The organism is Alteromonas antoniana (assembly GCF_019249295.1).
Classification (GTDB): Bacteria; Pseudomonadota; Gammaproteobacteria; order Enterobacterales; family Alteromonadaceae; genus Alteromonas; species Alteromonas antoniana.
This window is the reverse complement of sequence record NZ_JAESDH010000019.1, coordinates 1-104,343: the sequence shown is the minus strand read 5'-3', so window position 1 is coordinate 104,343 and position 104,343 is coordinate 1. Positions and strand designations below refer to the sequence as shown.

The window sequence follows — 104,343 nt, the reverse complement described above, 5'->3', positions numbered from 1 at the left end:
CTGTTACCGTTCGACTTGCATGTGTTAGGCCTGCCGCCAGCGTTCAATCTGAGCCATGATCAAACTCTTCAATTAAAATCGAAATGTTAGTTTTAAAAAAACCAACAAAATATGAATCGTCGTTGCTGACACTCTTAACGAGTGCCCACACAGATTGTCTTGTTATAAATTGTTAAAGAACGTTTGACCAAAAAACATTTTGCTCGCAAAATTTCTTTTGGTCTTGCTGAGCCACCTTAGTGAATCAGCCTTTGCTTCAGTGGTTTCCCCTGAAGCGGGACGCGCATTCTACGCGTTTCGTTTTCAGTGTCAACATCTTTTTGAAAGTTATTTTCTAAAGCGTCTTGCTGAAAACCCTTCAAGTTGTTGCTTATGCATCTCCTTGAAGCGAGGCGCGCATTCTACGCAACCTGAATTCTAAGTCAACCACTTTCTCAATTTTATTTTTGAAAGCATTTTCTTGGAACTCTCGCCACTATTGACTTAATAAGTTAGTAGTGACTAGCTTTTCTGGTCAGTTGTTTAACTTTCCCGTCGAAGCGGAGGCGCATTTTAGAGATTTTAGTTTCAGCGTCAACACTTATTTTAAAAAAAGTGTCATATTGCGTTTGATTGATTAGTTGCTGTTCATATTGAGGGCTTTTTCATCGATATTGTGGGACGATTTACCGTAGCCAACATGTAATAACCCATACATGGTGAGTGATGCTATCCCTATGCCGATGCAATCAGACACGTCGAATACCCCCTTTATATAGCGCTGACTCCATTCATAAGTAACCGCCCCAGCAATGAAGGTTGTCAGTGCTTTACAGGTAAGTCGGTCGCGAAGGCGCTTAATGATGACCGCGCCTCCCAGTACGAAGATACAGCTGGGATAACTGCCAAGGACGGTTTCAATCCAAGAATGGGAATTGGCTCCGGTACTTCTTAATAACTTGACCAACAGGCCTGACGGTATTCCCAAGAAGTAGACTAGTTTATCAAAGCACTCAATATGTTGATTATTCATCCCTACTGGTCACCCCTCTTCTATCCATGGCTTTTATTGATGATTTATAGCTAACCGGCAAAGCAATCTTCAACGCTGTTGCGGGGAGCAAGTTCGCACAAGCAGCACCCGCCCTTTTCTATGAGCCTTCCCCTTATCGAGTTCAGGACCAAATCGCTGATAACACTTCGACATTGGGGTTGATTTCCATGTTCTGTTATCTGAATTTATCACTGCACATTTCAACGAGTCTCAATGTAACTGACTCTGATTTTCGCGTAACCTGTACTCACAGTCAGAATCCAGAAAGGAGCAGTTATGCCTATTCGTAGCTATAAAGGATTTACTCCTCAAACAGGTGAGCGGTGTTATATAGATGCGTCAGCAGTCATTGCCGGTGATGTCACCATTAACGATGATTCAAGTATATGGCCTCTGGTGGCCGCGAGAGGTGACGTAAATACTATTACTATTGGTAAAAGAACCAACGTACAGGACGGCACGGTGTTGCACGTTACCCGAAAAACACCGGGGCTACCTGACGGCTACCCGCTGATTATCGGTGACGATGTCACGATAGGGCATCAGTGTATGCTGCACGGCTGCAAGCTCGGCAACCGCATTCTGGTCGGAATGGGTGCTGTGATAATGGATAACGTGACTGTAGAGGATGATGTTTTCATTGGTGCAGGCACACTGGTACCTCCCAATAAGACATTAGAAAGTGGCTTTTTATATGTTGGAAATCCAATGACAAAGAGACGTCGGCTCAATGATAAGGAAATGGCCTTTCTTGCCCAGTCAGCGGTGAATTATGTTGAGTTAAAGAACGACTACTTAGCAGAAGAGGAAAAGTAAGTAACAAAGATCGCGCTGGAGAAGATGGCAAACACGTACCAGGTCAGTAAGAACAGCGGTATACGTCAAACAAAGGCCGTTTTCCTCTGTTTATCTTGTAACAGGCTCTCTGGCTTCGCTTTCACTTGACCTTCTTTTCATTTTAGGGGAATCAGTAAAGAGTGTTAGTAACGCCAGACCGTGCTGTTGTATCAGACATTGTCCCGTAAGAATTGTATAACTGGGGCCGTGTCAGGAGATTTGTCTGTCCAGATAGTGAACGCCGCGGCGGCCTGCTCCACCAGCATACCCAGTCCATCCAGTTGCTTTCTGGCACCATGTTGCTGCGCGTATCCCATGAATACGGTCCGGCTCTTCCCGTACGCCATATCGTAGGCAAGTTCGCAATGCGTGAATAATTGCGGGCTAACGCCATCGGGTAATGTATTACTCAGGCTGGCAGACGTTGAATTAATGACAATATCTGCAGCGAAGTCGTTCAGGTTGTGTTTGTCTATCACCGCAAGACGATCATGAGACAGCGTGTCCACCATCTCCTGTGCTTTGGAGCGTGTGCGGTTAAACACTGCGATAGAAGCCGGACTTTCATCAATCAGAGGCATAATCGCGCCGCGTGCAGCCCCACCAGCACCGATAAGCAATATACGCTTATCTTTTAGCTCGGTACCATGAGCGATAAGATCGCGAACCAATCCCATGCCATCGGTATTGTAACCGTGAATATCGCCACTACCGTCTTTGAAAAGCGTATTAACCGCTTGCGCAGCTCTTGCTGCCGACGAATTATCGGAGGCCAGCTCAAACGCCTGTTGCTTGAACGGTACCGTTACATTGCAACCCATTGCCATAGGATCAGAAAAGAAGCTCGATAATGCCTGCTCAAAGTCATCCAGCGGCACCAAAACCTTTTCATAGCTAATAGTTTCCCCGCAGTTTTTGGCAAACATTTGGTGAATAGTCGGTGATACACTATGAGCTATTGGATTACCAAAAACAGCGAATTTCTTCATGGGCCTCTTAAACTTCTTTAAACGAGAATCGAACTCGGCAGCGCGTTTGAAAAAGCCGGCCACCCCCTTCGACGCCATCGGTGGAGAACCAGCAGTTCGCCAACTGGCAAACAGATTCTACGATATCATGAGTTCAGATCCCATGGTAGCAGACCTGTACGCAATTCATCCGCTACCTCTGGAACGCATCCGGCATGTGTTCTATCTGTATTTGATGATGTGGCTGGGCGGCCCGAATCATTATGAAAAAGAGCGTGGACACCCAAGACTTCGGGCCCGACACTTGCCATTTACGGTCACCCCAACGCTTAAAGCACAATGGATGTACTGCATGAGAAAAGCAATGTATGAGACGGTTACGGATGTGCAACTTGCGGAGAAGCTATTGAACGCATTGGATGCGCTGGCAGACCATATGGTTAACGCGGCAGATAAAAATGGCCCTCAGTCATGAGGGCCAAAAAGCAGTAGTGCAAACTGCAAGACAGGCAATCAGGCCATTAAAATGTGTAACCTACCGACACGGTGTAAACCCAGGGATCGATTTCGATATCGCCAACGCTTCCCTCTGTTCCTGACAGATTGAAAGAGGCTTCTGTATCAATATCAATCCAGCGAACTGATGCATTGATATGCCAGTTTTTGTCAAGCATGTAATCCATCCCCACCTGCGCTGACAAACCAAATGAATTATCCAGCGACAAATCCGCAAGCCCTGCTTCTTCATTCGCGCCGGTGAACTCTTCGTCAAAAATAAACGTGTAGTTTACGCCAGCACCGACGTATGGCTGGAACGCCGAGGACGCGTCGTTAAAGTAATAGTTAACAGTGACTGTAGGAGGCAGATGAGTAACCTCGCCCAGTTGGTTGCCGGTACCCAGCGGATCCACAACACCAAAGTCAACATCATGTTTGAATGGGGTTGCCGCCAGTAACTCAATGTTGATCTGGTCGGTTATGAAGTAAGCCAGATTCAGACCCAGTTGCGTATTGTTATCGATAGCAAGATCGACACCCAGGTCGCCTCCGCCTACGACGATGTTAGACGTAGACTCGTCTGGTGCAACGGTAGTCAGTCCACCCCGAACGATAATATCGCCTGCCTGATGAGCAAATGCGGTTGTGCTGAGAAGGGCTGCAGCTACGCAGCTGGTGATAATAGATTTTTTCATGGTGTGTTTCCCGGTTTTCGTTGATGAGGCAACTCTAATCCCGGAGCGGCGTGAAAACATTGATCTAAAACAAGGTTAAAAACACGTGGTAGCGCAGCACCTTAACCGTTTGATCCAGGTCAATTCTGCTGCCTTGGAGACAGTGCTTTTCGTAACCAGACACTGAAGCTAACGGTACACTGTGACGGGTTTCAAAGCAGACGAGAAGTAATATTACGGAAGAAAGGAGAAAACAAGATGTAACGTCGCCCGGATAAGCCGGGGCAGTCTACTCTCCCCCGGGGAGCGGGTACCTGAACGACAGTGCCAGTGAATATGGCTCGAAGCCTGGTGCCGCCAGCCTACAGCGCTGACGATGTCAGCGCTGTAGTTGTATGCTTACCAGTCAGCAGGCTGAAGCCATCCAGCCAGCTTTTCTTCTGCGCTTCCCGGCGTAGGCGTATAGTTGTATTCCCATCGTGCCAATGGCGGCATCGACATCAGTATAGACTCTGTCCGGCCACCGGTCTGCAAGCCAAATAATGTGCCCCGATCATATACCAGATTAAACTCGACGTAGCGTCCGCGACGATAAAGCTGAAAATCCCGCTCACGCTGCGTAAAATCCGTATTTTTCCTGCGTTCCACTATGGGAACGTACGCATCGAGGAAGCCATTACCGACAGCCTGCATAAACGCAAAACTTTGCTCGAAACCCCATTCGTTCAGATCATCGAAAAACAAGCCACCGACACCACGGGTTTCATTTCGGTGTTTGAGGAAAAAGTAGTCATCGCACCACTTTTTATAAGTTGGATAAACGCTGTCGCCATATGGTGCGCAGATTTTTTTAGCAACTTCATGCCAGTGCACAACGTCGTCTTTGAACGGATAGAACGGGGTCAGGTCGAAACCACCTCCGAACCACCAGATGGGTTTTTCACCCGGTTTCTCTGCGATAAAGAAGCGAACATTAGCGTGTGAAGTTGGCACATAGGGATTGTGCGGATGAATAACCAGCGATACGCCCATGGCCTGAAAGCTTCTTCCTGCTAACTCGGGGCGAGAAGCCGTTGCTGACGCCGGCATAGCGTCTCCATGCACATGGGAAAAGTTCACTCCCCCCTGCTCTATTACTGCGCCATTTTTTAACACCCGCGAGCGGCCACCACCGCCGGCTTCCCTTTCCCAGGCGTCTTCAACAAAGTGACCTTTGCCGTCAACCAGTTCCAGTGTCTGGCAAATACTATCCTGCAACGCCAACAGGTACATTTTTACCTGTTCAATGGCCACGGTGGTGTCAAGCTCAGTGAGGTCTGTGGTTGGTGAGGTCATGGGTTATCCCCTGATAATTTGTCCGGTAGCGCCATCTTTAATAACACTGGGTTTATCGCGTCCGCCTAACGGTCCCTCTACGTAATACACGCTGTCGCCAAATACTGCCTTTGCGTCATCTACTGACATGGCAGGCGGCTGGCCGCTAAGGTTCGCGCTGGTAGAAACTAACGGTTTACCCAGTTTATGGCAAAGCTCGCATACTACCGGGTGTGATGTCACTCTGACCGCAATACTGTCGTGTTCGCCGCTAAGCCAGGTCGGCGTTGCTTTTGCCTTTGGCAGCACCCAGGTGATATGCCCGGGCCAGCTTGAAAAAATCTCTGTGCGTCTGTCAAGACCAATAGCATCGTCATTCACATAGGGCAGCAACTGTGAATAGGTAGCCGCGATAAGAATGACGCCTTTTTCGACAGGGCGCTGCTTCAGTGCGAGCAATTGGTTTACCGCGTCCTCGTTATCGGGATCACAGCCTATTCCCATTACCGCTTCGGTAGGGTAAACAATCAGTGAGCCCGCATTAAAAGCGTCTACAACCGGATCATTGGTATTGTCAGAATGTGTAGATTGTTCTTGCATGAGAATGGGAACTCTAAGTTACTTCTTTATAACCACAAGTGGGTTGCGGACACTGCTTCTGACCTTTTTTGTCAATCAGCACCCCCCAGCCACATTCAGGACATTGTGCCTGTACTGGCGGGAAATTTAGCACATATCGACATTTAGGATAATCATTACAGGAAAAAAACCGTTTGCCGTATTTATTTGTACGCTCAATCAAATGTCCCTTGCGACATTTCGGACAGGTCACTTTGGTATCTTCCTGCTGTTTAATCGGCTCGATGTGATGACAATCAGGAAAACGTGTGCAACCTATAAACATTCCGTAGCGGCCTTTTTTCAGCGCCATCGGTGAATCACACTGGGGACAATGGCTGCCGTCCATGACTTTTAATACGGTTGTCTGGGTATCGTGAAGTGGTTTACTAAAGTGACAGTCAGGATAACCGGTACACCCAACGAAGGGGCCGGCTTTGCTATTACGGATCTGGAGCGGCTTGCCACATTCCGGGCATTCGCCTAACGCGTGCTCTAACGCATGCTCATGCGCGCTGAACAGGGAATGATCTATTTTTGACATAGTCAGCGCCAGCTAAGCTGGCGCAGCGTGAACTTAGTGTAATACGCCATCTGACTCTTCAAATAACAAATCTTCCATTTGCGCATACGCATTTTCTTTTCCCGGCACGTTGAACAGCACCATCAGCACCACCCACTTGAGATCCTCCAGACAGAATTCTTTGGAATCAATTTCCATGACTCTGTCGATGACCATCTCACGGGTCGACGCATCGAGCACACCAACCTGTTCCAGAAACAGCAGAAAACCCCGACATTCGACGTCAAGGCGCATCTCTTCTTCATGCGTGTAAATCCGGCTTAAGCTGGAGCTAAAGCCCTTGCAAAAGTAAGGTTTGATATCTGTTTCCTGCAAAGCCGCCAGCTTTTCCAGCCACGCCAGCGCTTTGTAGATTTCATCATGGTGAAAACCGGCGCGCACCAGTTCATCAGTCAGCTCGTCCTGATCAACCCGGATTTCAGTTTCACTATGAATGAAGTTCTCAAACAGATACATGAGGATGTCGAACATGTTATTTCCCCCTCAATTTAACGTAACCCCCTGGGACGGCGGCTACCAAACCACGCAACTCGTATTCTAGTAATGCTGCCATTACTGCTGATACTGGCAAGGTGCTGCGTTCGGCTATAACGTCTACAGGTGTGACGTCGAAGTCCACACTATCTAATAATTTATCGGTTGCCAAGCGATTCGCTTCACTTTTTTGACTGCGGTTTTGTTCGCTCAATACCGGGGCGGGCTCCAGTGCAGGAAATTCGTCAAGAATGTCTTTTACACAAGTTACCAGCTTCGCACCTTGCTGAATCAGCCAGTGGCAACCTTCAGACATGGGGTTAGTAATGTTACCCGGTACAGCAAAAACGTCTGTGCCCATATCTGCGGCCAAATTTGCAGTTATCAAGGTGCCGCTCTTAATTTTTGCCTCTACGACTAATACCCCCATTGCCATGGCAGCAATCAACCGGTTTCTACGGGGAAAGTGATAACGACGCGGTGGCGTACCGGGAGGATACTCACTTATCACGCAACCATTATTAGCAATAATATCGTTATGCAGTGCACGGTTCTGGGCCGGGTAAATACTATCGGGACCCGTGCCAACAAAGGCGATCGTGTTTCCTTCCCCACACAGCGCGCCCCTGTGTGCAGCACTGTCGATGCCCTGTGCCAAACCACTGACCACACTTATCCCGCTTTCGCTTAATGCCCGTGCCAAATTATATGCAGTCTCTTTTCCCGTATGCGTGGCCCGCCGACTGCCAACGATGGCCAGGTGCGGCTTGAGGAGTTGCTGTGGATTGCCATTCACAAACAGTGCTAGCGGTTGATGGGTCAGCGTGCTGAATAATGCCGGATAGTCGCTGTCACCCGGCGTGACGATATGATGCATTTCTGACTGGCGAAGCCATGCGTCAGTGCGTTTGATTAAGGTATCGTTACATTGCTGCAACGCCTCAGTCAGCACAGGTTCCAACTGATTCCGTACGTCAGGCGCACCGGCCAGAGCAGCTAGTTGTTCGGCAGTTACGCCGTAATGGGATAGCGCTGTCGTCCACTGTGCGGGCTGTACTTTAGAATTTGAAGATAAAAAAAGCCAGGCGGACTGCGCTGGCGATAATGTATGACTTGTCATCATGCCGTACCCTGATTGAGTACGGCACTCCGATTACGGTTTTGCGACAATAAAACCGTCTTTCACTACCCCATTGGTACGGGTAATGATGCCGTAACTCGCTTTATCAAATGTTTTAAATATTATGACTTCGCCCACTTTGAGCGCCGGCTGCTGAACAGTGCTGCCATCGTTAAACACGCTTCTTACAACATTACTTTCATTGGCGTAACGCGGCTTCTCACCATCGATAATGTCAGGCCCCTGAGCGTATAACCCCATCACCGTTCCAGGAGCAATGTCACTACTGCCTAAATCTACGATGACCACATCATGCTTACCCAACAAGTTGTGCTGATGAAGATTGCCTATTACATGGCCGCGCTGGTCGGTTGCAGCCTGTAAAACCATATCCTGCGCATCGGTGAACTCGCCTGAGAATAGCCGGTCGCCACGCCGGGCTTCGAAGTTTGAGTCGTCAACTTTGACTAACCACTGTGCTCCCGCCGACTCTTCCAGCATGGTGGCATCGGCCACATGGTGAATTTGAATGCCCAGCACCTCGCCTTCTGTGTCACGAATAGTAGACTGCTTGCGAACGACGCGATACTGATCGTCGGGACGGCCGTAGCGTCGGCTCAATACCACATCATCTGTGACAAAGTTGAGAGATGCAGACTGATTACCCAGCAGATATGGCAACATGTCGTAATCGTCTTCGCTGATAATTTCGTTCTGATTCACATAAATCGCAATGGCAGACCAGGGCAGCATGCCAATGGGGGAAGGTTTGTTCTCTTTGACCATTTCAGGCGACAGCGTCATACGCTTTTTGTCTCTGACAACTTCCATCACCGGTTTGCCGTCAACCATACGAATGCGCAGCACATCCCCCGGATAAATAAGATGCGGATTTACGATTTGGGTATTGTTACGCCATAACTCCGGCCATAGCCAGGGCTTATCCAGATACAAACTGGCGATATCCCAAAGCGTATCGTTCTTTTTGACGGTATAAGTTTCGGGCGCATCATTTTTCAGCGTTACCGCAAGCGATACCATCGCCGGCAGCGCCAGCAATACTGCCAGCAGGGTTTTTAAAGTGAATTTTCTCAACGTTTCTCACCTTCTGTTTCGAATGGCGCTAATTCAGACTACTGTTGAATTTTCGTTCAGCTGATACTATATCGGCAAACAGGCGATCTTATTCAGTGTAACGGAAAAAACTGCGCGTAAAGGGTCTATTTACGTTAGAATAGTAGCTCAAAACGCACAGTAAATAGTGCTGACAGTTAGATCGTATATTTATTTATACAAGTGAAAGGTATAGCAAACGACAGATGGCAATATTAGAAGTATTAAGTTTTCCCGACGAGCGACTTCGCACCGTAGCGAAGCCGGTTGAGTCTGTAGATGATGAAATCAAGCAACTGGTTGCCGATATGTTCGAAACCATGAAGGAAGAGAACGGCATTGGTCTGGCAGCTACGCAGGTTAACCGACACCTCCAGGTTGTGGTAATGGATGTGTCTGAAGATCAGGACACGCCCCGCGTTTTCATTAATCCGGAAATCACCTCAAAGGAAGGCAGTACGATAAGCGAAGAAGGCTGCCTGTCGGTGCCCGGAAATTATGCAAAAGTCGAGCGTGCAGAATCTATTACGGTGAAGGCGCTGGACGCTGAAGGTCAGCCTTTTGAGCTGGAAGCCGATGGCTTGCTGGCGATTTGTATCCAGCACGAATTAGATCACCTGAAAGGTAAGTTGTTCGTCGATTACCTGTCGCCGCTTAAGCGACAGCGTATCCGCAAAAAACTGGAAAAAGAAGCGCGCCTGGCGGCACGAGCATAAGGCCTGAGAGTGACTGAAAAATTGCGAATTGTTTTTGCCGGCACGCCGGACTTTGCGGCGAAACATCTTGATGCCCTGATCGCTTCCGGGCATGACATTGTGGCTGTATATACACAGCCTGACCGCCCCGCCGGTCGCGGCAAAAAGCTAACGCCAAGTGCGGTGAAAGTGCTGGCTGAAGAACACAATCTTCCTGTAATGCAGCCGCCTTCGCTGAAAGAGGAAACTGCGCAGGCTGAGCTTGCCGGTTTTAATGCTGATTTGATGGTTGTCGTTGCTTACGGACTGCTTTTGCCCAAAGCCGTATTAGCGACTCCCCGACTGGGCTGCATCAATGTGCATGGTTCTATTCTGCCTAAATGGCGTGGTGCAGCACCGATTCAACGTGCTGTCTGGGCGGGTGATAGTGAAACCGGCGTGACAATCATGCAAATGGACGAAGGGCTGGATACCGGCGACATGCTGGATATTGCCAGGCTACCCATTACCCGTGACGATACCAGCGCGTCGCTGTACGACAAGCTCGCGGAGCTTGGCCCTGTTGCGTTAACCAATGTGGTAAACAATCTTTCCTCTTTCACGCCTGAAAAACAGGATGATTCCCAGGCAAGCTATGCCAGGAAGCTGTCTAAAGACGAAGCGCGTATGGACTGGCAACTCCCCGCCACTCAGCTTGAGCGAAATGTTCGCGCTTTTAACCCGTGGCCGGTGGCCTGGACCGTTGCAGAAGGCAATAACCTCAAAATCTGGCAAGCCACCGTACTTGCTGAAGATTCAAAAGAAGCGCCAGGCACCGTTATTCGTGCTGATAAAAAGGGCATTGTCATTGCTACCGGAGACGGCGCATTGTCTATCGACAAACTACAAATTCCCGGTAAAAAAGCGATGTCTGCTGCCGACGTGATGAACGCAAGAGGCGCATGGTTCTCTCCCGGTAAGCTGCTTGATCCCGATTATCCACGATGAAGTCCATTCCCTTACCGAAACAAAAAAACCTGCGCGCAGATTGTGCGTGGGTGATTTATCAAATCCTTGAGCAAGGCCGTTCATCCAGAGACGTTCTGGCAAGAGTTCAGCGACGGCACAACGCCAAAGACAATGCCTGGATCCAGGAGATGTCGCTTGGGGTATTACGACAGGTTCCACTGTTGCAATCGTGGCTGCGAACACTGCTTGACCGTCCGCTGAAAGGCGACAAAAAAGCCATCGAGCATTTGATTATGCTGGGTCTGTATCAGCTTACATTTACCCGGGTATCAGAACATGCTGCGGTAGGCGAAACGGTTAATGCGGCCTCGTATCTCGGTGGGATAAAACTTAAGGGCCTGGTGAACGCGATTTTACGCAACTTCACCCGCCAGGAACTGGCATCCAAACCCATTGAGGATCCGGTTATTCAAAGCGGCATGCCAAAATGGCTGTTCAAACTTATTCATCAGCACTACCCGGATCATGCAGCCGATATTCTGCATAACAGCAATCAGCCTGCTCCTTTATGGCTTCGTGTTAACCGACACAAAACCACACTGGCTGCATTTTGCGAGTCTCTGGATGCACTGAATGTCAGCTACACCTGCCCGGACACTCACCCTGATGCGGTTATTCTCACTAAACGGCATGAGGTTACCGCGCTACCTGGTTTTAGTCAGGGCTGGTTTGCCGTGCAGGATGGCGCGGCCCAACTGGCAGCACCGTTTCTTTCAGCACAGCCAGGTGAGCGTATTCTGGACTGCTGCGCCGCGCCGGGCGGAAAAACCGGACACATTATTGAGCAATGCAGCGATCTTGCGCAGTGCGTAGCGCTGGATGCGGATGACAGTCGGTTAGCCCGCGTAAAGGAAAACATGGCGCGACTGGATCATAACCCTACAGTGCTTTGCGCGGACGCTTCCGAGCCCGACACGTGGTGGGATGGTTCCTACTTTGACCGTATATTGCTGGATGCCCCCTGCTCTGCCACCGGCGTAATACGTCGCCACCCGGACATTCGTTGGTTGCGTAAACCAGCGGATATCGAGGCGCTAACGCAGCTGCAGGCAAAAATATTTGATGCGATGTGGACAGTACTCAAACCTGGCGGCACGCTGGTATACGCAACCTGCTCAATACTACCTGCGGAAAACAGTGAGCAGGTCGCACAATTTCTGTCACGTCACCCGGACGCGGTGTGGCAACCTCTGAAGGAAGGTGAGACTGAAGACGCGCCAGGCTGGCAAATCCTGCCAGGCGAGCAACAAATGGATGGTTTCTATTATGCGAGGCTGGTAAAGTCTACCGGATAGGAATAACAAGAACAGGCGCGAACGGCATCAATGAAAATCATCATTCTCGGCGCAGGACAAGTTGGCGGCACTTTAGCTGAAAACCTGGTAGGTGAGAAAAATGAAATCACCGTCATTGATTCAGATCCCAACACGCTGCGCGCCCTGCAGGACAGACTCGATCTTCAGGTAGTCAGTGGAGTTGGCTCTCACCCGGATGTACTTCGAAAAGCCGGTGCTGAAGATGCTGACATGCTAATCGCTGTAACTAACAGTGATGAAAGTAATATGCTGGCCTGTCAGGTTGCCTACAGCCTGTTTAAAACCCCCACTAAAATCGCCCGCGTCCGCTCTGAACAATACATCATTTATCAGGAACAACTCTACAAACAGCAGGATATCCCTGTTGATCATATTATTGCGCCTGAACAACTGGTTACCAAGGCGATAAAACGCTTAATTGATTACCCTGGCGCATTACAGGTTGTAGAATTCGCTGATGGCAAAGCCAGCCTGGTAGCGGTAAAAGCCTATTACGGCGGGTTGCTGGTAGGCCATGCGCTTTCCGCGTTAAAAGAACACATGCCTAACGTTGAAACCCGGGTAGCCGCGATTTACCGTCGTGGACGCCCTATCCGGCCACTTGGTACTACCGTCATCGAAGCCGACGACGAAGTGTTCTTTATCGCGGCTACCAAACATATCCGCGCGGTTATGAGTGAACTGCAGAAGCTTGAATCCAGCTATAAACGCATCATGATCGCAGGTGGCGGACTGATAGGCGCCGGGCTGGCCAAGCGATTAGAACACAAGCATAACGTGAAACTGATTGAGTTCAGTCAGGAACGTGCTCAATACCTGTCTGCGCATTTGGATAAGACCATCGTGTTCTGTGGTGATGCGTCGGATTCTGAGTTACTTAGCGAGGAAGGGGTTGAACAGGTTGACGCCTTTATCGCGGTTACCAATGACGATGAGGCCAACATCATGTCTGCCATGCTTGCGAAACGCATGGGAGCGCAAAAAGCGATGGTACTTATCCAGCGAAGTGCCTATGTCGATCTGGTTCAGGGTGGTGAAATTGATATCGCCTTTTCCCCTCAGCAAGCGACTATCTCGGCACTGCTTACACATATCCGCCGTGGTGATATAGTTAATGTGTACTCACTTCGCCGCGGGGCCGCGGAAGCAATAGAAGCGATTGCACACGGTGACAAAAATACATCGAAGGTGGTTGGCCGTGAAATTGGCAGTATTAAACTTCCGCCAGGCACCACCATTGGCGCCATCGTCCGTGATGATCAGGTTCTTATTGCCCACAGCGATACCGTGATTGAAGCCAACGACCATGTCATCCTGTTTTTGGTAAATAAAAAATACATTGGCGACGTCGAAAAACTGTTCCAGCCAAGTGCGTTTTTCTTTGGCTAACGCTACTACTGCTCCACTCGACGCTGGCCCAATGAACACCACATTCAGTGCCAACTTCTATAGCAAACACATTGGGATGTCGCAGGCTTAATCCCGACTTTCGGCTGACGATGTCGCCAAACCGTTAGTGCTATCCGCTGTCAGCATGGCGTTAAGAAGCGCCGTTGTCGTCGACATGGCTAACTGCCAGTACCCACTCTTATTCGTCGAGCTCATGCCATTAACTGTACTTTTTTAGCATTTCAGGCTGTTGGCTTTCGTCGATCTGGTACTTTTTTACTAGCAACTATCGACCGACGCCATCAGATATCAAGACGCCAAACAGGCGCATTACTGCGTTAGCAGGACGCTTTCGTCACACCAGTTCTCAGGCAGTAAATTCATACTTTTTTATGATTAATTTTTGAACAATCAAAGCTAGAGTAATGGCTTCACGTTAACTTTTAAGGAGGAAGGTAATGGTGAAGTCCACTCCCGCAATCAGCTTGCATAAAAAACTCACCTGCAGCCTCTGCTGTCTGTTTATTTTTCTTAGTGCCCCGTCACAGTCGCAATCCTCCGACGACGATGAGATGGCCCGTATGCAGGCACAACTCAACGCAGAAGTCATGAATAAGCCTTTCCTGGCGGAAAGGCCTGAGGAAGTTGATGCCTACATAAAGGGCATGCTTGAGAAAGGGGAAAAGCCTGCCGAATATCAGGGCACAAACTGGCGACCCGGCTACACTTGCCGCGATCTTCTCAGATACAACTGGAGAGAATACAGAAATTGTCGGTACTACTATCGTTACTACGGGCGGTATTACTGATCTTAACGCGGAAGCCCGCACCCACAACCCATTGATAAGGTAACTATCATGACAACACGGACTTTAAGCATAAGGATAGCTGTTCTTTCCGTTGTAATGCTCTTCTTCTCTGGCTGCGCAGCCGTTCATACATCCATTGCCAAAAAGGATCTGGACGTACAGACCAAACTTTCCACATCGGTATTTGTCGATCCGGTTCCTCCGGAGAAGCGCAAAATTTACCTTGAGGTACGTTCTGCGGTTATGGAGTTCGACCGCAATGCCTTTCGCAACGAACTTAACGCCCAAATCTCAAGCAGCGGCAACGGCTATACGTTTGTAGACAGTCCCGATGATGCTCAGTACACCATGAGTGTATTTGTTAGAAACCTGGAGAAAGCATCGCCGTCAGCCGCAGAGAACTACCTGGCTACGGGCTTTCAGGGCGTAGCTGCGGGTTCCGCACTGGCCTATGCCTCAGGGGGTGGATACCGACAAGCGGCAGCGGGCGGGTTAATTGGCGGCCTGGTATCAACGGCAGCGAATGCCATGGTGAAAGACGTTACCTATTTGCTGGTGGCAGATATTCAGATTGAAGAGAAAGCCAGAAAGGGTGTGATGGTGCGCACGGATACCAAAGTAAACATGAAAGTATCGGATGACGGGGGTTCGACACAAACCTATTCGGAAGTCTCTAACCGCAAAGAGTACCGCACGAGAGTGGTTACGACGGCCAATAAAGCGAATCTGGAGCTTGACGAGGCGCAGCCCCTGATGTTTGAAAAAACGGCCTACGCCATGGCATCGTTCTTCTGATGCCAGCCTTTAACGTGCAGCACAGTGCGCTTTTTCAGGCCACTGTGTTGCAACGTTAACCGCGCCAGAAGGTTGGCGAAAACAGCACCAGAAGAGAAAATACCTCGAGCCGGCCAAACAACATCGCCGTTACCAGTAACCACTTACCGCCATCAGTGACTTCCGCGTAGGTCGTTGCCACACTGCCCAGTCCGGGGCCGAGGTTGTTCAACGTAGCGGCGGTCGCGGTAAATGCTGTCAGGTTATCCAGCCCGGTGGCGATCAGGCCTATCATAATAACCACAAACACGATGGCATACGCAGAGAAGAACCCCCATACCGCTTCAACAACCCTGTCAGGCATCGCGCGCTCACCCAGTTTTACTGCATACACTGCTTTGGGATGAATAAGCCGGTCGATCTCGCGCTTGCCCTGTAAGAACAGTAAAAACACCCTGATGACTTTCAGGCCACCACCGGTCGAGCCAGCGCAGCCGCCAATAAAGCTGGCGAAGATTAGCATAATAGGCAAAAACGATGGCCAGGACGCGAAATCCGTAGTCGCAAATCCCGCTGTCGTGCTGATAGACACCGCCTGAATCATGGCCTGATCCAGCGCCTCTTCGGCGTCTGTGTAATAGCCGGACAGCGTTAAGACTAAAAAACAAATAATAATAAGTGAGGCCTGTATAACGAAAAAGGCTTTCATTTCAGGATCCTGCCAATAGCCTTTCAATGATCGCGAAGAAGCTGCGGTGTAATGCAGAGAAAAGTTAAGCGCAGCGATTAACAGAAAAACCGAGCAAACCACGTTCACAGCCGCACTGTCGAAATAGCCCAGGCTGGCATCGTGATTCGAAAACCCACCAATGGCGACGGTTGAGAACGAGTGACAGATCGCATCGAACCAATTCATGCCGGCAAGCCAGTAAGAGACTGTGCAGGCAGTCGTCAGTGAAAGATAGATGTACCAGAGATGCTTTGCGGTATCCGCAATACGGGGCGTCATCTTTGAGTCTTTTACGGGTCCGGGTGTCTCTGCACGATATAACTGCATTCCCCCTACCCCGAGGATTGGCAAAATGGCAACGGCCAACACAATGATCCCCATGCCACCAAGCCATTGCAGCTGCTGGCGATAAAACTGTACGGAATGAGGCAGAAACTCTATCCCTTCGATTACCGTAGCACCGGTGGTCGTTAAACCGGAAAATGCCTCAAAAAACGAATCGGTAACCGTCATGCTGGGTTGCTCCAGCAAGATAAACGGAATTGCACCAAAGCTGGCCAGTACTGTCCAGAACAACACGACGATAAGAAAACCTTCTTTTGCACGCAGATCGCGACGATGATCACGGTTTGGATACCATAAGGCGGTGCCGGTGATAACACACAATATGAATGCAAGAATAAACGGCAAACCGCTTCCGTCTTCGTAAATCAGAGAGACCAGCGCGGGCGGGATCATGGTGACACTGAAAAGTGCAACCAACAGACCTAGTATTCGTACAATTGCACGATAGTGCATGTTCCAGTTTGCCTTATTCTTATTTATCTTCCATCCGCGCGCCGGGCGCAGACAGGCAACGCATTACCTGACGCTATTATGCGGGGAGCAGGCGCAAAGAGAAACCCTATTCTCATCCATTTTACGCTTTCCTTTGGCAATTGTTTCAGCCGAAAGCAAATCAGCGCTCACGCGCGCAAAAACTCATTGGAAGACCTTCACAACACGAAGCGGCGCAGCATGCAGGCCGTCAGGTACAGTTATTCACAGCGCCAAAGCGGGCACGTACCCGCTTTGCCGGATGCTTCAGTCAGCAACCTGACGACAATGACGTACTATTTCATCGCTAATACGCTTTTTACCATTTTTTCCAGGCCAGCCTGCGCTTCGAGGATATCCCCGGCCAGCATGTAGGCCGGTGTGGTTACCAACTTTCTGTCGGTGTCGATGACCACATCATCGACATCGCAATTAATGTGGGTAGCGCCCAGCGCATTGATCCCTCCAGCTGTAGGTTCATCTGTGCCGATGGTTAACTTCACGCCATCCTGGTAAACACTTGCTGCAAGAGCAGGTGCAATACAGGCATAACCAGCAGGCTTACGTGCATCAGCAAAGGCTTTACATACCGCAAGCACATCTGCATCTGGTTTTGACTCGGCGCCGTCCACTGCAAAGGTACACAAATTTTTGGCGGCACCAAAACCACCTGGCAATATCAGCGCGTCGAAGTCTTCGACTTTACATTCGGTCACCGGTTTGATTTCGCCACGACACACCCGCGCAGCCTCGGTGAGCACATTTCTGGACTCGCCTTCAGCGACCTCGCCGGTTCGATGATTGACAACGTGTAACTGTTCTTTGTCGGGTGCAAAACATTGGTAACTGGCGCCCTGTTGGCGAATCGCCAGCAGTGTAAGTACAGCTTCATAAATTTCAGCGCCATCAAACACGCCACATCCACTTAAAATGACTGCAACTTTTTTCATATGTCCTCCCAGACCTTATTGATGCTCTCTTATGCAAATTCTGGCTACAAAATAGCCTGAAGCTCAAAAAAAATTCTTAACAAATCGTGTTGTTTCGAAGATTTGTTATGCTACATTACTTGGCCAACTTGGTTAACATAAAAACAACGCTCACCAAGTTATCCACAAAACAACGGAATGTTTACCTGCTTTCAGAATATCCCTGTTTTGTACATTTAAGCCTTAATATATCTTTCTCTCAGCGTGATCAGAAGCCTGTTTTTGATCGCGGCGATCTGCATTGGTTTTCATTTAGATCACAAAGTTATCCACAGATCGCAACGTAATATTCTGTGTTACTGGTAGCGATCCCCCCCACCCTATGGCATCCTTTCGCTTAATTTCTTCAAGACAGAACTCATCACTATTATGTCTACAAATAAAAAGCCGCCGTTCGTCCTGGTTGACGGCTCTTCTTATCTGTTCCGTGCTTTCCACGGACTGCCACCGCTGACAAACTCTAAAGGACAGGATACGGGCGCGATCTACGGAGTGATCAACATGCTTAAGAGTCTGATTAAGCAATATCACCCCACCCACATGGCCGTTGTCTTTGATGCAAAAGGCAAAACGTTCAGAGATGACATCTATAAAGAATACAAAGCAAACCGCCCGCCAATGCCGGAAGAGCTTGCCAGCCAGATCGCCCCACTGCACGAAATCATCAAAGCTATGGGGCTGCCGATTATTGTGGAGTCAGGCGTAGAAGCCGATGATGTTATTGGTACGCTGGCACATATCGCAACGCAAAAGGGTATTGATACCCTGATCAGTACCGGCGATAAAGACATGGCGCAACTGGTGAATCAACATGTCACACTCATTAACACCATGACCAATCAGCTCATGGATGTTGAGGGCGTAAAGGACAAATTTGGTATCCCTCCTGAATTGGTTATCGACTTTTTGGCATTGAAAGGTGACAAGGTGGATAACATACCCGGCGTTCCGGGGGTTGGTGATAAGAGTGCACAAGCTCTGCTAAATGGTATTGGCGGCATCGACGCTATCTACAAGAACCTGGATAAAATCGCAGACCTGTCTTTTCGCGGGGCAAAGACCATGGCGAAAAAGATGGAAGAGTATGAAGAACAGGCAAGACTGTCTTATACGCTGGCCACTATCAGTATCGACCTTGATCTTGAGTATTCTCCGGAAACCCTCACGCCGACCGAAGCCGATAACCAAGCACTGGCGACACTGTTTGCCGAATATGAATTCAAGCGCTGGCATGCTGAAGTCAGCTCGGAGAACGCTGCAGATTCAGTGTCTGAGGCACAGGGTGATGACGTTGAAGAAGAGGCGAAAACCGCAATCGATACGTCAAACTACGAAACCCTTTATACACAAGCTGCGTTTGAAAGCTGGGTAGATAAGTTAAAAGCCGCTCCCCTCTTTGCCTTTGATACCGAAACCACCAGTCTTAATTATATGGACGCCGAGATTGTAGGTGTCTCTTTTTGTGCAGCTCCCGGCGAAGCAGCGTACGTGCCGGTAGCACACGATTATCCGGATGCACCTGAACAACTCGACAGAGACTATGTGCTGGCAGCGCTAAAGCCATTACTGGAAGACCCGGAGGTTAAGAAAGTCGGACAGCATCTTAAGTACGATAAAAATGTGCTGGCTAACTACGACATCACACTTAACGGGATCGCCTTTGATACCATGCTGGAATCGTATGTGCTGAATAGCACAGCGCAGCGACACGACATGGACTCTCTGGCGCTGGCTTATTTAGGCCATAAGACCATTCACTTTGAAGAAATTGCCGGTAAAGGCGCCAAACAACTTACCTTTAATCAGATCCCACTTGAGCAGGCCGCGCCCTACGCAGCGGAAGATGCGGATATCACGCTTCGGCTTCACCTCGTATTATGGGAAAAACTGCAGGACACTCCCGAGCTGAAATCACTGCTTACCGATGTGGAAGTACCGCTGGCCAGTATCCTTTCCCGCATGGAGCAGCTCGGTGTACTAATTGATAGTCAGCAGTTGGCGCAGCAAAGTCAAAATCTGGCAACACGCATTGCTGAGCTGGAGAAAGAAGTCCATGAAGAAGCCGGCGAGGCGTTTAATCTGGGTTCAACCAAGCAGCTTCAGCATATTCTGTTTGAAAAGATGGAGTTGCCGGTAATTAAGAAAACGCCCAAAGGCGCACCATCAACCTCAGAAGACGTATTGCAGGAACTTGCGCTTGAGTATCCGCTTCCCCATAAAATTATGGAGTATCGCGGACTGACAAAACTGAAAAATACCTACACCGACAAACTACCGAAGATGATTAATCACCGTACGGGGCGGGTACACACGTCGTATCATCAGGCAGTGACCGCTACCGGGCGTCTTTCGTCTACCGATCCGAATTTGCAGAATATTCCGATCCGTAACGAAGAGGGCCGCCGGGTCAGGCAGGCTTTTGTACCCCGCAAGGGCTACAAAATTGTGGCAGCCGATTATTCTCAGATAGAACTTCGCATTATGGCGCATTTGTCAAAAGACAAAGGCCTTCTTGAAGCATTTTCTGAAGGCAAAGATATTCACAAAGCAACCGCTTCGGAAGTCTTTGATGTCCCACTGGAAGATGTCACAGCTGAGCAGCGCCGCAGTGCGAAGGCGATTAACTTCGGCCTGATTTACGGCATGTCGGCATTTGGGCTGTCGAAGCAGCTAAATATCCCCCGTCATGAAGCACAAAAATACATGGATCTGTATTTTGAACGCTATCCCGGCGTTCTGGAATATATGGATACCACCAGAGCCTCTGCCAAAGAAAAAGGCTATGTGGAAACCGTGTTTGGTCGCCGGCTTTATCTCCCGGACATCAAAGCCAGTAACGGCGCTCGCCGTAAAGGTGCGGAACGTGCCGCGATCAATGCGCCTATGCAGGGCACTGCCGCTGATGTGATTAAGCTGGCAATGATAAAAGTGGACGACTGGATCCAGAAAGAAGCCGCAGATGATGTCTCAATGATGATGCAGGTACACGATGAACTGGTTTTCGAGATAAAAGAAGCCTCATTGGAAGCGCACTGCAAGCAGATAGTTGCGCTGATGGAACAGGCAGCAACGCTTTCTGTCCCTTTGTTGGTTGAGGCCGGCATTGGTGAAAACTGGGACGAAGCACACTAAAAGGTAATTTCATTACAAGATACCGCAATAAAATCGTCTGATTTTCAGTCTTTTGGTAATTTAATTACATTTTTTTCTTGCCTTTTTTGTCCTCTGCGTTACTCTTATAAGCGTAGGGTACAGAGGTGAGAAAGCTGTTTTCAAACCTTTGCTTTAACCCCGACACATTGTCGGGGTTTTTTTATGCCTGCAGATTAATACCAACCCACAAAACGGGTACACAGTCAGCGCAAGTTGGTAAATTACCCCTGCAATCAGAATTCTCTATCACAATGATTATTAAAGACTTTTCAAAAAGTTTTACTTTTTTCTGAAAAAAATAGGAGAAGGAAGGAACTTATTACGCTTGAAGAGGCTCTTATCTACGGTTTTTATGTGTTTTCTCTCAGTCCTTTTATGCCCCATCCATTGATGGGGCATTTTTTATTCAGGCATCTGAATCTTGTTCTGGCGTCTCTTCCAATCCCAGCCACGCCGTCAGCACCTGTTCCAACTCAGGTAATCCTTGTTTGTTCAAAGAGGAGAATGTGTGCACTGTCACATCGCCGCAGAATGCCATAGCCGCTTCACGCGCCATGAGTAACTGCGCTTTTCGTTTTCCCGACTTGAGTTTGTCTGACTTTGTCAACAGCGCAAGAACCGGTAATTCGGCGCTGACTGCCCAGTGAATAAGTTCCTGATCAAGATCTTTAAACGGATGACGAATGTCCATCAACACGACCAGTCCGCGTAATTGTTCGCGTTTCTGTAGATATTCACCCAACGACTTCTGCCATTTTTTCTTCATTGCCAGCGGCACCTGGGCGAAACCATAGCCGGGTAAATCCACTAATCGCCGGTGTTCATCGAGCTCGAAAATATTGATCATTTGCGTGCGCCCAGGCGTTTTACTGGTTCTGGCCAGGCTTTTTTGGCGCGTCAGCGAGTTCAGGGCACTCGATTTTCCGGCATTTGATCGGCCAGCAAAGGCCACTTCAATGCCACCGTCCTGTTTTAAATGACCGATGTCCGGCGCACTCATAAGAAATTTAGCTTTGGTAAAATACGTCATGGCCTTGTTGTGCCTACCTTTTGTTTAGATCTTTTGACAGCCGCTGCATGATAAAAAAGCGTAAAACCATAGTTTTATCATGGAATAGGTTTTTCTGGCGCGGTAAATGTGTAAAATACGCATGATATCACGTATGTCACGCGAGCCGTTGGATCCTTTTAAGAGATTGATTATGAAAAAACTGTGTTTGTTGGTATGTATGTCGTTGGGGTTGTCTGCCACAGCCGTCGCAGAAGGTGATGCTGAAGCAGGAAAGGCAAAGTCTGCAGTTTGTGCTGCATGCCACGGTCCTGATGGAAACAGCATGATCGAAATGAATCCTAAAATTGCAGGACAGCATGAAAACTATCTGGTTAAGCAGTTGCAGGAATTCAAACTTGCCTCTAAGACAGGTGGTGAAGAAGGCCGTAATAACGCAGTGATGAACGGTATGGCTGCGCCTCTCTCTGAACAGGACATGCAGGACCTGGCCGCCTACTTCTCGAGTCAGGAAATGAAACCAGGCGAAACGCCGGAAGAATATGTAGAACCGGGTCAGGCATTATATCAGGGCGGTGACGAGGAACGTGGCATCACAGCATGTATCGCATGTCATGGTCCAAAAGGAAACGGCATGGCACTGGCAGGATTTCCTGATATCAGTGGTCAGCATGCTACGTATACAGAAGCACAGCTTAAAGCATTTCGCTCAGGCCAGCGTCATAATGATATGAACGGCATGATGCGCGATATTGCCTCTAAACTGACAGATGAAGACATCACAATTTTGTCGAATTACATCTCAGGATTACACTAATTTTCCGTTATAAAACAGTGTTGTTAAATTTTTGTTAGCAAAAAAGTTGTAATTCAGAATTATTCCTGTATTCTACTGCACTAGTTTTGGTAACTAATACCGAAACAGTCCAAGCTTAATAACAACAATAAAAAGCGAACATGGACGACTCAATAAAGCGTCAGGAAGACCCAAAACAACAAAGAAAGCTCTGCGAAGAAAAAGAATAAGGGGAGCCCGAAGGGAAGCCAGCCGCACAATGAAGTGCAATAACGGGAGAGGTGTCATCTGACACTCAACAATGTAGGGTGATGGTTTAGGCCATCACCTTTTTTCTTTTTTGCGCGTTAAAAAATCACCTTGTTCTCATGAAAGTACACTCCCCCTCCTGCCCACTGTGTCAGCACACTGACGTACGTCTGTATCACCAGGATAGAAAGCGGAACTATTATCAGTGTGGACAGTGTGAACTAGTGTTTGTACCTCCTGAAAGTTTTCTTTCAGCCGATCAGGAACATGCTGAATATTTACTCCATGAGAATGCTTTCGACGATCAGGGATACCGGCAATTCCTCTTCCGCCTGGCATCACCCTTGACAGCCTCGTTGCCTCCCGGCCTTAGTGGTCTTGATTTTGGCTGTGGCCCGGCGCCAGTTCTGGCCGACATACTCGCGTCAGAAGGAATGAATATGGCAATTTATGACCCACTGTTCTTCCCTGATAGCGCTGTGCTAACCAAAAAGTATGATTTCATCACCTGTACCGAAGCCATTGAGCATTTTCACAAGCCAGACGAAGAGCTCAGACTGCTGGTAAGCCTTTTAAAACCTGAGGGTGTGCTTGCCGTAATGACAAAGCGGGTGATTAGCCAGCAACGATTTACATCGTGGCATTACAAAAATGACCCTACTCACGTCTGTTTCTTCAGTGAGGCGACATTTCACTATATCGCCAGAACTTTTGGTTTTACGGTAAGTTTTCCGGCTGCAGATGTTGTATTCATGCAGAAGGAAGCGTAGATCCACGTTATACTAGTCACAGACATTCATTTACCCAATTCCAAACCGAAGGAACTATGGCCAGAAGTAAGAAAACCCGAAAAGTCGGCCTCATTGGTGTTCGTAAAGATCCTGATTTCAAACCGAGTCAGAACAAAGACGCCAAGAAACAAAGGCCGAAAAAGCATAAAGGTAAACCTGCGGGTAACCGTCACAATGTTGAACAGAAATCGACAGCCTCGTCGGCTCCCAGAAAAAATCAGGATCCGCGAGTTGGCAGCAAAAAGCCAATAGACCTGACTCCACCGTCGTCATCGCCCGTGGCCAAGACCCAGGCACGAAAATACGCTAATCCTGCCGAAGAACTTGCGGCGCTGGAAGCTGATACACGCCTTGCTACATTGCTGGATAAACTCGACGAGGGCGAAAAGATTACCCGGGCCGAGCAAGCTTACGTCGACGAAAAGATGGCACGTCACCGCATCGTATGTGATTTGCTCGGTATTGCCGACATGGATGACGAGGACGAACAGGAAGATGATGATCCGTTCGATAATTTAGACGCTATTGATATAGACGACTATAAGCGTTAACGGAGCCAGAAATGTGGTGGACCCTTATCATGATTGCGGGTGTAGCAATCATACTGGGACTTGGCTTTTACGCCGGTCGCCTGTTGTTTCTTTTAAAACAACAAAATAAACGTCAGCAAGCGGCTCGTGATAAGCGTGTAGAAACCATTTCAGAGAGCGTGCTTACGATTTCAATGGCGATGGAGCAACAGCAGTGCGAGCTCTCAGAAGGCGCAATTCGTATTGTTAACCTGCTACACGCCCTGCCTGTCGATCCGCAGCCCGACTACCGCAACAAGTTTCCGCATATCCATGCCTTGTTCGTTGCGGTGAGTGGCTTTGCTATTCTGGAGGCCAGGCAACAACTGTCAAAAGCGGAACGCAGAAAACAGGATGTTGCCCGCGAGCAAATTGAGTCAGAACATGAAAGTAAGGTGTTAAGCGAGCTACCCGAGATTAAAGCCTACTGTGAAGCGCTGTAACAGCGCTTCACACATCACAGCTGGTTCAACTGATTATCTCACTGCCTGTTAGCGCACCGCCTCGTCGCAGCACGCCTGATAACAGTGGCAGTTAACTTCATGATCGTTCACCATCCCCACTGCCTGCATAAATGCATAGCAAATCGTTTCCCCGACAAAATTGAAACCTGCTTTTTTCAGGGCTTTTGACATCGCTATCGATTCAGCCGTTTTTGTTGGCGCATCACGAAAACTGTCCCAGCGATTGATGAGGGTTTTACCGCCGGTAAATTGCCAGAGAAAGTCACTGAAGCTTTCTTTCTCTTCAATCTTTAAAAACCCGTTGGCATTTCTGATTATCGACTGAATCTTCAATCGATTGCGTATGATCCCCGGGTTTTGCATCAGCGTTTCCACATCATCGTCAGTCATAGTGACAATTTTCGTCGGATCGAACTGATAAAACGCCTGTTCAAAATTCTGCTGCTTTTTCAGAATGGTTATCCAGGACAGTCCTGCCTGTTGACCGTCAAGACACAGCTTGGCAAACAGCTGTTGTGAGTTTGTGACCGGCCTTCCCCACTCTTCATCGTGATAACGCTGATACTCAGGATCCGATGACACCCAGCCACAGCGATGGACATTTTGCTTAACCATATCCAGTTAACCCTTAATTGATTCCTGATTTTATGCGGTTTTCAGGGGTGAAAGCCTACATTCGTTGCCTGACAAATTGTATACTATGCCACCTTTGAATAGTCAGTTAGAAATATAAGCAGCGAATGTATGCAGAAATACGATATTAAAACCTTTCAGGGGTTGATCCTCGCGCTTCAGGATTACTGGGCACGCCAGGGCTGCGTTATCATCCAGCCACTGGACATGGAAGTAGGAGCAGGTACGTTTCATCCTATGACCTTTCTTCGCTCGTTAGGCCCTGAGCCAATCAGCAGCGCCTACGTCCAGCCCTGTCGCCGTCCAACCGATGGCCGCTATGGTGAAAACCCTAACCGCCTGCAACATTACTACCAGTTTCAGGTAATGTTAAAGCCCTCTCCTGACAATATTCAGGAGCTGTATCTGGGCTCGCTGAAAGAGTTAGGCTTTGATCCGCTGGTGCATGACATTCGCTTTGTAGAAGATAACTGGGAATCACCAACGCTGGGGGCCTGGGGCCTTGGCTGGGAAGTCTGGCTCAATGGCATGGAAGTTACGCAGTTTACCTATTTCCAACAGGTCGGTGGCCTGGAGTGTAAGCCGGTGACCGGAGAGATCACCTATGGCCTCGAACGTCTGGCCATGTATGTTCAGGGCGTTGACTCTATTTATGACCTGGTATGGACAGACGGACCGATGGGGAAAGTGACCTACGGTGATGTCTTCCACCAGAACGAAGTGGAACAATCCACATATAATTTCGAACATGCCAATGTAGATTTCCTGTTCCGCACCTTCGATGAGTGCGAGGCAGCCAGTAAACAGCTTATTGAAAACAACCTTCCCTTGCCTGCCTATGAACAGGTAATGAAGGCATCTCATGCGTTTAATCTTCTGGACGCGCGTCACGCAATTTCAGTTACTGAGCGTCAGCGCTATATTTTACGAGTAAGAACGCTGGCAAAAGCGTGCGCAGAAAGCTACTACGCCGCCCGCGAAACCCTGGGATTCCCCCTGTGCAACAAGGAGCCGTCAGCGTGAGAACAGAGAACCTGCTTATTGAATTAGGCACAGAAGAATTACCCCCGAAAGCCCTTAAAAACCTGGGAGAAAGCTTTGCTTCCCAGTTTCAGGCTGCCCTTGAGCAAGCCGAGTTACCGTTCTCTTCTGTCAGCTGGTTTGCAGCACCACGTCGCTTGGCCGTTTATGTCACAGAGCTGGCAGAAGGCCAGCAAGACAAAGTGGTAGAGAAGCGCGGTCCCGCAGTTTCAGCTGCCTTTGATGCAGAAGGTAATCCAACCAAAGCGGCACTTGGCTGGGCGCGCGGCAACGGCATTGATGTTGCGGATGCAGAGCGCCTTGTTACCGATAAAGGCGAATGGCTGCTGCACAAAGCCAACGTACCCGGCCAGCCTGTATCGGCGTTACTTGAGTCTTTACTCAACCAGGCCATCGGCAAATTGCCTATCCCTAAACCTATGCGTTGGGGTAACTATAACACCCAGTTTATTCGTCCGGTTCATACACTTGCTGTGCTTTACGGTAGTGAGGTCGTCAACCTGACAGCGCTTGGTTTAGCCAGCGGTCGTGTCATTCAGGGGCATCGTTTCCACGGCGAGCCCACTTTTGAGTTAGACCACGCAGATAATTACGCAACGAAACTGGAAGCGCATTATGTAATTGCTGATTTTCAGGCACGCTCGGACAAGGTCCGTGAGTCGCTTGAAGCGAATGCGAAATCACTCGGACTCAATGCAGATTTCAATGATGAACTGTTAGAGGAAATTGCGTCGCTGGTAGAATGGCCGGTAGTGCTGACTGCCAGTTTCGATAAGGCATTCCTCGACGTTCCGAAAGAAGCGCTGATCTATACCATGAAAGACGATCAGAAGTACGTGCCACTGTTAGATGATAACGGTGAATTATCGAACACATTCCTGTTTGTCAGTAACATTGAAAGCGAAGATCCCTCTCAGGTCATATCGGGTAATGAGAAGGTTATCCGCCCTCGCCTGGCCGACGCCGAGTTCTTTTTTAACAGTGATAAGAAGTCCAGTCTGGAAAGCCGCCTGGAATCGCTTAGCAGCGTCCTTTTCCAGAAGCAACTGGGCACGCTGAAAGATAAATCCGATCGCATCGCTACGCTGGCAGGATTCATAGCCGGTAAGATTGGAGCTAATGACGCGCTGGCTCATCGTGCAGGGTTACTCTCAAAGACAGACCTCATGACCAATATGGTGATGGAGTTTCCGGATGTTCAGGGCGTTATGGGTATGTATTATGCCGAGCACGACGGTGAAGAACCGCAGGTTGCCCGCGCGCTGTATGAGCAATACATGCCTCGCTTTGCCGGTGATGACCTTCCTACCAGTGACATCGCTGCGTCAGTATCGCTGGCGGACAAGCTGGATACACTGGTAGGCATTTTTGGTATTGGGCAATTGCCTAAAGGCGATAAAGATCCGTTTGCGTTGCGCCGCGCTGCTATTGGTGTCCTTCGTATCATCGTAGAAAAGAACCTCAAGCTTGACCTTGAAGATCTGGTCGCAAAAGCTGCCGAAGTGTATGGTGACAAGCTGACGAACGACGCGTGTCAGTCACAGGTCGTGGATTTTGTGCTTGGCCGTTTCGTAGCGTTACTACAGGACCAAGGGATCAGCATGGATGTTATTCTGTCTGTCTCTGCTCGCCGCCCCACCAAGCCTTCCGATTATGCTGCGCGCATTGCTGCGGTTTCCGCTTTCAGGGACCTCGAACAAGCTGAAGCGCTGGCAGCAGCAAATAAGCGGGTAGCAAATATTCTAGCGAAGCAGGACTCACCGGTGTCTACCGATATTTCACCGTCCTTGCTTCAGGAAGCACCGGAAAAAGCCCTCTACGATGCCCTAAAGGCAGTTGAAGGTGATATTGCGCAGTCTGCCAGCCAAGGTAATTATCAAGCCGTGCTGACGGCTCTGGCGACCCTTAGGGAAGAAATCGATGCCTTCTTTGATAATGTCATGGTAATGGCGGATGACATCGAAATTCGTCAGAACCGCCTTGCGTTACTTGCGCTATTGAGGCAACTTTTCCTCACTACCGCAGACATTTCGCAACTAGCGAAAGCATAGTAAGTTCAACCAGTAACCATGCCCGGCCGGTATTTACTTTACTCAGCCGGGCTCTTTTGAGGACATCGTGTTAAAGAAAGCATTATTCCTATTTTCTCTGCTCACCCTGTCAGCTTGCTCAAGCACGGGGTCTATCAACGTGCCAGGCATATCCTCTGCACCGGAAGTTGAATTTTCCAATCTTTACTTACGTGGTGTTTTCAACTGGTGGGAAGCAAACGCACCCTATAAATTTACCAAGGGTAATGGCGGCTGGCAGGTTGATGTTGAGCTTATAGCCGATGGACAGCCTTATGATTTTAAGGTGTCAGATGCTAACTGGACTCCGTCACAGAGCTGTGGCGGGAAATACAAGGGTCAGCCCGTTACTGTGAATACCACAAGTTATCTGATTTGTGCCGGCGATTCTGAAACACTGCAATTCACCCCGTCTGATACCGGCACTTATCGTTTTACTATAATGTCTGCCAGTGGAAATGAAATCAGGTTGCTGATTACACGGGCTGGCTAGTTTGTGCTTCTTACTTTACTAATATAATGAATAGCTGCGTAATGCAGCTATTTTTTTATCCGGTGCTAGCGTTCAGAAATCCGAGTGGCTGGCGTAAGTTAGGCTCTGAGACCGCTTCATTGCTTTATCCTACCAGCGTATGACTGGCACAAGCATCTTAGGTACTGAGTGATGCTGCGAGACTAGCCAAGTAAGAAAGCCCTGGCACAAACCTATAATCTCATGAAAACTGGCCTGATAAAGCACGCTTGAAATCGGTGTAATAGCGCTCTTAGACTTTTTTGAAAACTTACTGTGTTATCAGCTCAGAGCTGTGCTTGTAGAATGGGGCTTCACTGAGACAGCTGCGCTCAAATTAAGTGTGAGAAATGACTGCATTATCGCAGTAGAGTCAGAAGTAAATTGCTCAGTTTTGTCGCCATACGGCCCACCAATCCCGAACAAAAGAGTGCGATAAGAAATGCTGCAGGCCAGGCTAGAATAAAGGCTTTGCCCCAGCTTTGGAAAAAGGTGTCTGTGATCCCTAAGTTGAGGTAGGTCACCCAACCAGTCATCAGCAATGACAATACCAGAGACATGCAAAAAGAAAAGCTGACACGCCGAACCCAGTTTTCAAGCACACTTTCACTCCAAATAAAAAAGCGGCAACGATAACGCTGCCGCAGAACACAACAAAGGAAGGAAGAGATTCATCAGTTGATGCACGTATAGTAACCTTTTAAATTATACATACACTGTTGATCGTCTACATTTACCATGACTCCGTCGCATGTTCATATGTTCTGTTACGAAATAGATATCTGACCTGCCAGTGACCCATGTGGCCGCCTTATTTTCTGTGTGTCGTAACTATTCTGTTTGCATGAGCACATCTCAGGAAGCGATGGCAACGCTCAGCCAGCCTGGGTTTTTCTTGCATTCTGCCATTGAATTAAACAGCATCTGTGATGATACAGCAATGATAGGGATAGCCCAGATACCATCGTCAACCCGTTTCCCAACAACTCGTGCCATGTTGTAGCAGCGACACATTCCTATCTGTACAGATAGTGTTGATGTTCTTCTACCGGCTTTTCTACTGTCATCGGCTTTTGCATGCAAAACGAAGGGAAATGTAAGGCTGCACAACAAAGCGCGAATAGCGTGTACCAGATAATAAAAAAGCCCGGCATATTTCAGGCCGGGCTTTCCGATAGTCAGCTAGGAACGGTTTTTGTGAACAACTACACTACAGTTAGTTTGTGAACCCCGCCCTGCAATTGCATATTTCTCTGGGCTCACAACTTAATAAGCGCTTTGTTCGCACCTTCCCTTTCAACTACAACTACACGTCGAGGTTTTCTACTTTTAGCGCATTTGCTTCGATAAACTCTCTGCGTGGTTCAACCTGATCACCCATCAATGTGGTGAACAACTGGTCACATTTAATCGCATCTTCAATGGTAACCTGCAGCATTCTGCGATTTTCCGGATCCATCGTTGTTTCCCAAAGCTGACTCGGGTTCATTTCACCCAGCCCTTTATAGCGCTGAATGTATTGACCTCGTTTCGCTTCATTCATCAGCCACTCAAGCGCTTCCTTAAATGAGCTGACAGGCATTTTTCTTTCACCGCGCTGAATGAACGCATCGTTATCCATCATATTATTGATAGCGTGATTCAGTTCCTTCAGACGAACATACTCACTGGATTCGATAAACTCACGATTCAATGAGTACTCATAATCGATGCCGTGCATGCGCATGATAATGGTAATGTAAAATTCACTACGCTCTTCGTCCCTGCGAATTTCATAACGATAGGTTGCCGCATCGTTTTCTTTTTCAGTTAATTGCTGAATGAAACGATCTGCAATGCCGTCCAGTGTTGACTCTTCTTTGAGATTCTCAAGGTCAATGGTCGGCGTGTAAATCATTCGATAAAGAATGGTTTCAGGCATAACCCTGCGCATACGCCCTATCATTTTTTCAACGCTTTGATACTGCTTTATCAGGTTCTCTAATGCGATGCCGCTGATACCAGGATCGTCATCAGACGTATGCAGAGACGAACCGTCTAATGCAATTGAGGTAAGATAATTAGTTAACGAGTCATCATCTTTAAGATACTGTTCTTGTTTGCCTTTTTTCACTTTATAAAGCGGTGGCTGGGCAATGTATACATAGCCTCGCTCGATAATTTCCGGCATTTGACGATAGAAAAAGGTCAACAGTAGCGTTCGAATGTGAGAGCCATCCACATCCGCATCCGTCATGATAATGATGCTGTGGTAACGCAACTTATCAGGATTATACTCATCACGACCAATACCACAGCCCAGTGCGGTAATTAGTGTCGCTACTTCCTGAGAGGATAACATCTTGTCAAAACGCGCTTTTTCTACGTTAAGAATTTTTCCTTTCAATGGAAGGATTGCCTGATTTTTACGGTTACGACCCTGCTTAGCTGAACCGCCAGCAGAGTCACCCTCCACAATATACAGTTCGCTTAGTGCAGGATCTTTTTCCTGACAGTCAGCGAGTTTGCCAGGAAGGCCCGCAAGGTCCAATGCGCCTTTGCGGCGTGTCATTTCACGCGCTTTTCTGGCTGCTTCGCGAGCACGTGCAGCATCAATGATTTTTGATGCAATCACTTTACTCTCTGCAGGGTTTTCTAACAGGAATTCTGCTAACTTTTCATTCATCGCCGACTCTACAGCCGGCCGCACTTCAGATGAAACTAACTTGTCTTTGGTTTGAGATGAAAACTTAGGGTCTGGCACTTTTACTGAAACAACCGCAGTCAGACCTTCACGCGCATCATCACCACTGGCGTTCGTTTTGGCTTTTTTGTTAAGCCCTTCCGTTTCCATGAAGTTATTCAGGGTACGTGTTAACGCACCACGGAAGCCCGCTAAATGGGTACCACCATCGCGCTGAGGGATGTTGTTAGTAAAACAGAAAATGCTTTCCTGGAAGCTATCATTCCATTGCATAGCGACTTCGACAGAAATGCCATCCTCGCGCTCTGAACTAAAATGGAATACAGATTGGTGTACTGGGGTCTTCTTCTGATTCAGATATTCAACGAATGCGCGTATTCCGCCTTCGTACTTGAAGTGATCTTCCTTTCCATCGCGCTCATCTTTCAGGCGGATTGCTACGCCTGAGTTGAGAAAAGACAGCTCACGCAAACGCTTTGCGAGAATGTCATAATGAAATTCAGTATTGGTAAATGTGTCGTGGCTTGGCCAGAAACGTAGTGCCGTACCGGTTTTGTCTGTTTCGCCAATAGCCGCTAATGGGGCTTGTGGCACACCGTGGCTGTATTCCTGTTCATATGCTTTTCCACCACGACGAATACGCAGTTTTAATTTACTGGATAAGGCGTTTACCACTGAAACACCCACACCGTGCAAGCCACCAGAGACCTTGTAAGAGTTGTCATCGAACTTACCGCCTGCGTGCAAGACGGTCATAATTACCTCTGCTGCTGATACCCCTTCTTCCTCATGAAGTTCGGTCGGTATCCCGCGGCCATCATCAGATACTGACACTGAGCCATCTGTATGAATCTGCACTAAAATCTCTGAACAGTGACCCGCTAGCGCTTCATCAATGGAGTTATCGACTACCTCGAAAACCATGTGGTGCAAGCCGGTTCCATCATCGGTATCACCAATGTACATGCCCGGACGCTTACGTACGGCATCTAGCCCTTTCAGCACCTTGATACTGGACGAGTCGTAGTTGTTCTGCTCTGACATACTAGATTTCACTCCTCTGTCACGTGTCCATGTTCCACGTGAAACATTCTTTTTTCGTTGTATTTATTAATAAAACTTAGTTGTTCACGTTCAATCGCAGTCACGAAAACCTGCGTGTCCATGTCTAACAACCCATCGATAAAGCGTTCGCGCTTATCGATATCTAATTCGGCACCAACATCATCTAGCAGGAAAATACTTTTCCTCGATGTGAGTCGATTAAATAGTGCAGTCTGCGCCAATTGTAGCGCCGCTACGGCCATTCTCAGCTGTCCCCGAGAAAGTATCTCCTGGGCGTTTACCCCGTTCAACTTAAACCGGATATCGGCTTTATGAGGCCCAGATGAGGTATGCCCCATTTTAGCATCATACTCAGTCTTTTTAACCAAGCTTTCTGCTAAAGTGGCATCTTTTTCCCATCCCTTGTAGTAACTCACAGATACCTCAAACTCTGGTAGGAAGCTCAGCAAAAAATCTTCGAATATCGGGGTAAGATTTGATACATACTGTTGTCGCAAATCGTGCACGGCATTCCCTACAACCTCAAACTGACTCTCCCAATACTGATATTGCGGGTTAGACAAAACAGCTTGTTGTTTCAGTAGCGCATTACGATGCCGCAGCAACTTACTGTACTGTTGAGAAAGTCCATTAAAGCTATGTTCCACGTGAAACAATCCCCAGTCGCAGAACCGGCGACGCTCTGAAGGAGAGCCTAATATTAGATCGGTGCTTTGCGGTGTAAACAACTGTACAGGTATCCGGCTCACTAAGTCAGCCAGTCGGGATGAGTGCTTCCCATTTACGGAACACGTAAACTGATCCCCTCGCGTGCGTTCGATACCAACCTTAAAATTATCCCCTGCATCATCCACGCATTTCGCGAAAATACTAAAAGCGTTGTTGTCCTGATGAATAACAGATTGGTGTTTGGCAGTGCGAAAAGAACGACCAAACCCTAGGTAATAAATTGCTTCAAGCAGAGAAGACTTACCGCTTCCATTGACACCCGTTATCACGGTGAGCTGTCTGGAAGGATGAAGCTTTACATCGGTGATGTTCCGAAAATGAGTAAGCTGGACTTCGTCCAGTTTCATGATGATAAACCCGGGAGAAAGCAGATCAAGCTGGAGAAGGCATTAACGAAAATCAAGCAATCTCCAGCCTGATATGAGAAGTGGTAATTACAGACGCATCGGCATAATGACGTATAATGCCGCGTCATCTTCAGCATCCTGAATCAGTGCACTGGCGTTAGAATCTGAAAGACTAATTTGTACCTTCTCTGAAACCAGCGCATTGAGCACATCAATAAGATAGGCCACGTTGAAACCTATCTCGAGATCATCACCCTGATAGTCTACATCAACAATTTCTTCTGCTTCTTCCTGCTCAGGGTTGTTAGCTGTGATCTTTAACTCACCTGATGACAAGTTTAAACGCACGCCTCTGAACTTCTCATTGGAGAGAATCGCAGCCCTGGAAAACGCTTCTTTTAACACGGCTTTACTGGCCAGTACGGTCTTATCACCATCTTTTGGCAACACACGACGGTAGTCGGGGAAACGGCCGTCAACCAGCTTACTGGTAAAGATAAAATCGCTGGAAAAGAGTCGCAGATGGTTCGCGCCAATCTGTATCTTAAGAAGCTTGTCGTCTTCACCGATAAGGCGGGAGATTTCAAGCACACCTTTACGCGGAATAATGACCTGCCGTGCTGGCAGTGTATTGTTATATTCTAAGCGACAAAGTGCGAGTCGGTGCCCGTCTGTTGCCACTGTTCGAATGATATTATCTTCGGTTTCCAGTGACATCCCGTTAAGGTAATAACGAACATCCTGCTGCGCCATGGAAAAGTGGGTACTATCAATGAGACGCTTCAAATCACTGCAAGAAATCTCAAACTCTACTTCGCCTTCCCAGTCTTCCAGATTCGGATAATCATTGGCAGAAAGCGTAGACAATGTGTATCGACCACGACCCGCACGGATCAGCGCCTTATTACCATCAAGAGAGAAAGAGATGTCTGTGCCGTCTGAAATACCACGAATAATATCAAACAGCTTTTTTGCTGGTACGGTAATTTCACCTTCCGAAAACTCACCTTCCAGTTTGATGCTGGAAATAAGCTCTACCTCAAGATCTGTACCTGTCAACCAGAGTGCGTCTTCACTAACTTTGATTAACACGTTTGATAGTATTGGCAACGTATGACGGCGCTCTACGGCCCCGGAAACCAGTTGCAGTGGCTGTAAAAACTTTTCGCGGCTAATAGTAAATTTCATTGATTTTTAGTCTCGCCTCGGTCGTTAAGAAGACAATGTCCGTATGAGGTTCTTATAGTCTTCTTTTATATCATGACTTTCTTCTCTAAGCTGCTCTATTTTTCTGCACGCATGCAGCACCGTCGTATGGTCGCGGCCACCGAACGCGTTGCCTAACTCAGGTAAACTATGGTTAGTTAACTCTTTGGCTAACGCCATCGCTACCTGACGTGGTCTGGCAACACTTCTGCTTCGACGCTTAGACAGTATGTCAGAGACCTTAATTTTATAATAGTCAGCCACGGTTTTCTGAATGTTATCCACCGTTACGAGCTTTTCCTGCAGGGCCAGCAGATCGCGTAGCGCTTCACGAACAAAATCAATGGTTATTGGGCGTCCTGTAAAATTAGCGTTGGCTATCACGCGGTTAAGCGCCCCTTCCAGCTCTCGCACATTAGAACGCAGACGCTTCGCAACGAAAAATGCCACTTCGTTAGGTAAGTGAATGCGGTTCTCTGCGGCTTTTCGCATTAAAATCGCAACGCGAGTCTCAAGCTCAGGTGGCTCGATTGCAATCGTTAAGCCCCAGCCAAAACGTGACTTCAGTCGGTCCTCTACCCCGTCAATCTCTTTTGGATAACGATCGGACGTCAGAATGATTTGCTGATTACCTTCAAGCAGTGCATTGAAAGTGTGGAAGAACTCTTCCTGAGAACGCTCTTTATTGGCAAAGAACTGAATGTCATCAATGAGCAATGCATCGACGGAACGATAAAAACGCTTAAAGTCTTCAATGGCATTATTCTGCAGCGCTTTTACCATGTCCTGCACAAAACGCTCAGAGTGCATATAAACAATTTTGGCATCGGGTCGATTGGCAATAATGCCATTACCTACTGCGTGCAATAAGTGCGTCTTACCCAGGCCGGTGCCCCCATAGATAAAGAGCGGGTTGTAAGAACCACCCGGATTATTAGCTACCTGCGTTGCCGCTGCTCTGGCTAACTGATTTGATTTACCCTCAACAAAATTCTCAAACTGATACGTGGGATTGATATTGCTTTTATGCTTCATCCCTTCAGGAATAGGAACAACCTTCGGAGAAGAATGACCAGATAATGTACCTGACACCTTTTCATTAAACCGAGACGACCCGCTGTTGCGACTATTATCACTGGCAACAGAATTAGCGTCTGATTTTGCCGCACCGGGTGGTGCCTGAAAAGCAGTAACCGGTGGCGTTTCGCTACGAGTCTGTGTTACCGGAGGCGACGCACTGCGATTCGGCGTGGAGGCCTGAGGTTGTCTGCTCATAACTTCCAGACGTAACTCGGGTGCATCTGCGCCGGCGAACTCGGTGAACAATTGCGTAATCTTGTCGCGGTATTTATCGCGTACCCAATCCAGAATGAAACGGTTTGGCGCATACAAGGTGATCACGCTGTCTTCTTCCTGAGACGTCAGTGGTCTTATCCACATGCTGAATTGTTGTGTCGGCAATTCCTGACGCAATCGCTCCAGACTTAAATTCCAAAGTGACATGGTGTAACTTCGCTCCGAATGACGCTGGAAGGGCCAAAATTGCGGGATTCAGAGACAGAAAAACGCGCCACCTGATGCGTAATCAGGTACGTATGCAATATTGGGTAACAGCGAGAATTTTGTTTTCGTTATTTGTCGCTGTGGATTATCGTATGTTATCAACAGAATGTAAATCTTGATCTTTCGCGATCTTTCGGATCTGATTGCTAATTTATTGTTTTATATGGAATATACATTTCAATTCTACGGATCGCGATCACCATAACCAAGACTACTGTATTGATGATCAGCAGCCGAGATCGAGCAAATTTTATGCCCAACCATGCGCATACCCTTGCCTTTTTGTGGATAACATAAAACAGAAATCATAGTTATTCACAGATATCAAGCCAGGATTGACGCTTTTTCGCCATAGACGTTGAAAAAATGCCGGCCAATGTCCAAAAAATCTGCAAAATACTGGCCTGAAACTGTGAATAGTCATTGACAGCAGCCCTTGGGATCTCTAGAATTCAGCGTCCTTTTTGGATGGCAGGTACTCCGCCGGTTTTTTCAAGCATGTAAGTGTGCGATTAAACTACTTAATGTTTACCGCCTACGTTTAACTCAATAAGTGAGACTTTGGTCATGAAAAGAACATTTCAACCGAGCAACTTAAAGCGCAAGCGTTCTCACGGTTTCCGTGCTCGTATGGCGACTAAAAATGGTCGTAAAGTACTGGCAGCTCGCCGTGCAAAAGGTCGCGCTCGCCTTTCAGCTTAATTGTACGATCCCAAAGTGGGCGAAAATCAGTTTTCCAGGGAGTTACGTCTGTTAACTCCCTCCCACTTTACTTACGTCTTTGATGACGCAATTCCTGCAGTATCACCTTCTTTTACTATTCTGGCACGACACAATAGTCTCGATAATCCCAGATTAGGCATAACACTTTCCAAAAAACGTATTCGAAAAGCTCACGATAGAAATCGCATAAAGCGCTTAATACGTGAAAGTTTCCGCCACAGAAGACAGGCCCTGCCCTGCGTTGATATCATCGTCGTCGGTAAATCCGGTGCAGATCGCATGAGCAATGGGGAAATTTACGCACAACTGGAAAAGTTATGGCGAAAATTAAGCAAGCGTTGCAACGCCTCCTCATAGTCCTGCCATTACTGCTGATAAAATGCTATCAGTGGTTTATCTCTCCCATGCTTGGACAGCGGTGTCGATTCCATCCGTCGTGCTCTTTTTATGCAATAGATGCATTAAAAACGCACGGATTACTATTTGGCGGTTGGTTATCCATTAAGCGCATATTAAAATGCCACCCTTTGCATGCCGGAGGATACGATCCGGTACCGGAAAAACAACAAGATAAACACTCAAAATAAAGAGACCTCTATGGAATCGCAACGTAGTTTTCTGATAATTGGCCTTGCCCTGGTGAGCTTTTTGCTCTGGCAACAGTGGCAAAAGGATTATGGCCCGCAACCTGTGCAACAGGCTCAGACCGAACAGGCATCGCAATCGCAAGGTGTACCGTCGTTTGAAGATGGTCAGAGTCAGTCTGAAACAGGCGAAATTCCGCAAAGCAGCGCGGATGTTCCGGTATCTGATACACCACAACAACCTGTCGCACAGACAAACACCAATGCCAGCCGCATTATCGAAGTGAAAACTGACACGCTGGATTTGCGCATTGATCTGCTGGGCGGTGACGTTGTAACTGCCGACCTGTTGCAATACCCAGTGACGCAAAACTCTGAAGAGCCTTACAGTTTACTGCGAGCAGGTACCAACCTTTATGTTGCGCAAAGCGGCCTGATTGGCGCTAACGGTCCGGATGCCAATCGTTCCGGTCGTCCTGTTTATAAAGCAGAAAAAGCTTATTACGAAATGACTGGTGACACCTTGTCTGTGCCTATCACATGGCGTAATGATAAGGGACTGACGGTGACAAAAACCTTTACGTTCGCCAGAGATAAGCATGATGTAAACGTTTCTTATACCGTCAATAACGGCACTTCAGAGTCAGCAACGGTGCAGCAGTACGCGCAACTCAAACAAACGTTAGCGTATGAAGATGACGGCAATATGTTCATGCCTACCTACCGTGGTGCGGCATACTCAAACGTTGATGATCCGTATGAAAAGTACACCTTCGACGATATTGAAGACGATAACCTGCGTGAAACTACCCAGGGGGGCTGGGTAGGTATGCTGGAGCACTACTTTGTTTCGGCATGGGTACCACCGCAGGATCAGACCAATTCTCTGTATAGCCGCACCTTACAAAACCAGTATGCGGTTATCGGTTATATGGGCGAACCAGTACAGGTTAATGCAGGTGAGACGGCTACTGTTTCCAGCATCTTGTATTTAGGTCCGAAAAATCAGGAAGAGTTGGCTAAGCTCGCGCGTGGCCTTGATCTCACAGTCGATTACGGCATTTTGTGGTGGATCTCACAGCCCCTGTTTAAGCTGCTTAAATTCCTGCACAGCCTGGTAGGCAACTGGGGTGTAGCCATTATCCTTATCACTATTATCGTGAAAGGTGCGATGTACTGGCTAACCAAAAAGCAGTATGAATCCATGGCCCGCCTGCGTAACCTGGCGCCGAAAATGCAACAGCTGAAAGACCGTTATGGTGATGACAGACAGAAAATGTCTCAGGCCATGATGGAAATGTACCGCAAAGAGAAAGTTAACCCGATGGGTGGCTGTCTGCCTCTGCTGCTACAAATGCCGATATTCCTGGCGCTGTACTGGGTATTAATGGAAAGTGTGGAATTGCGCCATGCCGACTTTGCACTGTGGATCACTGACCTGTCAGTAAAAGACCCCTACTTCGTGCTGCCAATTCTGACCGGTGCCAGTATGTACCTGCTGCAAAAACTGCAGCCCACGACCATCACTGACCCTATGCAGCAGAAAATTATGCAGTTTATGCCGGTAATGATGAGTATCTTCTTCCTGTGGTTCCCTGCAGGTCTGGTACTATACTGGTTAGTCAGTAATATAATTACCCTGATCCAGGCGAAGATGATTTACGCTTCCATGGAGAAACGGGGCATAAAGACCAGCTAAATTGAAACAAACAACAGCCCGCCCACGCGGGCTGTTTAGTCTTAAGAGGATAACGACGTGCCATCATTTGATATTGTGTCTGAAATCAATATGGAAGAAGTCCGTAACGCTACGGAAAACGCCAGTCGCGAACTAACTACGCGCTTTGACTTCCGTAACGTTGAAGCCAGCTTTGAATTTAAAGAAAAAACCGTGCTGATGACCGCAGAAGCTGAGTTTCAGCTCCAGCAGATGGATTCTATGTTCCGGGGAGCCTGCGCAAAACGTGGCGTAGATACCTCCTCTCTGGATGTAAAACCGATGGATCAGCATGGCAAAATCTGCCGTCAGACCATTGCGTTTAAAGAAGGCATTGAGCAGCCGGTTGCTAAGAAAATAGTAAAACTCATTAAAGACGCGAAAATGAAAGTGCAAACCTCAATACAGGGCGAAGAGCTGCGTGTGACAGGTAAAAAGCGTGACGACTTGCAAAGCGTTATGCAGCTGGTAAAAGAGGCCAACCTTGGCCAGCCTTTCCAGTTTAAGAACTTCCGCGACTAACCGGGCCAGCCAAGCACCATGTCCGAATTACTTAGCGCCAGCGAAACTATCACGGCTCAGGCTACTGCACCCGGCCGTGGTGGTGTCGGCATAGTCAGGGTCTCCGGCCCTGCGGCAACCGATATTGCGTCTGCACTGGTTCGTAAGACACTGCCTCCCCGACAGGCGGTTTACACGCCTTTTTATGATGCCGACGGCAATGTCATCGACCAGGGCATAGCACTTTATTTTGCCGGTCCGAACTCCTTTACCGGCGAAAATGTGCTGGAACTGCAAGGTCATGGCGGACAAATCGTCATGGACATGATGCTGGATGCCGTGCTTGCGACCGGCAAAGCCCGACTTGCCCGCCCCGGCGAGTTCAGCGAACAGGCATTTTTAAATGACAAGCTGGACTTAGCGCAGGCAGAAGCTATCGCCGATTTAATTGATGCCAGTTCTAAACAAGCAGCGCGCAGTGCACTTCGCTCGTTGCAAGGCGCGTTTTCTGATCAAATCCATGGTCTTTCTGACCAAATCATTCATTTGCGCATGTACGTCGAGGCGGCAATTGATTTTCCGGATGAAGAAATTGATTTTCTTTCAGACGGCAAGGTAGCAGGCGATCTCCAGAGCATCGTCGACTCACTGGCGGATATTGCCAATCAGGCAAAACAGGGAACATTGCTGCGCGAAGGTATGCAGGTGGTGATTGCCGGGCGACCCAATGCAGGCAAATCGTCGCTGCTAAATGCACTGGCAGGTCGTGACAGCGCTATTGTTACCGAGATTGCCGGTACCACGCGCGATGTTCTCAAAGAGCATATCCATATCAATGGTATGCCAGTACATATTATCGATACCGCAGGATTACGGGAAAGCCCTGACAAAGTTGAACAAATCGGTATTGAGCGCGCGTGGAAAGCCATAGAAGAAGCTGACCGGGTACTGTTCGTAGTAGACAGCACGCAGACAGAGGTTATCGATCCTTACGATATCTGGCCGGAGTTTATGCAACGGCTTCCTGAAGGAATACCAACAACAGTTGTGCGTAACAAAGCCGACTTGTCACAAAATCACATTGCAGAACAAAAAATTAATACCGCGCATGGCGAAGTCACGGTGATCAGTTTATCGGCCCGTTCAGGCGAGGGTGTCAACTTGTTGCGCGATCATTTAGCTGCCACCATGGGTCTGGATACAACAACTGAAGGACAGTTCATCGCCCGCAGACGGCATCTGGATGCCCTTCACACGGCCACCCAACACGTACACACGGGTCAACAGCAGCTGCACGACAGTATGGCAGGTGAACTGCTTGCTGAAGAGTTACGACTCGCCCATCAGGCCTTGAGCGAAATTACCGGAGAATTTACCTCCGATGATCTTCTTGGCAAAATTTTCTCTTCTTTTTGTATTGGTAAGTAAGTCATGTCAAAGCATTTCACTATCTTAGTGGGCTCAGTATTAGGCGCGTCGGAATATGTTGCTGATGCACTGTCAGACACATTAAAAGAAAAAGGCTTTCAGGCCGACATCCAGCTGGAGCCGGATTTTGATTCCATCGACACGGACAGCACCTGGATAGTCTGCACATCTACGCACGGCGCCGGCGACTTACCAGACAATATTCAGCCTTTTGCCGAACAGCTTAAAGATAAAGATTTATCAGCAGTAAACGCCTACGTTATCGGTTTGGGCGACAGTAGCTACGACACCTTCTGTTTTGGCGCTATGACCATGGAAACCCTGCTGAAAGACGGCAATGCCACGTTACTGGCCGCGCCTTTCCATATCGATGTACTAAACCATCCTATTCCGGAAGATGAAGCCGTTGCCTGGCTGGAAAAAACGGTAAGCTAACAGCGATGCTATTTACTGAAGCAGAACATCAGGCACTGAATCAGGCATTATCTAATGATGCCAGAGTTCTGTATTGCCTGGGACTGCGGCCAACCGCAAATATCAGCACAGCGACCAGCGCACCACTGCAATATAAAAGCCTGTTGGCGTTACTCAATGGCGACCAGCCAGACGGTCAGTATACGCGTGGTCGCCAGGTCAACAGTGTACTTCGCCAGTTAGAACAGCACGGGCTGATAGCACTTCCTGAAGCGTATACGCTGGAACAGTCGCTAAATGGCGTGGCGCTTATCCTGCCGTTGATTGCGGCAAAACAGGACGCCTACCTGCATTTACATCACCAACACCAGCCGATGCAGGTTAGCTGGCGACCGGATGAAACGCTGTTTAAAGACATGGCTAACCTGCTTGGGCTGATAGACCAGGACTACTCAGAAGAGGATATCGGTGAATTCGTTGCTTACTGGCTCGGCCGCCCAGCAACAGTATTCAGCCATTTTCAGTGGACCCAGAAATTTGCTTATGGCATGAAACGTAAACGTCTGGCCAGCGGACAAACACAAGTTCGCAAAGTCGGTTCACAAAACGTGAAGGTTGCGCCGGGCATTGAAGCAGATGATAATGCCCGCAAACTGGTAGAAAAATACGCTGCTAAGAAGAAGTCGTAACCCTGTATGGATTCCATAAAAGATAAAATTGCTAATCTCGCCCGCTCAATGGGTAGAAATGTCGATACTGACAATCAGTATGTCGACTACAACGTATTGCGTAAGCATTACGAAGAGCAGGCAAATCAGGAGATCCAACAGTTACAACAACGAGCGAAGAAAGAACGCGTACAAGCCATTCACGGTCGTTCTGATCTTAATCCCAAGTGGACCTTCGCCAATCTGATTGAAGACAGCGACGATGTCATAGAGGCTGTCTCAATCGCGCAATCCTTTATAGCGGCTCACGACGATCCGTCCTGGCGGGAAAGCGGCTCTCACATGATGTTGTTTTACGGTGATTATGGACGCGGAAAATCCCATATTGCCGGCGCTATCGCACACCAGTTGATTGATCAGTATGAAATTTCTGTGCTGTACCGCCAGTTGTCTACACTGCAGGAAATGCGCTATTTTTCTTTCGACTTCAATGCACAGGACAACATTGGCCAGAAGTTTCGCGAAGCCAATCAGGAATTGCTCGATGTCGATCTGCTGATCCTTGATGAAGTGTGTGTTAACGAATCTGTGTTAAAGAAGAACACCCAGAGCTGGTTAGGTAACCTGCTTCGTCAGCGACTCGTAAACAAGAAAAACTGCATCATCATTACCAACCATAATCTGAACGAGCTGGAGCACGCTCTGGGCCGTTACTGTTTCGAATCTATCAAAGAGTACGATACCTATAAAGTACGCTTCTCAGGCCCCAGTCGTCGTCAGGAATTAGGTCAGGATGAACCTGAAACAACGGCATCGTCCAGTCGCTATCAACCTAATCAGGTTCGCTAAGAAAAACTTTTTCTTACACATTTAAACTTTCCCAATTCGCATTGCGACATATCCTCAGTAACAGATGCCACAACTGATTTGACTAAGGATATGCACATGCTTAACCCAACTTTATTCTCGCGCATTGCCATCGCTACCCTGTTTACCGCTCTTACAACGGCCTCACTGGCGAACGCAAAGGAAATAGAACGCAGCTTTACAGTAACGGAAGGTGAAAGCCTGACAGTAAAAACTGACGCCGGCAGTATCGAAATTAAGACCCACAATAACGACAGCATAGAGGTATTTGCCGAAGTCGAGGGCAGCCAGGAAGACAATTTTGACATCAGCTTTGATGTGAATGATGACGGCCTGGAAATTGTTGGAAGGAATGACAATAGCCACGGCTGGAACTGGAATTCACTGAAGGTGAAATACCAAATTACTGTACCCAAACGCTTTAACCTGGATCTGGATACATCAGGTGGCAGTATTGAAATAGACGATATCACAGGGGAAATTAAAGTCAGGACCTCAGGAGGCTCAATCAGTGTGGGTGATGTGAACGGCGATATCAGCCTGCATACCTCAGGCGGATCTATCCGTACAGAGGATGTAATGGGCGAAATCGATGCGCATACCTCCGGAGGCAGTATCAACGTGACGTTCGCAAAACAACCGTTAAAAGATGCCAGTTTAACGACTTCAGGAGGCTCCATTACCGCGCGTCTGCCTGCAAATGTGGCCATTGATATCGACGCATCAACCAGCGGCGGTCGTGTAAAAACAGAATTTGACGTTTCAGGTAAGGTAAAAAAGCAGCGGATCCGGGGAAAAATAAATGGCGGTGGCCCTGAAATTGAATTGCATACCTCAGGTGGCAGTGTTCGTGTGGAAAAGATCTAATCCACAGTAAGATCGCGATCAAGCCCATGCTAAGTGGGCTTTTTTTGATCACAACCAGGATCTACTCAACACTTTATCCCCAGCCAGATCACACTTTGATCACTCCTGTGGATAGGATCCTCTGATCCACTGTGTATAAGCTCTGATCTCAAACGGGACTGTTTTTCACTGAATTGCTGTTGTGGATAAATACACTGGTTATACACAGGATCACAAGGGGGATAACGATCCCATGTCCCCATAGTTATCATTCTTGTAAACTACTGTTAATTATCAACTTAAGTGCCTTATCAACAGATCTTCGCGATCCTAATAAATATAAAAATAAAGAGATCTCTAAGAGATCTTAAGATCACTAGCCACGATCCTTTTTTCAAACAAAGATCTCACTGAAGAAAATTTAACCATTTTCATTCACCAAGACTTCAGCTAAAATACGCGCCCTTTTTCAGACCACACTCTGGTTTTCCAAATCTGAAAAAGTCCGGTTTCATCAGGTTTAACGAGGTATTCCATGTTTTATCAACAAGCGTTTGACGTCATTGTCGTCGGTGGCGGACATGCAGGCACCGAAGCCGCACTAGCTTCTGCTCGCATGGGTGTGAATACGTTACTGTTAACCCATAATATTGAGACGATCGGGCAGATGTCCTGTAATCCTGCGATCGGCGGGATCGGAAAAGGACATTTAGTGAAAGAAATCGATGCCCTAGGTGGTGCTATGGCACTGGCGATCGACCAGGGTGGGATCCAGTTCAGAACCTTGAATTCCAGCAAGGGCCCGGCTGTGCGCGCAACCCGCGCCCAGGCTGACAGAACCTTATATCGCAACGCCATAAGAAGTATTGTTGAAAACCAGCCAAATCTTACGCTTTTTCAACAAAGCGTTGACGACCTGATCGTTGAAAATGATCGCGTGACTGGCGTTGTCACGCAGATGGGTCTCAAATTTAAAGCCAAAGCAGTGGTGCTTACGGTGGGTACGTTTCTAGGGGGAACCATTCATATTGGCCTTGAAAACTACCGTGGCGGACGTGCAGGCGATCCTCCTTCGATAGCGCTGGCTGACAGACTGCGTGCACTACCGTTCCGAGTTGACCGCCTAAAAACCGGCACGCCAGCGAGACTCGATGCACGCTCACTGGATTTCAGCGTGATGCAGGAGCAGGCCGGCGATGATCCGGTACCGGTATTCTCATTCATGGGTGATCGCGCTATGCATCCCCGGCAGATCCCTTGCTACATCACGCACACTAACGCGCAAACTCACGATATTATTCGCGGTGGCCTGGACAGATCACCGATGTTTACCGGCGTGATAGAAGGCGTTGGCCCGCGTTACTGTCCTAGCATTGAAGACAAAATTACGCGCTTTGCTGACAAAGACTCTCATCAGATTTTTGTCGAGCCGGAAGGGCTTAACAGCATTGAGGTGTATCCGAATGGGATCTCAACCAGTCTGCCATTTGATGTGCAGATGGCGCTGGTGCGTTCAATCAAAGGGTTTGAGAATGCCCATATCGTTCGACCTGGATATGCCATTGAATATGATTTCTTTGATCCTCGGGATCTGCGTCAAACGCTGGAAACCAAATTTATCAACGGCTTGTTCTTCGCCGGTCAGATAAATGGCACAACAGGCTACGAAGAAGCCGGTGCGCAAGGCCTGGTGGCAGGTGCCAATGCGGCACTGCAAGTTCAGGAAAAAGATCCCATGATCCTGCGTCGTGATCAGGCTTACATGGGCGTATTGATTGATGATCTCGCCACTATGGGTACCAAAGAACCCTATCGCATGTTTACCAGCCGCGCGGAATATCGTCTGTTACTGCGTGAAGACAATGCCGACAGCCGCCTGACCGAAATGGGTCGTGAACTTGGGCTGGTGGACGAAGCACGCTGGCAGAAATATAACGATAAGATGGAAGTGGTAGAAAAAGAGCTGGCGCGATTGCGAGGCCAGTGGATCCATCCGGATCACAGTGCGGTGGAATCCCTCAATCCGCTACTGAAAAACCCGGTAAGCCGTGAGCATTCGCTGGAAGAACTTATCCGTCGCCCTGAGATGACTTACGCAAAACTCACTTCTATCGAAAGCCTGGGGCCTAAGGTTGAAGATCCTATTGCCGCAGAGCAGGTGGAAATTCAGATCAAATACGCGGGTTACATTGCCAGACAGCTTGATGAGATAGCGAAAGCGCAACGTCATGAAAATACATTGCTGCCAGCAGACTTCGATTACAGTAAGATATCCGGCCTTTCGAATGAAGTGATTGCCAAGCTGACTGACGCACGTCCCGAAACGATTGGGAAAGCGTCCCGCATTTCCGGGATCACGCCTGCAGCCATTTCGCTGTTGCTGGTGTACCTCAAGAAACATGGCATGTTAAGAAAACAGGATTTAAAAACCGCGTGACCATAGCCAAACTGAATGAAGACGCATTGCGTCGTATCCTGGACGACGGCATTGCCAGTCTTGGTCTTGATGACATCACAGAGAAGCAGCGCGAGCTTCTGGTGCACTACGTCGCTCTCATTCACAAATGGAACAAAGCCTATAATCTGACATCCGTGCGCGACCCTGAACAAATGATGGTCAAACACATTTTAGATTCGCTGGCGGTAAAACCGTTTATTCAGGACAGCAACGTCATTGATGTTGGTACCGGGCCTGGCTTGCCGGGAATTCCGCTGGCAATTGTTCTTCCTGACGTGCAGTTTACGTTATTGGACAGTCTGGGTAAGCGTGTTCGCTTCATGAAACAGGCTTTATTTGAAATGAACGTCAAAAATGCCTCACCCATTCAGGCTCGTGTAGAGGCCCACAACCCGCTGCACTCCTACGATGCAGTAGTAAGCCGGGCGTTTGCGTCATTAAAAGATATGTTGCACTGGTGTGAGCATCTGGTAGATTCTCAGGGTAAGTTTCTGGCGCTCAAAGGACAGTTTCCGCAGTCTGAAATAGACGAAGTGAGTGATCACTTTCATATCGATAAAGTGGATAATCTGTCTGTGCCGGGACTCGAAGGCGAAAGACATCTGGTAACGATCATTAAAGCGTAACGGGACGAACAGTGGCTAAGGTTATCGCAATAGCGAATCAGAAAGGGGGAGTGGGTAAAACCACCACAGCAGTCAATGTGGCGGCCTCGATGGCAGCAACAAAACGCAAAGTGCTGTTAATCGATCTGGATCCGCAGGGCAACGCCACGATGGGAAGCGGTGTCGATAAGTATGATGTCGATGCAACTGCCTATGAGTTACTGATTGAAGATAAACCTATCAACGATGTCATTGTTCACAATACATCAGGAAAATACGATCTAATTGCCGCTAACGGTGATGTCACTGCCGCCGAAATTAAACTGATGGAGCAATTCGCCCGGGAAGTTCGCCTTCGAAACGCATTAAAGCCTGTCATGGATTATTATGATTTTGTCTTTATCGATTGCCCGCCCTCACTAAACCAACTGACGGTTAACGCACTGGCCGCTGCGGATTCGGTATTGGTACCGATGCAGTGTGAATATTACGCACTGGAAGGCTTAACTGCGCTGATGGACACTATTCAGAAACTGGCTTCGGTGGTAAACCCGAATCTGAGGATAGAAGGTGTTCTCAGAACCATGTATGATCCGCGCAACCGTCTCGCCAATGACGTGTCGGAACAATTAAAACGCCATTTTGGTGAGCAGGTGTACCGCACAGTAATTCCGCGAAACGTGCGGTTAGCGGAAGCCCCCAGTTTTGGTGCGCCGGCAATGTATTACGACAAGTCATCAACCGGTGCAAAAGCGTACCTGGCGTTGGCTGGCGAGATTCTTCGCCGTCGCGATAAAGCAGTACAATCCCCGGCGAAAGCCAGTTAAGCAAAACGGTATTGCCAGACTGATATCTGGCACTTGAGGATACTATGTCAGCGAAAAAAAGAGGACTTGGTCGCGGTCTTGACGCGCTTCTGGCTACCAGCCAGTCTTCCGACCGACAACAACAACCCGAATCAAACCCGACACACAGTGAACTTAGTAAGCTTCCCATTGAATACCTCGTTCCTGGCAAATATCAGCCTCGTAAAGATATGTCGCCAGAAGCGCTGGAAGAGCTTGCCTCCTCAATCCGTTCTCAGGGCGTTATTCAGCCTATCGTCGTCAGACAGCTTGAACAGCACCGCTTTGAAATTATTGCCGGTGAACGACGCTGGCGTGCCGCGCAATTAGCGCAACTCGATGAGGTCCCTTGTCTGGTCAAGAACGTTCCGGACGAGGCTGCGGTTGCTATCGCGCTGATTGAAAATATCCAACGTGAAGACCTCAACGCCATGGAAGAAGCACAGGCACTGGACCGATTAATGATTGAGTTCGAACTCACTCATCAGGAAGTCGCCGAAGCGGTGGGTAAGTCACGAACTACCGTAACCAATCTACTTCGCTTAAATAATCTTAATGATGATGTGAAATTACTGGTAGAGCACGGCGACATCGAAATGGGCCATGCACGAGCTTTGCTGGCGTTGGACGGTGATATGCAGTCTGAGGCTGCACAGACAGTGTCTGGAAAGGGACTGACCGTGCGCGATACCGAAAAACTGGTTCGTAAACTACTCGAACCTGCTAAGCCAAAGCCGGAAAAAGAGATAGACCCTGATGTGAAAAATCTGATGACACAACTTTCAGAAAATCTGGGTGCACAGGTTGTGATTGACCATAATGCAAAAGGCAAAGGGAAAATGGTTATCAGCTTTAACGACCTTGATCAGCTCGACGGAATAATCTCTAAAATTCAGTAAGTTAAAAACTTTACAGAAAAGGTTTTATCGGGGGGGTTGCAAAGGTCGCAAAGTCCCCTTTTTCAGGGTAGAATGCGGCGGCAATCCGATATATTGCGTGAAAATTTTCAGAATAACTTTCAGAAAGCGATGTACTGTTGAAAAATGTCGGTAAAACAGTATACTTCTGACGCTTTTTGTTGGGCACGAACAAGCAGGAAAAAGCCGTGAGTCGAGACCTGGTTGGCCGGGGCCGAGAATTAGCCAGAAAAGGTTTTATTTTTCAGTGCGTTATCGCATCTTTGCTGGTTCTTTTTGGGCTTTGTTACACCGGCTACCAATTAGCGATATCGCTGGCCTGCGGCGCGATTATCAGTATTTTGCCCACCAGGTTATTCGCTGGCTTCGCGTTTCGCTACGCCGGAGCCAGACAAAACAATCTGGTTGCAAGAAGTTTCAGCCAGGGAGCGAAAGCCAAACTGGCGTTAACAATTATTTTATTCGTAGTGGCCTTTGCAGGGTTGAGAGCGTCTCCCCTGCCGGTGTTTATCGCCTTCGCCATTACGACTACCAGCTACTGGCTGGTGATGTTCCGAGACGGTACGCAAGAACGAAAATAACAAAGCGGTACCACTTTTCTGCGAATGATTAGTGCTAAGGTCGCAAAGACGGCTGATACGGAACCAGATACGATTTTCACACTTTACAATTTGGGTTAAACAATGGCATCTGAATACACTACCTCAGAATACATCAAGCACCACTTGACCAATGCCACAATGTGCTCAACAGAAAACGGGATCGCGTTTAACAAAGCGTGTTCTGATGCCGGTTTCTGGGCATGGCATGTGGACTCACTGGCCTGGTCTGTTGCACTTGGCTTACTGTTCATTTTAGGATTCCGCGCTGTTGCAAAAAAAGCAACTTCAGGTGTACCGGGCAAACTTCAGGCTTTTATTGAGCTGATCGTAGAGTTTGTCGATGACAACGTAAAAAGCACATATCACGGTAAAAGCGACCTGATTGCACCACTGGCACTGACCATTTTCGTGTGGGTATTGCTGATGAACCTGATGGATTTGGTTCCGGTTGACTGGTTGCCGTCTATTGCTGGTCTGATTGGACAATACGGCTTTGGTATGGACCCCCACGATGTCTATATGAAAGCAGTGCCTACCACTGACCTGAATGTAACCTTCGCGCTGGCCCTGGGTGTATTCGTTCTCATTCTGTATTACTCAATTAAAATGAAAGGCTTTGGTGGCTTCACTAAAGAGCTGACGATGCAGCCTTTCAATCACTGGGCGTTTATTCCGGTAAACTTTATTCTGGAAACCGTAACTCTGCTCGCAAGACCTCTGTCTCTTGCACTGCGTTTGTTCGGTAACCTGTACGCCAGTGAGCTAATCTTCATTCTGATTGCCACAATTGGCTATATGCAGTTACCACTGCACTTCGCATGGGCTGTGTTCCACATTCTGGTTCTCCCTCTGCAAGCGTTCATATTCATGATGCTGACCATCGTGTATCTGAGCCTGGCGAGTGAAGACCACTAAGCAGTATTAAGCGCCTCGTGAGGCATTAATTCACGAGGCTTTTTAAAACGAGTTTTACTTTTACTTTTAACTTTAAACTTAACTATAAATCGGAGATTTACAATGCTTGCAATTGCAGTTGCTATCTTAATTGGTCTGGGTGCCCTAGGTACCGCTATTGGCTTCGGTCTTCTGGGTGGAAAATTCCTGGAATCTGCAGCTCGTCAGCCTGAACTAGCCCCTCAACTACAAGTTAAAATGTTCATCGTAGCGGGTCTTATCGATGCGATCGCGATGATCGGTGTAGGTATCGCCCTGTTCCTTCTGTTCGCTCCACCGGAATATCTACTTTAATCCACCATTTAGCGAACATTAATGAGGAGGAGCGGTCGTGAATATTAACGCCACTCTTATAGGTCAAACAATCGCATTCATCGTTTTTGTGTGGTTCTGCAAAAAGTATGTATGGCCGCCACTAATGGGTGCGATCGAAGAACGTCAGAAGAAGATAGCCGATGGCCTTGCGGCTTCTGATCGTGCTGAGAAAGACCTGGAACTGGCTCAGGCGAAAGCTACTGAGCAGCTCAAAGACGCGAAAGCACAAGCAGCGGAAATTATCGAGCAGGCAAAGAAGCGTGCCAACCAACTGGTTGACGAAGAAACGCAGAAAGGCCATGCCGAACGTGAAAAAATCATCGCATCAGGTTATGCCGAGATTGAAGCTGAACGCAATCGTGCCAAAGAAGATCTACGTAAGCAGGTTGCTGCCCTTGCAGTAGCTGGCGCACAGCAGATCTTACAACGTGAAATCGATGCACAAGCACAAAACGACATTGTTGAAAAACTTGTCGCTGAGCTTTGATAGGGAGATGAGCCATGTCTGAATTGACAACCGTTGCTCGTCCCTATGCGAAAGCTGCTTTCGATTTTGCTGTTGAGCATAAAGCCGTAGCCAAATGGCAGGATATGTTGGCTTTTTCTGCTGAAGTCGCCAGCAACGATGAAATGCACCAGTTACTCACCGGTGCCGTTGCTGCCGAATCACTTGCAGAGATTTTCAACAATATCTGCGGCGAACAACTCGACGAAAATGGCCAGAATCTGATTAAGGTTCTGGCTGAAAATAAACGTTTACCAGTGCTTCCGGAAATTTCCGAGATGTTCGATGCCTTCAAGGCAGAGTACGACAAAGAAGTGGATGTTGAAGTCACGTCAGCGACTGAGCTGACAGCAGCCCAACTAACTGAGCTGAATACAACACTGGAAAAACGTCTGGCACGTAAAGTGAAGCTTATTTGTAACGTGGATCCTGCTCTGGTTGCCGGCTTAATCATTAAGTCTGGCGATACAGTAATTGATGGTTCCGTAAAGTCGAAATTGAACCGTCTCGCAGACGCGTTGCAAGCATAACGGGGATAAGAGCATGCAACTTAATTCCACTGAAATTGCAGAACTGATCAAGAAAAGAATTGAACAGTTTAATGTAACCAGTGAAGCACGCAATGAAGGTACGATCGTCGCAGTAACCGACGGTATCATCCGCATTCACGGCCTGGCCGATGTAATGCAAGGTGAGATGATCGAACTTCCTGGCGGTCGCTTTGCAATCGCACTAAACCTTGAGCGTGACTCAGTTGGTGCAGTTGTTATGGGTCCATACGCCGACCTTAAAGAAGGCGTAAAAGTACAATCATCTGGTCGTATCCTTGAAGTTCCAGTTGGCCGTAACCTGTTGGGTCGTGTTGTAAACACCCTGGGTGAGCCAATTGACGGAAAAGGTTCTATCGATGCGGATGGCTTCGAGCCAGTTGAAAAGATTGCACCGGGTGTAATCGAACGTCAATCGGTCGATCAACCAGTTCAAACGGGTTATAAGTCTGTCGACTCTATGATCCCAATCGGTCGTGGTCAGCGTGAGCTGGTTATCGGTGACCGTCAGACTGGTAAAACCGCGATGGCTGTTGATGCCATTATTAACCAGAAAGGCACTGGCATTAAGTGCGTATACGTAGCAGTTGGTCAGAAAGCATCTACCATCTCTAACGTGGTACGTAAGCTGGAAGAGCACGGCGCAATGGAACACACCATTGTGGTTGCGGCATCTGCTTCAGAATCTGCAGCACTGCAGTATCTGGCACCTTACTCTGGTTGTACCATGGGTGAATACTTCCGTGACCGTGGTGAAGACGCATTAATCGTATACGATGACCTGTCTAAACAGGCTGTTGCATACCGTCAGATCTCACTACTTCTGAAGCGTCCTCCAGGTCGTGAAGCCTACCCAGGTGACGTATTCTATCTTCACTCGCGTCTGCTTGAACGTGCTGCCCGTGTAAACGAGCAATATGTTGAGCGTTTCACCAACGGTGAAGTGAAAGGTAAAACCGGTTCATTGACCGCTCTGCCTATCATTGAAACGCAAGCGGGTGACGTATCTGCATTCGTACCAACCAACGTAATCTCGATTACTGACGGTCAGATCTTCTTAGAAACTGACCTGTTCAATGCTGGTATCCGCCCTGCGGTTAACGCCGGTATCTCAGTATCGCGTGTTGGTGGTTCTGCACAGACGAAAATCATCAAGAAGCTGGGTGGCGGTATCCGTCTTGCTCTAGCTCAGTATCGTGAACTTGCAGCGTTCTCTCAGTTCGCATCTGACCTTGATGAAGCGACTCGTGAGCAGTTGGAACACGGTCAAACTGTTACCGAGCTGATGAAACAGAAACAGTATTCACCACTGTCAATTGCTGACATGGGTGTTTCCCTGTTCGCGGTAGAAAAAGGTTTCCTTAAGGGTGTCGAGCTTAATAAAGTCCTGGACTTTGAAGCGGCTCTGCACTCTTACATGAACAGCGAACACGCTGACCTGATGAAGACTATCAACGAAACAGGTAACTACAACGACGAGATTGCATCGAAGTTGAATGACGCTTTGACTGACTTCAAAGCGACACAAACTTGGTAATCACCGGGTGCTGACCTTTATGGTCAGCACGTACGTTGAGTAATCGGAGAGATAGTCATGGCCAGCGGTAAAGAGATAAAAGGTAAGATTGGGAGTATTAAAAATACTCAAAAGATTACCAGTGCGATGGAAATGGTTGCTGCCTCTAAAATGAAAAAGGCTCAGCAACGTATGGCTACTGGCCGTCCGTACGCACAAAGCATGCTAAAAGTGATTGGTCACATTGCCAACGGTAACCTTGAATATCGCCATCCATATTTGGAAGAGCGTGAAGTCAAGCGTGTTGGTTACATTGTGATTTCCACCGACCGGGGCTTATGTGGTGGCTTAAACACCAACGAATTTAAGCTCGTGACCCAGAAAGTCAGAGACTGGAAGGAAAAAGAAGTTGAGGTGGATTTCGCAGCGTTAGGCTCGAAGGCATGTGCGTTCTTCAATCGTTTCGGTGGCTCGTTATTAGCTGCTGAATCTGGTTTGGGCGACAAGCCATCGGTCAGTGATGTGGTAGGCGTAGTACGCACAATGCTGAAAGCTTATGACGAAGGTAAGTTAGACCGTGTTTATCTGGTCTTTAATAACTTCGTTAACACCATGACACAGACGCCAGTGTGCAATCAATTATTGCCTTTGCCAAAGTCTGATAATGACGACTATAAGCATCGTTGGGACTACATCTACGAGCCGGATCCAAGAGAAATTCTTGAATCACTGATGGTTCGTTATATTGAGTCTCAGGTTTACCAGGGCGTGGTTGAAAACGCCGCATCAGAACAAGCTGCCCGTATGGTCGCAATGAAAGCCGCGACCGACAATGCAGGCAACCTGATTGATGATCTACAACTGGTATATAACAAAGCGCGTCAGGCTGCAATCACACAAGAAATCAGTGAGATTGTTAGCGGTGCCGCAGCGGTGTAAGCAAAGGTTTAAAAGAAATTACGAGGACAAATTATGAGTCAAGGTAAGGTCGTCCAAATCATTGGCGCCGTTGTGGATATCGAATTTCCACAAGATGCGGTACCAAGAGTATATGACGCACTGAAAGTGACCGAAGGTGACTTATCCGGGCTAACCCTGGAAGTGCAGCAACAATTAGGTGGCGGTGTTGTTCGTACCATCGCCATGGGTACAACAGACGGTCTGCGTCGTGGTACACAGATTGAAAACACAGAAGGCCCAATCATGGTTCCTGTTGGTACATCCACCTTGGGTCGTATCATGGACGTGTTGGGTAACCCGATTGATGAAGCGGGCCCTATCGGTGAAGAAGAGCGTATGTCTATTCACCGTGCAGCACCGACCTACGAAGAGCAATCAAACTCAGTTGAACTGCTTGAAACCGGTATTAAGGTAATCGACCTGGTTTGCCCATTCGCGAAGGGTGGTAAAGTTGGTCTGTTCGGTGGTGCGGGTGTAGGTAAAACCGTAAACATGATGGAACTTATCCGTAACATCGCGATTGAGCACAGTGGTTTCTCAGTATTCGCAGGTGTTGGTGAGCGTACTCGTGAGGGTAACGACTTCTATCATGAAATGAACGAATCGAACGTACTGGATAAGGTATCTCTGGTTTACGGTCAGATGAACGAGCCACCGGGTAACCGTCTGCGTGTCGCTCTGACCGGTCTGACCATGGCAGAGAAGTTCCGTGACGAAGGTCGTGACGTACTGTTCTTCGTTGATAACATCTATCGTTATACACTTGCCGGTACTGAGGTATCTGCACTGTTAGGTCGTATGCCTTCAGCGGTAGGTTATCAGCCTACACTGGCTGAAGAGATGGGTGTACTTCAGGAGCGTATCGCGTCGACTAAGACTGGTTCAATCACGTCAATTCAGGCGGTATACGTACCGGCGGATGACTTGACTGACCCGTCACCAGCAACAACGTTTGCTCACTTGGATGCAACGGTAGTACTGTCTCGTGATATCGCATCACTGGGTATCTACCCTGCGGTTGACCCTCTGGATTCAACGTCTCGTCAGCTTGACCCGCTAGTTATCGGTCAGGAGCATTACGACGTAGCGCGTGGCGTACAGACTGTTCTTCAGCGCTATAAAGAGCTGAAAGACATCATCGCAATCCTGGGTATGGACGAACTGTCTGATGAAGATAAACTGGTAGTAACGCGCGCTCGTAAGATCCAGCGCTTCCTGTCTCAGCCTTTCTTCGTAGCGGAAGTATTCACCGGAGCACCTGGTAAGTACGTTTCTCTTAAAGACACTATCAGTGGATTTAAAGGCATTCTGGATGGCGAGTATGACGACATCCCAGAACAAGCTTTCTACATGGTAGGTTCAATCGAAGAAGCCGTAGAAAAAGCCAAAAAAGCATAATTGATATGGGCTGGTGCTAATCCACCAGCCAATTCAATAAGCTTACGTACCTAATCAGGAGGTTCTTATGGCAGCAATGACAACACATCTGGACGTAGTAAGCGCAGAAGAACAGATTTTCTCTGGTCGCGTCGAAACCATTCAGGTGACGGGTAGTGAAGGTGAGCTGGGTATTACCCCGGGTCACGCGCCATTACTTACTGCTATCAAACCTGGTATGGTGCGTTTGGTGAAACAGTACGGTGAAGAAGAAGTTATTTATGTAGCTGGTGGAGTGCTTGAAGTACAACCCGGCATTGTAACTGTACTGGCTGATGTCGCCGTTCGTGCTGAAGACTTAGACGAAAAGGCAGCAGAAGACGCCAAACGACGTGCTGAAGAGCACATCGCCAATCCAGGCGCTGACTTTAATTACGCGGAAGCGGCACATGAGTTGGCCGAAGCTATTGCACAGCTGAGATTGATTCAGAAACTGCGCAAGTAAGATAAATCAGTAGTTATTCTAAAAACCCGGCCAAGCGCCGGGTTTTTTTTTGCCTTATTGTTGTTAGTTCAGGATAGAAATTACTGCCTTTTTACCTGCTAGCAAGCGCGCCATCCCTCTAGTTCACATCCACGTAAGCCAATCGGGTGTCTATACGAGATACCCATATAAACCGCAAACACTGGCAAGAGATTTCAAACTCTGTCTATACTGGGATGTTTATGAAATTTGGAATCACGCTATGTCCTATCTGGCTCAATGTTTGTGTCAGTCTGTCGGTCTACGGGTTAAACACCTGACTCCGGAAATTTCAGCCTGTCATTGCAGAACATGTCGGCAATGGGGCGGAGGTCCACTGCTGTCTTTGCACTGTGGCGACGATGTCATACTCTCTGGCGAAGCTGATATTACCCGCTATACATCCTCGGCTTGGGCTGAGAGAGGATTTTGTCGTCACTGCGGCACCCATCTTTTTTATTTCTACAACCAAAGGGCTGCGTATTTTATTCCTGCCGCGCTATTTGGCGATGACCTACCCTTCACCTTAACCGAGCAAATTTTTATTGATCAGAAACCTGATTACTATGGATTCTCTCAATGCACTGCCACCATGACCGCCGATGAAGCGATAGCGGCATTTACGGCACAGGACAAATCTGATGCGCGATAAATCAATTAATTATATAGAAGTACCCTCTGCTGATCTGATGAAAACGAAAGCCTTTTTTGAGTCTGTCTTCGGATGGATATTTACTGACTATGGAGATGCGTATACTGCGTTTGAGAGTCAGGAGTTACAAGGTGGCTTCTATTATTCGGAGACGGTTTCGCTGACAGATAGAGGCGCTACGCTACTCGTTTTCTATACTACTTCCCTTGAAGCCTGCCTTGATGAGGTTACTGCAGCCGGCGGTAACATTATCAAACCCATCTTTTCGTTTCCCGGTGGACGACGCTTTCATTTTTGTGAACCCGGTGGCAGTGAATTTGCAGTATGGTCGGAGTGATACCACTCACAGTGGCCTGGGCACCAATGATACATATTGGCTATGGTTAGCTCTTACTGCCAGTACAAGGCGTGAGCGCTTAACGCCATGAATTAGCTGTAGCTATGTGTCACGACCAACGCCTGGCCTGCCAGAGACATGATCCTTTACAAATTGGCAGGTGAAATTCTGACAATAAAGTTGGAATTCAGCGCGTTAATTACTACACTCCATGACCCTGTCAATGAATAGCGACGACGTTGCTTCTGTACTTCTTGCCCCTGACAGCATGATGTAGAAATTTTCATGAATTTTAATGCTTACACTAGTCAGAAATCGCATTTCGATGTCTGGTTTTTCCCACTCTGCTTTGTCTGTGTGATGTTATTGCTTCATCACATTGTTGGCTCTATAAGCTGGCCTCTGGAAACGGCGAACCAACAGCGGGATTTTAATACCGCCCTGGGGCAAACATTGCTCACCGGGTTTTTCTGGATCACAGTCAGAGCGATACATAAAAATGTCAGCAGTACACTGATTAGTATTCTTCTGGAAAAACATGCGCTCAGTGAATTTCAGCACCACCGTAAAGTCCTGACACATCAATACGCCAACCACCTGATTTGGTCGATGACCTTCGGCGTAATCATGCCTGTGATATACATGGTGAATGAGGGCCTTATCTATCGCTTTCACGAGCCAGAGGTGTTTACTATCGCAGTATCGGCAATCGGATTCTGGTTGCTAATGGCAACGTTTTTACTTCAGGTTACCAGCAATACCCGTTATATAATCAAAATTGGTGATAGCCGTTCAGGTGATTTACGAACCGATTATTCAGTAATTGAGCAGTCGTTTTCTATGGCGTTGAACAACAGTCTTCTGGGAATGAGCGGTATTGCACTCATTCCGGTGTTCTGGATAAATAAGCCGATACCGGTATTGGACTTTTTGTTGTTTAATCTCTTTTCCGGCGTGTTACTTGTATATCTGTTCTTGCCGGTTTATAAGATATTCGTGCGATATCGTGGCTTGCAACGTGCAAGGTTGCAGCAGGTAAATGAAGACATAACGTCATTGATTCGCAATCAGGCCTCTGGCGCCACTAACGCGGTTAGCCGCAAAATTGAAATGCTGGAAACTGAGAAAGAGTATTTGCAACATGTCACTACTGTGCGTCAGAAACTTTCTGTTTTGGGTGTTTGCACTTTGATCCCCGCATGTTGGCTTATTAAAATCGCGTTAGAATCGTTTTTGACGTAAGCGTTCTTTTGTCACACATAGTAATGGATACCTAATGCGCATATACGGCGATAAGAAATCGGGAAACTGCTACAAAATACAGCTTTTAGTGTCGTTACTTGGAAAAGTCTGTGATTGGGTAGACGTTGATATTTTGCGCGGCGAAACCCGCACACCCTCCTTTCTGGAAAAAGCGCCGAATGGCAAGATACCGATGCTTGAGCTTGATGATGGCCGCGTGTTGACAGAGTCCAATGCGATTCTTCATTATCTTGCTTCAGGTTCCTTACTGATCCCCCACTCGGCGTTTGACTTTGCCAAACTGTTGCAATGGCAATTCTTCGAACAGTACAGTCACGAACCTTATATTGCGGTGGCTCGCTATATCAATGTCTATCTGGGAATGCCGGATGACCGGCGGGAAGAGTTTGCCGCTAAGCAGGCCGGGGGCTATCGTGCTCTGGAGGTAATGGAGGCGCAGCTCAATAAGACCCCTTTCCTGCTCGGCGATTCGCTTTCACTGGCTGATATTTCTCTTTTCGCCTATACCCACGTGGCGCATGAAGGTGGCTTTGACCTCTCTGCGTTTCCGGCAGTACGTAACTGGATATCTCTGATTCAAGATCAGAAAGGCTTTGTAGCGATGTCAGCTTAGCGGCTTATCGACGATGTTCAGGTGGCCCCTGCCAACAATCCTGCATGCGTCGTTGTAACTGGTAAAGCGGGGTTACATCGGTATTGAACCGGCTTGATAACGCATAAGCAACCGCTTCAAGTGTAGATAGATGGGCTGTGTCGTCAGTGTGACGTATAGCGTAGTCAGATGGCGGTGCTGATGAAAAATGATACGCTGGTAGAGCTTGTAGCCACGTATGCTGCTGCCATAGTCCAAATGCCTGACGCCAGCTTCCATCTAGTACTATCAGGTGTGCAAGCGCATGGTCAGAGGCTGTTGTCTGCTCCCAACTGTGGCTGTCTCTTCCCGGATAAAGCAGTGCTGTCGGTAGTGTCTCACAGCGCGTTCTGAGCGATGTCATGTGCTCATCGTTGTTGCTGACCACCACGCTCACATTATTCAGACACAGTGCGATTAATCTTGCAGTGTTCTTGGCGTGCGTCACCTCTTTGGGATGCTGAATAATTGAAATGCTGAGCGGGCACTCAACGCGCCTGATCACGCTGCAAACACAGGTAGTAATGGGGTATTGGCAATTAGAACAGTATTGTCGCATGATAAAAAAGTGCCTGATTGAGGATACAGTATGCCGAATTACACGCCCTGCGAGCAAATTTGTTATGTGCTGAAACGGGTACCTGCGGGTTGCGTTGTCAGCTATGGTCAGCTTGCAGATCTAGCCGGGCTACCAGGGCGGGCCCGTCTGGCTGGTCGCTGCCTGAAAGAAACATCGCAAAATGTGCCCTGGCATCGTGTCGTGCGCGCCGACGGTAAGCTGGCTTTCCCGTCTGGCTCAGAAGCCTACGAAGATCAGGAGCGCCGGCTTAACCGTGAGGAGGTAGTTATCACTCGCGGTCGGGTTCACATGCAAACCTATAACTGGAAGCCGGACATATACACGATACTCGCTGAACTGCCGTTTTAGCTTGTATGAACCGTGCAGATAGGGTAATTTTTTATTTTTCGTTTATGTAGTATGTAGTTCATGGCCGAGAGTTCGCTGAAAAAAATATCTATCGATGAACTCAGTCCGGGTATGTACGTCCACAGCATTGTTGAGCAAAAAGGCTCGGTAAAAATTAAGAGCCAGGGAAAAGTGCTGAAGCAAGCCGTTGTTGACGCATTAAGAAAACGCGGCGTAAAGACCCTCCTCATCGACTTATCCAAACAGTTTAATCCCGAGACGGGTGAGCCAGACGTATCTGTTACGGATAATGCTGAAGTTACCCCGGTGAAGCAAAATGAAAGTGAAACTTTAGCAGAAAAAGTCTCATTCCAGGATGAGGTTTCACGTGCAACAAAACTGCATAAACAAGGCAAAAAAATCCAGAAGCAACTGCTGAACGCAGTAAAGCAGGGATTGCCTTTCGATGACAAAGTACCGCGGGAATTTTCACAGTCGCTGGTGTCATCCATTGATCGTAATCCAGATGCGTTGTTATGCCTGACGAAAATACGCGAAAAGGACGAGTACCTGCTGGAGCACTCGCTGAATGTGGCTATTCTTCTGGGCAACTTTGGACGTTTCATCGGCATGTCGGATAGCGAGGTTAACGACCTGGCCTATGCGGGATTTTTACATGACATCGGGAAAATACGGATCCCGGACAGTATATTGCACAAACCCGGTAAACTGACAGACATGGAAATGAATGTGATGCGCGATCATGTCTACTATGGTGTGAGGGTGTTAGAGGAAGTGAATATACCCGAGCATTTAGTCAGAACAGTATCAGAGCATCATGAGCGGCTCGACGGATATGGCTATCCGAATGGCGCACGGCAAGATGAAATCTCCCAAGCTGGCAGAATGCTGGCGATTGCCGATGTTTATGATGCATTAACGGCAGACCGCTGTTACAAAGCAGGAATGCCAAGCCAGAAAGCCCTGCAGATCCTGATGAACGACACACCGCACAAACTGGATAAGGCATTAGTACAACAATTCATAAAATGTATGGGTGTTTACCCGGTTGGCAGTTTAGTGAAACTCAATAACGAACGTATCGGTATGGTAATGGCCCAGACCAGCGCAACGCTGGCACCCAAAATTAAGGTGTTTTTTTCTATTCGCGGCAACCACTTTCTGGAGCCGAAAGATATCGATCTGAGTACAGATACGACGGTCAGGATTGAGAAAGCGGTAAAAGCGAGTGATTACCGTATTGATGTAAACGCGTTTTTTGAGCGTTGCGTAAATATCTGACTGTCGCGAAAAAGCAACGTGATGGGTGAAAAGTGCGCACTTTGGCTTCCCTACCGTGTAGATCTTTCCTGATTCTTTGATCACATTATCTGTAAAAATTACGACAAAAGTACCAGTCGTTTAGCCTCTATTCAGCTTATATAGGCTACTGTTAGTAGTGTGAGCCATCTCTGCACTAGCTGATGGAACAGGAATTGCTGTAATTCCAAACGATGTAATGATTTAAATAACGAGGATGTTATGAAGAAAACACTTGCTGTAAGTTTACTTGCTGCCTCTGTCGCTATCGGTGGCTGTGCAAATGAAATGTCTAATACACAGAAAGGTGCGGGCATTGGCGCGGTTGTAGGTGCAATTCTGGGGAAAGCCACGGGTGACCATGATAAAAGTCGCTACGCATGGGGCGCTGCGGTAGGTGCGATCGCCGGTGGTGCTATTGGTAACTACATGGACAAGCAGGAAGAAGAGCTTCGCAACCAGCTTTCCGACACCGGCGTACAGGTAGTGCGTGAAGGTGACAACTTACGCCTTGTCATGCCTGGCGATATTACATTCGCAACAGACAGCGCCTCTATTAGTCCGAACTTTAATCCGGTCTTACAGGATGTGGCAACTGTAGTGAATCAATATGAAAAAACCGTATTGATGATCAAAGGACACACCGATGATACTGGCGCTGAACAATATAACCAGGCGTTATCCGAGCGTCGTGCCAACGCGGTGAAAATGCAGATGACATCGTTCAACGTTAACCCGACGCGTATGACTGCGGTTGGTCTTGGTGAATATCAGCCAAAAGTGCCTAACGACAGTGCGGCAAATCGTCAGATGAACCGTCGTGTCGAGCTGGAAATTCAGCCGCTGACAAATCAGAACACCTGATAACAGACACGCTAAAAAAACAGCCTCATCCGAGGCTGTTTTTTGTTGACCCGCACCTGTCTGTCGGCCGTCGGCGCATGTGTTGAATTGAACAGCTATAGAGACTGGTGTTTAATGTCATCAGCAACATTGTCAATCATCGAATTGGGTATCGGCAGCGTGAGGTGATACTGCTCGATAAGCCATTTATCACCGTATTTTTGCAACACCCCTGTTCCACGTGTAACACCAAAGCTTTCACTTTCCAGCATTTCTACAAACCACGCTATATCGCCAGAATCAGACAGCGAAATATGGCGCTCTACGCTGTGATATCGCCACCCTTTGCCCTGATCAAAATAGAGCATAGCGTATTGTTTAAATTCGTCTAATGTCCATGTCTCAGAGGCATCGGTACCGATAAACATCGCGTTGTCAGCATACAAAGAAAAGTACGCTTTACCCTTTGCCTCAGCAGAATGTTGGTGAAGAGAATCTAAAACGGTTTCGATAGCTGTGGTGTCACTGGCCCGTACCGGCAATGTGAGCATGAGTAATATCGCAGAATAAAAAAGCAGACGCATGATGTCCTCATCGTAATAACAGAGTTGCTGACACTTACCATAAAACGTATTACGCATATTCACCAGGGTTACTGCGTCGTCTAAACAGTTCGTATTAGAAGCCGCCGCATTGCCAAATCAATTCAGCACTCACATTACTGGCTGCATGCAATCATTGCACAAACGACGGGTTAGCCGGTGTGAGTCGTCATTCACAGCATTAACGTGTTTAAAAAAATCAGCCCGCAGATAGCGGGCCGAGGTATGCGATGATGCCACCTCAGGGTTAAGCTTGCATATGGCAGGCTTATTACCGAAGCGTGATGTGAAGTCAAAGTGTTACTCAATATTCTGGATCTGCTCACGCATCTGCTCAATCAGTACCTTCAGCTCAACCGCAGATTGCGTCGTCTGTGAGTTAATTGATTTCGAACCCAACGTATTCGATTCGCGGTTAAATTCCTGCATCATAAAATCGAGACGACGGCCGCAGGCTCCGCCCTTTTTGAGGATATTGCGGGTTTCACCAATGTGGGAGTTGAGGCGGTCAAGCTCCTCAGCAACATCCACCTTTTGCGCCAGCATGATCATCTCTTGCTCCAGACGACCAGGTTCCAGCTCCACTTTTGCTTCTTCAAAACGTGTTTGAATGCGTTCGCGCTGCCATTTGAGTACTTCCGGCATCTGTTCTGTCACTTTCGTGACTTCGGTTTCGATACCGTCAAGGCGCTGTTCTATCAGTGTTTTCAGTGTTTCGCCTTCGGTCGCCCGAGCGTCAATAAAGTCGTTAAGTGCCGTTTCAAAAGCGCCAAGCAGGTCTGCCTGAATGGCATCCATATCGGCTTCTTCTGCGGCGATAACGCCAGGCCAGCGTAAGACGTCAAGGGGATTAACGCCGGTTGACTGACCGTGCGCCTGTACCCAGTCTGCGGCATGCATAACCTGTTTTGCCAACGCTTCATTGAGGTTGAGTGTCGTCACGGCGGCATCATTGGCACTGAAGCGCAATGCGCACTCTACTTTTCCGCGCGCCAGGCGTTTGCGAAAGCGCTCACGCAGTACGGGTTCTAACGAGCGAAACTGCTCCGGTAAGCGGAAATAAGTTTCCAGAAATCGTTGGTTCACAGAGCGGATTTCCCACACTGCAGTGCCCCAGTCTTTTTTTATTTCGCTACGCGCGAAGGCTGTCATGCTGTAAATCATTTTACCATCCTGTTTTGCGTGCCCTGTTGTGTCAAACCGCGGGATGCGTTTTGACTTTCTCTCAGTGTTGTCAGGCCCGCCACTTCACTATCATAGCGCAATTTTTTGTGAAGTCGCGTAATTCCTGCCACAGGCAAATGAAGGTAAGTTGGTTTTTCCTCTTTGCGCGTTGTGCGATATACTTCGTGTTCAGCCTTTTCAGGCTGCATGACCCTTCAATGCTCATGCATTGCCTGACTATCGGCTACCCTTATTACACATGCATAAACCTTGTGGAGACTACTATGCGTCCAAGCGGCAGAACCGCCAGTCAGATTCGTCCTGTTACCCTTACCCGTCAGTATACCTGTCACGCCGAAGGCTCCGTGCTGGTGGAGTTTGGCAATACCAAAGTATTGTGTAACGCCACTGTTGAAGAAGGGGTACCTCGTTTTATGAAGGGGCAGGGAAAGGGCTGGATCACTGCTGAATACAGCATGTTACCGCGCGCTACGCACACCCGCAGTGGCCGAGAGGCGGCTCGTGGAAAGCAAGGTGGCAGAACACTGGAAATTCAGCGTCTCATCGCCCGTTCGTTACGTGCCGCTGTCGATCTGAAATTACTGGGTGAAAATACCATTACACTGGATTGTGATGTGATTCAGGCAGATGGTGGTACGCGTACAGCATCTATCACCGGTGCGTGTGTGGCGCTGGTGGATGCGCTTACCTATATGCGTGCGAAAGGGATCTTAAAAGCCAATCCGCTGAAGCATATGATTGCTGCGCTGTCGGTAGGTATTTACAACGGCACCCCTATCGCCGACTTAGAGTACACCGAAGACTCTGAAGCCGAAACTGATATGAATGTAGTGATGACCGAGACCGGCAAACTGATTGAAGTTCAGGGCACGGCAGAGGGTGAACCTTTCTCCTTTGAAGAAATGCAGGAGATGATGGAAATCGCCCGTCACGGTTTACGTGAATTGTTCGATATTCAGAAAGCGGCGCTGGCATAAGAATAAGAGGTTGCAATGAAAGCTTTTCAACGGGAATTCATTGAGTTTGCTATTGAGCGTGGTGTGTTGAAATTTGGCGAGTTTACGTTGAAGTCGGGGCGCAAAAGCCCCTACTTCTTTAACGCAGGCCTGTTTAATAAGGGGCGCGATCTTGCCCGGTTAGGACGCTACTACGCCGCTGCACTTGCCGATGCCGGTATTGAATTTGACGTATTGTTCGGCCCCGCTTACAAGGGGATTCCTATTGCCACGACCACGGCGGTGGCATTGGCTGACCATCATGACATCGACACACCCTATTGCTTCAACCGTAAAGAGGCGAAAAGTCACGGAGAAGGCGGGAACCTGGTCGGTAGTCCGTTGCAAGGAAAGATCATGCTGGTGGATGATGTGATCACTGCCGGTACTGCGATTCGCGAATCGATGACGTTAATTGAGGAAAATGACGCCACACTGGCCGGTGTGCTGATTGCGCTGGACAGGCAAGAGCGTGGTCAGGGCGAACTGTCTGCTATTCAGGAAGTAGAGCGGGACTTTTCTACGCAGGTGGTTGCCATTGTGTCTCTGGCAGACGTGGTGACTTACCTCACGGAACAGGGTGGCTTTGATGAGAGTATCGCAGCCATCAACGCCTATCGCGAAAGTTACGGGATTTGACAGGCAGTATGTCCGTGAGCGAGTTTGAACACGCCGATCATAAACTTGATGCTCTGGGACTTCGTTGCCCAGAGCCGGTGATGATGGTGCGATTGCAGATACGCAAAATGGAGACCGGAGAAACCGTTCACGTGATTGCGGATGATCCCTCCACGTCCAGGGATATTCCCAGTTTCTGCCGGTTTATGGAACACACGCTGGTTGCCTCGCAAACTGAGCAGATGCCTTATGAGTATCTGATTAGAAAAGGGCTGTGAACGGTACAAATTGAAAAACGCAGCATGACGACATTATGTCGTTATGCTGCGGTTTCAGACACAGTCACGTGTTGCTTGGTGTTGTCAGCTACGCAATGTCAGGTGCTTTCTTAATCCTCAGGTGCGGCGATATCTCGCTTCAAAGGCACAATAAACCCCAAACAGTACGAACCCGATACCAACTGCTGCGAGTAGATAAGGGCCGAAGCTTTGCTGCGTTAGCGTTGTTAGTGCCTGTTGCAGGCCACCTGCTTCCGACGGATCGTGGCGGTAAGCGGATACCAGAAAGAAGCTACCTACCAGCATATACACGACACCTCTTGCAGTGTAGCCACAGCGCCCTGCAGAGCGGGTGGCATGCTGCGCTGACTGTGACAGCTTTTCGGTCTCAAACTTCTTCATAAAATCGGCCTTATAGGCATGCTTAAACTGCACAAAAGCAAACACCAGCACGGCAGCCCCTATGGCGGCAATTACGGCGAGCCCCCACTCGTACTGGATTAATTGCTGACTGATTTTTTCACTGTTTGAGTCGCCCTGTCCTGATCCTGAAGACTCATTTCCTGTCAGGACAGTGATGCCAACGTAAGCCGCGCCAAAATAGAACAGGCCTGATACAAATAAGAAAATCCGCATAATGATATCTTTGGCTTTTCCCATATCCAGAGATTCTGTATTGAGCATACCCTGAAGCCAGCGCCACAGGGCATAGCAGATAAGACCGGCAATGACGGCAATTAGCAGAACCTGGCCAAAGGGTTGGGATTGAACCGTCTCAAAAACATGTGTCTGTGTGGTTTTTTCACGCCCCGCGGCAGATATTACGGAAGTAAGAATAAACACACCCAGCATCGAATACATGACGGTTTTGGCGCTATAGCCCGCACCAGCAATGATGCCAAGGAGATTAGAAGAGTTGCTCATTAGCGGCTCCGGAAGATAAAAGTGGGTAAGCTGTTTCAAGAACTGCACCAATGCGTGTTTTTTGTGCAATAAACCGTGATAGCTATAGATTGTGTAATCAGTGACTGATACTTCGAACCGTCGGCAGTTCCTGAATGGTCGAAGGGGGATTCAGCGTATTGGAGGCCTGAGACAGTCCGGATCCGTTTACTTTTACACAAAGCGTCCTGAAGTATGCACTGCAAGACAGAAGGCAGGGAGTGGCGGTGGTCCTTGCCGGCGACGTCATGTAGCAAGCGCAGTAACAGTGTCTTGGGCCTGTTTGTATTGAGAACCTAACAGGGCTGCTGCAAACGCAAATCGCATTTACAGCATAGAGGGCGGCGTTTCGGGAGTCTTCCGGTGCTGGCGTGATCCCTTAACCTGGTCTCACCTACCCTGAGAGTGCGCTACTTGCCCACCACAGCAATAACACCACAACGGTCATCGCCAGAATGGCTTTCATTTTGTATCGCTTGATAAGCTGCTCAGCTTTGTTGCCAGCATAGTAAACCACAATCGCCAGGCCAAAATAGCGTAGCGAGCGGGCGATGAGTGTGGCAATAAGAAACATCACCATGGAGTACTGTGTAGCACCGGCAGCAAGCATGGCTATCTGAAAGGGAATAGGCGCGATGCCCAGGGTCATGACAAACCAAAACCCTTCAGCACTCATTTTCTGTTTTACCTGCTCGAACTGCTCAGGGCTCGAAAACGCCTCAATGACCCAGTCTCCCACTAAATCAAACAGGTAGTAGCCCAACGCGTAACCAAACACAGCGCCAATCACACAGCCTACCGTCGCCATCAGCGCGATTAGCCAGAGCTTGTCGCGCCTGGCCTGCATCAAAGGAACTAACACCGCCTCAAGCGGGATAGGTACAATGGTTGATTCCAAAAAAGAAGCCAGAGTAATGCCCTTAAGCATATGCTCCGACTCTACCAGCTTCTTAGTTCTGTGCTTTACCGCTTTACTGACAGCCATGTAATCCTTTTACGAGCGTTTATACACCGTCCCGTCCTTCATCACGAAAATTACGTTTTCCATTACTGTGATGTCATCAAGAGGATTTCCGGGAACCGCCACAATATCTGCAAGCTTACCTGCTTCAAGAGAGCCCAGTTTGTCACTGATACCCAGCAGTTCAGCCGTAGATACGGTTGCACTCTTTAACGCTTCCGCAGGCGGCATACCTGCCTCTACCATCAGCGTAAACTCTTGGGCATTGTCACCGTGCGCCGAGACACCACTGTCTGTTCCAAAAGCAATTTTCACGCCTTCTTTGTAAGCTTTGGCAAAGGTAGATTGAATAAGTGGTCCGATAGCGGCAGCTTTCGGGCGAACGATGTCAGGGAAATAGCCATCAATTTTTGCTTTTTCCGCTACAAACGCGCCGGCGAGGATGGTCGGTACGTAATAGGTGCCGTGCTCTTTCATCAGTTTAATGGCTTCATCGTCCATGTAGGTGCCATGTTCAATCGATGTGACGCCCGCACGGATGGCGCGCTTCATCCCCTCTTTACCGTGGGCATGAACCGCAACGGTCATACCGTAATCGTTGGCAGTCTCAACAATGGCACTAACTTCATCATCCATAAACTGTGGGTTCTGGCCGCTTTTCGCGACACTTAATACACCGCCTGTGGCGGTGATTTTGATAACATCCGCGCCGTCCTGATATCTCTGACGAACCGCTTGTCTGGCCTCTGCTACACCATTGACTACGCCGTCTTCAGGGCCAACATCGGGCCGAATGCTCTTTGCCATACCATTGCTGGGATCGGCATGCCCGCCCGTAGTGGCGATAGATTTTGCCGCGGTATAAATTCGTGGGCCGGTTTGGATCCCTTTAGCGATGGCATTACGCAGTGCCACCGTCTCATTATAGCCATCACCCAGGTTTCTGACGGTGGTAAAGCCAGCCATAAGGGTTTTCTCACCGTAATTTGCTGCCCGTAGCGCGTAGTCTGCTTCATTCAGAGAATAACGTTCAAGATACGTTTGCGGGCCGCCATGCTGCATTGATAAATGCACGTGCATGTCCATCAGGCCCGGAAGTACCGTGGCGTTTTTTAAATCAATTACCGTATCGCTGTCGTCACCTTCAACGTATCCGTTTTGTATGGCTTTAATCGTGTTGCCTTCAACCACCAGCGTGACTTTCTCTTTTAAGGAATCGCTAGTGCCGGTAAAAACTTTGCCTGCGTGGATCAGAGTGGCAGCTTGCGCTGACAGTGTCAGGGCGCTTGCAGCGAGCGCCAGTAGGGTTTTCTTCATCATTGTTGTAATTCTTCTCTGGTTTGGAGATTTTTACTCTAGGGTAGCCGGCGTAGCAACGCAAACTCAGATACGATAAAGCGCGTTACGGTGAGATAATCTTTAACGTGATGCAAACCTGCTGCGTGACGGGCGCCTGACTTTCAGCGGTATCATTCGCTGTTGCGGGAAACGCCGGGTAGCAGAATGCCTATTTCACTTGCCCAATACAGTAGGACTCACCCTGGCTGGTAACCGTCCATGTCGATACTCCCGCTTCATCAGTAGATGACTCGGCATGCTCCAGTAACTGGTAGTAAACATTCTGATGCAGTCGTCCCCATAAATTACGACGAACATTTACGTAAGGGATCGGCGTGGCATCCGGATCGGCTAATGGAGCGGGCGGGGAGCGTAATTCAATAGGATGGTCATGGCCGATGACGCAGTCGTCGCCGGTCTGTGTGGTCAATATCAGGTTGCCATCCTCACGTCGCCAGTTTGTAATAACAAAGGGCACGTCTTCAACCTGGATCCCAACCTTCTCCACCGGTGTTACCAGATAGTAATTCTCATCCTCTTTTTTGAGAACAGTAGAGAAAAGCCTGACCAGGGACTGGCGGCCAATCGGGGAATTTTCGTAAAACCAGCGGCCATCTAAAGCGATGACCATGTTCAGGTCGCCACAGAAGTCCGGATCCCACTTCTCTACCGGCGGCAGAGACTGGGACGCGTCTTGCGTCCCGGACAACTGTTGCTGGAATCTACTCAGATCCATTGTCTTGCAGCATATCCTGAATTTCGCGCAGCTTAGCCTTGATGCGGCGCATATTATCTGGCCCGGTACGCAGCAGCTGTTTCTGCGGTGTACTCAGATTTTCCAGACGAGGATCGGCATACTTATAGGCAACAGAATCGGTATATACTTCAACCGGTACCGGCACTTCAGGGGTGTCCAGTAGCTCATCGATAGCCTCAATCAGCTTTTGATCGAACGGTTCATCGGGATCTTCACCAATTTCCGCGTATTTCGCCTGAATATCCCCCTTATACATGGCGTACAGGTTAAGCAGGGCTTCATTGTTAAACGACTCCAGCATGTCTACATAAGGGGTGTAGCGCTTGTAGCTGGCAGCATCTATCCACTCTTTGTCAGCCTGCGTATACGTTCTGAAAGGCTGATCGGGCGGCGTCAGTAACTGATGGTTAGGCGCCATCTCTTCATTTGCCAGATTGGTTACCGATACCACAAAACGCTGTAGTAGGGCTTCATTGACAAGAAGACGATTAACCTGCGTGGAGTTCGCGTCGGAAATTTCCTGCAAAGACGACTTTATCGCCGGATCGCTGGTATCCAGTGGTTCCGGTTCTGTTTCCGGCATATCCGGCATCGGCTCCACTTCCGCTTCCGGATCGAGTTCGACCGTCGAGGGAGCCTGTTCAGGCTCTATGATTTTGGGCTCATCTGGCATAGTGTTATCCGGCTGGGTAACCTCCGGCTCATTTACCATGGTATCTTCCGGCTCATCTTCAGACGGCCAGAACAGCACGGCCAAAATCACAATTACGATGACACCGATAATAATCAGGTGCGGGGCTAGTGTTCGTTTTTCTGACGCTTCACTCATAATGTCTCCACCGTGTTTTCAGTCCTTGCTTAATACTATCAGAGATATTGCAACATATTGGAAAATCAATAGACGGATTGGTTCCTAAGCAAGGCCAAATTCCTCTTTTCTAACACTTTTCTACTTTAAAAGGACAGAATTTGATCGCTTTTGTTTCATGATACCTTAGGATTTGCCGTGATCTGCAGGTGAAATTGCAGGAAATACTTGAAATGGCGATACATTCTATTAACATCGTCTAAAAAAACAACGAGCCTGTTATGACAGTCATTCTCTTCGCGATCCCTGCTTTTTTCCTGTTAATTGGTGTTGAATGGTATTGGGATTCACGAAGCAAAAATGGCCACTATCGTATTAACGATGCCCTGACCAGCCTAAGTGCCGGCGTACTTTCCCGGCTTATGACACTTCTTCATCAGCTGATCCCGCTGACCATGTACGTGCTGGTATTTGATGCGCTGGCCCTGACGGTTCTGCCGGATTCCGTATGGACCTGGATCGCCGCTTTCATCATTTACGATTTTTTCTATTACTGGAATCATCGTATGGGACACGAGATGAGTCTTCTTTGGGCCGCGCATGTCGTGCATCACTCCAGCGAAGATTACAATCTCACCACCGCCTTACGACAAACCAGCGGAGCGCTGTTTAGCTGGATATTTTATCTGCCAATGGCGATGATGGGCTTTCCACCGGAAATGGTGATCACTGTCGCTGCACTGAATCTGGTGTATCAGTTTTGGGTGCATACACAGTACATCGACAAACTGGGGTGGATGGAATGGGTGTTCGTAACCCCTTCAAATCATCGGGTTCATCATGCACAGAACCGTGTCTATATCGACAAGAACTACGGTGGTGTATTCATTTTGTGGGACAGGCTATTTGGTACTTTCATCCCGGAAATGAACAATGCAAAACCTGTATACGGCATTCGTGGTGCGCTCAAAAGCTTCAATCCGGTTTGGGCGAACTTACAGGTGTATTCGCAACTAATACACGACAGTTATCACACCAAACGATGGCGTGATAAATGGCGGGTGTGGTTTGGACGTACCGGCTGGCGACCCGCTGACGTTGCAAAGCAGTATCCGCAGATCAAATCGTCGTTGGCCGACTTTAAAAAATACGACCCGGCGTTGAATGACGCCGTCAATAAGTACTGTGTCTTACAGCATATTCTGATGTTGGCGACGGCTGTCTATCTGCTTTTGAATTTCTCGGCAATCACCGGCGCACAGCAGGCAGTACTTATGATTAGTGTACTTCTATCGAGTATACAAATCGGTTTCGTGCTTCAGCAGTCCAAAATGGCCCTGGCGCTGGAAGGCCCCCGTCTGCTTGCTCTGCCCCTGCTATGGCTGGCAGTTGGATTACCGACGTTACTGGTGACGGCCTCTTTGACACTGCATGCCGTCAGTCTGGTTATGTTGTTATGGGTTGTACGACAAGATGACAAAAATTTCATTGGTGACGATGACCCCGAAGAACTTAAGCTGCGTAGGTGGAGTGAATAAACTGTAACGTGGAACTGAATTAAGACCAGGACTGGCCCAGAGCCAGTGCGGCGTTGCTTTCTGCACCCGGTTTTCCAGTTGCGCTATGCGTGTCCCGTAACTGTCTTTATCGGTAATTCTCCACGCTGACAAAACACACTTTAAAATGGCAAACGGCTATGCATAAATTTTATTATAAAGACGTCATCCAGAATGCTCTGGCGATTGATTATCTTGAAGTGCAGTCTTATGAAATGAATGTGTATCTTGTCTGGCTTGCGGTTGGCGATAATACCGGCCTGGTTTATGACGAAAATGATAATCCGAAACGCTTCTTCAGCGCCGGACAGATCCGCGAAACCTTCGCGCACTGTGATGTCGACCAGGCGGTTATGAAGCATGATACGCCATACGATGAGATGATAGGTAATCCTCCTAAAAGCGCTGAGCAAATGGCGTTGCCGTTTACCATGACGCTTCCCTACTGACTATCGCAGGCACCTTGTCATTGGTGCTTCTGCACCGGCGCTTTTTTACAAAAGCTGCTCTGCCCTACCTCAGCTGTTATAAGTTGTGTTGATAAAAACCATACCCGATACGACTGATGAAAGGCGATAATTATAAAGAGCGTTAGCTATCAGGAGTGGATATCCAGGGAGATGCGACCTCCTGCATATCGACCTGCGCTCCCAGACGCTTGGCCAGCAGAAACAGCCCTCCCAGTTTACGGTGTATAAACAGCGCATCTGCCGGCGGAACATGCCAGAAATTGTTTTCATAGGTCAGCGACATACCCATTTCGTGCAATCGCAGCATTAAGTCGGTTTTGCCAAAATCATAGGGTGAATCTACTCGTACTGACTCACAGGCGGTTAATCCCATTTCTACAACGGCATCCTGCTGGCGCGGTGAGTGAGTATCTAACATCAGTCCCAGTTTCAGAGCAGTGGTACGCATCAATGCGGCGTCATTATCATACGCTGCCTGTAATAAAGTACGGTAGCCATCACTGATGGAAGCGGGGATCTCGCGAGTGGCACCAAAATCGAGAAGCACTACCTTGCCGGTGTCTTTCTGATAGCGATAGTTCGCCAGATTAGGATCGCTTTGCAGTAACCTGAAGTCGAACACTTCCTGAAAAAATAATCGTAGCAGGCTACTCATCACGTTATTGCGTACAGACTGATCTTCGCTTTGCAGGTGCTCAATGGGATCGCCGTTGAGGTAACTCATCGCCAGCACCGTATCAGTGGTGAGCGTCGGATAAACAGTAGGTGTCACAAAGAGCGGGGAATCATCACAGTATGCTGCGTAGCGAGAGAGCATCTCAGCTTCGCGCTGATACTCGGCTTCCTGATGCAGCTGTATTTTTGCGTCCTCAAGGATCGTGTTTAAGGCGATATCCTTCGGAATAAGACCGGAGAGTCTAATTAGAGACGCCACATTATCGACATCCGCGTTGATACTGTCTTTGATACCCGGGTACTGCACTTTAATCGCCAGTGTCTCGCCATCCATGGTGATGGCTTTATGCACTTGTCCGATAGACGCCGCCGCCACCGGAGCAAAAGAAAAGTAAAGCAGACGGTCCTGCCATCCTTTCCCCCAGTTATTATCTAACACCTCTATAAGCTGTGCCTTTGGCATCGGCTCAGCGTCTTCACGAAGACGAGCCAGAATTTCAGCCAGCTCAGGAGGCAGAAAATCGCCACCGTCCATTGATATCAGCTGACCAACTTTCATCGCCGCGCCGCGCATGGTGGCGAGTTGGTCTGCTATGCGTGTGATGTTGCCGGGCGTCAGCAACAGCGATGACAGTTGAGGACGCTCCCCCTTCATCCACTGACCGGCCCCCTGTGTAACTACATTGGTAGCAATTCGGCCAGCCAGCGCGCCCAGGCGACCAACTCTGGCAAGTCTGCCGGTAGGGATCCGCTTACCAGGCTTTTCATCTGCCATGACATACTCAGATTAGGAATTTAAATTTTAAACCAGTTGCGAGAGCATTTGGATCACGAGGCCCGCCACACTGCCGCCCGCAAAACCCATCCACCCGTTTCGGTTAACGTATCGTGCGAGCGCTGCACCAAACAGCCCACACCATAGCATCGAAGCATAAACTGCAATGGTACCCGTCCCGGTGCCTGAGTCTGGCAAGAACATGAGGACGACAAACGTTACCGCCATTGCACCGGAGAGTAACACCCACATGATATTTTTCTTGTTTGCGAATTCACTTCCGACCGGCTTTTCACTCATGATGTTTCCTTAAGTCTGGTTATTAATAGCATAATGCGTCACGAGTACGCGGCGGGTCAACGGTGCCATCTACGACTTATGGCGTAGACGCAGAAACGATGTCACGGTGTGTTACGTGAGGGTAGATTGTCGGTGAAGATACACAGCCACCCTACAAGACGTGGCGGTGTCACAAAACAATATGAAGCTTGTCTGGTAGCATAAGCGCCGAAAGACTATTCAGCCAGATAACAAATCCAAAGAGAGCGGCCACGGCCGCTCTGGAACAAACGCTACAAGCTATCGAGCACTTCTCGCCGCTTTTCTTCGTATTCTTCCTGCGTGATAAGGCCTTGCTCGTATAAGTCTTTCAGGCCGGTCAGCTTACTGCGAATATCCGAGGGTATGGCATCCTGTTCAGCACCAACAATGGAGCTTCGCTGACCCGTCAGTGTTTCGTCTATCGTCGCTACGTAGATACTCTGAAACGTCCCGCGTTCCTTATACATACAGTCAATTTCACCGTCGTAAGACCAGGGGCTGTTGTCCCATTCCCGGATTTGCGGCGTGTCGTAGATGCATTTTCGGATTTGCCCTCTGAGGATGAGGTTGCGTCCTTCTATCTGATATTTATTCACCACGCTCCACGACCAGTGAGAAAAGTCAGGGTGCTGGCGTTTATTCTGTGGCGACTCCAGGAAAAACTCTTCATGATGACCGTAAGTCAGATAGAGATAACTGCCGTCATACATAGCTAAAAACTTGGACCGGGTCCAGGTGCAATCTGTACAGGTATACCATCCGTAAATAATGTTGTTCTCATCAATGCGTTCGAATTGCAGGTAACGCCCGTCAGTCACGTATTGGCGGTATATTTTCTCTTTAGGGGCAACTGGCTCCACACTAACCAGCTTATCGAACACTTCGGTCTCGGTCATGGGAGAGGGAAAGTTGAGGGTTGCACACCCGGTTAACACCGACGTGGACAGCATAAACAGAACAGCAAAAAACGGCTTCATAACTCACACCTGTACAAAATGGTTGATTAAATACTAATCGCTAAAAATTCATAATGAAAGTCGGATGAGTACAGGTGTCGCGTATCTGCGAAAGCGTGATGGTATTTCAGAATGAAAATCGTCACATAATCAATCTATTATAAAAAGTAACGAAAGCAAAAGCGGGAAGATGTGGCGCGTAGCGAGGAGATAAACGGCACCTCAGTCAGGCAGTGTTGCGCGCGTTGGTGCCGGTAAAGAGTCAGTGATGATGACCGTTAAATTTGACTTCAAGCAAAGTCACATTATCGGTGAAGGTCAGGGTTTTCAGCGGCCCATTCCCCTCAACATTTAACGTGTTGACCTGGGCCGGCCATAAATCACGCAGGGCATCGTGACGAATTTGCAGTCCTTCCATTGCCGGAGGCTGCGCCGTTTCCTGATACACCCAGAAAAACTTACCTTCGGTTTCATAGCCAACCGGTTTCAGCGCCAGCGGCTCACCGTCTGCGTTCAAAATGGCGAAGTGTTCATCCACATACTCGGCAAACGCCTGCTGCGTGCTCTCATCGCTCATAATGTCGGCTGACTTATCAAACAGCATTTTCACGGCGTGCTCTGCGTCATGCAGATTAAACCGGTGCATCACCTCGATATTTTCCGTTCTGGGATTGAACAGTACCGTCGTGATGGCGGCCTTTATCTGATGTGCTGATGCCGAGAAAGCAGTAACCAGCAGCAGGGCCATCAGGCCCCACTGCCGGGCACAACGAGACAGCTTAGTTGTCATCGTCGCCCTCTTTGTCGTCATCCAGTTTGGTGTTGATTTCGTGCATCAGGTCGCGGTACACCTTGCCATCGCGAGGCTTGGATTTGTACGCTTCGATGCGCGAAGGAATAATGCGGCGAGGATAGTGGTTGTTTTCCACGTCTACATCGGCCGTTTCCCAGCGCGGATCAACCGTCACGCTTACCAGTTCTTTGTCCTTCTCTGTCACCACCAGCTTGCTGACCGCTTTGGGTGTGCGACGCCAGATTTCAGCAGGAATACGCATCATCTCGGTAGTGCCGTCAGTATATTCCAGCTCCAGTATGATAGGCATCACCAGGCCGCCTTTGTTTGAGAAGTCCAGAACGTAGTAGTTCTTATCTTCACGTACAGCGCGCTCAAATGCTTTGCGCTCCCACGGCTCCAGTTTATCCAGGAACTTACGGTACTTGTTACGATCTTTATTGGTAACGGTGTACTGATCGTTGTCGTCGTAGAAGTCTTTGATGTCGTCAAAGCGTTCCACCCACAGTTTTTTGCCTTCTTCGCGGTTGCGCTCGTCGGTAAGCGACATCGGCTTGTCTTTCTCCGCCTGACGCTCGCGGGCAAAATCGATATCTGGATCTGCGGTATCCAGACGCAGTTTGTATACGCGGTCAATGGAGATATCTACGTGATCGGTAGAGTAGAACCAGCCACGCCAGAACCAGTCAAGATCAACCCCTGACGCTTCTTCCATGGTGCGGAAGAAATCCGCGGGGGTAGGACGTTTAAACATCCAGCGCTGTGCATACTCTTTAAACGCAAAGTCGAACAGCTCACGACCTAAAATGGTTTCACGAAGAATATTCAGGGCAACCGCAGGCTTGGTATAGGCATTCGGGCCTAAGCGAAGAACCGAGTCAGACTGGGTCATGATTGGCACCTGCGTAGAGGACTTCATGTAGCCTGTGATATCGCGTGGCTCAACGCCCCATGGAATGTTTGGATCCCATTCGCGACCGGCAACGCCGTCTAAGAAGCTGTTTAAGCCTTCATCCATCCAGGTCCACTGACGCTCGTCAGAGTTCACGGTCATAGGGAAGTAAATGTGCCCGACTTCGTGAATAACCACGCCAATCAAAAAGCGCTTTTCTGCCAGTGAATAAGTACGCGAACCATCGTCACGCAATTCCGTGCGCGGGCCGTTAAAGGTGATCATGGGGTATTCCATGCCGCCTACCGGACCGTTTACAGACTGCGCTACCGGGTACGGGTAATCAAATGAGAACCGGCTGTATACGTCCATGGTGTGGATAACGGCTTCAGTAGAGTATTTCTTCCACAGATCGCCACCTTCTTTCGGGTAGAAAGACATGGCCATAACCAGTGGCTGTACGTCGCCGCCCTGCTGGTAACCGCGTGCGTCCCACATGAACTTACGCGAAGAGGCCCAGGCAAAGTCGCGTACATTTTCTGCCTGAAAGCGCCAGGTTTTGGTTTTGCTGGTGCCTTCTTTTTCGTTCTCCAGTGCTTCTTCTGCAGTCACGATAAAGACGGTACGGTCTGCCGTTTCCGCTTTTTTCAGGCGGTCGCGCTGAGTTTTAGTTAACACATCTTTAGGGTTCTGCAACACACCGGTAGAAGACACGACGTGGTCAGCCGGTACCGTGATGTTCACATCGTAGTTACCGAACTCCAGCGTAAATTCACCACGGCCAATGAACTCCTTGTTCGTCCAGGCTTCGTAGTCGGTGTACGCAGCAAGACGTGGGAACCATTGCGCCAGCAGGAAAATATCGTTGCCACCTTCACGCTCGTCATCGGGAAAGTGCTCATAACCTGAACGGGCAGATACGGCATCTTCTTCGACGATGTTAAAGGCAAAATCAATATCGAAGGTTACCTGCTTGCCTGGCTTTAATGGCGTGGCAAGGTCAACACGCATCAGCGTGCCGACGATCACGTGGTGCAAATCGGTGCCGGCTTTATTTTCAACGCGCTGAATGTCGTAACCCAGCTCGTTGTCTTCAACAAATTGCTGACGACGCAGTGCACCCATGCTTAAGCGTGCAGGCTTATCTGATGATGCACTTTCTGTCGCCGGTCCACGGTTACCAATGCCACCGAAGTTGGTTGACAGCGCAGACATAGAATCATTGCGGAATTTGTTTTGATCGAGTTGGATCCACAAATACTTCAGTGTGTCTGGCGAGTTGTTGGTGTAAGTGATGGTTTCACTGGCTTCCAGACGACGCTTTTCTTCGTCCAGTTTCACATCGATTTTATAATCGACTTTCTGTTGCCAGTACTGATGGCCCGGTTCACCTGCCGCGTTACGGTAAACGTTTGGCGTTGGCAGTACTTCGTCGAGCTGGCGGAATTTATCTTCAAAGTCGCCTTTCGTTTGTTTTATGGCTGCTGTGGCGACAGGCAGCTGAACCATCATAGAAAGCACCGGGATAACCCAGAACAGATGGCGGTTACGTCTACTCATGCAGATTCCTTGCTACTGAAAATACAATTTCAAACCACGTATTGTATAAGCTGTAGCCTGTCTAATGCCAGTTTTTGACCGTATACATGTCAGTTTTCGCCGCAAAAAAGCGTAAATAGACAGTTTGTTTATTTATCGTGCTGGCGTATGCTTGCCCAATCCGCTGTTAGTCTTCAAACCTCATGAACCAGTTTTCCTGGCAACGTGCCGTAATCAAGATAGGAAGTGCGCTGATTGCACCCGATGGTAATCAGTGTCAGGCAAAATTTTTATTGCCCATTGCCCGCTTTATCACCGCCAGTCGGGAGGCTGGCAAAGAAGTGATTGTGGTGTCATCGGGCAGCGTGGCAGCGGGTCGCAGTAAAGTACGGCTTAATCATCCTGCCTCTATTGCAGAAAAACAAGCGATGGCGGCCATCGGGCAGATGCAGATGATGGCAAACTGGCAGCGCTTTTTCGACTTCCCATGCGCACAGGTACTGCTAACCGCGGACGACCTGCACGACCGTACCCGCTATGTAAATATCAAAAATACCTTGCGTGAATTGCTTAAACATCAGGCGTTGCCAGTGGTCAATGAGAATGACACGGTCGCGGTAAACGAGCTGAAAGTGGGCGACAACGATAATTTAGCGGCCTATACCGCGTTGGTGGCTGAAGCAGATACGCTAATCATCTGTTCGGATATCGACGGGTTATATACCGCGGATCCGAGAAAAGATGCCAGTGCGACCCTGATCCCTGAAGTAGAAAGCATCAATGACAGCATTTATGCACTGGCCGGTGGCGCAGGCTCGTCAGTCGGCACAGGGGGCATGCGAACGAAAATCGAAGCGGCAGATAAATGCACACAAAGCGGTATTCAAACCGTTATTGTAAACGGGCGTAGTGGTCACGTGTTTGATGCATTACTGGAAGGTCACGTCTCAGGCACATTATTTCATGCTACACAGTCCGGCAATACTGCCCGGCGATTGTGGCTGACTCATACGTTAAAAACCCGTGGCGTAATTGACGTAGACGAAGGAGCCCGCTCTGCGATTGAACAAAAAGGGGCTTCGCTCCTTCCCTCTGGAATTCACGGCGTCAGCGGGCGGTTTCGGCCCGGTGATGCGGTAGAAATACGATGTCAGGAGCAGGTTATTGCTAAAGGGTTGTCGCTTTATTCAGATACTGAGCTGAATCAAATAAAAGGCATGAAGTCACAACAAATTCGTGATGCCTTGGGCTATGATTGTAGTGAGGTCGTGGTGCACCGGGATGATCTGGTGCTGCTGTCCCGAGCCATATAATTGCCCCGTTCATCGCTAACGGGTAACTGAGGCAGGGAACATTCGCGTACTTGGACTTCTGTGAAGAGTACGCGATGCACTGACGAACGTCCCTGCCCTTCCAGCTAAGGGGACCTTATGAGTTTTTCTATTCAACAGGCAGCAAAGGATGCACGCAAAGCATCAACGGCAATTGCTGCGCTTTCCGGTGAGCAAAAAAGAACGTTGTTGATGGATATCAGCAAGCACCTTGTGGCGCAAACCGACAATATTCTGGATGCTAACAGTCTTGATCTGGAGCATGCCCGTGAGCATGGACTGGATGCTGCAATGACTGACCGGCTGACACTCACCAAACAACGGGTAATGGACATTGCCAACGCCGTTGCGGATATCGCCGCACAAGCCGACCCCGTTGGGCAGATCGCTAACATGCGCAGTATGCCAAGCGGCATCCAGGTGGGTAAAATGCGTATCCCGCTTGGCGTTATCGCGATGATTTACGAGTCGCGCCCGAATGTCACTGTGGATGCCGCCGCGCTGTGTCTGAAAGCCGGCAATGCGGTTATTCTTCGCGGTGGCAAAGAAGCGCTGCATTCTAATCTGGCGCTGGCGGCCTGCTTGCATCATGTCCTTAAAGCGCATGATCTGGACCCGGCTATTGTGACCGTCATTCCCGACCCTGACCGCGGTATCTTAAAAACGCTGTTAACGCTTAAACAGGATATTGATTTGGTGATCCCAAGGGGGGGCGAAGGCCTGATTGAGTATGTAGCGGATCACAGCCGTATTCCGGTTATTCAGCATTACAAAGGCGTATGCCACCTTTATGTCGATTCGGCAGCTGACGAAGACATGGCGCTGGCTATCCTGGAAAACGGCAAAACCCAGCGAGTGGGCGTGTGTAATGCGCTGGAGACGTGCCTGGTTCACAAAGACCGGGCCGCGACGTTTCTACCCAGAGTCGCCGCGTTATTTGACGACTATGAGGTGACGACCCATGCGTGTAGTCAGTCACTGGAGTATTTTAACGGGGCGCTGCAGGCCACCGATGTCGACTGGCATGCTGAATATCTGGCACTGGAAATTGCCGTGAAGGTAGTAGAGAGTTATGAGGATGCGGTTGCTCACATTCGCTCGTATGGTTCCGGACACACTGAAGTTATCGTCACCGAACATTACGCTACCGCACAGCGTTTTATCCGGGACATTCAGTCGGCGGTGGTGATGGTAAATGCGTCGTCACGCTTTTCTGACGGGGGGGAGCTTGGCTTGGGGGCAGAAATTGGCATCTCCACCAGCAAGCTGCACGCTTATGGCCCCATGGGCGCGGAGTCGCTGACTACCGAGAAGTTTGTGGTGCTTGGGCAGGGGGAAGTGCGAGGCTGAAAAGAAGCCTAAGCGATAGGAAGATAGCCCAGCAGTGAGATGACGAAAAAGGTACCGGCCAGTAGCGCAATACCGGGACCGTCTGCTTCTTCACGAATTAATACGATAGCCCGTTTAGCTCCGAGGTACATAAGCCAGATACAACCGGCTTTAAACCAGTTTGAAATAGTTACGTAGGTGCGCTCCTGATAGACACTGTATACGGCCGCTTGGTGAGGTTCGAATGTTGATGGCAGTAACAGTAATAACCCTGATTCGACAATCCGCGCCGCTTCCAGAGAAATCAGCGACGCCACTGTTCCAACCTGAATCGAGGCGGCAATAAAGTACAACAACAATGTAGCCAGTTTATGCCCGAACTGGTCGTCGCGTCGGAATAAGTAATGTGAGAGGTTATAAATAACAACAGGCACTGCGCTGAGATCCTTCTACTGCATACCGTCTATGGTCGATTAATTATTTAAGATAGCCTGTATTGTATAAAATGTGAACACGCTTTTCAGGTCTTACGGAGTTTTCAATCACGCAAGAGAGGCTGGTCGACACCGGCGTGCAAGTAGTAACGCACCGAGCCTGTGATACGCAGTATCAGAAAATAATAACCTTGGAAAGATGCGAACAAGACTGTGGTCACTCAGCGAGTCCTGAAGTAGGTAGTTGCTAGGCAGGATTCGCAAGGAATGGCAGTCATGCTTGCCAAGAAGCCTAACGTCGTAAGTGCATGCTTCAGCGCTCGCCCTTCGGGGCTTACAGCAAGGCACCTACTCGTCGTTAGTCTTTTTTGACTTGACCCGTTAGGCCTGCAAAAGGCCACCTTGATTAGTCAATTGGCTGTGAGCCTGAGCGACTATAGACTTATTCGCATCATCCCTTGCGTAGCATAGAGATAGATCCCCGTCTCTAACAACGGTATTCTGGTGTTCACATCATTGCTATCACCGGACGAGTCATGACTGATATTACCCCTTCATTGCAGGATTACCCTTACACCGTGACGCTGGCCTCACGCTGGCAGGACAACGATGCTTACGGGCACATCAATAATGTCATGTATTACAGCTTTTTCGACACGGCAGTAAACCGCTTTTTGATTGAGCATGGCGGGCTGGATATCCAGAACAGCCAGGTGGTGGCTTATGTAGTGAGCTCACAGTGTCAGTATGTAGCGCCGGCCAAATACCCTGAAACGATTTATGTAGGACTGCGCGTAATAAAAGTAGGTCGCAGCTCTGTCACCTATGGCTTATCAGTGTATGCAGGTGACGCAAAGCGCCGCGTAGCTCACGGTCAGTTTGTGCATGTGTTTGTAAACCGTCAGACTGACAACGCGGTGCCAATACCATCGCGAGTGAAAGAAGCTTTAGAAAGCATTACGGAAGGGTTGTAATGAAAGGCGTTGTGTTGGATTGGGCCACTATGTCTCCTGCGTCTTTGCAAACCGATGCATTGTCCGGCTTGCCTGTAGAATGGACGTTTTACGATGAGACCAGCGCCGAAAACACCGATGAGCGAATTGCCGATGCCGATATTATTCTTACCAATAAAGTGGTGCTGAATGAAACCTCACTGCGCGCCAGCCAATGCCGCTATATCGGGGTACTGGCGACCGGCACGAACAATATCGATCTGGCATATTGTCATGATAACGGTATTGTCGTTAACAACGTGGCCGGCTATGGCACCGAGACGGTGGCACAGCACACGCTGATGCTGTTGCTGAATCTGGCCACCCGCTTTGCGGATTACCATCGCGATGTGCAAAACGGAAAATGGGCTGAGGCATCGCAATTTTGCTTAAGTTCCTACCCGGTCGTGGAGCTTGCCGGAAAGCATGCTGTGATTGTGGGTCATGGCGATCTTGGTCAGCGTGTTGAGTCGCTCTACCGGGCACTGGGCATGCGGGTATCTGTGGCAGCCAGGCCCGGTAAACCTAACGATAACAGGACCTCACTTGCCTCTCTGGCACCCACTGCCGATGTAGTGAGTCTGCATTGCCAACTGAGTGAGCAGACAAACAAGCTGGTGGATGAGACGCTACTGGGGTTATTGCCTGACCATGCCTTTATTATCAACACAGCGCGGGGCGGACTGATTGACGAAGAGGCACTCGCAGACGCTCTGCATCATCACCGTATTGGCGGCGCAGGCCTTGATGTCTTGTCAGAAGAGCCTCCGCCGTCGTCGCATCCGCTACTGCAGGTTTCCCACCCTACGCTACTGATAACCCCCCACTCAGCCTGGCTGGCGCGGGAAGCGCGTCAGCGCCTACTGGACGATGCGGTTAACCAGTTGGCGCAGTTTCTCAGACAGGCAGAGTAATTTTTTGTGAACAACGCATTTCTTTTTATAGCCTGCGCGCTGATATGGGGCTCAACCTGGATTGCCATTACGTTTCAGACCGGGGAAACACCACCGCTGGTCGCGGTGGCCTGGCGGTTTACTATTGCGTCATTATGTCTGGGCCTGTTTTGTCTGATTCGCCGTCTTCCGATGCGATTGCCGCTACACATTCATATCAAAATGGCCGGTGTAGGATTGTTTCTTTATACCCTGGACTACACGCTGTTGTATGCGGCACAGCATTTCATCATCAGCGCCCTTCTCGCACTGATGAGTTCGTGCATTATTTATATTAACGTCGGATTACGGCGCTGGTGGTTGAAACAACCTGTAAGACCTGAGGTGCTGATTGGTGCGACGCTGGGCATGGTGGGGATCACGCTGATTTTCATTCCGGAATTTGCCCATGTGCGACTTGATGCCGCACTGGCGTTGGGGCTGGGGATCGCAATGGTGTCTTTCTTTTGCGCGTCGGTAGGGAATGTGATTTCTGAACGGATCCTGGACAAGGGCACGCCTGTTATTCAGATGAACTTCTACGCCATGACATACGGGCTGGTGTTTCTGTATGGTTCGGCGCTCATTGGTGGTCAGTCGTTTGCCCTCCCAGACTCCCCTGACTTTTATATAGCGCTGTTGTATCTGGGGGTTTTCGGCTCTGTGCTGGCTTTCGGTTCATACATGAAACTGTTACAGCAAATTGGGTCGGACAAAGCCGCGTATGTGGTGCTGGTATATCCTATAGTGGCGCTCATCATCTCAACGTTTTTTGAGGGATACCGATGGACGTTACTGGCGGGTATTGGCGTTGGCGTGGTGCTGTTTGGCAACGCGATTGCCATGGGCAAAGTGCCGCTGCCGGGACGCAAAGCGATAAAACGCGCCGCTGCCACCTCCCCGGATACGCCAGGCTAAAACCATCGCCGGTACCCAACCCTATGCGGGTTACCGGCATAAGCGACAATGACGCGGAGCACTACAGAAAGCCATGAGGCTGGTAGGTTTGTGCACGGCTTGTATTCTACCTCTGAGCCAGGCAGATATGACGCCGTAACGAACCCGAATTGGTTCTGTCATCACTTCAGCGCATTGATTTTTTTATTCAGCTCGTAGGCAGGCTCTGTCACAATGGCTTCAAGGGTTTCTATACGCGCCTGCAATTGCGCGATATGCTCATCTTTGTGCTTAATATCTGCCCGCAGCGACGAGGTTGTCGCAAACGGATTACTGCACTGGCCGTTCATCCAGTCGTTTAAACGCCATTGGTATCTGGCATCCAGATAGCAAGCAGTAAGTGCGGTAATACCAATGCCACTAAGTAATAAAAAAATTTCCATGATATCGTCCTCATCAGGTTAAATTGGTGCTGCGCTACAGCCCGATTTGTTGCGCTTCAACCTATCAGTCGTTCGACAGAAAAAAATATTACAAGCCGGATGTAATATTTTTTCTTTCATACTGACTACACAGATAGCGTGCACGTAGTTGCATCTTCTTTATCACTTATTTGGAACACAGGCTTGCAACGTCAATTCGAAGAACTTTTCAGGGACTATGGCGCACTGCTGGGCCGGGTAGCCAGCAGTTACGAGGCGAACGACGCGCTGCAGCAGGAGTTGCTGCAGGAAATTGCTGTGGCGGTATGGCAGGCAATGGCGCGCTTTAAGGGCAACAGCAGTGTGAAAACCTACATATTGAAAGTGGCCCACAACCGTGCGGTGTCACACGTTGCCAGCCAGGTCAGAGCCCCGCATACCGAAACCTATGAGGATGAAAACAGCCCGGCTGCTGAGGGTAACTGGTCGCCGGAGAAAGCGGTAGAACAGCATAAGTCACTGGAGCGCCTGCTGCGCGCAGTCAGAGCCCTGCCGTTACCGGGAAGACAAGTGCTAACGCTGTCTTTAGAAGGTTTATCTTACGATGAAATTGCTGACGTTTGCGGACTCACAACCAGTCACGTTGGCGTATTATTAAAACGTGCAAAAGCAGCCATAAACAGGAGCTTCGAAGATGACGACGCATGATGATGACCTTGCGCGGTTATGGCAGACGCAGAAAGTATCAACCATCGATACGGAGCAAATTAAAAAGGATTGTCGCAGGCAGACGCTGAAGCAGCGGCTGTATTTATTTCTGGATTTTGCCTGTCTGGTCCCAATGGTAATTTTCTTTATCTTTCAGTGGGATCAATTATCCCGCGCAGCAGCCACAATGATTGTGGTATTGCTGGTGGTTACCCTGCCGATTTTTATCTATCTGGCGAGACTGCGGTGGCTGGCCGCAGCGGGATTTCAGACGGCCACGGCGAATTATCTGGATATGCTGATAAAGCAAATGCGCAACAACGCCAGAATCGCGTGGCTGACAAAGCATTCAAGCTGGACCACTGCTCTTTTTCTTATTGGTTTCTATGCGGTATTGTTTGTTTTAGGCGAGGTGCCACAAGCCCGACAGACCAAAGCGTTGCTGGCGATATCTATCACCAGCGTAGCTATGGCTGGCTTCTATCTCTGGGCAAACAAGCGGGAGGCCCGCTTTCACCAGAAAGCCGAAGAACTGCTGGCCTTAAAGCAGGAACAGGGCCATGATAGTGAGGTAGCACCTTAACGCCAGCGTTAAGAGGGCTTGAATACGTCAGCCCTCAGTGGCTTGTTCGCATCGCACTAAAGCAAGTTGTCACTGCAGAGGTTGCATATCATGCATCATCATCACGATACGGCGGTTGGCGCAGGATGAGCCAGGCAGTGGTTACCCATGGTGGTTCACTTGCTGAAACCCGGCCCGCAATGCTGGTGGGCAGGCTGGCATCGCCTTCGGGTGTTTCCCGCAGAACCGATACGCGAATGACCGGGGCCTGACCTGTCTCTTATGTCTGAGCAGACAGGTACCACTCTGACTTTTAATCCCAAGCCGGGAACGCAAGATGAAAGAAATCAAACAGCTACTGGATAACAATAAAAAGTGGGCGTCACGAATTGAAGAAGCGGATCCTGCATTTTTTGATACTTTGTCTAAGCAGCAAACCCCCGATTATTTATGGATTGGGTGTTCAGACAGCCGGGTGCCGGCTAACCAGATAGTGGATTTGCTACCCGGTGATATTTTTGTGCATCGTAACGTGGCGAATATGGTGATCCATACCGATTTTAACTGCCTTTCGGTGCTGCAGTACGCGGTAGACGTGCTGAAAGTGAAACATATTATCGTATGCGGCCATTATGGCTGTGGTGGCGTGGAGGCCGCGATGGGGGAGAAGCAACTCGGACTGATCGACAACTGGCTGGGTCATATCAAAGACGTGTATCAACGCCACTATAATGACCTGATAGCCCTGCCGGAAAACAAACGATCAGCGCGACTGTGCGAGCTGAACGTAAAAGAGCAGGCTGATAATGTACGACGTACAACTATCGTCAAAGATGCCTGGGCCCGGGGCCAGGATCTGCAGATCCACAGCTGGATTTACAGTTTAAAAAACGGGCGCATTACGGATTTAACCGACGCCGGGCAATAATGTTTCGCTGCCGGTGAAACGATAAGTTCCTGCAGCGACACTCAAGGCAATGACGACAAGACTCAGTCCTCGTCCTCGCCGTCATCTTCTTCCTCGTCTGGTTTGTTCTCGCCCAGGAAAAACTGATAATACAAATCCAGCGCGTATTCACTTTCGTCTTCGATAGTCGTTTGTACGGCTTCTAAAAACAGCTTTGGTAACAGTTTGTAGCGTACCGTGAGATCAGGCGGGCGCTGACGGCGACGTAAGTTGCCATTTGTTGATTCAGACTGTATGGCGTCAACTTCCACGTTGTATTGTACCGAGAGTCTGTCGGTAAGCTGACCGCTCACACTAACGCCGGATTCACTGGCGCTCAGGCTTAAGTCTTCTATTCCCAGCGTGTCACCGATTTGTCCGGTGAGGCCTTTGGTATTGGATAAACCAAATCCTAACAGCAGCGCGTTGTAATTCGGGCTTTGTCTTTCCGTGTTCGGGCCTTCTCCGGTAAGCAGGTACGAGAGCACATACTGCTGGTCCATGGCGGGCTCTGAGAACAGATTCACGTTCGGGCTGTCCGTGGGGCCGTCAATGCGTATACCGGCAATAACCCCGTCATTGGTTTTCGCCGGATCGCGAATGGCTTCCACCAGCAGCATGGGCTGGTCGATTGGCCCATTGAACTGTACCTCCCCGGTTTGTATTACCAGGTTTTGTCCGTAAGCTTCATAACGCCCGTCAAGGATCTGCAAATCACCATAGCCAACCAGCGAAGGCTGTGTATTCACACGGATCCCGCCATGCAGGTTTGCGGTGAGCCCGAATGCTTCAAGCTTGACCTCCCCCGACCTGGCTTTATCGATATTGACCATGACAGATGCGTGAATAATGTCCAGCGGGTCGTCTGAGGGCGGCTCGCCACGCAAATGAACGTCTTTGGAGGGCGACACCGCGTTTTCCGGGAGCTCTTCGATGACGATGCGCGCCCAGGGAATATTTACTGAACCGGATACGTCGATTTTTTCTTTCGACACCTCTGCAGTGAGATCCGGCGATACCTGCATGCGAATATCCCGCTGCCTTACCTCAAAGCGTTTTCCTTTGAGTCGTGCGGTAAACTCCGGGTCGCCAGACCAGTTAGCGCTGCCTGAAAGGCTACCCTCACCGTCACCCAGTTTAAACGTGCCGTCAAACTCAGCCTGCTGACCGGTTAATGTGACTGACTGTTGCCAGTTGCTTAACGACACCGGCATGTCCTCAACATCCAGTGCGCCGCCCTCAAGGGCCAGCGAGCCATTCAGTGAAGGGCTGTCCAGACTGCCGCCAAGGGTAATGTCACCATTTAATTTCCCCGACAGCTGACGAATTGCCGGCGACAAGGGCTGCAGTGGCGACACGTTGATACCAGTGAACTGAATGTTGCCGTCAAGCGTCGGTGTGTCTTCAAGCGGTGTTGTCGTCACTGACAGGCTCGCTTCTCCTAATTCATCACTGACAAACTGTGATGTAGCTTGTAGTACACCGTCCTTGAACGTCCCGGTTGTGTTTACTTTACTTAGCGTGATGGTAATGGGGCGCTCTTCACCTAACGTCCAGGCTGCGGGAGTGATGTTGGCGGAAAACGTTGCCGACATTGGTGTATTGGCACCTACCTGGCCGCGGGTATTGACAGACAGCGTGGCGTCAGGCGCGTCAGGGACGATAGCCGGGGCTAACTCGTTGGCCCATATCCCCAGCGGCAGCGCGTTGGCATTGACGGTCCACTGTGCTTTTTCCTCTTTATAAAGCACATTTTCAATACACAGGCTTCCCTCTGCGCGGGATTGCCAGCAATGCGAACTGACCGTCGCGCTCAATGGTTCCGGAACCAGAGTGACAGTAAACGGAGAGTCCAGTTTCCAGCGGGTATTTAGGATCCCTAACTCACTGTTGGTAAATTTCCCCTGCCACTGATTGTTCTCCCATTGACCCGTAAGTGATATTTTCGCGCTGTGTTCCGGTACGGTTACATCGAGCTCAAGCTCATGTCTGGCGAGAGCCCCGTCGACACCAAACGTGCCATTGAGCGGCCCCTGAGCTGCCAGTGTAGAGTTGATGGATGGGGAAACCTGCACGTCGGCAAATGTCACATCGCCCTTGGCTGAAGGATTCTGCCAGTCGCCGGTAGCGCGGATATCGCCTTTGGCGCTGCCAGCAATTCCGGGGTAAAGGGTTTTCATATCTGGCAAATCTAGCCTGACGGTGGCATCAAGGTAGCGTTTATTGAAAATTTGCCCTGCGACATTAACTGTATTGGTGTCCTGGGTTACCGCCAGCGTACCGACAATGATATCGCTGCCTGACGCGTAGACAACAGAGCCGGACACGTTAATCGGACGCTCCTCAACCGTTCCGCTGAAAGCGAGCTCGGAAATGCTCATCTCCGGACCTTTGTCTGTCAGCTGCATCAGACTGGTGAATCCACCGGTAATGTTGGTGGGGCCCTGTGGGACTAAGTCCGCAGTGGAAATGCCGCTGACGCGGGTCTTGCCGTTCCAAGACACACTCTCGTTCAGGTACAGGGTTCCTGTATTGGTGATTTTACCTTCCAGCAACGCGACGGTGATATCATTGACGCGAATGTTTTTCCGATTTAATACCACATCGACATTGACGGGGACGCGGCCAATATCGGGTAGCGTGGCTGCGCTGGAGCCTGTTAACGTGTAGTCACCCATCGTCCCGGAAAGGACGATATCCCCTTCATGAAGAGTGCCTTGCGCCTGCATGGGCAGGGGTTGCTCATCCCAGTTCGCAGATATATCCAGAGGTAACGTGTCACTCAGAATGTTCGCATGAACCCTGGCCTGAATGTCGTAGGCATTCGTCGCATCCAGCTCCAGCGTCAGATCGGAAAGCGACCCCGATGCGCTTAAATCCAGCTTCTGGCGAGTATTTTCGTCCAGCGAAATAGCGGCGTTTGCCTGCAGGTTAAGTGGATAATCATTTTCGAACGTCACGTCGGCATCAGCACGCAGCGAAGCTGACTCATGCTCAACATCCAGGGTGTCGATATCCAGATGCGTGTCTTTGAACACCAGCTTGTCAAAGGTCACTGCTGGAATAGCCTGTGGCGATTCGCCCTGATACAGGGTGGTGTTTTTCAGCGCAAACTGATTAATGGTTATGGCGACAGGCAGCCTGACTTCCGGCAGCTGAGGGGCGCTGTAAGATAACGAATAAGAGGTTGGTGTCTGGGTCTGCGGTTCACTGGCCGCGGGTAACCGGACGGTAAGACCCTCGATGACCGGATCATTGATAACAATCTCATCTTTTGCCCGGGCGGCAAGGGTGATCTGTTTAACCGCGACAGACTGCTCAGCCAATTCAACGCGCAACTGGCGAATGCGGGCGTTGTCCAGCCGCACGGCAACAGGCAATGAGAATGGCTCTGCGGGAGCGTCGTCGGCTTCGGTGTCTTCAGATACGCCAAGCTGAGTCACCGTAATATCAGAGGCAGCCAGCTTTTCAATACATACTTTCGGCGCCATCAAGCAGCGCCAGGACAGATTTACTGTCGCGCTTCCTACCTCGACCTTCCACGACGCGTCCTGCCAAACGAGATCGTCGACAGTCATGTCGCCATAAACCGAACCGTCAATATTGTCGATGGTGAGGCCAGGAACGAAAGAAACCGCCGCATAGCGAATAACCGGGGAGCCCAACGGGCTGAGCAGCAGTACCAGAAGTAACGCAATCAGCACAAACGGCGATAAGACCCAAAGCGAGATCGTACGTTTTCTCATAGCTCAGGCCCCAGTATAAAGTGAAGCTGCCACTTATTTACATTGTCACGATCATCAAAATTCCGGGCAATATACAGCCGAATTGGCCCGATGGGCGATATCCAGTGAATACCGGTACCGACGCTGTAGCGCGGGTCTGTATCCCAGTCATTAGTGGCAGTACCAATATCGGTAAACACGGCAGCCCGCCAGCTCTCGGCGAACTGATAAGCGTACTCTACACTGGCCGTGGCCAGGTACTTGCCTCCGGTAGGCTCTAAAGAGCTTTCCCCGGTTACCGGGTCAATAACCGTATCTTGCGGTGAGATATCCCGGTAATCGTACCCTCTTACACTCTGGTCACCACCGGCAAAAAATCGCAGTGAGGCCGGGACCCGGGAGAAATCATTGGTTTTAATTGCGCCCGCTTCACCGCGCACGACAACACGGTGGACGTCAGCAAACGTGCGAATCATCTTGCCTTCAACAATACTGCGCACAATATTGATGTCAGAACCTAAATTGTCGCGACCTATCTGTGAAAACGCCTGAAAGTAGGTGCCGTTATTAATGTTTAAGTCGCCATCTTTTTCTAAATACCGAATGGCGTAACCCGGCATAATCAGCGAGGTAGTCTGCTCCGGGTCCGCTCCCTGTACGAAGTATTCGCGCAGATAGGTTAGCGAGCCATCCTGCTGCCAGGGAGAGTTGTTTTCCTGCCAGTACCTGTGGACTGCAAGCGATAAGGTTTCGCTTTCTGTCTGCGAGTTTTGATACTCAATAAACTGATAGCCAGCCTGGAAGCTGACATAGTCATTAGTGATATCCCGCATGGGTATGCGGTAATCGGTGGTAAGGGATTGCTCAGGTTTGGATAAAAACAGGTCAGCAGAAACGGAATGTCCGCGCGAGTTAACCCATGGCCTGTCCCACCCCAGTTTTATCCGTGGCCCATCGGTATCTGTGCCGGCACCCAATCTTACGTCGAAACTGTCCCGTGGACGGTGTGAGACGGATACCTCAATAGGCACACGCAGCGATTCAGCGTCGCTGACTACCGGACGGGCAATCACCCGGGAAAAGTAGCCCGACTGATTAAGCCGACGGTTAAATTCGGTCAGCTTGGTGGATGAATATTTCTCGCCCACCTCAAAGGGGACCAACCGACGGATAATCGCTTCGGCTTTGTCCTCGCCCACTATGCGGATATCGCCAAAGGTGTACTGCGGACCGCTTTGTGCAATCAGTAACACGTTGGCTTCGCGTTCTTCGCGAACCAGATCCAGCCGGGTAGCCTGCCAGGCAAAATCAAAATATCCGTGCGTTAACGCGTAATTCAGCATGGATGATTTAAAGGACTCATAGACTGGCTGTAACAACACATCCCCTTTTTTCAGAGGAAACTTGTTAAATCGCTGTCGGAAATCAGGATCTTCGCGGCCGGCGCCGATAATCTCACGGGTCACGTTAGCCACTTTCAGCGGCGTGTTGAGACTTACCTGAAGGATAACCGTGTCATCATCGGTCACTTCAATAAAGGTTTCGCTGTTGTAGTAGCCAAAAGGCTCAGCTGCAGTGGAGACCGTTTTCTGGATCTCCTCCTGCCAGAAAGGATCGGCAAGTAATCCGGTCTCGATGTCCAGATTATTCAAATAAAGACTGATGTTGTCGCGGACCTTATCCTTGTCAACGCCTTTAATCTCAAAGTCGACGGCATGGGCGGGGCTGACAACCATCCCGCTTAACCAGATTAGCGCAAAAAGAAAAAGTCTGGCAGGCGGTAACGGCTTACGCCTGTTCTTTTTGCTATTACACTTAAACAACGCTTGTTCCTTTTGCCTGAATCGGGGTGAACCGGATAAATAGAGTGTCAGAGCATGACTGATGCAGGTTTTGTACCTGATAACGCCCGGTAACTGAACATTTTGTGAACCCCGGAGGGTTAGTATATTATGACTTTTCGATAATCGATACGTTGATGCGATGCGCTGCGGATTATCAAAGACAATAATTATTAAGATGTAGTGAAAGGAAAGTCGTATGAAGGGATCTCTTTTTGCCTGTTCGTTAGTGTGTCTTGTTGTGCTTGTCACCAGCACGATTTCTGTCGCCAACGCGCAGGAGGAAACCAGTAGCGAGCCGCTTCCGCTTAGTGCTTTTAGCGCCTTGCCGGAAAATATCAAACCCGCGCTTTCTCCCAGCGGAAACCGTATTGCTTTCGTTCAGAACCTGACGCAACCCAGCGAAATGTCGGTGTTAACGACATACGATCTTAAATCGCAGGACATGTATTATCTTCTGCAGTCGGATAACGAAAAAATTAAAATTAACTGGTTTCGCTGGGCAACGGAAGACCGTCTGGTGATCAGCGCCCGCTATGAATCTAAACAGGGGACTACCCGATTTTACGAAACCCGCCTGTTCAGTATGAAATTTGATGACCAGGGGAAAGAGCCGGTTAACCTGATCGACTGGCGACGGTTAAGCCGTCGCAGCACCAATGCCTATCATGTCCCTCAATTTCAGGATTCGGTGATTGACTGGTTGAAAGACGATCCCGAGCATATTCTGGTTGAGATTGATATCGAAGTTCCGACCGTGCCCTCGGTGTATAAAATCAATCTTGAAAACGCGCGTGCCCAGCGCATTGAACGCGGAAAACGTCAAATCCGGGACTGGCGTACGGACAGGCAGGGTAATCTCAGACTGGGAGTATCGCTGGATTATGATGACGGCGAGAAAAAAATATTACTGAAAGACGGTGATGACTGGCGCACTCTTTTCTCTTACAACGTAATGACCGACAAAGGCGTTGTACCTCTGGGCTTCGGCGTGGATCCGGCGATCCTGTATTACAAGGCGTATAAGGGGGATTATCTGGCGCTGTATCGCCTGAATACGAAAACCGGCGATACGGAAGAAGTCTATTCGGATGAACATTACGACGTTGATGGTGGCTTGATTTACTCCACCGTGACTAACGATGCCATCGGCGTTCGTCATTCTCAGGCGCCAGGCGGGCGTTATTACTGGAACGACCGGTTAGAGAACCTCGAAACACAGTTAGACCAGGCGCTGCCTGATTTTAATAATTCTCTGGTGAGCTTCAGTGACGATGAAATGATATATCTGATGTATGCCGAAAGCGATACACAGCCGGGCGTGTACTTTTTGGGGAACCGGGAGCAAGGCGCTTTGGATGTCTTGTTTCAGCAATACCCGCAAATCACCTCAGACAAGTTAACGGGTCACAGCAAAGTGAAAATGAAAATGCGTGACGGCGTTGAAGTAGAGGGTTACCTGACATTACCCAAACAGGGCAAAGCGCCCTATCCCACCATTATTCATCCACATGGTGGCCCCGGTGCGCGGGATTATGGTGGCTTCGATTACTGGACCGCGTATTTCAGCAACAAAGGGTATGCCGTTATCAGGCCCAACTTCCGGGGTTCACAAGGCTATGGTTACAGCTTTTCAGAGTCACAAATGAAAAGCTGGGGCCTACAGATGCAGGATGATCTGACAGACGTCACGCAGTGGATGCTAGACCAGGGCTATGCCGATCCTGAAAAAATGTGCATTGTGGGAGCCAGCTACGGCGGCTACGCAGCTCTGATGGCGACGGTAAAAACGCCGGAGATGTACCAGTGTGCGGTAAGTTTCGCCGGAGTGGCAAACCTGAAAGACGTAGTCAAACGCAGTCGGAAATTTACCAATAACGAGTTTGTAAAAAACCAGTTTGGTGATGACTACGACGATTTGGAAGCCCGGTCTCCGTATTATCACGTGGAGAAAATCAAAACCCCGGTGCTGCTGGTGCATGGCAATGAAGACCGCGTGGTCGATGTGGAACAAAGCCGCGATATGGCAGAAGAACTGAAGGATGCCGGGAAAAGCGTGAAGTACGTTGAGCTGGATGCCGGTGATCATTATCTCAGTATTCAGCGGAACCGCCGCGAATTTTTCAAAGAGATGGATGCCTTTCTCAGTCAGTATCTGGACTGATGGCAGCGTGGATAGCAGCGCTTTAGCGGCAAGCGAGGTGAAGCTCTCCTTGTCGCTACAGACAGTCGAGGCGTGGAGCTAAATTGTCAGTACTACGCAGAGGTCTGAGACCCGCTGTTTATAAGCATCCCAACCCGGATGGCATCACCAGGCTGCGCTAACGCGTTCAGTTCATGACAAATTACGATAACGAGAGCCGCCGCCGGCGGCTTTTTCTTATCTGTTGCGTTATACTATCGTCCGAATAACAGAATCTGCACACTAACAATGCAGGTTATTCTGCAGGCAAGCGAAAACGTCGCGCCTTCCCGGCTGGCCTGCTATCCATTCCACAGTCAAATCAGGTGTTTGCCTGGCACTATGTAAGCAGGAGAATCATGTCGCAGTCATCGTCTACGACGACGCATGCTACCCCGACACTGGGGCTGGTTGAGTTTGTCGCGCTTATGGCGTCTCTCACATCGCTGGTGGCATTAAGTATTGATGCCATGCTACCAGCACTCATTCAGATAGGTGATGCGCTGGGTGTCACGGATCCCCATCAGCCACATTTGATTGTGTCGGTATTTTTTGCCGGAATGGCATTAGGCCAGCTCTTTTTTGGTCCGTTTGCTGATAGCCGCGGGCGTCGCCTGACGATTCTGCTCGGGCTCATTATTTTCGCTGCGGGCACGGTGGTCTGTATGCTGGCCGAGTCGCTTGAAACCATGCTTATCGGCCGGGTAATTCAGGCCTTTGGCGTCTCAGGCCCGCGTATTGCTGCCATGGCAATCATCCGCGATTTGTTTGTCGGCGATGCAATGGCTAAAGTTATGTCATTCATAATGATGGTTTTCATTCTGGTGCCCATGCTGGCGCCCATGGTGGGCCAGGCGGTGCTGGCCATGACTTCCTGGGTACATATCTTTACCCTGTTTCTGTTTGTTGCCGTATTAACCGCGATTTGGTTTTTTACCCGCCAACCTGAAACCCTGCCCCGCTCCAGACGCAAAGCGTTTTCCTGGGCGCAGTTTTTCACCTCGTCGAAGTATATTCTCACGCATAGCTCGGTGATGGGGTACACGCTGGCAATGGGCTTTATATTTGGTTCGTTCCTGGCTTACTTAAGTGCATCGCAGACCATTTTTCAGGGATTTTATGACGCCGGTGCCATGTTCCCTTATATCTTTGCGACGCTGGCATTTTCTATCGGGCTGGCCTCGTTTTTCAACGGCACCATGGTAATGCGCTTTGGCATGGTGCGACTGTGTCGCTTTGCACTGACCGGCGCGATCAGTTTTGCTGTTGTCTACAATGCCATACTGCTTTGGTATGGCGGTTTGCCACCGCTGGTGCTGACGGTAGTCGTGATGTTTATCGGCTTTTTCTTTGTCGGGATCCTGTTTGGCAATCTGAATGCGATGGCCATGCAGCCACTCGGTGATATGGCGGGATTGGGGGCGGCAATCATTGGCTCGTTATCCAGCTTGTTCGCAGTACCTATTTCGTTGCTGGTAGACAGCTTTCTGACAACTAACCTGTACCCCATCGGACTGGGCTTTTTGTGCTTTTTCATTCTCGCGTACTTTTCGGTGGTAGTGGCCGAACGGGCACGGGAGGAAGAGGGGCTTGAGACCTGAATTTGTCGCGGCGTTTACTTTCTCTCTGACACGTTGCAATGCAGTAAAAAACGAGTGGGAGTAACCAGCGCGCACAGTGAGTCGCTTGTGAAAAGCATTGAGCACAGCAAAATAAGGGTGTGAAACGATACTGGACAGAGCCCTGTAGCTGGCCCGCACCTGCGGTGAATGTATCACTGAGTCACGATAGCATTTGCCGTCCTTTGGCAATGCAGTATCGTCCGGGGAAAATTACTTAACCAGTTGCACGCGCGCACGGTTGCGCTGATTCTCTCTGATATCGACTGTCCTTGGGATCCGGATCCCCTGACGAATCTTATCGTAGCTGACTTGTTTCATTTCCAGATGTTGACAGAAATTGTAAAAGGTAAAAAAATCTTCGCGGTTAAAATCTTCCCCAATACGTGACATCTGGGTATCGATATAGCCATTGTCACCATTTAATGTGATTGTTGCGACTGACGAGTACGGCTGGCCATAGTCTTTTACTTTTAATGCTCGGACCATTTTGACCTCAAACACCCAATCGCCGATTCGCGTAAAGCGAGACGCTGTTGTTTGCATGTTGTAACCTCTGATTATGTTAGATTTTTATCGATTTAGGTGGGACTAACTCCTTTCCAAGTGTCGTGCCACAATTGAAAAGCTATATTTTTCATGGTGTTAAACGTAAGTGAGTGTTCACGGTGTAGGCGTTTGGCTACACACCCCGAAAATTTATGTAATTTTTCCACAATTTGTAAAATTTGCAGGATCTGTGAAATGTGCGATCGCCCTCATATCAGGGGATATAGCAATGCTGGAGGGTGTATGAAAATGGCTTCACTTACGTATAGTTACTACTACTCAGGTATCATTTTGGCTACAATTGCCAGTGTGTGTGAGGATCGTGGTTGGAAAAGCAAAGTGGCTGACCGATAGTCAGATCATTGATACTGCGTTATTTTTGCTGACTCTTTTGGGCTTTGGGAGTGTTATTGATTGGCGATATCACGCGAGCATGCTGTAAAGATGAGCGCGTTGTCACTACATTGATGAAATGTCAGGCATAAACAAATACATGTAACTAATACTTAGATTCAAATATTAGAAAACCCAGTAAGGACGTACCTTGCGAGGTGTCTTTCTAACTTTTATCTAATTTCTCTAATTTTTCACTAACTCTAGCAGGAAAATGAGATTTAGAAAGAAGCTAAAAGTTAGATAAATACTCCTCATTTTTATCTAAATTTTTGCTTGGACTTTAAAGTCCAGAATAAGTTTTCAATTGTAGGCTTTAGCGCCATAGGGATGAGTTGTCTCCTGTTTTAAAGGAAACAAAAGTATAGCAGTCAGTTTGAATGGAGCGCTTAGACAAGGAGCGGACAGTCAGGCTAATGAGGCTTAATTTATGTCATTGTTTAGATCAACTGGTATCTGTCCCCCAATAGCTCTTCGGTGAAGTACTCATATGGGGCTGATAATTGATAATCTAAACAAAAGCGGACATTTCAATATCTTTCCCATGATTAGACAGAATATGGTTTTTCAGTGGAAACGAGTGTTTCTATGAAGTATCAGTAAAAAAAGCTGTGTGAGGCGATAGAAACGGAATACATCATATCACCAGATAGTTATATAAGCCTCATCGGTACTGTTATGCTTTTAGTATTGATATTTTGCTTGTTTGTTACATTTAAAGAAAAGTGCAAAATCCACTTACTCTTGGCACTGAATCCGAACAGACCTAACATTAGAGCCAAGGTATAGCAGCCGGGCATTCCGAGCCGTTTCAGTAGATAGACCACATCAAATCATTCCTCAAATATCTACAGACCTATTGGGTGCTATTTGTCGGTTCTAGCCATTCGTACAGTATTTCAAAACTGACGATTCATTAATATAAGAGTCTTTACGAAGAGGGGCTTAGAAATGCCGTTTATAGTAAATGACGCAGAACAAATTACAGAGTATAACCAGGTGCTAGACTCGAATATTAGGGCTGAACAAATTGAAGTTTTATTGCGCAATTTAGTGTCTTTACGACATGAGGAAGAAGATAGATTCGTGATTCCCTTCGATGACGTCATCGTGACGTTGAACTTAGCTATATCATTGTTAGACCGACGCTGACTTATTGTCTCAATTTGGTCAGCGGCCATTTTAATTATTTATCCTAACAGCTGCTACTGGACTGAACTGACTTTCACTATTTAGTGAGCTCTGTTATGAACAGTGTCAGATGGAGATGTGCCTGCTAGATGATGTGAATCAACAAAAAAGCACGGCTCAATCTATAACAACCTTGATTGATTCATGTTCGCAGGAATAGAAAGGCCATATCCTCTTCTTGCCGGTAATAAATTTCACACAATTCATACTCCATTTGTCAGGATGGGAGCCAAAAATCATCATGACCGGATTAGAACACTGAGCCTCTTTTGATAAAGCAACATTTAACAATGTCTTTTCATCTTTCCTGCTTAAAGCAGGAGAGCTAACCGGATGAGAGTGCCAATCCCCAAGATAAGTCGTTCTGCCGCTACTAGTCTCATAAAGACGTGCCATTGCAGATAGCTGATAATCCTGATCAGGCTCAAAACTATATCGGCTTCTTTTTGCAGCGTCTCCAGCACTAATTAAATCAGTGATTACATAGTCCCCATCCGCAGCAACATAACCGAAGAACGCGCCGCCTGTCTCAAGCGGTTCATACTCCTCAATATCTGTAATGATCTCATCAATGTGAGCTTGACTAATCCAGATGTTAGCCATGCTGATATTTGAACCCTTTCCATACGGGGGCTACTGGATTACCTTCAGCCCATTGATCTACAACATACACATCGTCTTCAAAAAGTCCGTATACATCGCCTTGCAATATTGAAACTGCCATACGACTTGTCATATTTGATACGGTATCAAGATCAAAGCCAGCCCCAGTAAACGTTGGGTGGAAACAACCTTTTGGCTGAACGAATCCCGTAGGTTCAGTAGCAATTTCAGGTATGACATTATTGCCGTACTGGTTATTAAATTCGTACCAAACATCTTCATCGCAATGTGCTGTTGAGCGACCAACAATTCCGCCCCATGCACCGTTTGTTGCACTGCACCAAACATAATCAGTAGCAACAGTTTTACATAGTTGAGACACATACTGGTTGACATTGAGCATCGCTGAACAATCAATTACTAAGTCAGACTTTTGGATAATTTCATCACTAAAATATTCAGAAAACAGTACCTCAGAACCATCTTCTAACGTTATTTCCTGTGTAGAACCAATTTCACATTCTATTGGATGAATGCTAAGCCCCACAAAGCCAGATGTAAGCATCCTCGATACTGCATGCACTTTGGACATCCCAATGAACGGCAGTCCTAATGCCCAGCGCTGAAGGTTTCCGACCTGCAGGTAGTCTCTATCGATTAATTTGAAATGTTTTACTCCTGCTCTGGCGAGTTGAAAGGCCACTTGTGATCCCAACGCGCCGAGACCTACAATAGTCACTGTTTTGCCCGCTAAGCCTATTAGGTTCGGTGTTCGAGCTAACAGCTGGTTGGGATGGAGATGATCAGAACGGATAATTGACAGACTGACGTGTGTATTTTTCTTTTCCTTCCAGATGCGTCTGACCAAGAAAAGCCAATTTACTTCTATAGTTCCTCTATTTGACTCTTCGTTGAAGCAAACACCGATAATATCGACACCTATCTTCCCCAGGCTTGCAGACGATGTTTTTTCCATATTAGGAAACTCAGTGATAACTTGCTGGTATATCCCTCTGGCATCAACTGCTGATAAAGGAGCGGTAATCTTGCACCATCTAATGGGCAACCTGATACTAAACTTATCAGAAAACGTAGTTTCATCCTGAAAAACCATTTTCCCTTCAGTATCCAAAATCTTTGAGAGGCAACCTCTTATCGCTTCTTTCTTCGCATCTTTAACATGACTAATCTGAACGTATCCTCGGCCTTCTGAAACACCTGGATCACAATCAGATGTTACTACAATGACTGAATTTTGCTCTGCCACTAACTGACCACTGGGTTGATAACCTTCAAATTTATCCTCATGTTCAGAATTTAGTGTTGGGTCCTTGTGGATTTTGTAAATATTGGTAATTTGATTCTCGAATAAGCCAGCAAGAGTATCGTTGGCGATATCCCACTTATTGTTCTTGTCAGCAAATGTACACAATGATTTCCCAAACGGTTCTAAATGACGCCCCGAAGGAAAATTTTGACTTTGTATTTCTGGTGGGAAGAAGGGGTATTCAGCAGGAAATATACAGATGAAGTCGAGGTCATTGTTATCAATACGGTATTGGACGTTGATGACAATCCTCCCTTCTGACTTAGCGTTTTCGTCAACATCATAGGTTGCGCCAATTGCTGCAAGACGATCAAGCTCGTCTTGCAGCATTTCCGGCTTATCGATAAACCAGACCATGACTCACCCCACAGGTCGTGACGGTGGACGCGGAGGCGTTCCGGGTCTTCCTGGCGGTTGATCTGGTCGGTTTCCTGGATTCTCAGGTCGCCCCGGTGGATGGTCGGGACGATTGCCCGGATTATCTGGCTTGCTCATGGCAAACTCCTCTTTATTATTAAAAAACACAGCCATTACTAAGAGTAAAAAGCCACTTGCATAACTGTATACAGTCAATTAATTTCCGGTATACAGGAATTATGTTTATATTTGCATTGTGATATGCTAATGTCAATATGTTTTTTCCGGTATACCGAACTTTGAGGAGGGTAAACGTGGCCAATCAGTTGGGGAACAAACTCAATAAACTCAGAAAGGACAAGGGGTTTACACTAGAGTCTCTAGCAAAAGCAGCCAATGTAAGTAAAAGCTACTTGTGGGAGCTTGAAAACAGAGAAGTGAAAAACCCATCGGCTCAGCGATTAGCTGCAATAGCAGCGCAGCTTGGCGTTACTGCCGACTTTTTTCTTGATGATGATGCTAGCCAGCCTGAGGAAAAGCACTTAGATGATGCTTTCTTTAGAGGTTACAAAAGTCTAGGCTCTCCAGAGAAAGAACAGCTTCGCAAGATCCTGGAAACGTTCAAAAAGAGTTAATCCCATTCCTTTGGCTTCCAACAATCAAGGAACTTTGGGAGGAGCAGTACTGTCATTGTGCAATCATACTGTTTCGAAAATATTTTCATTTCCGTTAAGTCTGCATTGCTGTCCGCGTGCTCGAACCATTTTCTTGCGGGAACTCCTCTTCCATTGCGGTCTTCTTGTATATCCGTCGATGAGGCCAGAGTTCCTTCAGGGACCTCTATAACATTTCCTTTGGTTTTGAAATAAGCTCCGCTTTTTTTGGCTGCGTTACTTGAACTTGCCCAATCCATATAACCATCTTTCGAAACAATTAAGACGGCCTTTTCTTCAGTATAACTTAGCCATTTTAGAATAGCCGCTGTCAGCGAGACTTGATACCGGTCGGCACAATGACTGAAAACATCAAAATTGATATCCCCGTTAAACTGCTGTCTGAAGTCATCAATAGGCATCAATAGGTGAGAGGCAAACTTGTCGGCTTCAGCTTCAATATTCTTACCCTCATCCCACGCAAGCATGTCTTCTTTGCTACACATAAATCGCTCTTGTCGGTCTCGGTGAAGCATGTAGTGCCCAAGCTCATGAGCTTTTGTAAATCGTATTCGTCCATTTGACGTCAGTGAATCATTGTAAGCGATCATCCATTTGGACCGCTCATCATTACCTGCCAACATTCCTTCAAAGCCGTCTAAGCTCACAGGAATTATATCAGTGATGGGATCTTTCCACTGAAATAATTCAGCAGCACCTTTTGCCATTTCATCAACATTAATTGGAAACCGGCAGACGCCATGTATTTCTTGGATAAGTTGCGTTGCTTTATGGAAAAGATTTGCGGCTTTTGGTGGGGCTAACTCGGAAGGCTTCATTCGCTGTATTATTCCTTTAAGACGGATCTTTCCTTGTGCTTTGTTCTTACCATATCAGACTAACAAGATGCCTGAGAAAGTCAGCAGTATACAAAAACATAGTTACTTCACCAATATTGATAGAGAAAACGGTTACCAAGTCAAACCAACCGATAATGCCTTGACTGATTGAAGCTTGGAACTGAAGGTCCGTTACTTGTCTTTTGATGCCCGTCATGGCTCGCTGTTGGACAGCTGTGTACGTAAAGCGGTCATTGGATTCTTTCGATACTAATGGCAGCTTTGAGCGATTTCCCGCCCGTCACCACCGCGAAAGCGGTGGTCCCTTTGAACGTAAACAGTAGCCTGAAAATTATTCGCTAACAGGCAGTTGTCAAAGGTCAGATAGGTAATCTTCCTTTTTACTTTTTAAGTTTCGAGAAGCAAGTTCTTCGTCAAAAAGTACAGTCGACATAAGATTTAATGAACCTATTCTTCCTATTTGTACGGTTTTAACCATAAACTTTTCTTTTAGGGCTACCTCTAAAGCGTACTGATCTTCCTTTTTCTCAGGTAATTCATAAGAAATTTTTATTTTCCATAACTTATTTTCGTCATCAGTAAACGATAGGCTAATGAATTCAAAGTTTTTTTCTCGGAAATCTAAATGATACATATCAAAAAAGAATTGATGGGGAAGGCCAATCTCATAAGCATTGCTACGCGAAACCTTGTCTTCTCCAAAGACATACTCAAGTGCAGAGATTTGTGAATATGAAATTTCGTCATAGCGGATATATTGAAGCGCGTCATCCTTTGACATTCCTAAATATAACCCTTCGTATTTAGCTACTGTTTGTACATTTTTTTGCTTTGTGTTTTTCGGTTCTTCTTCGGGTACGCTTGTCTCTACGGTATTTCTTCGTATTTTCTGAGGTTGTTCGTTACAACCGATAATCGCAACCAGAGCTAAACAAACAATAACATTTTGAATCTTCAGTTTCTTAAATTTCAACATTCTATCGAGCCAGCGAAGTTTAAAAGTGAATAGTAATCGGATCTAACCGAGAATTTATGAGAATTTTCATGGTCAAGCATACAACTAACAGAACTAATGTCTACAAATAAACACCTTAAGTGACGTAATAGGTATATAAGTTCAGATACCTTATTTGTCGAGCAATCGAACACTATTGTTTTACTTTCTAGCCTAGAATAACCGATAGTATCGTCAGAAACAGTAAGCTCGTAAAATATTAGTGATGAAAACTTAGGATCTATTTTCTATTTACAAAACGTTGAAAATGACTAGATTTTTTTTCCGCTAGCGCAACTGGACCGTTTGCTACTTTAACTCGTTAGTAATCAACGATGGATAGAAACCGAAGTTTTGTGGCAAATACCTAAGTAGCAAACAAAAATCTGAATGTCCGTTCCTTGTCTTATGCGGACGAAGATAGACACCCCTATGATGTCCGCTGCACGCCCATTTCATACAGTAATTGCAGACTGTCAGATCGCGTATGAGTCAGCCCGAATTCAGATAATAAGTGCACCACTCATGGTTAAACGGTGAGAAGAGATCAACTGCCTGTTGGTGGTACTCTGT

At 48.5% G+C, this 104,343-nt stretch carries 105 protein-coding genes and 1 rRNA gene; 63 read left to right on the top strand and 43 right to left on the bottom strand.

The annotated features are described in order from the left end of the window. Together JKP77_RS15905 and JKP77_RS15900 are read right to left on the bottom strand one after the other, a co-directional pair. Positions 1–75: ribosomal RNA gene (locus tag JKP77_RS15905) — 16S ribosomal RNA — on the bottom strand; the annotation flags it as partial. Between the two features lie 541 nt (positions 76–616). Continuing rightward, the gene (locus JKP77_RS15900) at positions 617–1,012 is read right to left on the bottom strand and encodes a hypothetical protein (protein ID WP_218312142.1); all 396 of its coding nucleotides are present in this window, start codon (positions 1,010–1,012) and stop codon (positions 617–619) included. A gap of 297 nt (positions 1,013–1,309) precedes the next feature. Between JKP77_RS15900 and JKP77_RS15895 the strand changes: the two genes are divergently transcribed. Further along, the gene (locus JKP77_RS15895; RefSeq protein WP_218312141.1) at positions 1,310–1,849 is read left to right on the top strand and encodes a gamma carbonic anhydrase family protein; all 540 of its coding nucleotides are present in this window, start codon (positions 1,310–1,312) and stop codon (positions 1,847–1,849) included. Between the two features lie 191 nt (positions 1,850–2,040). Here JKP77_RS15895 and aroE read toward each other — a convergent pair whose 3' ends face one another. Beyond that, positions 2,041–2,859 carry a shikimate dehydrogenase gene (aroE, locus tag JKP77_RS15890; RefSeq protein ID WP_218312140.1) on the bottom strand — a complete coding sequence of 273 codons (819 nt, stop codon included), beginning with the start codon at positions 2,857–2,859 and terminating at the stop codon, positions 2,041–2,043. Between aroE and JKP77_RS15885 the strand changes: the two genes are divergently transcribed. Next, entirely contained in the window at positions 2,858–3,313 is a 456-nt protein-coding gene (locus JKP77_RS15885) for a group II truncated hemoglobin (protein WP_218312139.1), read from the top strand. The two genes, aroE and JKP77_RS15885, sit on opposite strands and share 2 nt — an antisense overlap. A gap of 46 nt (positions 3,314–3,359) precedes the next feature. On the opposite strand, the gene JKP77_RS15880 is transcribed toward JKP77_RS15885, so the two are convergent. From JKP77_RS15880 to JKP77_RS15850, 7 genes are all read right to left on the bottom strand, one after another. Next, positions 3,360–4,031 (bottom strand): OmpW family outer membrane protein, encoded by a 672-nt coding sequence (locus JKP77_RS15880; RefSeq protein ID WP_218312138.1) that lies wholly within the window; start codon positions 4,029–4,031, stop codon positions 3,360–3,362. Positions 4,032–4,409: 378 nt separating this feature from the next. Further along, positions 4,410–5,345: an oxygen-dependent coproporphyrinogen oxidase gene (hemF, locus tag JKP77_RS15875; protein ID WP_218312137.1), complete on the bottom strand. Its 936-nt coding sequence runs from the start codon at positions 5,343–5,345 to the stop codon at positions 4,410–4,412. A 3-nt stretch (positions 5,346–5,348) separates the two neighbouring features. Then, positions 5,349–5,924 (bottom strand): L-threonylcarbamoyladenylate synthase type 1 TsaC, encoded by a 576-nt coding sequence (gene tsaC / locus JKP77_RS15870; protein WP_218312136.1) that lies wholly within the window; start codon positions 5,922–5,924, stop codon positions 5,349–5,351. 13 nt (positions 5,925–5,937) lie between these two features. After that, positions 5,938–6,486 carry a DNA topoisomerase family protein gene (locus JKP77_RS15865; RefSeq protein WP_218312135.1) on the bottom strand — a complete coding sequence of 183 codons (549 nt, stop codon included), beginning with the start codon at positions 6,484–6,486 and terminating at the stop codon, positions 5,938–5,940. Positions 6,487–6,519: 33 nt separating this feature from the next. Beyond that, positions 6,520–6,996, bottom strand: a complete 477-nt coding sequence (locus JKP77_RS15860) for a DUF494 family protein (RefSeq protein WP_218312134.1) — start codon at positions 6,994–6,996, stop codon at positions 6,520–6,522. Position 6,997: 1 nt separating this feature from the next. After that, entirely contained in the window at positions 6,998–8,122 is a 1,125-nt protein-coding gene (gene dprA, locus JKP77_RS15855) for a DNA-processing protein DprA (RefSeq protein ID WP_246601235.1), read from the bottom strand. 30 nt (positions 8,123–8,152) lie between these two features. After that, positions 8,153–9,214 carry a LysM peptidoglycan-binding domain-containing protein gene (locus JKP77_RS15850; protein ID WP_246601234.1) on the bottom strand — a complete coding sequence of 354 codons (1,062 nt, stop codon included), beginning with the start codon at positions 9,212–9,214 and terminating at the stop codon, positions 8,153–8,155. A 224-nt stretch (positions 9,215–9,438) separates the two neighbouring features. Between JKP77_RS15850 and def the strand changes: the two genes are divergently transcribed. From def to trkA, 4 genes are read left to right on the top strand one after another with little or no spacing between them, the layout of a single operon-like run. Continuing rightward, complete coding sequence (def, locus tag JKP77_RS15845) at positions 9,439–9,948, top strand: peptide deformylase (RefSeq protein WP_218312133.1); 510 nt, start codon at positions 9,439–9,441, stop codon at positions 9,946–9,948. 9 nt (positions 9,949–9,957) lie between these two features. Further along, entirely contained in the window at positions 9,958–10,914 is a 957-nt protein-coding gene (fmt, locus tag JKP77_RS15840) for a methionyl-tRNA formyltransferase (protein WP_218312132.1), read from the top strand. Continuing rightward, positions 10,911–12,230, top strand: coding sequence for a 16S rRNA (cytosine(967)-C(5))-methyltransferase RsmB (gene rsmB / locus JKP77_RS15835; protein WP_218312131.1), 1,320 nt, complete (start codon positions 10,911–10,913; stop codon positions 12,228–12,230). Before fmt ends, rsmB begins: the two co-directional genes overlap by 4 nt. A gap of 30 nt (positions 12,231–12,260) precedes the next feature. Beyond that, positions 12,261–13,640: a Trk system potassium transporter TrkA gene (gene trkA / locus JKP77_RS15830; RefSeq protein ID WP_218312130.1), complete on the top strand. Its 1,380-nt coding sequence runs from the start codon at positions 12,261–12,263 to the stop codon at positions 13,638–13,640. Positions 13,641–13,727: 87 nt separating this feature from the next. On the opposite strand, the gene JKP77_RS22590 is transcribed toward trkA, so the two are convergent. Continuing rightward, a complete protein-coding gene (locus JKP77_RS22590) occupies positions 13,728–13,856 on the bottom strand; it encodes a hypothetical protein (protein WP_274608674.1) in 129 nt (42 codons plus the stop codon). A gap of 242 nt (positions 13,857–14,098) precedes the next feature. Between JKP77_RS22590 and JKP77_RS22380 the strand changes: the two genes are divergently transcribed. Together JKP77_RS22380 and JKP77_RS15820 are read left to right on the top strand one after the other, a co-directional pair. Beyond that, positions 14,099–14,449, top strand: a complete 351-nt coding sequence (locus JKP77_RS22380; RefSeq protein WP_246601233.1) for a hypothetical protein — start codon at positions 14,099–14,101, stop codon at positions 14,447–14,449. Between the two features lie 48 nt (positions 14,450–14,497). Continuing rightward, complete coding sequence (locus tag JKP77_RS15820) at positions 14,498–15,244, top strand: complement resistance protein TraT (protein ID WP_218312129.1); 747 nt, start codon at positions 14,498–14,500, stop codon at positions 15,242–15,244. Positions 15,245–15,299: 55 nt separating this feature from the next. Here the strand turns inward: JKP77_RS15820 and JKP77_RS15815 are convergent, their stop codons facing one another. Together JKP77_RS15815 and elbB are read right to left on the bottom strand one after the other, a co-directional pair. Further along, positions 15,300–16,751 carry a TrkH family potassium uptake protein gene (locus tag JKP77_RS15815; protein ID WP_218312128.1) on the bottom strand — a complete coding sequence of 484 codons (1,452 nt, stop codon included), beginning with the start codon at positions 16,749–16,751 and terminating at the stop codon, positions 15,300–15,302. 314 nt (positions 16,752–17,065) lie between these two features. Next, positions 17,066–17,719 (bottom strand): isoprenoid biosynthesis glyoxalase ElbB, encoded by a 654-nt coding sequence (elbB, locus tag JKP77_RS15810; protein ID WP_218312127.1) that lies wholly within the window; start codon positions 17,717–17,719, stop codon positions 17,066–17,068. 408 nt (positions 17,720–18,127) lie between these two features. Between elbB and polA the strand changes: the two genes are divergently transcribed. After that, positions 18,128–20,890, top strand: coding sequence for a DNA polymerase I (polA, locus tag JKP77_RS15805; RefSeq protein WP_218312126.1), 2,763 nt, complete (start codon positions 18,128–18,130; stop codon positions 20,888–20,890). Positions 20,891–21,317: 427 nt separating this feature from the next. On the opposite strand, the gene yihA is transcribed toward polA, so the two are convergent. Next, on the bottom strand, positions 21,318–21,941 hold the full coding sequence (gene yihA / locus JKP77_RS15800; RefSeq protein ID WP_218312125.1) for a ribosome biogenesis GTP-binding protein YihA/YsxC: 624 nt from the start codon (positions 21,939–21,941) through the stop codon (positions 21,318–21,320). A 172-nt stretch (positions 21,942–22,113) separates the two neighbouring features. On the opposite strand from yihA, the gene JKP77_RS15795 reads away from it, so the two are divergent. The 4 genes from JKP77_RS15795 (at position 22,114) to JKP77_RS15780 (ending at position 24,768) form a co-directional block, all read left to right on the top strand. Next, complete coding sequence (locus tag JKP77_RS15795) at positions 22,114–22,737, top strand: c-type cytochrome (RefSeq protein ID WP_218312124.1); 624 nt, start codon at positions 22,114–22,116, stop codon at positions 22,735–22,737. 452 nt (positions 22,738–23,189) lie between these two features. Beyond that, positions 23,190–23,735, top strand: a complete 546-nt coding sequence (locus JKP77_RS15790; protein WP_338024882.1) for a class I SAM-dependent methyltransferase — start codon at positions 23,190–23,192, stop codon at positions 23,733–23,735. Between the two features lie 56 nt (positions 23,736–23,791). After that, positions 23,792–24,307, top strand: a complete 516-nt coding sequence (gene yihI / locus JKP77_RS15785) for a Der GTPase-activating protein YihI (protein WP_218312122.1) — start codon at positions 23,792–23,794, stop codon at positions 24,305–24,307. 11 nt (positions 24,308–24,318) lie between these two features. Then, a complete protein-coding gene (locus tag JKP77_RS15780) occupies positions 24,319–24,768 on the top strand; it encodes a DUF2489 domain-containing protein (RefSeq protein WP_218312121.1) in 450 nt (149 codons plus the stop codon). A gap of 48 nt (positions 24,769–24,816) precedes the next feature. On the opposite strand, the gene JKP77_RS15775 is transcribed toward JKP77_RS15780, so the two are convergent. Further along, positions 24,817–25,404, bottom strand: a complete 588-nt coding sequence (locus JKP77_RS15775) for a DNA-3-methyladenine glycosylase I (protein WP_218312120.1) — start codon at positions 25,402–25,404, stop codon at positions 24,817–24,819. Positions 25,405–25,533: 129 nt separating this feature from the next. On the opposite strand from JKP77_RS15775, the gene glyQ reads away from it, so the two are divergent. The 3 genes from glyQ (at position 25,534) to JKP77_RS15760 (ending at position 29,025) form a co-directional block, all read left to right on the top strand. Further along, the gene (gene glyQ, locus JKP77_RS15770; protein ID WP_218312119.1) at positions 25,534–26,445 is read left to right on the top strand and encodes a glycine--tRNA ligase subunit alpha; all 912 of its coding nucleotides are present in this window, start codon (positions 25,534–25,536) and stop codon (positions 26,443–26,445) included. Then, positions 26,442–28,514 carry a glycine--tRNA ligase subunit beta gene (glyS, locus tag JKP77_RS15765; protein WP_218312118.1) on the top strand — a complete coding sequence of 691 codons (2,073 nt, stop codon included), beginning with the start codon at positions 26,442–26,444 and terminating at the stop codon, positions 28,512–28,514. The genes glyQ and glyS overlap by 4 nt, the downstream gene beginning before the upstream one ends. Before the next feature lie 67 nt (positions 28,515–28,581). Next, on the top strand, positions 28,582–29,025 hold the full coding sequence (locus JKP77_RS15760; RefSeq protein ID WP_218312117.1) for an early set domain-containing protein: 444 nt from the start codon (positions 28,582–28,584) through the stop codon (positions 29,023–29,025). Positions 29,026–29,402: 377 nt separating this feature from the next. Here the strand turns inward: JKP77_RS15760 and JKP77_RS15755 are convergent, their stop codons facing one another. The 6 genes from JKP77_RS15755 to dnaA form a co-directional block, all read right to left on the bottom strand. Continuing rightward, the gene (locus JKP77_RS15755) at positions 29,403–29,645 is read right to left on the bottom strand and encodes a DUF2798 domain-containing protein (protein WP_338024881.1); all 243 of its coding nucleotides are present in this window, start codon (positions 29,643–29,645) and stop codon (positions 29,403–29,405) included. Between the two features lie 253 nt (positions 29,646–29,898). After that, complete coding sequence (locus JKP77_RS15750; RefSeq protein WP_218312116.1) at positions 29,899–30,039, bottom strand: hypothetical protein; 141 nt, start codon at positions 30,037–30,039, stop codon at positions 29,899–29,901. A gap of 310 nt (positions 30,040–30,349) precedes the next feature. Then, positions 30,350–32,770, bottom strand: a complete 2,421-nt coding sequence (gene gyrB / locus JKP77_RS15745; RefSeq protein WP_218312115.1) for a DNA topoisomerase (ATP-hydrolyzing) subunit B — start codon at positions 32,768–32,770, stop codon at positions 30,350–30,352. An 8-nt stretch (positions 32,771–32,778) separates the two neighbouring features. Further along, the gene (gene recF / locus JKP77_RS15740; RefSeq protein ID WP_218312114.1) at positions 32,779–33,867 is read right to left on the bottom strand and encodes a DNA replication/repair protein RecF; all 1,089 of its coding nucleotides are present in this window, start codon (positions 33,865–33,867) and stop codon (positions 32,779–32,781) included. 87 nt (positions 33,868–33,954) lie between these two features. Next, positions 33,955–35,055 (bottom strand): DNA polymerase III subunit beta, encoded by a 1,101-nt coding sequence (dnaN, locus tag JKP77_RS15735; protein WP_218312113.1) that lies wholly within the window; start codon positions 35,053–35,055, stop codon positions 33,955–33,957. 24 nt (positions 35,056–35,079) lie between these two features. Then, a complete protein-coding gene (gene dnaA / locus JKP77_RS15730) occupies positions 35,080–36,576 on the bottom strand; it encodes a chromosomal replication initiator protein DnaA (protein WP_218312112.1) in 1,497 nt (498 codons plus the stop codon). Between the two features lie 627 nt (positions 36,577–37,203). Between dnaA and rpmH the strand changes: the two genes are divergently transcribed. The 27 genes from rpmH (at position 37,204) to JKP77_RS15595 (ending at position 59,374) form a co-directional block, all read left to right on the top strand. Then, positions 37,204–37,338 carry a 50S ribosomal protein L34 gene (gene rpmH / locus JKP77_RS15725; RefSeq protein WP_014290886.1) on the top strand — a complete coding sequence of 45 codons (135 nt, stop codon included), beginning with the start codon at positions 37,204–37,206 and terminating at the stop codon, positions 37,336–37,338. Positions 37,339–37,353: 15 nt separating this feature from the next. Then, entirely contained in the window at positions 37,354–37,716 is a 363-nt protein-coding gene (gene rnpA, locus JKP77_RS15720; protein ID WP_218312111.1) for a ribonuclease P protein component, read from the top strand. Next, positions 37,698–37,946, top strand: a complete 249-nt coding sequence (yidD, locus tag JKP77_RS15715) for a membrane protein insertion efficiency factor YidD (protein ID WP_246601237.1) — start codon at positions 37,698–37,700, stop codon at positions 37,944–37,946. The genes rnpA and yidD overlap by 19 nt, the downstream gene beginning before the upstream one ends. Before the next feature lie 10 nt (positions 37,947–37,956). Continuing rightward, positions 37,957–39,642, top strand: coding sequence for a membrane protein insertase YidC (yidC, locus tag JKP77_RS15710; protein WP_218312109.1), 1,686 nt, complete (start codon positions 37,957–37,959; stop codon positions 39,640–39,642). A gap of 57 nt (positions 39,643–39,699) precedes the next feature. Next, positions 39,700–40,182 carry a YajQ family cyclic di-GMP-binding protein gene (locus tag JKP77_RS15705; RefSeq protein WP_218312108.1) on the top strand — a complete coding sequence of 161 codons (483 nt, stop codon included), beginning with the start codon at positions 39,700–39,702 and terminating at the stop codon, positions 40,180–40,182. Positions 40,183–40,200: 18 nt separating this feature from the next. After that, positions 40,201–41,589, top strand: a complete 1,389-nt coding sequence (gene mnmE, locus JKP77_RS15700; RefSeq protein WP_218312107.1) for a tRNA uridine-5-carboxymethylaminomethyl(34) synthesis GTPase MnmE — start codon at positions 40,201–40,203, stop codon at positions 41,587–41,589. Between the two features lie 3 nt (positions 41,590–41,592). Beyond that, complete coding sequence (mioC, locus tag JKP77_RS15695; RefSeq protein ID WP_218312106.1) at positions 41,593–42,024, top strand: FMN-binding protein MioC; 432 nt, start codon at positions 41,593–41,595, stop codon at positions 42,022–42,024. A gap of 5 nt (positions 42,025–42,029) precedes the next feature. After that, positions 42,030–42,692, top strand: coding sequence for a DnaT-like ssDNA-binding domain-containing protein (locus tag JKP77_RS15690; RefSeq protein WP_218312105.1), 663 nt, complete (start codon positions 42,030–42,032; stop codon positions 42,690–42,692). 6 nt (positions 42,693–42,698) lie between these two features. Then, on the top strand, positions 42,699–43,520 hold the full coding sequence (locus JKP77_RS15685; protein ID WP_218312104.1) for an ATP-binding protein: 822 nt from the start codon (positions 42,699–42,701) through the stop codon (positions 43,518–43,520). A gap of 96 nt (positions 43,521–43,616) precedes the next feature. Further along, complete coding sequence (locus JKP77_RS15680) at positions 43,617–44,405, top strand: DUF4097 family beta strand repeat-containing protein (protein ID WP_218312103.1); 789 nt, start codon at positions 43,617–43,619, stop codon at positions 44,403–44,405. Between the two features lie 514 nt (positions 44,406–44,919). Then, positions 44,920–46,821, top strand: a complete 1,902-nt coding sequence (mnmG, locus tag JKP77_RS15675; RefSeq protein ID WP_218312102.1) for a tRNA uridine-5-carboxymethylaminomethyl(34) synthesis enzyme MnmG — start codon at positions 44,920–44,922, stop codon at positions 46,819–46,821. Positions 46,822–46,823: 2 nt separating this feature from the next. Beyond that, positions 46,824–47,468 carry a 16S rRNA (guanine(527)-N(7))-methyltransferase RsmG gene (gene rsmG / locus JKP77_RS15670; protein WP_420840072.1) on the top strand — a complete coding sequence of 215 codons (645 nt, stop codon included), beginning with the start codon at positions 46,824–46,826 and terminating at the stop codon, positions 47,466–47,468. 11 nt (positions 47,469–47,479) lie between these two features. After that, positions 47,480–48,274 (top strand): ParA family protein, encoded by a 795-nt coding sequence (locus JKP77_RS15665; RefSeq protein WP_218312101.1) that lies wholly within the window; start codon positions 47,480–47,482, stop codon positions 48,272–48,274. A 44-nt stretch (positions 48,275–48,318) separates the two neighbouring features. Further along, positions 48,319–49,191 carry a ParB/RepB/Spo0J family partition protein gene (locus tag JKP77_RS15660; protein WP_218312100.1) on the top strand — a complete coding sequence of 291 codons (873 nt, stop codon included), beginning with the start codon at positions 48,319–48,321 and terminating at the stop codon, positions 49,189–49,191. 206 nt (positions 49,192–49,397) lie between these two features. Continuing rightward, on the top strand, positions 49,398–49,790 hold the full coding sequence (locus tag JKP77_RS15655) for an ATP synthase subunit I (protein WP_218312099.1): 393 nt from the start codon (positions 49,398–49,400) through the stop codon (positions 49,788–49,790). 102 nt (positions 49,791–49,892) lie between these two features. Beyond that, complete coding sequence (atpB, locus tag JKP77_RS15650) at positions 49,893–50,726, top strand: F0F1 ATP synthase subunit A (RefSeq protein ID WP_218312098.1); 834 nt, start codon at positions 49,893–49,895, stop codon at positions 50,724–50,726. A 102-nt stretch (positions 50,727–50,828) separates the two neighbouring features. Beyond that, the gene (atpE, locus tag JKP77_RS15645; RefSeq protein WP_218312097.1) at positions 50,829–51,059 is read left to right on the top strand and encodes a F0F1 ATP synthase subunit C; all 231 of its coding nucleotides are present in this window, start codon (positions 50,829–50,831) and stop codon (positions 51,057–51,059) included. A gap of 37 nt (positions 51,060–51,096) precedes the next feature. Beyond that, entirely contained in the window at positions 51,097–51,567 is a 471-nt protein-coding gene (gene atpF, locus JKP77_RS15640; RefSeq protein WP_218312096.1) for a F0F1 ATP synthase subunit B, read from the top strand. Positions 51,568–51,581: 14 nt separating this feature from the next. Continuing rightward, positions 51,582–52,115, top strand: a complete 534-nt coding sequence (gene atpH, locus JKP77_RS15635; protein ID WP_218312095.1) for a F0F1 ATP synthase subunit delta — start codon at positions 51,582–51,584, stop codon at positions 52,113–52,115. 13 nt (positions 52,116–52,128) lie between these two features. Further along, positions 52,129–53,670, top strand: a complete 1,542-nt coding sequence (gene atpA, locus JKP77_RS15630; protein ID WP_218312094.1) for a F0F1 ATP synthase subunit alpha — start codon at positions 52,129–52,131, stop codon at positions 53,668–53,670. Positions 53,671–53,727: 57 nt separating this feature from the next. Next, positions 53,728–54,588 carry a F0F1 ATP synthase subunit gamma gene (gene atpG, locus JKP77_RS15625; protein ID WP_218312093.1) on the top strand — a complete coding sequence of 287 codons (861 nt, stop codon included), beginning with the start codon at positions 53,728–53,730 and terminating at the stop codon, positions 54,586–54,588. Between the two features lie 33 nt (positions 54,589–54,621). Next, positions 54,622–56,007: a F0F1 ATP synthase subunit beta gene (atpD, locus tag JKP77_RS15620; RefSeq protein ID WP_218312092.1), complete on the top strand. Its 1,386-nt coding sequence runs from the start codon at positions 54,622–54,624 to the stop codon at positions 56,005–56,007. Positions 56,008–56,074: 67 nt separating this feature from the next. Next, on the top strand, positions 56,075–56,491 hold the full coding sequence (locus JKP77_RS15615; protein ID WP_218312091.1) for a F0F1 ATP synthase subunit epsilon: 417 nt from the start codon (positions 56,075–56,077) through the stop codon (positions 56,489–56,491). Positions 56,492–56,732: 241 nt separating this feature from the next. Beyond that, a complete protein-coding gene (locus JKP77_RS15610; RefSeq protein WP_218312090.1) occupies positions 56,733–57,161 on the top strand; it encodes a GFA family protein in 429 nt (142 codons plus the stop codon). Then, complete coding sequence (locus tag JKP77_RS15605; RefSeq protein WP_420840071.1) at positions 57,151–57,498, top strand: VOC family protein; 348 nt, start codon at positions 57,151–57,153, stop codon at positions 57,496–57,498. The genes JKP77_RS15610 and JKP77_RS15605 overlap by 11 nt, the downstream gene beginning before the upstream one ends. A gap of 285 nt (positions 57,499–57,783) precedes the next feature. Continuing rightward, positions 57,784–58,740 carry a hypothetical protein gene (locus tag JKP77_RS15600; protein WP_218312089.1) on the top strand — a complete coding sequence of 319 codons (957 nt, stop codon included), beginning with the start codon at positions 57,784–57,786 and terminating at the stop codon, positions 58,738–58,740. A gap of 34 nt (positions 58,741–58,774) precedes the next feature. Beyond that, positions 58,775–59,374 (top strand): glutathione S-transferase family protein, encoded by a 600-nt coding sequence (locus JKP77_RS15595; protein WP_218312088.1) that lies wholly within the window; start codon positions 58,775–58,777, stop codon positions 59,372–59,374. 4 nt (positions 59,375–59,378) lie between these two features. Here the strand turns inward: JKP77_RS15595 and JKP77_RS15590 are convergent, their stop codons facing one another. Next, positions 59,379–59,951, bottom strand: coding sequence for a tRNA-uridine aminocarboxypropyltransferase (locus JKP77_RS15590; RefSeq protein ID WP_218312087.1), 573 nt, complete (start codon positions 59,949–59,951; stop codon positions 59,379–59,381). A gap of 30 nt (positions 59,952–59,981) precedes the next feature. Between JKP77_RS15590 and JKP77_RS15585 the strand changes: the two genes are divergently transcribed. From JKP77_RS15585 to JKP77_RS15575, 3 genes are all read left to right on the top strand, one after another. Further along, positions 59,982–60,320, top strand: a complete 339-nt coding sequence (locus JKP77_RS15585) for an MGMT family protein (protein WP_218312086.1) — start codon at positions 59,982–59,984, stop codon at positions 60,318–60,320. 60 nt (positions 60,321–60,380) lie between these two features. Further along, positions 60,381–61,601 (top strand): cyclic di-GMP phosphodiesterase, encoded by a 1,221-nt coding sequence (locus tag JKP77_RS15580; protein ID WP_218312085.1) that lies wholly within the window; start codon positions 60,381–60,383, stop codon positions 61,599–61,601. Between the two features lie 240 nt (positions 61,602–61,841). Continuing rightward, positions 61,842–62,483: a YiaD family glycine zipper/OmpA-like lipoprotein gene (locus JKP77_RS15575; RefSeq protein ID WP_218312084.1), complete on the top strand. Its 642-nt coding sequence runs from the start codon at positions 61,842–61,844 to the stop codon at positions 62,481–62,483. 95 nt (positions 62,484–62,578) lie between these two features. Here JKP77_RS15575 and JKP77_RS15570 read toward each other — a convergent pair whose 3' ends face one another. Both JKP77_RS15570 and JKP77_RS15565 read right to left on the bottom strand, forming a co-directional pair. Beyond that, positions 62,579–63,103, bottom strand: coding sequence for a nuclear transport factor 2 family protein (locus JKP77_RS15570; protein WP_246601232.1), 525 nt, complete (start codon positions 63,101–63,103; stop codon positions 62,579–62,581). A 261-nt stretch (positions 63,104–63,364) separates the two neighbouring features. Further along, positions 63,365–64,228: a YicC/YloC family endoribonuclease gene (locus JKP77_RS15565; RefSeq protein ID WP_218312083.1), complete on the bottom strand. Its 864-nt coding sequence runs from the start codon at positions 64,226–64,228 to the stop codon at positions 63,365–63,367. Positions 64,229–64,512: 284 nt separating this feature from the next. On the opposite strand from JKP77_RS15565, the gene rph reads away from it, so the two are divergent. Genes rph through tusA form a run of 3 tightly spaced genes read left to right on the top strand, consistent with a single transcriptional unit; the run spans position 64,513 to position 66,140 of the window. Further along, positions 64,513–65,226: a ribonuclease PH gene (rph, locus tag JKP77_RS15560; RefSeq protein ID WP_218312082.1), complete on the top strand. Its 714-nt coding sequence runs from the start codon at positions 64,513–64,515 to the stop codon at positions 65,224–65,226. Between the two features lie 15 nt (positions 65,227–65,241). Next, complete coding sequence (gene pyrE, locus JKP77_RS15555) at positions 65,242–65,883, top strand: orotate phosphoribosyltransferase (RefSeq protein ID WP_218312081.1); 642 nt, start codon at positions 65,242–65,244, stop codon at positions 65,881–65,883. Between the two features lie 14 nt (positions 65,884–65,897). Beyond that, entirely contained in the window at positions 65,898–66,140 is a 243-nt protein-coding gene (tusA, locus tag JKP77_RS15550; protein WP_420840070.1) for a sulfurtransferase TusA, read from the top strand. 117 nt (positions 66,141–66,257) lie between these two features. Here tusA and JKP77_RS15545 read toward each other — a convergent pair whose 3' ends face one another. The 5 genes from JKP77_RS15545 to JKP77_RS15525 all read right to left on the bottom strand — a co-directional run bounded on the left by JKP77_RS15545 (position 66,258) and on the right by JKP77_RS15525 (position 70,967). After that, positions 66,258–67,064, bottom strand: a complete 807-nt coding sequence (locus JKP77_RS15545) for a DUF1206 domain-containing protein (RefSeq protein ID WP_218312079.1) — start codon at positions 67,062–67,064, stop codon at positions 66,258–66,260. A 412-nt stretch (positions 67,065–67,476) separates the two neighbouring features. Then, a complete protein-coding gene (locus JKP77_RS15540) occupies positions 67,477–68,067 on the bottom strand; it encodes a YqaA family protein (protein WP_218312078.1) in 591 nt (196 codons plus the stop codon). A gap of 9 nt (positions 68,068–68,076) precedes the next feature. Beyond that, complete coding sequence (locus JKP77_RS15535) at positions 68,077–69,360, bottom strand: metal-dependent hydrolase family protein (protein ID WP_218312144.1); 1,284 nt, start codon at positions 69,358–69,360, stop codon at positions 68,077–68,079. 190 nt (positions 69,361–69,550) lie between these two features. Continuing rightward, a complete protein-coding gene (locus JKP77_RS15530; protein ID WP_218312077.1) occupies positions 69,551–70,117 on the bottom strand; it encodes a DUF1285 domain-containing protein in 567 nt (188 codons plus the stop codon). Beyond that, a complete protein-coding gene (locus JKP77_RS15525) occupies positions 70,104–70,967 on the bottom strand; it encodes a DUF3014 domain-containing protein (protein ID WP_218312076.1) in 864 nt (287 codons plus the stop codon). The genes JKP77_RS15530 and JKP77_RS15525 overlap by 14 nt, the downstream gene beginning before the upstream one ends. 260 nt (positions 70,968–71,227) lie before the next feature. Between JKP77_RS15525 and JKP77_RS15520 the strand changes: the two genes are divergently transcribed. Further along, entirely contained in the window at positions 71,228–72,484 is a 1,257-nt protein-coding gene (locus JKP77_RS15520) for a sterol desaturase family protein (protein ID WP_218312075.1), read from the top strand. A 158-nt stretch (positions 72,485–72,642) separates the two neighbouring features. After that, positions 72,643–72,951: a DUF6482 family protein gene (locus JKP77_RS15515; RefSeq protein ID WP_218312074.1), complete on the top strand. Its 309-nt coding sequence runs from the start codon at positions 72,643–72,645 to the stop codon at positions 72,949–72,951. A 142-nt stretch (positions 72,952–73,093) separates the two neighbouring features. On the opposite strand, the gene JKP77_RS15510 is transcribed toward JKP77_RS15515, so the two are convergent. From JKP77_RS15510 to JKP77_RS15490, 5 genes are all read right to left on the bottom strand, one after another. After that, positions 73,094–74,422, bottom strand: coding sequence for an ABC1 kinase family protein (locus JKP77_RS15510; RefSeq protein ID WP_218312073.1), 1,329 nt, complete (start codon positions 74,420–74,422; stop codon positions 73,094–73,096). 27 nt (positions 74,423–74,449) lie between these two features. Continuing rightward, positions 74,450–74,722 carry a hypothetical protein gene (locus JKP77_RS15505; RefSeq protein ID WP_218312072.1) on the bottom strand — a complete coding sequence of 91 codons (273 nt, stop codon included), beginning with the start codon at positions 74,720–74,722 and terminating at the stop codon, positions 74,450–74,452. A 272-nt stretch (positions 74,723–74,994) separates the two neighbouring features. Further along, complete coding sequence (locus JKP77_RS15500; protein ID WP_218312071.1) at positions 74,995–75,720, bottom strand: SHOCT domain-containing protein; 726 nt, start codon at positions 75,718–75,720, stop codon at positions 74,995–74,997. A gap of 241 nt (positions 75,721–75,961) precedes the next feature. Next, on the bottom strand, positions 75,962–76,489 hold the full coding sequence (locus JKP77_RS15495) for a DUF6702 family protein (protein ID WP_218312070.1): 528 nt from the start codon (positions 76,487–76,489) through the stop codon (positions 75,962–75,964). Beyond that, positions 76,479–78,944: a M1 family metallopeptidase gene (locus tag JKP77_RS15490; protein WP_218312069.1), complete on the bottom strand. Its 2,466-nt coding sequence runs from the start codon at positions 78,942–78,944 to the stop codon at positions 76,479–76,481. The genes JKP77_RS15495 and JKP77_RS15490 overlap by 11 nt, the downstream gene beginning before the upstream one ends. Positions 78,945–79,126: 182 nt before the next feature. Between JKP77_RS15490 and proB the strand changes: the two genes are divergently transcribed. Both proB and JKP77_RS15480 read left to right on the top strand, forming a co-directional pair. Next, entirely contained in the window at positions 79,127–80,236 is a 1,110-nt protein-coding gene (gene proB, locus JKP77_RS15485; protein ID WP_218312068.1) for a glutamate 5-kinase, read from the top strand. A gap of 117 nt (positions 80,237–80,353) precedes the next feature. Then, entirely contained in the window at positions 80,354–81,604 is a 1,251-nt protein-coding gene (locus JKP77_RS15480; protein ID WP_218312067.1) for a glutamate-5-semialdehyde dehydrogenase, read from the top strand. Positions 81,605–81,612: 8 nt separating this feature from the next. Here the strand turns inward: JKP77_RS15480 and JKP77_RS15475 are convergent, their stop codons facing one another. After that, a complete protein-coding gene (locus JKP77_RS15475; protein WP_218312066.1) occupies positions 81,613–82,017 on the bottom strand; it encodes a hypothetical protein in 405 nt (134 codons plus the stop codon). Between the two features lie 536 nt (positions 82,018–82,553). Between JKP77_RS15475 and JKP77_RS15470 the strand changes: the two genes are divergently transcribed. From JKP77_RS15470 to JKP77_RS15460, 3 genes are read left to right on the top strand one after another with little or no spacing between them, the layout of a single operon-like run. Beyond that, positions 82,554–82,991 carry an acyl-CoA thioesterase gene (locus JKP77_RS15470; protein ID WP_218312065.1) on the top strand — a complete coding sequence of 146 codons (438 nt, stop codon included), beginning with the start codon at positions 82,554–82,556 and terminating at the stop codon, positions 82,989–82,991. Beyond that, positions 82,991–83,923, top strand: a complete 933-nt coding sequence (locus JKP77_RS15465; protein ID WP_218312064.1) for a D-2-hydroxyacid dehydrogenase — start codon at positions 82,991–82,993, stop codon at positions 83,921–83,923. The genes JKP77_RS15470 and JKP77_RS15465 overlap by 1 nt, the downstream gene beginning before the upstream one ends. Positions 83,924–83,929: 6 nt before the next feature. Continuing rightward, positions 83,930–84,859, top strand: coding sequence for a DMT family transporter (locus JKP77_RS15460; RefSeq protein ID WP_218312063.1), 930 nt, complete (start codon positions 83,930–83,932; stop codon positions 84,857–84,859). Between the two features lie 161 nt (positions 84,860–85,020). On the opposite strand, the gene JKP77_RS15455 is transcribed toward JKP77_RS15460, so the two are convergent. Beyond that, positions 85,021–85,281 carry a hypothetical protein gene (locus JKP77_RS15455; protein ID WP_218312062.1) on the bottom strand — a complete coding sequence of 87 codons (261 nt, stop codon included), beginning with the start codon at positions 85,279–85,281 and terminating at the stop codon, positions 85,021–85,023. A gap of 183 nt (positions 85,282–85,464) precedes the next feature. Between JKP77_RS15455 and JKP77_RS15450 the strand changes: the two genes are divergently transcribed. The 4 genes from JKP77_RS15450 (at position 85,465) to can (ending at position 87,458) form a co-directional block, all read left to right on the top strand. Beyond that, complete coding sequence (locus tag JKP77_RS15450; protein ID WP_218312061.1) at positions 85,465–85,968, top strand: RNA polymerase sigma factor; 504 nt, start codon at positions 85,465–85,467, stop codon at positions 85,966–85,968. Further along, positions 85,955–86,551, top strand: a complete 597-nt coding sequence (locus JKP77_RS15445) for a hypothetical protein (protein ID WP_218312060.1) — start codon at positions 85,955–85,957, stop codon at positions 86,549–86,551. Before JKP77_RS15450 ends, JKP77_RS15445 begins: the two co-directional genes overlap by 14 nt. 125 nt (positions 86,552–86,676) lie before the next feature. Then, positions 86,677–86,802: a hypothetical protein gene (locus tag JKP77_RS22585; protein WP_274608671.1), complete on the top strand. Its 126-nt coding sequence runs from the start codon at positions 86,677–86,679 to the stop codon at positions 86,800–86,802. 65 nt (positions 86,803–86,867) lie between these two features. Further along, a complete protein-coding gene (can, locus tag JKP77_RS15440) occupies positions 86,868–87,458 on the top strand; it encodes a carbonate dehydratase (RefSeq protein WP_218312059.1) in 591 nt (196 codons plus the stop codon). 62 nt (positions 87,459–87,520) lie between these two features. Here can and JKP77_RS15435 read toward each other — a convergent pair whose 3' ends face one another. Continuing rightward, entirely contained in the window at positions 87,521–91,222 is a 3,702-nt protein-coding gene (locus tag JKP77_RS15435; RefSeq protein WP_218312058.1) for a translocation/assembly module TamB domain-containing protein, read from the bottom strand. Then, positions 91,219–93,024, bottom strand: a complete 1,806-nt coding sequence (locus JKP77_RS15430; protein ID WP_246601231.1) for an autotransporter assembly complex protein TamA — start codon at positions 93,022–93,024, stop codon at positions 91,219–91,221. Before JKP77_RS15430 ends, JKP77_RS15435 begins: the two co-directional genes overlap by 4 nt. Before the next feature lie 217 nt (positions 93,025–93,241). Between JKP77_RS15430 and JKP77_RS15425 the strand changes: the two genes are divergently transcribed. Together JKP77_RS15425 and JKP77_RS15420 are read left to right on the top strand one after the other, a co-directional pair. Then, the gene (locus JKP77_RS15425) at positions 93,242–95,206 is read left to right on the top strand and encodes an alpha/beta hydrolase family protein (RefSeq protein WP_246601230.1); all 1,965 of its coding nucleotides are present in this window, start codon (positions 93,242–93,244) and stop codon (positions 95,204–95,206) included. A 377-nt stretch (positions 95,207–95,583) separates the two neighbouring features. Next, positions 95,584–96,825: a multidrug effflux MFS transporter gene (locus JKP77_RS15420; protein WP_218312057.1), complete on the top strand. Its 1,242-nt coding sequence runs from the start codon at positions 95,584–95,586 to the stop codon at positions 96,823–96,825. Positions 96,826–97,056: 231 nt separating this feature from the next. Here JKP77_RS15420 and JKP77_RS15415 read toward each other — a convergent pair whose 3' ends face one another. From JKP77_RS15415 to JKP77_RS15405, 3 genes are all read right to left on the bottom strand, one after another. Continuing rightward, positions 97,057–97,389 (bottom strand): hypothetical protein, encoded by a 333-nt coding sequence (locus JKP77_RS15415; RefSeq protein ID WP_218312056.1) that lies wholly within the window; start codon positions 97,387–97,389, stop codon positions 97,057–97,059. 1,704 nt (positions 97,390–99,093) lie between these two features. Continuing rightward, entirely contained in the window at positions 99,094–99,579 is a 486-nt protein-coding gene (locus JKP77_RS15410) for a Mov34/MPN/PAD-1 family protein (RefSeq protein ID WP_218312055.1), read from the bottom strand. After that, positions 99,572–101,263, bottom strand: a complete 1,692-nt coding sequence (locus JKP77_RS15405; protein ID WP_218312054.1) for a ThiF family adenylyltransferase — start codon at positions 101,261–101,263, stop codon at positions 99,572–99,574. The genes JKP77_RS15410 and JKP77_RS15405 overlap by 8 nt, the downstream gene beginning before the upstream one ends. Positions 101,264–101,577: 314 nt before the next feature. On the opposite strand from JKP77_RS15405, the gene JKP77_RS15400 reads away from it, so the two are divergent. Continuing rightward, the gene (locus JKP77_RS15400; protein WP_218312053.1) at positions 101,578–101,898 is read left to right on the top strand and encodes a helix-turn-helix domain-containing protein; all 321 of its coding nucleotides are present in this window, start codon (positions 101,578–101,580) and stop codon (positions 101,896–101,898) included. On the opposite strand, the gene JKP77_RS15395 is transcribed toward JKP77_RS15400, so the two are convergent. Both JKP77_RS15395 and JKP77_RS15390 read right to left on the bottom strand, forming a co-directional pair. After that, on the bottom strand, positions 101,895–102,755 hold the full coding sequence (locus JKP77_RS15395) for an ImmA/IrrE family metallo-endopeptidase (RefSeq protein ID WP_218312052.1): 861 nt from the start codon (positions 102,753–102,755) through the stop codon (positions 101,895–101,897). The two genes, JKP77_RS15400 and JKP77_RS15395, sit on opposite strands and share 4 nt — an antisense overlap. A gap of 373 nt (positions 102,756–103,128) precedes the next feature. After that, positions 103,129–103,752 carry a hypothetical protein gene (locus JKP77_RS15390; RefSeq protein WP_218312051.1) on the bottom strand — a complete coding sequence of 208 codons (624 nt, stop codon included), beginning with the start codon at positions 103,750–103,752 and terminating at the stop codon, positions 103,129–103,131. Positions 103,753–104,343: the final 591 nt, after the last annotated feature.

What these genes read in the sequence shown, in the direction of transcription:
- dnaN (WP_218312113.1), bottom strand. Translation starts at nt 35,055, where the DNA reads ATGAAATTTACTATTAGCCGCGAAAAGTTTTTACAGCCACTGCAACTG.
- JKP77_RS15865 (WP_218312135.1), bottom strand. Translation starts at nt 6,486, where the DNA reads ATGTCAAAAATAGATCATTCCCTGTTCAGCGCGCATGAGCATGCGTTA.
- mioC (WP_218312106.1), top strand. Translation starts at nt 41,593, where the DNA reads ATGTCAAAGCATTTCACTATCTTAGTGGGCTCAGTATTAGGCGCGTCG.
- JKP77_RS15575 (WP_218312084.1), top strand. Translation starts at nt 61,842, where the DNA reads ATGAAGAAAACACTTGCTGTAAGTTTACTTGCTGCCTCTGTCGCTATC.
- JKP77_RS15455 (WP_218312062.1), bottom strand. Translation starts at nt 85,281, where the DNA reads ATGGAAATTTTTTTATTACTTAGTGGCATTGGTATTACCGCACTTACT.
- JKP77_RS15795 (WP_218312124.1), top strand. Translation starts at nt 22,114, where the DNA reads ATGAAAAAACTGTGTTTGTTGGTATGTATGTCGTTGGGGTTGTCTGCC.
- JKP77_RS15500 (WP_218312071.1), bottom strand. Translation starts at nt 75,720, where the DNA reads ATGAAGCCGTTTTTTGCTGTTCTGTTTATGCTGTCCACGTCGGTGTTA.
- aroE (WP_218312140.1), bottom strand. Translation starts at nt 2,859, where the DNA reads ATGAAGAAATTCGCTGTTTTTGGTAATCCAATAGCTCATAGTGTATCA.
- JKP77_RS15590 (WP_218312087.1), bottom strand. Translation starts at nt 59,951, where the DNA reads ATGCGACAATACTGTTCTAATTGCCAATACCCCATTACTACCTGTGTT.
- JKP77_RS15545 (WP_218312079.1), bottom strand. Translation starts at nt 67,064, where the DNA reads ATGAGCAACTCTTCTAATCTCCTTGGCATCATTGCTGGTGCGGGCTAT.
- gyrB (WP_218312115.1), bottom strand. Translation starts at nt 32,770, where the DNA reads ATGTCAGAGCAGAACAACTACGACTCGTCCAGTATCAAGGTGCTGAAA.
- JKP77_RS15420 (WP_218312057.1), top strand. Translation starts at nt 95,584, where the DNA reads ATGTCGCAGTCATCGTCTACGACGACGCATGCTACCCCGACACTGGGG.
- JKP77_RS15495 (WP_218312070.1), bottom strand. Translation starts at nt 76,489, where the DNA reads ATGACAACTAAGCTGTCTCGTTGTGCCCGGCAGTGGGGCCTGATGGCC.
- JKP77_RS15895 (WP_218312141.1), top strand. Translation starts at nt 1,310, where the DNA reads ATGCCTATTCGTAGCTATAAAGGATTTACTCCTCAAACAGGTGAGCGG.
- JKP77_RS15425 (WP_246601230.1), top strand. Translation starts at nt 93,242, where the DNA reads ATGAAGGGATCTCTTTTTGCCTGTTCGTTAGTGTGTCTTGTTGTGCTT.
- JKP77_RS15505 (WP_218312072.1), bottom strand. Translation starts at nt 74,722, where the DNA reads ATGAGTGAAAAGCCGGTCGGAAGTGAATTCGCAAACAAGAAAAATATC.
- JKP77_RS15395 (WP_218312052.1), bottom strand. Translation starts at nt 102,755, where the DNA reads ATGAAGCCTTCCGAGTTAGCCCCACCAAAAGCCGCAAATCTTTTCCAT.
- JKP77_RS15680 (WP_218312103.1), top strand. Translation starts at nt 43,617, where the DNA reads ATGCTTAACCCAACTTTATTCTCGCGCATTGCCATCGCTACCCTGTTT.
- JKP77_RS15470 (WP_218312065.1), top strand. Translation starts at nt 82,554, where the DNA reads ATGACTGATATTACCCCTTCATTGCAGGATTACCCTTACACCGTGACG.
- JKP77_RS15535 (WP_218312144.1), bottom strand. Translation starts at nt 69,360, where the DNA reads ATGAAGAAAACCCTACTGGCGCTCGCTGCAAGCGCCCTGACACTGTCA.
- JKP77_RS15465 (WP_218312064.1), top strand. Translation starts at nt 82,991, where the DNA reads ATGAAAGGCGTTGTGTTGGATTGGGCCACTATGTCTCCTGCGTCTTTG.
- dnaA (WP_218312112.1), bottom strand. Translation starts at nt 36,576, where the DNA reads ATGTCACTTTGGAATTTAAGTCTGGAGCGATTGCGTCAGGAATTGCCG.
- proB (WP_218312068.1), top strand. Translation starts at nt 79,127, where the DNA reads ATGAACCAGTTTTCCTGGCAACGTGCCGTAATCAAGATAGGAAGTGCG.
- JKP77_RS15605 (WP_420840071.1), top strand. Translation starts at nt 57,151, where the DNA reads ATGCGCGATAAATCAATTAATTATATAGAAGTACCCTCTGCTGATCTG.
- JKP77_RS15405 (WP_218312054.1), bottom strand. Translation starts at nt 101,263, where the DNA reads ATGGTCTGGTTTATCGATAAGCCGGAAATGCTGCAAGACGAGCTTGAT.
- atpE (WP_218312097.1), top strand. Translation starts at nt 50,829, where the DNA reads ATGCTTGCAATTGCAGTTGCTATCTTAATTGGTCTGGGTGCCCTAGGT.
- rsmB (WP_218312131.1), top strand. Translation starts at nt 10,911, where the DNA reads ATGAAGTCCATTCCCTTACCGAAACAAAAAAACCTGCGCGCAGATTGT.
- JKP77_RS15690 (WP_218312105.1), top strand. Translation starts at nt 42,030, where the DNA reads ATGCTATTTACTGAAGCAGAACATCAGGCACTGAATCAGGCATTATCT.
- yihI (WP_218312122.1), top strand. Translation starts at nt 23,792, where the DNA reads ATGGCCAGAAGTAAGAAAACCCGAAAAGTCGGCCTCATTGGTGTTCGT.
- atpD (WP_218312092.1), top strand. Translation starts at nt 54,622, where the DNA reads ATGAGTCAAGGTAAGGTCGTCCAAATCATTGGCGCCGTTGTGGATATC.
- JKP77_RS15750 (WP_218312116.1), bottom strand. Translation starts at nt 30,039, where the DNA reads ATGGCACGAGTTGTTGGGAAACGGGTTGACGATGGTATCTGGGCTATC.
- JKP77_RS15435 (WP_218312058.1), bottom strand. Translation starts at nt 91,222, where the DNA reads ATGAGAAAACGTACGATCTCGCTTTGGGTCTTATCGCCGTTTGTGCTG.
- JKP77_RS15820 (WP_218312129.1), top strand. Translation starts at nt 14,498, where the DNA reads ATGACAACACGGACTTTAAGCATAAGGATAGCTGTTCTTTCCGTTGTA.
- atpH (WP_218312095.1), top strand. Translation starts at nt 51,582, where the DNA reads ATGTCTGAATTGACAACCGTTGCTCGTCCCTATGCGAAAGCTGCTTTC.
- JKP77_RS15780 (WP_218312121.1), top strand. Translation starts at nt 24,319, where the DNA reads ATGTGGTGGACCCTTATCATGATTGCGGGTGTAGCAATCATACTGGGA.
- JKP77_RS15540 (WP_218312078.1), bottom strand. Translation starts at nt 68,067, where the DNA reads ATGGCTGTCAGTAAAGCGGTAAAGCACAGAACTAAGAAGCTGGTAGAG.
- JKP77_RS15595 (WP_218312088.1), top strand. Translation starts at nt 58,775, where the DNA reads ATGCGCATATACGGCGATAAGAAATCGGGAAACTGCTACAAAATACAG.
- JKP77_RS15885 (WP_218312139.1), top strand. Translation starts at nt 2,858, where the DNA reads ATGGGCCTCTTAAACTTCTTTAAACGAGAATCGAACTCGGCAGCGCGT.
- JKP77_RS15585 (WP_218312086.1), top strand. Translation starts at nt 59,982, where the DNA reads ATGCCGAATTACACGCCCTGCGAGCAAATTTGTTATGTGCTGAAACGG.
- trkA (WP_218312130.1), top strand. Translation starts at nt 12,261, where the DNA reads ATGAAAATCATCATTCTCGGCGCAGGACAAGTTGGCGGCACTTTAGCT.
- can (WP_218312059.1), top strand. Translation starts at nt 86,868, where the DNA reads ATGAAAGAAATCAAACAGCTACTGGATAACAATAAAAAGTGGGCGTCA.
- JKP77_RS15480 (WP_218312067.1), top strand. Translation starts at nt 80,354, where the DNA reads ATGAGTTTTTCTATTCAACAGGCAGCAAAGGATGCACGCAAAGCATCA.
- JKP77_RS15530 (WP_218312077.1), bottom strand. Translation starts at nt 70,117, where the DNA reads ATGGATCTGAGTAGATTCCAGCAACAGTTGTCCGGGACGCAAGACGCG.
- JKP77_RS15570 (WP_246601232.1), bottom strand. Translation starts at nt 63,103, where the DNA reads ATGCGTAATACGTTTTATGGTAAGTGTCAGCAACTCTGTTATTACGAT.
- mnmE (WP_218312107.1), top strand. Translation starts at nt 40,201, where the DNA reads ATGTCCGAATTACTTAGCGCCAGCGAAACTATCACGGCTCAGGCTACT.
- elbB (WP_218312127.1), bottom strand. Translation starts at nt 17,719, where the DNA reads ATGAAAAAAGTTGCAGTCATTTTAAGTGGATGTGGCGTGTTTGATGGC.
- mnmG (WP_218312102.1), top strand. Translation starts at nt 44,920, where the DNA reads ATGTTTTATCAACAAGCGTTTGACGTCATTGTCGTCGGTGGCGGACAT.
- JKP77_RS22585 (WP_274608671.1), top strand. Translation starts at nt 86,677, where the DNA reads ATGAGCCAGGCAGTGGTTACCCATGGTGGTTCACTTGCTGAAACCCGG.
- def (WP_218312133.1), top strand. Translation starts at nt 9,439, where the DNA reads ATGGCAATATTAGAAGTATTAAGTTTTCCCGACGAGCGACTTCGCACC.
- JKP77_RS15490 (WP_218312069.1), bottom strand. Translation starts at nt 78,944, where the DNA reads ATGAGTAGACGTAACCGCCATCTGTTCTGGGTTATCCCGGTGCTTTCT.
- JKP77_RS15520 (WP_218312075.1), top strand. Translation starts at nt 71,228, where the DNA reads ATGACAGTCATTCTCTTCGCGATCCCTGCTTTTTTCCTGTTAATTGGT.
- JKP77_RS15685 (WP_218312104.1), top strand. Translation starts at nt 42,699, where the DNA reads ATGGATTCCATAAAAGATAAAATTGCTAATCTCGCCCGCTCAATGGGT.
- dprA (WP_246601235.1), bottom strand. Translation starts at nt 8,122, where the DNA reads ATGATGACAAGTCATACATTATCGCCAGCGCAGTCCGCCTGGCTTTTT.
- yihA (WP_218312125.1), bottom strand. Translation starts at nt 21,941, where the DNA reads ATGACGTATTTTACCAAAGCTAAATTTCTTATGAGTGCGCCGGACATC.
- polA (WP_218312126.1), top strand. Translation starts at nt 18,128, where the DNA reads ATGTCTACAAATAAAAAGCCGCCGTTCGTCCTGGTTGACGGCTCTTCT.
- JKP77_RS22590 (WP_274608674.1), bottom strand. Translation starts at nt 13,856, where the DNA reads ATGAGCTCGACGAATAAGAGTGGGTACTGGCAGTTAGCCATGTCGACG.
- JKP77_RS15610 (WP_218312090.1), top strand. Translation starts at nt 56,733, where the DNA reads ATGTCCTATCTGGCTCAATGTTTGTGTCAGTCTGTCGGTCTACGGGTT.
- JKP77_RS15445 (WP_218312060.1), top strand. Translation starts at nt 85,955, where the DNA reads ATGACGACGCATGATGATGACCTTGCGCGGTTATGGCAGACGCAGAAA.
- recF (WP_218312114.1), bottom strand. Translation starts at nt 33,867, where the DNA reads ATGAAACTGGACGAAGTCCAGCTTACTCATTTTCGGAACATCACCGAT.
- JKP77_RS15410 (WP_218312055.1), bottom strand. Translation starts at nt 99,579, where the DNA reads ATGGCTAACATCTGGATTAGTCAAGCTCACATTGATGAGATCATTACA.
- JKP77_RS15900 (WP_218312142.1), bottom strand. Translation starts at nt 1,012, where the DNA reads ATGAATAATCAACATATTGAGTGCTTTGATAAACTAGTCTACTTCTTG.
- hemF (WP_218312137.1), bottom strand. Translation starts at nt 5,345, where the DNA reads ATGACCTCACCAACCACAGACCTCACTGAGCTTGACACCACCGTGGCC.
- rph (WP_218312082.1), top strand. Translation starts at nt 64,513, where the DNA reads ATGCGTCCAAGCGGCAGAACCGCCAGTCAGATTCGTCCTGTTACCCTT.
- yidC (WP_218312109.1), top strand. Translation starts at nt 37,957, where the DNA reads ATGGAATCGCAACGTAGTTTTCTGATAATTGGCCTTGCCCTGGTGAGC.
- JKP77_RS15415 (WP_218312056.1), bottom strand. Translation starts at nt 97,389, where the DNA reads ATGCAAACAACAGCGTCTCGCTTTACGCGAATCGGCGATTGGGTGTTT.
- atpA (WP_218312094.1), top strand. Translation starts at nt 52,129, where the DNA reads ATGCAACTTAATTCCACTGAAATTGCAGAACTGATCAAGAAAAGAATT.
- JKP77_RS15615 (WP_218312091.1), top strand. Translation starts at nt 56,075, where the DNA reads ATGGCAGCAATGACAACACATCTGGACGTAGTAAGCGCAGAAGAACAG.
- JKP77_RS15860 (WP_218312134.1), bottom strand. Translation starts at nt 6,996, where the DNA reads ATGTTCGACATCCTCATGTATCTGTTTGAGAACTTCATTCATAGTGAA.
- JKP77_RS15580 (WP_218312085.1), top strand. Translation starts at nt 60,381, where the DNA reads ATGGCCGAGAGTTCGCTGAAAAAAATATCTATCGATGAACTCAGTCCG.
- glyQ (WP_218312119.1), top strand. Translation starts at nt 25,534, where the DNA reads ATGCAGAAATACGATATTAAAACCTTTCAGGGGTTGATCCTCGCGCTT.
- JKP77_RS15775 (WP_218312120.1), bottom strand. Translation starts at nt 25,404, where the DNA reads ATGGTTAAGCAAAATGTCCATCGCTGTGGCTGGGTGTCATCGGATCCT.
- atpG (WP_218312093.1), top strand. Translation starts at nt 53,728, where the DNA reads ATGGCCAGCGGTAAAGAGATAAAAGGTAAGATTGGGAGTATTAAAAAT.
- JKP77_RS22380 (WP_246601233.1), top strand. Translation starts at nt 14,099, where the DNA reads ATGGTGAAGTCCACTCCCGCAATCAGCTTGCATAAAAAACTCACCTGC.
- pyrE (WP_218312081.1), top strand. Translation starts at nt 65,242, where the DNA reads ATGAAAGCTTTTCAACGGGAATTCATTGAGTTTGCTATTGAGCGTGGT.
- JKP77_RS15510 (WP_218312073.1), bottom strand. Translation starts at nt 74,422, where the DNA reads ATGGCAGATGAAAAGCCTGGTAAGCGGATCCCTACCGGCAGACTTGCC.
- tsaC (WP_218312136.1), bottom strand. Translation starts at nt 5,924, where the DNA reads ATGCAAGAACAATCTACACATTCTGACAATACCAATGATCCGGTTGTA.
- rpmH (WP_014290886.1), top strand. Translation starts at nt 37,204, where the DNA reads ATGAAAAGAACATTTCAACCGAGCAACTTAAAGCGCAAGCGTTCTCAC.
- JKP77_RS15880 (WP_218312138.1), bottom strand. Translation starts at nt 4,031, where the DNA reads ATGAAAAAATCTATTATCACCAGCTGCGTAGCTGCAGCCCTTCTCAGC.
- JKP77_RS15515 (WP_218312074.1), top strand. Translation starts at nt 72,643, where the DNA reads ATGCATAAATTTTATTATAAAGACGTCATCCAGAATGCTCTGGCGATT.
- JKP77_RS15390 (WP_218312051.1), bottom strand. Translation starts at nt 103,752, where the DNA reads ATGTTGAAATTTAAGAAACTGAAGATTCAAAATGTTATTGTTTGTTTA.
- atpB (WP_218312098.1), top strand. Translation starts at nt 49,893, where the DNA reads ATGGCATCTGAATACACTACCTCAGAATACATCAAGCACCACTTGACC.
- JKP77_RS15815 (WP_218312128.1), bottom strand. Translation starts at nt 16,751, where the DNA reads ATGCACTATCGTGCAATTGTACGAATACTAGGTCTGTTGGTTGCACTT.
- JKP77_RS15525 (WP_218312076.1), bottom strand. Translation starts at nt 70,967, where the DNA reads ATGAGTGAAGCGTCAGAAAAACGAACACTAGCCCCGCACCTGATTATT.
- JKP77_RS15600 (WP_218312089.1), top strand. Translation starts at nt 57,784, where the DNA reads ATGAATTTTAATGCTTACACTAGTCAGAAATCGCATTTCGATGTCTGG.
- JKP77_RS15565 (WP_218312083.1), bottom strand. Translation starts at nt 64,228, where the DNA reads ATGATTTACAGCATGACAGCCTTCGCGCGTAGCGAAATAAAAAAAGAC.
- JKP77_RS15660 (WP_218312100.1), top strand. Translation starts at nt 48,319, where the DNA reads ATGTCAGCGAAAAAAAGAGGACTTGGTCGCGGTCTTGACGCGCTTCTG.